The sequence below is a fragment of the Pseudomonas sichuanensis genome (assembly GCF_024749065.1).
Lineage (GTDB): Bacteria > Pseudomonadota > Gammaproteobacteria > Pseudomonadales > Pseudomonadaceae > Aquipseudomonas > Aquipseudomonas sichuanensis.
Genome location: NZ_CP087185.1, coordinates 3,188,269 through 3,303,611 on the forward strand (window position 1 = coordinate 3,188,269; position 115,343 = coordinate 3,303,611).

At 63.7% G+C, this 115,343-nt stretch carries 99 protein-coding genes and 3 pseudogenes; 52 read left to right on the top strand and 50 right to left on the bottom strand.

Annotated elements, in window-relative coordinates; genetic code table 11:
- Positions 1-201: 201 nt before the first annotated feature.
- Positions 202-1,227, bottom strand: coding sequence for an Ldh family oxidoreductase (locus LOY51_RS14380; protein WP_125858813.1), 1,026 nt, complete (start codon positions 1,225-1,227; stop codon positions 202-204).
- 142 nt (positions 1,228-1,369) lie between these two features.
- Between LOY51_RS14380 and LOY51_RS14385 the strand changes: the two genes are divergently transcribed.
- The 6 genes from LOY51_RS14385 (at position 1,370) to LOY51_RS14410 (ending at position 6,722) form a co-directional block, all read left to right on the top strand.
- Positions 1,370-2,245, top strand: a complete 876-nt coding sequence (locus LOY51_RS14385) for a MurR/RpiR family transcriptional regulator (protein ID WP_125464242.1) — start codon at positions 1,370-1,372, stop codon at positions 2,243-2,245.
- 26 nt (positions 2,246-2,271) lie between these two features.
- A complete protein-coding gene (locus LOY51_RS14390; RefSeq protein WP_125858814.1) occupies positions 2,272-3,024 on the top strand; it encodes a transporter substrate-binding domain-containing protein in 753 nt (250 codons plus the stop codon).
- A gap of 194 nt (positions 3,025-3,218) precedes the next feature.
- The gene (locus LOY51_RS14395; RefSeq protein WP_258641720.1) at positions 3,219-3,938 is read left to right on the top strand and encodes an ABC transporter permease; all 720 of its coding nucleotides are present in this window, start codon (positions 3,219-3,221) and stop codon (positions 3,936-3,938) included.
- Positions 3,935-4,645 (top strand): ABC transporter permease, encoded by a 711-nt coding sequence (locus tag LOY51_RS14400; protein ID WP_125464245.1) that lies wholly within the window; start codon positions 3,935-3,937, stop codon positions 4,643-4,645. The genes LOY51_RS14395 and LOY51_RS14400 overlap by 4 nt, the downstream gene beginning before the upstream one ends.
- A gap of 16 nt (positions 4,646-4,661) precedes the next feature.
- Complete coding sequence (locus LOY51_RS14405; RefSeq protein WP_258641721.1) at positions 4,662-5,906, top strand: NAD(P)/FAD-dependent oxidoreductase; 1,245 nt, start codon at positions 4,662-4,664, stop codon at positions 5,904-5,906.
- A 24-nt stretch (positions 5,907-5,930) separates the two neighbouring features.
- Positions 5,931-6,722, top strand: a complete 792-nt coding sequence (locus LOY51_RS14410) for an amino acid ABC transporter ATP-binding protein (protein WP_309475575.1) — start codon at positions 5,931-5,933, stop codon at positions 6,720-6,722.
- Between the two features lie 30 nt (positions 6,723-6,752).
- On the opposite strand, the gene LOY51_RS14415 is transcribed toward LOY51_RS14410, so the two are convergent.
- From LOY51_RS14415 to LOY51_RS14425, 3 genes are all read right to left on the bottom strand, one after another.
- Positions 6,753-8,855 (bottom strand): putative bifunctional diguanylate cyclase/phosphodiesterase, encoded by a 2,103-nt coding sequence (locus LOY51_RS14415; protein WP_258641722.1) that lies wholly within the window; start codon positions 8,853-8,855, stop codon positions 6,753-6,755.
- A gap of 125 nt (positions 8,856-8,980) precedes the next feature.
- Positions 8,981-9,481 (bottom strand): GNAT family N-acetyltransferase, encoded by a 501-nt coding sequence (locus LOY51_RS14420; protein WP_125858817.1) that lies wholly within the window; start codon positions 9,479-9,481, stop codon positions 8,981-8,983.
- Between the two features lie 198 nt (positions 9,482-9,679).
- A complete protein-coding gene (locus LOY51_RS14425; RefSeq protein WP_125858818.1) occupies positions 9,680-10,093 on the bottom strand; it encodes a RidA family protein in 414 nt (137 codons plus the stop codon).
- A 558-nt stretch (positions 10,094-10,651) separates the two neighbouring features.
- Between LOY51_RS14425 and LOY51_RS14430 the strand changes: the two genes are divergently transcribed.
- Complete coding sequence (locus LOY51_RS14430; RefSeq protein ID WP_125858819.1) at positions 10,652-11,662, top strand: GlxA family transcriptional regulator; 1,011 nt, start codon at positions 10,652-10,654, stop codon at positions 11,660-11,662.
- A 4-nt stretch (positions 11,663-11,666) separates the two neighbouring features.
- Here the strand turns inward: LOY51_RS14430 and LOY51_RS14435 are convergent, their stop codons facing one another.
- Both LOY51_RS14435 and LOY51_RS14440 read right to left on the bottom strand, forming a co-directional pair.
- The gene (locus LOY51_RS14435) at positions 11,667-12,182 is read right to left on the bottom strand and encodes a thioredoxin family protein (RefSeq protein ID WP_125466208.1); all 516 of its coding nucleotides are present in this window, start codon (positions 12,180-12,182) and stop codon (positions 11,667-11,669) included.
- A 28-nt stretch (positions 12,183-12,210) separates the two neighbouring features.
- On the bottom strand, positions 12,211-12,486 hold the full coding sequence (locus LOY51_RS14440) for a DUF2790 domain-containing protein (protein WP_258641723.1): 276 nt from the start codon (positions 12,484-12,486) through the stop codon (positions 12,211-12,213).
- 218 nt (positions 12,487-12,704) lie between these two features.
- On the opposite strand from LOY51_RS14440, the gene LOY51_RS14445 reads away from it, so the two are divergent.
- The 3 genes from LOY51_RS14445 to LOY51_RS14455 all read left to right on the top strand — a co-directional run bounded on the left by LOY51_RS14445 (position 12,705) and on the right by LOY51_RS14455 (position 15,618).
- Positions 12,705-13,445 (top strand): response regulator, encoded by a 741-nt coding sequence (locus tag LOY51_RS14445; RefSeq protein ID WP_110994426.1) that lies wholly within the window; start codon positions 12,705-12,707, stop codon positions 13,443-13,445.
- Positions 13,442-14,728 (top strand): sensor histidine kinase, encoded by a 1,287-nt coding sequence (locus tag LOY51_RS14450; protein ID WP_258641725.1) that lies wholly within the window; start codon positions 13,442-13,444, stop codon positions 14,726-14,728. Before LOY51_RS14445 ends, LOY51_RS14450 begins: the two co-directional genes overlap by 4 nt.
- Positions 14,729-15,129: 401 nt before the next feature.
- Entirely contained in the window at positions 15,130-15,618 is a 489-nt protein-coding gene (locus LOY51_RS14455) for an HvfX family Cu-binding RiPP maturation protein (protein WP_258641727.1), read from the top strand.
- 198 nt (positions 15,619-15,816) lie between these two features.
- Here the strand turns inward: LOY51_RS14455 and LOY51_RS14460 are convergent, their stop codons facing one another.
- Complete coding sequence (locus LOY51_RS14460; protein ID WP_258641728.1) at positions 15,817-16,704, bottom strand: pirin family protein; 888 nt, start codon at positions 16,702-16,704, stop codon at positions 15,817-15,819.
- A gap of 140 nt (positions 16,705-16,844) precedes the next feature.
- Positions 16,845-17,594 (bottom strand): FadR/GntR family transcriptional regulator, encoded by a 750-nt coding sequence (locus LOY51_RS14465; RefSeq protein WP_125858824.1) that lies wholly within the window; start codon positions 17,592-17,594, stop codon positions 16,845-16,847.
- 191 nt (positions 17,595-17,785) lie between these two features.
- Between LOY51_RS14465 and LOY51_RS14470 the strand changes: the two genes are divergently transcribed.
- Positions 17,786-18,436, top strand: coding sequence for a DUF998 domain-containing protein (locus LOY51_RS14470; protein WP_125858825.1), 651 nt, complete (start codon positions 17,786-17,788; stop codon positions 18,434-18,436).
- Positions 18,437-18,510: 74 nt separating this feature from the next.
- Positions 18,511-18,840: a hypothetical protein gene (locus tag LOY51_RS14475; RefSeq protein WP_110994419.1), complete on the top strand. Its 330-nt coding sequence runs from the start codon at positions 18,511-18,513 to the stop codon at positions 18,838-18,840.
- Positions 18,841-18,957: 117 nt separating this feature from the next.
- Here LOY51_RS14475 and LOY51_RS14480 read toward each other — a convergent pair whose 3' ends face one another.
- From LOY51_RS14480 to LOY51_RS14490, 3 genes are all read right to left on the bottom strand, one after another.
- Positions 18,958-19,890, bottom strand: coding sequence for a LysR family transcriptional regulator (locus LOY51_RS14480; protein WP_258641729.1), 933 nt, complete (start codon positions 19,888-19,890; stop codon positions 18,958-18,960).
- Between the two features lie 18 nt (positions 19,891-19,908).
- A complete protein-coding gene (locus LOY51_RS14485; protein WP_258641730.1) occupies positions 19,909-20,883 on the bottom strand; it encodes a quinone oxidoreductase family protein in 975 nt (324 codons plus the stop codon).
- Between the two features lie 159 nt (positions 20,884-21,042).
- Complete coding sequence (locus LOY51_RS14490) at positions 21,043-21,795, bottom strand: class I SAM-dependent methyltransferase (RefSeq protein WP_125858829.1); 753 nt, start codon at positions 21,793-21,795, stop codon at positions 21,043-21,045.
- A gap of 105 nt (positions 21,796-21,900) precedes the next feature.
- Between LOY51_RS14490 and LOY51_RS14495 the strand changes: the two genes are divergently transcribed.
- Together LOY51_RS14495 and LOY51_RS14500 are read left to right on the top strand one after the other, a co-directional pair.
- The gene (locus tag LOY51_RS14495) at positions 21,901-22,569 is read left to right on the top strand and encodes a class I SAM-dependent methyltransferase (RefSeq protein WP_258641731.1); all 669 of its coding nucleotides are present in this window, start codon (positions 21,901-21,903) and stop codon (positions 22,567-22,569) included.
- A gap of 109 nt (positions 22,570-22,678) precedes the next feature.
- On the top strand, positions 22,679-23,563 hold the full coding sequence (locus LOY51_RS14500; RefSeq protein ID WP_258641732.1) for a DMT family transporter: 885 nt from the start codon (positions 22,679-22,681) through the stop codon (positions 23,561-23,563).
- A 13-nt stretch (positions 23,564-23,576) separates the two neighbouring features.
- Here LOY51_RS14500 and LOY51_RS14505 read toward each other — a convergent pair whose 3' ends face one another.
- On the bottom strand, positions 23,577-24,470 hold the full coding sequence (locus tag LOY51_RS14505) for an NHL repeat-containing protein (RefSeq protein WP_125858832.1): 894 nt from the start codon (positions 24,468-24,470) through the stop codon (positions 23,577-23,579).
- 204 nt (positions 24,471-24,674) lie between these two features.
- Between LOY51_RS14505 and LOY51_RS14510 the strand changes: the two genes are divergently transcribed.
- The 4 genes from LOY51_RS14510 to LOY51_RS14525 all read left to right on the top strand — a co-directional run bounded on the left by LOY51_RS14510 (position 24,675) and on the right by LOY51_RS14525 (position 29,117).
- Positions 24,675-25,655, top strand: a complete 981-nt coding sequence (locus LOY51_RS14510; RefSeq protein WP_125858833.1) for an aliphatic sulfonate ABC transporter substrate-binding protein — start codon at positions 24,675-24,677, stop codon at positions 25,653-25,655.
- 432 nt (positions 25,656-26,087) lie between these two features.
- Positions 26,088-27,452 (top strand): LLM class flavin-dependent oxidoreductase, encoded by a 1,365-nt coding sequence (locus LOY51_RS14515; protein WP_258641733.1) that lies wholly within the window; start codon positions 26,088-26,090, stop codon positions 27,450-27,452.
- Positions 27,453-27,584: 132 nt separating this feature from the next.
- Complete coding sequence (locus LOY51_RS14520; RefSeq protein WP_125464268.1) at positions 27,585-28,421, top strand: bifunctional allantoicase/(S)-ureidoglycine aminohydrolase; 837 nt, start codon at positions 27,585-27,587, stop codon at positions 28,419-28,421.
- A gap of 90 nt (positions 28,422-28,511) precedes the next feature.
- Positions 28,512-29,117, top strand: a complete 606-nt coding sequence (locus LOY51_RS14525; protein WP_125858835.1) for an START domain-containing protein — start codon at positions 28,512-28,514, stop codon at positions 29,115-29,117.
- 132 nt (positions 29,118-29,249) lie between these two features.
- Here LOY51_RS14525 and cysS read toward each other — a convergent pair whose 3' ends face one another.
- Together cysS and LOY51_RS14535 are read right to left on the bottom strand one after the other, a co-directional pair.
- Positions 29,250-30,632, bottom strand: a complete 1,383-nt coding sequence (gene cysS, locus LOY51_RS14530) for a cysteine--tRNA ligase (protein WP_110994409.1) — start codon at positions 30,630-30,632, stop codon at positions 29,250-29,252.
- A gap of 9 nt (positions 30,633-30,641) precedes the next feature.
- A complete protein-coding gene (locus LOY51_RS14535) occupies positions 30,642-32,345 on the bottom strand; it encodes a glutamine--tRNA ligase/YqeY domain fusion protein (RefSeq protein WP_125464271.1) in 1,704 nt (567 codons plus the stop codon).
- Positions 32,346-32,606: 261 nt separating this feature from the next.
- On the opposite strand from LOY51_RS14535, the gene LOY51_RS14540 reads away from it, so the two are divergent.
- Both LOY51_RS14540 and LOY51_RS14545 read left to right on the top strand, forming a co-directional pair.
- Positions 32,607-33,107, top strand: a complete 501-nt coding sequence (locus LOY51_RS14540) for a peptidylprolyl isomerase (RefSeq protein ID WP_258641734.1) — start codon at positions 32,607-32,609, stop codon at positions 33,105-33,107.
- Complete coding sequence (locus tag LOY51_RS14545; protein WP_125858837.1) at positions 33,104-33,826, top strand: UDP-2,3-diacylglucosamine diphosphatase; 723 nt, start codon at positions 33,104-33,106, stop codon at positions 33,824-33,826. The genes LOY51_RS14540 and LOY51_RS14545 overlap by 4 nt, the downstream gene beginning before the upstream one ends.
- 173 nt (positions 33,827-33,999) lie before the next feature.
- On the opposite strand, the gene pvdQ is transcribed toward LOY51_RS14545, so the two are convergent.
- Positions 34,000-36,312, bottom strand: a complete 2,313-nt coding sequence (gene pvdQ / locus LOY51_RS14550) for a bifunctional acylase PvdQ (RefSeq protein ID WP_125858838.1) — start codon at positions 36,310-36,312, stop codon at positions 34,000-34,002.
- Positions 36,313-36,521: 209 nt separating this feature from the next.
- On the opposite strand from pvdQ, the gene LOY51_RS14555 reads away from it, so the two are divergent.
- Positions 36,522-36,884: a fe2+ zn2+ uptake regulation protein gene (locus LOY51_RS14555; RefSeq protein WP_125464275.1), complete on the top strand. Its 363-nt coding sequence runs from the start codon at positions 36,522-36,524 to the stop codon at positions 36,882-36,884.
- Positions 36,885-36,920: 36 nt separating this feature from the next.
- Here LOY51_RS14555 and LOY51_RS14560 read toward each other — a convergent pair whose 3' ends face one another.
- Positions 36,921-37,109, bottom strand: a complete 189-nt coding sequence (locus tag LOY51_RS14560) for a hypothetical protein (protein WP_110994403.1) — start codon at positions 37,107-37,109, stop codon at positions 36,921-36,923.
- 485 nt (positions 37,110-37,594) lie between these two features.
- On the opposite strand from LOY51_RS14560, the gene LOY51_RS14565 reads away from it, so the two are divergent.
- Entirely contained in the window at positions 37,595-37,975 is a 381-nt protein-coding gene (locus tag LOY51_RS14565) for a Mor transcription activator family protein (protein WP_125858839.1), read from the top strand.
- A gap of 77 nt (positions 37,976-38,052) precedes the next feature.
- On the opposite strand, the gene LOY51_RS14570 is transcribed toward LOY51_RS14565, so the two are convergent.
- From LOY51_RS14570 to LOY51_RS14580, 3 genes are read right to left on the bottom strand one after another with little or no spacing between them, the layout of a single operon-like run.
- Positions 38,053-41,727: a translocation/assembly module TamB domain-containing protein gene (locus LOY51_RS14570; protein ID WP_374046849.1), complete on the bottom strand. Its 3,675-nt coding sequence runs from the start codon at positions 41,725-41,727 to the stop codon at positions 38,053-38,055.
- Positions 41,724-43,466, bottom strand: a complete 1,743-nt coding sequence (locus tag LOY51_RS14575) for an autotransporter assembly complex protein TamA (RefSeq protein ID WP_258641740.1) — start codon at positions 43,464-43,466, stop codon at positions 41,724-41,726. Before LOY51_RS14575 ends, LOY51_RS14570 begins: the two co-directional genes overlap by 4 nt.
- A gap of 53 nt (positions 43,467-43,519) precedes the next feature.
- Positions 43,520-44,170, bottom strand: a complete 651-nt coding sequence (locus LOY51_RS14580; protein ID WP_258641742.1) for a GNAT family N-acetyltransferase — start codon at positions 44,168-44,170, stop codon at positions 43,520-43,522.
- A 163-nt stretch (positions 44,171-44,333) separates the two neighbouring features.
- Here LOY51_RS14580 and xthA point away from each other — a divergent pair, with 163 nt between their 5' ends.
- Together xthA and LOY51_RS14590 are read left to right on the top strand one after the other, a co-directional pair.
- On the top strand, positions 44,334-45,146 hold the full coding sequence (gene xthA / locus LOY51_RS14585) for an exodeoxyribonuclease III (RefSeq protein WP_125464280.1): 813 nt from the start codon (positions 44,334-44,336) through the stop codon (positions 45,144-45,146).
- 254 nt (positions 45,147-45,400) lie between these two features.
- Positions 45,401-46,528 (top strand): IS481 family transposase, encoded by a 1,128-nt coding sequence (locus LOY51_RS14590; RefSeq protein ID WP_258641705.1) that lies wholly within the window; start codon positions 45,401-45,403, stop codon positions 46,526-46,528.
- Between the two features lie 1,033 nt (positions 46,529-47,561).
- On the opposite strand, the gene LOY51_RS14595 is transcribed toward LOY51_RS14590, so the two are convergent.
- Complete coding sequence (locus LOY51_RS14595) at positions 47,562-48,440, bottom strand: DMT family transporter (protein ID WP_258641744.1); 879 nt, start codon at positions 48,438-48,440, stop codon at positions 47,562-47,564.
- Between the two features lie 213 nt (positions 48,441-48,653).
- Between LOY51_RS14595 and LOY51_RS14600 the strand changes: the two genes are divergently transcribed.
- On the top strand, positions 48,654-49,478 hold the full coding sequence (locus tag LOY51_RS14600) for an aldo/keto reductase (RefSeq protein WP_125858843.1): 825 nt from the start codon (positions 48,654-48,656) through the stop codon (positions 49,476-49,478).
- Positions 49,479-49,487: 9 nt separating this feature from the next.
- Here the strand turns inward: LOY51_RS14600 and LOY51_RS14605 are convergent, their stop codons facing one another.
- Entirely contained in the window at positions 49,488-50,369 is an 882-nt protein-coding gene (locus LOY51_RS14605; RefSeq protein ID WP_125464283.1) for a LysR substrate-binding domain-containing protein, read from the bottom strand.
- Between the two features lie 159 nt (positions 50,370-50,528).
- Here LOY51_RS14605 and LOY51_RS14610 point away from each other — a divergent pair, with 159 nt between their 5' ends.
- Entirely contained in the window at positions 50,529-51,179 is a 651-nt protein-coding gene (locus tag LOY51_RS14610) for an ankyrin repeat domain-containing protein (protein ID WP_258641746.1), read from the top strand.
- 189 nt (positions 51,180-51,368) lie between these two features.
- Here LOY51_RS14610 and pobA read toward each other — a convergent pair whose 3' ends face one another.
- On the bottom strand, positions 51,369-52,556 hold the full coding sequence (gene pobA / locus LOY51_RS14615) for a 4-hydroxybenzoate 3-monooxygenase (RefSeq protein ID WP_125464285.1): 1,188 nt from the start codon (positions 52,554-52,556) through the stop codon (positions 51,369-51,371).
- Positions 52,557-52,689: 133 nt separating this feature from the next.
- Between pobA and LOY51_RS14620 the strand changes: the two genes are divergently transcribed.
- From LOY51_RS14620 to LOY51_RS14645, 6 genes are all read left to right on the top strand, one after another.
- Positions 52,690-53,565 (top strand): helix-turn-helix domain-containing protein, encoded by an 876-nt coding sequence (locus tag LOY51_RS14620; protein ID WP_258641747.1) that lies wholly within the window; start codon positions 52,690-52,692, stop codon positions 53,563-53,565.
- Between the two features lie 289 nt (positions 53,566-53,854).
- Positions 53,855-54,664 carry a gamma-glutamyl-gamma-aminobutyrate hydrolase family protein gene (locus LOY51_RS14625; protein ID WP_110996215.1) on the top strand — a complete coding sequence of 270 codons (810 nt, stop codon included), beginning with the start codon at positions 53,855-53,857 and terminating at the stop codon, positions 54,662-54,664.
- A 598-nt stretch (positions 54,665-55,262) separates the two neighbouring features.
- Positions 55,263-56,180, top strand: a complete 918-nt coding sequence (gene kdgD / locus LOY51_RS14630; RefSeq protein ID WP_125858845.1) for a 5-dehydro-4-deoxyglucarate dehydratase — start codon at positions 55,263-55,265, stop codon at positions 56,178-56,180.
- A gap of 136 nt (positions 56,181-56,316) precedes the next feature.
- Complete coding sequence (locus LOY51_RS14635) at positions 56,317-57,672, top strand: MFS transporter (RefSeq protein WP_125464290.1); 1,356 nt, start codon at positions 56,317-56,319, stop codon at positions 57,670-57,672.
- A gap of 79 nt (positions 57,673-57,751) precedes the next feature.
- Positions 57,752-59,305 carry a galactarate dehydratase gene (gene garD, locus LOY51_RS14640; RefSeq protein WP_258641749.1) on the top strand — a complete coding sequence of 518 codons (1,554 nt, stop codon included), beginning with the start codon at positions 57,752-57,754 and terminating at the stop codon, positions 59,303-59,305.
- 183 nt (positions 59,306-59,488) lie between these two features.
- Positions 59,489-61,069, top strand: coding sequence for an aldehyde dehydrogenase (NADP(+)) (locus LOY51_RS14645; protein WP_258641750.1), 1,581 nt, complete (start codon positions 59,489-59,491; stop codon positions 61,067-61,069).
- A gap of 162 nt (positions 61,070-61,231) precedes the next feature.
- Here the strand turns inward: LOY51_RS14645 and pgm are convergent, their stop codons facing one another.
- The 3 genes from pgm to LOY51_RS14660 all read right to left on the bottom strand — a co-directional run bounded on the left by pgm (position 61,232) and on the right by LOY51_RS14660 (position 66,850).
- Entirely contained in the window at positions 61,232-62,869 is a 1,638-nt protein-coding gene (gene pgm / locus LOY51_RS14650; protein ID WP_125858849.1) for a phosphoglucomutase (alpha-D-glucose-1,6-bisphosphate-dependent), read from the bottom strand.
- Positions 62,870-62,948: 79 nt separating this feature from the next.
- Positions 62,949-65,204: an ATP-dependent DNA helicase gene (locus tag LOY51_RS14655; RefSeq protein WP_258641751.1), complete on the bottom strand. Its 2,256-nt coding sequence runs from the start codon at positions 65,202-65,204 to the stop codon at positions 62,949-62,951.
- Positions 65,201-66,850 carry a VRR-NUC domain-containing protein gene (locus LOY51_RS14660; protein ID WP_258641753.1) on the bottom strand — a complete coding sequence of 550 codons (1,650 nt, stop codon included), beginning with the start codon at positions 66,848-66,850 and terminating at the stop codon, positions 65,201-65,203. Before LOY51_RS14660 ends, LOY51_RS14655 begins: the two co-directional genes overlap by 4 nt.
- Positions 66,851-67,059: 209 nt before the next feature.
- On the opposite strand from LOY51_RS14660, the gene LOY51_RS14665 reads away from it, so the two are divergent.
- From LOY51_RS14665 to LOY51_RS14685, 5 genes are read left to right on the top strand one after another with little or no spacing between them, the layout of a single operon-like run.
- The gene (locus LOY51_RS14665; protein WP_125858852.1) at positions 67,060-68,397 is read left to right on the top strand and encodes a UDP-glucose dehydrogenase family protein; all 1,338 of its coding nucleotides are present in this window, start codon (positions 67,060-67,062) and stop codon (positions 68,395-68,397) included.
- Complete coding sequence (locus tag LOY51_RS14670; RefSeq protein ID WP_258641754.1) at positions 68,385-69,359, top strand: NAD-dependent epimerase/dehydratase family protein; 975 nt, start codon at positions 68,385-68,387, stop codon at positions 69,357-69,359. Before LOY51_RS14665 ends, LOY51_RS14670 begins: the two co-directional genes overlap by 13 nt.
- 35 nt (positions 69,360-69,394) lie before the next feature.
- Positions 69,395-70,138: a glycosyltransferase family 2 protein gene (locus tag LOY51_RS14675; protein ID WP_258641756.1), complete on the top strand. Its 744-nt coding sequence runs from the start codon at positions 69,395-69,397 to the stop codon at positions 70,136-70,138.
- Entirely contained in the window at positions 70,135-70,407 is a 273-nt protein-coding gene (locus LOY51_RS14680) for a lipid-A-disaccharide synthase N-terminal domain-containing protein (protein WP_258641758.1), read from the top strand. The genes LOY51_RS14675 and LOY51_RS14680 overlap by 4 nt, the downstream gene beginning before the upstream one ends.
- 3 nt (positions 70,408-70,410) lie before the next feature.
- On the top strand, positions 70,411-71,973 hold the full coding sequence (locus tag LOY51_RS14685; protein WP_258641760.1) for an ArnT family glycosyltransferase: 1,563 nt from the start codon (positions 70,411-70,413) through the stop codon (positions 71,971-71,973).
- On the opposite strand, the gene LOY51_RS14690 is transcribed toward LOY51_RS14685, so the two are convergent.
- From LOY51_RS14690 to LOY51_RS14705, 4 genes are all read right to left on the bottom strand, one after another.
- Positions 71,950-74,379: a TonB-dependent receptor gene (locus LOY51_RS14690; RefSeq protein ID WP_258641761.1), complete on the bottom strand. Its 2,430-nt coding sequence runs from the start codon at positions 74,377-74,379 to the stop codon at positions 71,950-71,952. The genes LOY51_RS14685 and LOY51_RS14690 overlap by 24 nt on opposite strands.
- A 468-nt stretch (positions 74,380-74,847) precedes the next feature.
- Positions 74,848-75,822 carry a FecR domain-containing protein gene (locus LOY51_RS14695; RefSeq protein ID WP_258641762.1) on the bottom strand — a complete coding sequence of 325 codons (975 nt, stop codon included), beginning with the start codon at positions 75,820-75,822 and terminating at the stop codon, positions 74,848-74,850.
- A complete protein-coding gene (locus tag LOY51_RS14700; RefSeq protein ID WP_258641763.1) occupies positions 75,823-76,335 on the bottom strand; it encodes a sigma-70 family RNA polymerase sigma factor in 513 nt (170 codons plus the stop codon).
- Between the two features lie 140 nt (positions 76,336-76,475).
- Positions 76,476-78,461, bottom strand: coding sequence for a TonB-dependent receptor (locus LOY51_RS14705; protein ID WP_258641764.1), 1,986 nt, complete (start codon positions 78,459-78,461; stop codon positions 76,476-76,478).
- Positions 78,462-78,488: 27 nt separating this feature from the next.
- Here LOY51_RS14705 and LOY51_RS14710 point away from each other — a divergent pair, with 27 nt between their 5' ends.
- From LOY51_RS14710 to LOY51_RS14720, 3 genes are all read left to right on the top strand, one after another.
- Positions 78,489-78,767: a hypothetical protein gene (locus LOY51_RS14710; protein ID WP_258641765.1), complete on the top strand. Its 279-nt coding sequence runs from the start codon at positions 78,489-78,491 to the stop codon at positions 78,765-78,767.
- A 314-nt stretch (positions 78,768-79,081) separates the two neighbouring features.
- The gene (locus LOY51_RS14715) at positions 79,082-79,792 is read left to right on the top strand and encodes an ABC transporter ATP-binding protein (RefSeq protein WP_309475576.1); all 711 of its coding nucleotides are present in this window, start codon (positions 79,082-79,084) and stop codon (positions 79,790-79,792) included.
- On the top strand, positions 79,789-80,583 hold the full coding sequence (locus LOY51_RS14720) for an ABC transporter permease (protein WP_125858858.1): 795 nt from the start codon (positions 79,789-79,791) through the stop codon (positions 80,581-80,583). Before LOY51_RS14715 ends, LOY51_RS14720 begins: the two co-directional genes overlap by 4 nt.
- Positions 80,584-80,592: 9 nt before the next feature.
- Here the strand turns inward: LOY51_RS14720 and LOY51_RS14725 are convergent, their stop codons facing one another.
- Both LOY51_RS14725 and LOY51_RS14730 read right to left on the bottom strand, forming a co-directional pair.
- Positions 80,593-82,002, bottom strand: coding sequence for a hypothetical protein (locus LOY51_RS14725; protein ID WP_125858859.1), 1,410 nt, complete (start codon positions 82,000-82,002; stop codon positions 80,593-80,595).
- 382 nt (positions 82,003-82,384) lie between these two features.
- Entirely contained in the window at positions 82,385-83,407 is a 1,023-nt protein-coding gene (locus LOY51_RS14730) for a zinc-dependent alcohol dehydrogenase family protein (protein WP_125464311.1), read from the bottom strand.
- Between the two features lie 208 nt (positions 83,408-83,615).
- Here LOY51_RS14730 and LOY51_RS14735 point away from each other — a divergent pair, with 208 nt between their 5' ends.
- From LOY51_RS14735 to LOY51_RS14765, 7 genes and pseudogenes are all read left to right on the top strand, one after another.
- The gene (locus tag LOY51_RS14735) at positions 83,616-84,530 is read left to right on the top strand and encodes a LysR family transcriptional regulator (protein WP_125464312.1); all 915 of its coding nucleotides are present in this window, start codon (positions 83,616-83,618) and stop codon (positions 84,528-84,530) included.
- A 151-nt stretch (positions 84,531-84,681) separates the two neighbouring features.
- Positions 84,682-85,956 (top strand): tyrosine-type recombinase/integrase, encoded by a 1,275-nt coding sequence (locus tag LOY51_RS14740; RefSeq protein WP_258641767.1) that lies wholly within the window; start codon positions 84,682-84,684, stop codon positions 85,954-85,956.
- 460 nt (positions 85,957-86,416) lie between these two features.
- The gene (locus LOY51_RS14745; RefSeq protein WP_258641769.1) at positions 86,417-87,112 is read left to right on the top strand and encodes an NAD(P)/FAD-dependent oxidoreductase; all 696 of its coding nucleotides are present in this window, start codon (positions 86,417-86,419) and stop codon (positions 87,110-87,112) included.
- An 84-nt stretch (positions 87,113-87,196) separates the two neighbouring features.
- Entirely contained in the window at positions 87,197-87,934 is a 738-nt protein-coding gene (locus LOY51_RS14750) for a cache domain-containing protein (protein WP_258641771.1), read from the top strand.
- A 302-nt stretch (positions 87,935-88,236) separates the two neighbouring features.
- A pseudogene (locus LOY51_RS27355) lies at positions 88,237-88,446 on the top strand (HAMP domain-containing protein); the annotation flags it as partial.
- 102 nt (positions 88,447-88,548) lie between these two features.
- Entirely contained in the window at positions 88,549-89,304 is a 756-nt protein-coding gene (locus tag LOY51_RS14755; RefSeq protein ID WP_371928151.1) for a methyl-accepting chemotaxis protein, read from the top strand.
- Positions 89,305-89,704: 400 nt separating this feature from the next.
- Complete coding sequence (locus tag LOY51_RS14765; RefSeq protein WP_258641776.1) at positions 89,705-89,983, top strand: hypothetical protein; 279 nt, start codon at positions 89,705-89,707, stop codon at positions 89,981-89,983.
- A gap of 19 nt (positions 89,984-90,002) precedes the next feature.
- Here the strand turns inward: LOY51_RS14765 and LOY51_RS27175 are convergent, their stop codons facing one another.
- Positions 90,003-90,779: a methyl-accepting chemotaxis protein gene (locus LOY51_RS27175; protein ID WP_374046953.1), complete on the bottom strand. Its 777-nt coding sequence runs from the start codon at positions 90,777-90,779 to the stop codon at positions 90,003-90,005.
- Positions 90,780-90,872: 93 nt separating this feature from the next.
- Positions 90,873-92,084: pseudogene (locus LOY51_RS27180) on the bottom strand (HAMP domain-containing protein); the annotation flags it as partial.
- A 102-nt stretch (positions 92,085-92,186) separates the two neighbouring features.
- On the opposite strand from LOY51_RS27180, the gene LOY51_RS14775 reads away from it, so the two are divergent.
- Together LOY51_RS14775 and LOY51_RS14780 are read left to right on the top strand one after the other, a co-directional pair.
- A complete protein-coding gene (locus LOY51_RS14775; protein ID WP_104961272.1) occupies positions 92,187-93,074 on the top strand; it encodes a D-hexose-6-phosphate mutarotase in 888 nt (295 codons plus the stop codon).
- A gap of 98 nt (positions 93,075-93,172) precedes the next feature.
- Entirely contained in the window at positions 93,173-93,925 is a 753-nt protein-coding gene (locus LOY51_RS14780; protein WP_104961271.1) for a GntR family transcriptional regulator, read from the top strand.
- Between the two features lie 45 nt (positions 93,926-93,970).
- Here LOY51_RS14780 and LOY51_RS14785 read toward each other — a convergent pair whose 3' ends face one another.
- The 16 genes from LOY51_RS14785 to LOY51_RS14860 all read right to left on the bottom strand — a co-directional run bounded on the left by LOY51_RS14785 (position 93,971) and on the right by LOY51_RS14860 (position 110,495).
- Complete coding sequence (locus LOY51_RS14785; protein WP_104961270.1) at positions 93,971-94,747, bottom strand: lysine/arginine/ornithine ABC transporter substrate-binding protein; 777 nt, start codon at positions 94,745-94,747, stop codon at positions 93,971-93,973.
- A 112-nt stretch (positions 94,748-94,859) separates the two neighbouring features.
- The gene (araD, locus tag LOY51_RS14790; RefSeq protein WP_258641782.1) at positions 94,860-96,593 is read right to left on the bottom strand and encodes an L-arabinonate dehydratase; all 1,734 of its coding nucleotides are present in this window, start codon (positions 96,591-96,593) and stop codon (positions 94,860-94,862) included.
- Between the two features lie 26 nt (positions 96,594-96,619).
- Positions 96,620-97,549, bottom strand: a complete 930-nt coding sequence (locus LOY51_RS14795; RefSeq protein ID WP_104961268.1) for an amidohydrolase family protein — start codon at positions 97,547-97,549, stop codon at positions 96,620-96,622.
- A gap of 22 nt (positions 97,550-97,571) precedes the next feature.
- On the bottom strand, positions 97,572-98,528 hold the full coding sequence (locus LOY51_RS14800; RefSeq protein ID WP_256597951.1) for a Gfo/Idh/MocA family protein: 957 nt from the start codon (positions 98,526-98,528) through the stop codon (positions 97,572-97,574).
- Positions 98,529-98,674: 146 nt separating this feature from the next.
- Positions 98,675-100,024 (bottom strand): aspartate aminotransferase family protein, encoded by a 1,350-nt coding sequence (locus LOY51_RS14805; protein WP_104961266.1) that lies wholly within the window; start codon positions 100,022-100,024, stop codon positions 98,675-98,677.
- 72 nt (positions 100,025-100,096) lie between these two features.
- Positions 100,097-101,176 carry a phosphotransferase gene (locus LOY51_RS14810; RefSeq protein ID WP_158682552.1) on the bottom strand — a complete coding sequence of 360 codons (1,080 nt, stop codon included), beginning with the start codon at positions 101,174-101,176 and terminating at the stop codon, positions 100,097-100,099.
- Positions 101,177-101,235: 59 nt separating this feature from the next.
- Positions 101,236-101,982 (bottom strand): GntR family transcriptional regulator, encoded by a 747-nt coding sequence (locus tag LOY51_RS14815; protein WP_104961264.1) that lies wholly within the window; start codon positions 101,980-101,982, stop codon positions 101,236-101,238.
- Between the two features lie 33 nt (positions 101,983-102,015).
- Entirely contained in the window at positions 102,016-102,807 is a 792-nt protein-coding gene (locus LOY51_RS14820) for an amino acid ABC transporter ATP-binding protein (protein WP_309475577.1), read from the bottom strand.
- A 67-nt stretch (positions 102,808-102,874) separates the two neighbouring features.
- On the bottom strand, positions 102,875-103,558 hold the full coding sequence (locus LOY51_RS14825) for an ABC transporter permease (RefSeq protein ID WP_104961262.1): 684 nt from the start codon (positions 103,556-103,558) through the stop codon (positions 102,875-102,877).
- 2 nt (positions 103,559-103,560) lie between these two features.
- Positions 103,561-104,271, bottom strand: coding sequence for an ABC transporter permease (locus LOY51_RS14830; RefSeq protein ID WP_258641783.1), 711 nt, complete (start codon positions 104,269-104,271; stop codon positions 103,561-103,563).
- A 70-nt stretch (positions 104,272-104,341) separates the two neighbouring features.
- Positions 104,342-105,112 (bottom strand): lysine/arginine/ornithine ABC transporter substrate-binding protein, encoded by a 771-nt coding sequence (locus LOY51_RS14835; RefSeq protein ID WP_104961261.1) that lies wholly within the window; start codon positions 105,110-105,112, stop codon positions 104,342-104,344.
- Positions 105,113-105,393: 281 nt separating this feature from the next.
- The gene (locus LOY51_RS14840; protein ID WP_258641784.1) at positions 105,394-106,170 is read right to left on the bottom strand and encodes an alpha/beta fold hydrolase; all 777 of its coding nucleotides are present in this window, start codon (positions 106,168-106,170) and stop codon (positions 105,394-105,396) included.
- Positions 106,170-106,985 (bottom strand): HpcH/HpaI aldolase family protein, encoded by an 816-nt coding sequence (locus tag LOY51_RS14845; RefSeq protein WP_104961259.1) that lies wholly within the window; start codon positions 106,983-106,985, stop codon positions 106,170-106,172. Before LOY51_RS14845 ends, LOY51_RS14840 begins: the two co-directional genes overlap by 1 nt.
- 28 nt (positions 106,986-107,013) lie before the next feature.
- Entirely contained in the window at positions 107,014-108,102 is a 1,089-nt protein-coding gene (locus LOY51_RS14850) for a mandelate racemase/muconate lactonizing enzyme family protein (protein WP_258641785.1), read from the bottom strand.
- Complete coding sequence (locus tag LOY51_RS14855) at positions 108,102-108,911, bottom strand: NAD-dependent epimerase/dehydratase family protein (RefSeq protein WP_104961257.1); 810 nt, start codon at positions 108,909-108,911, stop codon at positions 108,102-108,104. The genes LOY51_RS14850 and LOY51_RS14855 overlap by 1 nt, the downstream gene beginning before the upstream one ends.
- 60 nt (positions 108,912-108,971) lie before the next feature.
- Positions 108,972-110,495 (bottom strand): CoA-acylating methylmalonate-semialdehyde dehydrogenase, encoded by a 1,524-nt coding sequence (locus LOY51_RS14860; protein WP_258641786.1) that lies wholly within the window; start codon positions 110,493-110,495, stop codon positions 108,972-108,974.
- A gap of 328 nt (positions 110,496-110,823) precedes the next feature.
- Between LOY51_RS14860 and LOY51_RS14865 the strand changes: the two are divergent.
- Positions 110,824-111,804 (top strand): annotated as a pseudogene (locus tag LOY51_RS14865) (IS5 family transposase).
- A 35-nt stretch (positions 111,805-111,839) separates the two neighbouring features.
- On the opposite strand, the gene LOY51_RS14870 reads toward LOY51_RS14865, so the two are convergent.
- Positions 111,840-112,199, bottom strand: coding sequence for a hypothetical protein (locus LOY51_RS14870; protein WP_258641787.1), 360 nt, complete (start codon positions 112,197-112,199; stop codon positions 111,840-111,842).
- Positions 112,200-112,617: 418 nt separating this feature from the next.
- Between LOY51_RS14870 and LOY51_RS14875 the strand changes: the two genes are divergently transcribed.
- On the top strand, positions 112,618-113,436 hold the full coding sequence (locus tag LOY51_RS14875; protein ID WP_258641788.1) for a helix-turn-helix domain-containing protein: 819 nt from the start codon (positions 112,618-112,620) through the stop codon (positions 113,434-113,436).
- Positions 113,437-113,796: 360 nt separating this feature from the next.
- Positions 113,797-115,104 carry a histidinol dehydrogenase gene (gene hisD, locus LOY51_RS14880; protein WP_258641789.1) on the top strand — a complete coding sequence of 436 codons (1,308 nt, stop codon included), beginning with the start codon at positions 113,797-113,799 and terminating at the stop codon, positions 115,102-115,104.
- Positions 115,105-115,343: the final 239 nt, after the last annotated feature.

Genomic DNA, 115,343 nt, shown 5'->3' on the forward strand with positions numbered 1-115,343 from the left:
AGGCTGCAGCGAGGATACCCGCAGACAGGCGTCAGGAACATCACTGATGTGCAAGGGGCTGGATGCGCCGTTGCACACACTGGCCCCTGTGGGAGCGGGTTTACCCGCGAAGATGACACCGCGATGCATGGCACGGGCTACGCCCGTGATCGCGGGCAAGCCCGCTCCCACAGGGATCGCGCCAGCTTGGAAAATTCCGTTTCAGCCAGCCAGTTCCTTCAAACCGGCCAACTCCTGCTCGGTCAACGCCACCCCTTCCCTGCCCGCCACTTCACGCTCGCGATAGCGACGCTCCCCCGGCATGCGCGACAGCCCCACCGCCTGCATCTGCTCCACCAGCTCACGGCTTCGCTGGGCAAAACGCTCCCCTTCGGCCTTGCTCGGGTCGATCACGATGATCAGTTGCCCGGTCCACGGCGTCTTCGCCCCCGGGTGCCCGGACCAGTCGAACTCCCAGGAGAAGTGGCCGCCGGTCAGCGCCGCCGCCAGCAACTCGACCATCATCGACAGCGCCGAGCCCTTGTGCCCGCCGAATGGCAGCAGCGCGCCACCTTCGAGAATGGCCTTCGGATCGGTGGTGGGCTGCCCGCCGGCATCCACGCCCATGCCTTCAGGCAATTGCTGGCCGGCACGGGCGGCGATCTGCACGTCACCGTGGGCCATGGCGCTGGTGGCCATGTCGAACACGATCGGATCGTGCCCGGCGCACGGCGCGGCAAAAGCGATGGGGTTAGTGCCGAACAACGGCTTGCGCGCACCGTGGGGCACCACGCAGGTCATGCTGTTGACCACGCTCAGGGCCACCAGGCCTTCATCGGCGAACGGCTCGACATCCGGCCACAGGGCGGCGAAGTGGTGCGAATTGTGGATCGCCAGCACGGCGATACCGGCGCTGCGGGCCTTCTCCACCAGCAGCGCGCGCGCCGCCGCCAGGGCCGGCTGGGCAAAACCGCCGCCGGCATCGACCCGCACATAGCCCGACGCCACGTCGGTCACCTGCGGCACGGCCGTGCCATCCACCCAGCCGCTGGCCAGGGTCGAGACGTAACCGGGAATACGGAACACACCATGGCTGTGGGCGCCATCGCGCTGGGCGCTGGCGCAGTTATGGGCCAGCACGGCAGCCACCGCTGCGCTGCAGCCATGGCGTTGGAGGATCGTTTGCAACAGCGCCTGCAGCTCGGCAAAGGGCACGCGCACGGCAGGGCTGGTGGACGGTGCGGACATCTGAAGCTCCTTTCTTGGTATTGGAATGGCTACAGCGCAACGCCCTGACTTTCCCGTGAATGACAGCTATCTGTCAAATATTGACTTGATGACAGAAAACAGCCATTTTCTTCTCCACGCCAGAAATCAGCCGGAGCGCTACATGAGCCAATCGATCAAGCAACGCCTGGAAAGCAGCCTCGACAGCGCTGCCGCCTCTGGCCGCAAGATCGCCAGCTACATGCTCGCCAACCTGCACGAGCTGCCGTTCCAGACTTCGGCGAGCATCGCCGCCAAGCTGGACGTCAGCGAATCGAGTGTCGGCCGCTTCTGTCGTGCGCTGGGCTACGCCCACCTCAAGGCGCTCAAGCAGGACTTGCAGAACGACCTCGGTGATGGCCCCTGGCTGGTGGGTGATCGCCTGCAGGAGTTTCGCCAGCAACCCGAAGACGGCCGCGAACACGCCGGCAGCCTGGAGCTGGAAATGGCCGCCCTGGTCCGTGTGCACGAATACAGCCGCAGCGAGGCCTGGCGCCAGGTAGCCCGCCGCCTGGCCAATAAACCCCAGGTGTTCATCGCCGGCTTCCAGACCGAACGCGGCATTGCCCTGTGCATGACCCACCTGCTGCAGTACCTGCGCAATGGCGTGCACTGCGTGGATGGCAGCGCCGGCCACTTCGGCGAGGTGCTGCTGGGCAAGCCCGAGGACCTCACCCTGGTGGTGTTCGAAGCCCGCCGCTACTCGCGCCACGCCCTGCAGTTGTGCCAGAAGGCCCGCGCCCTTGGCATCCCAGTGACGCTGGTCACCGACACCTTCTGTGACTGGGCCGATGCCAACGCCGACGAGGTGTTCCGCATCCCCACCGAATTCAATCTGTTCTGGGACTCCACGGCGGCGATGCTGTCGTGGGTGCACCTGATGGTCAACGAGGTCTGCAAGAAGCTCGGGCCGGATGTTGAAAAACGCTTGGAAGCAACTGCCGCTCTACATAACGAGTTCGTCGGCTACACCTCGTGGCCGGCGGGCAAACAACAATAGCAAGAGTGTTGGTACAGAGGTGCGAGATGAAAAGATCCATGGCTGTGGTGGGTGCGTGCGCCCTGCTGCTGGCGGGCGCCGCCAGCGCCGAAACCCTGCGCTTTGCCACCGAAGGCGCCTACCCGCCCTTCAACTATGTCGATGCCGATAACAAGCTGCATGGCTTCGATATCGACATCACCCACGCCCTGTGCGAGCAGATGAAGGTCGAGTGCACCCTGGTGGCACAGGACTGGGAAGGCATCATCCCGGCCCTGATGGCACGCAAGTACGACGCCGTGGTGGCGTCGATGATCGACACCGAAGAACGACGCAAGAAGATCGCCTTCACCGACCACTACTACCGCACCCCGCTGACCGTGGCCGTGGCCAAGGACAGCAAGATCACCGACGCGCAGACCGACTTCGTCGGCTACACCGTCGGCGCCCAGTCCTCCTCCACCCAGGCGATCTACGCCGAAGACGTGTACGGCAAGGCCGGCGCCGACGTGAAGCTGTACCCGACCATGGACGAAGCCAACGCCGACCTTGCCGCCGGGCGCCTGGACGGGGTGATCGCCGACAAGTTCCCGCTGCACGAGTGGCTGGACAAGAACGGCCAGGACTGCTGCAAGATCCTCGGCGACGTCAAGGACACCAAGGCCGATGCGGCAATTGCCGTGCGCAAGGACGACGAGGCGCTGCGCACACGGTTGAATGCGGCCCTGGCGGCGATCGTGGCCAATGGCACGTACCAGAAGATCGCCAGCAAGTACTTTGCCTTCGATATCTATAACTGATGTGGCGTTGAGAGCAGCTTGGGGCGGTTCATGCATCTGCTGACTGCCCCGGCCCTATCGCTGGCAAGCCAGCTCCCACAGGGATAAGCACACACTCTGTGGGAGCTGGCTTGCCAGCGATAGGGCCAGCCGGAGCAACTCCACAGTCGAGGATGCCCCGCAAGCCAAACCCAACCGAACTGGGGACTCCACCCATGCTCGATCAACTGTCTCTACTGTCCTTCGCCAGCGGCGGCTGGGGTCAGGCGCTGCTGGCCGGCGCCCTGGTGACCGTGTCGCTGGCCCTCGCCTGCCTGCCCGTCGGCCTGCCGCTGGGGCTGCTGGTGGCCCTGGCCGCACGTTCGCGCAAACGCCTGCCACGGGCCTGGGCCACCACCTTCTCCACGGTGTTCCGCGGCCTGCCCGAACTGCTCACCCTGCTGATCATCTACTACGGCTGCCAGATCGCCGCGCAGAAGATCCTCGCCGCCCTGGGCTACCCGGGCGAGGTGCTGATCGACACCTTCCTCGCCGCCATGGTCGCCTTCAGCCTGGTGTTCGCCGCGTTTTCCAGCGAAATCTGGCTGATGGCCTTCAAGACCCTGCCCAAGGGCCAGCTGGAGGCCTGCTCGGCCCTGGGCCTGAGCAAGCGCACCGGGTTCTTCAAGGTGGTGCTGCCGCAGCTGACGCGCATCGCCCTGCCGGGGCTTTCGAACAACTGGCTGAGCCTGCTCAAGGACACCTCGCTGGTGTCGACCATCTCGCTGATCGACCTGATGCGCCAGACCAACCTGGCGGTCAGCGTGACCAAGGAGCCGATGTTCTTCTACGGCGTGGCCTGCTTGATCTACCTGCTGTTCTCGGCAGTCTCGGGCCGGGTCTTCGCCTTGCTTGAAAAACGCAGCAACCGCCACCTGCAAGGAGCCCGCACATGAGCCTCGAACAACTGCTGGCCTACGTGCTCGACCCAGACCTGCTGGAGCGCTACGGCCCTCGCTTCGTCGACGGCCTGCTGGTCACCGCCAAGCTGGTGGCCATCTCGTTCACCCTGGGCGCACTGCTGGGTATGCTGCTGGCCCTGGCGCGGATGTCGCGCAACCTCGTGCTGCAGCGCCTGGCCGCCGGCTACGTGTACTTCTTCCGCGGCTCGCCACTGCTGGCCCAGCTGTTCCTGCTGTACTACGGGCTGGGCTCGCTCAAGGGTTTCTGGCAGGACGTCGGGCTGTGGTGGTTCTTCCGCGAGGCATGGTACTGCGCCCTGCTCGCCTTCACCCTGAACACCGCGGCCTACCAGGCGGAGATCTTCCGCGCCAGCCTGCTGGCCATCGCCCCGGGGCAGTACGAGGCGGCCAAGGCGCTCAACCTCAAGCGCTCGACCACCTTCTTCAAGGTGATCCTGCCGCAATCGCTGCTGGTGGCCATCGGCCCGCTGGGCAACGAGCTGATCATGATGATCAAGGCCAGCGCCATCGCCTCGCTGGTGACCATCTTCGACCTGATGGGGGTGACCAAGCTGGCCTTCTCGCGCAGCTTCGACTTCCAGATCTACCTGTGGGCGGCGGTGCTCTACCTGCTGATCGTCGAGATCGTCCGGCGCACCCTGAAACACCTGGAGGCCCGCCTGGGCCGCCACCTGAACTGATTGAAGGATACGTTCCATGCATTGCCAAACCATCGTTCTGGGCGCCGGTATCGTCGGCGTCAGCACCGCGCTGCACCTGCAGGCGCGCGGCCGCCAGGTGATCCTCATCGACCGCGACGAGCCGGGCAGCGGCACCAGCCACGGCAACGCCGGGCTGATCGAGCGCTCCAGCGTGATCCCCTATGCCTTCCCCCGGCAGTTCGGCGCGCTGCTGCGCTACGGCCTCAATCGCCAGCCCGACGTGCGCTACAGCCTGCTGCACCTGCCCAAGGCCGCGCCCTGGCTGCTGCGCTACTGGCAGCAATCGGCGCCGGGCCGCGTGGCCGAAGCCGCGGCGGACATGCTGCCGCTGGTGCAACGCTGCGTCGAGGAACACGACGCCCTGATCGAGACCGCCGGGCTGCAAGGCCTGGTGCAGGCCAAGGGCTGGATCGAGGTATACCGCGACAGCGCGCTGTTCGAGCAGGCCAAGCAGGATGTGCTGGGCCTGGCGCGCTATGGCCTGAAATACGAATTCCTCGACCGTGGGCAACTGCAAGCCCGCGAGCAGGGGCTCGACGGCGGCGTGGTCGGCGGCATCCACTGGCTCGACCCGAAGACCGTTAGCAACCCCGGCGGCCTCACCCGTGGCTATGCCGCCCTGTTCGTCCAGCGTGGCGGCCAGTTCCTGCATGGCGACGCCCGCACCCTGCAACGCAGCGAAGGCGGCTGGCAGGTCGATACCCAGCGCGGCGCGGTCACTGCCGACGAAGTCGTGGCCTGCCTCGGCCCGCAATCCGCAGAGCTCTATGAGCGCCTGGGTTACCACTTCCCGCTGGGGATCAAGCGCGGCTACCACATGCACTACGGCACCCGCGACGGCGCCGAACTACAGCATTCGGTCTGCGACACCCAGGGCGGCTACGTACTGGCGCCGATGGCCCGCGGCGTGCGCCTGACCACCGGCATCGAGTTCGCCGCCAGCGACGCCCCCGGCAACGAGATCCAGCTGCGCCGCTGCGAAGCCCTGGCGCGCAAACTGTTCCCGGCCCTGGGTGAACGCCTGGACGACAAGCCCTGGCTGGGCCGCCGCCCGTGCCTGCCGGACATGCGCCCGGTGATCGGCCCGGCACCTCGGCACCAGGGCCTGTGGTTCAACTTCGGCCACGCCCACCACGGCCTCACCCTGGGCCCGGTCAGCGGCCGCCTGCTGGCCGAGCTGATGACCGGCGAACGCCCTTTCACCGACCCTGCGCCCTATAGCGCCGCACGCTTCGACTGAACCCTGAGCGGGAGAACAATAACGATGTCCGCACCTTCCAGTCTTGCCAGCCTTGCTACCCCGCAACCCACGCCCGACCTGCGCCCGGAGCTGATCCGCATCGAGGGATTGAACAAGCACTACGGCGCGTTTCACGTGCTGCACGATATCGACCTGTCGGTGCGCGAAGGCGAGCGCATCGTGCTGTGCGGCCCGTCGGGCTCGGGTAAATCGACGCTGATCCGCTGCATCAACCGCCTGGAGATCGCCCAGCAGGGCCGTATCCAGGTGGCCGGCATCGACGTGGCCGGCACCGACCGCAAAGCCACCCAGATCCGCAGCGAAATCGGCATGGTGTTCCAGCACTTCAACCTGTTCCCGCACATGAGCGTGCTCGACAACTGCCTGCTGGCGCCCACCAGCGTGCGCGGCCTGTCGCGCAAGGACGCCGAGGAACGGGCGCGCATGTACCTGGCCAAGGTCGGCATCGAAAACCAGGCGCACAAGTACCCCAGCCAGCTCTCCGGCGGCCAGCAACAGCGCGTGGCCATCGCCCGGGCGCTGTGCATGAAGCCGCGGATCATGCTGTTCGACGAACCCACCTCGGCGCTCGACCCAGAGATGGTCGCCGAGGTGCTGGACGTGCTGGTGCAGCTGGCCGGCACCGGCATGACCATGCTCTGCGTCACCCACGAAATGGGCTTCGCCCGCCAGGTGGCCGAGCGCGTGCTGTTCCTTGAAGGCGGGCAGATCATCGAGGACAGCCCGCCCGAGCTGTTCTTCGGCCAGCCACGCACGGCCCGGGCGCAGGCGTTCCTCAAGCAGATCCTGCACTGAGCCCGTTGGCGCGGGGCAAGCCCGCGCCGCTTACTGGCCGGCCGGCGTGAGCTGTTTGAGGCGCTCGCTGGCCGGCGCCGGGCGCCCGTACAGGTAGCCCTGGAAGTGCGAGCAACCTTCGGCCATCAGCCGCTGCATCTGTTCCTCCGACTCCACCCCTTCGGCCGTGGTCTTGATCATCAGGCTGTTGGACAGCTCGGTGATGGCGCGGATGATCGACATCGCCTCGCGGCTGTCGCACATGTCGTGGACGAACGACTTGTCGATCTTGATCCGGTCGAACGGGAACGAACGCAGGTAACCCAGCGACGAGTAGCCGGTGCCGAAGTCGTCGAGGGAGATCGACACCCCCAGGTCCTTCAGTGCCCTTAAGGTGCGCACGTTTTCCTCGCTGTTGCCCAGCAGCACCGACTCGGTGATCTCCAGCTCCAGGCGCGTGGCCGGCAGCCCCGAGTCGGCCAGGGCCAGGGCCACGGTGTGGACCAGGTTGGCATTCTTGAACTGCACCGGCGACAGGTTGACCGAAACCGTCTGCTCGGTGCCCCAGCTTGCCGCTTCCTGGCAGGCCAGGTTGAGCGCGCGAACACCGAGTTCGTGGATCAACCCGGTCTCTTCGGCAATCGGAATGAAGTCCATGGGCATGATCATGCCGCGCACCGGGTGCTCCCAGCGCAGCAGCGCCTCGTAGCCGGTGACACTGTTGCTCTGCTGGTCGACCACGGCCTGGTAGTGCAGTTGCAACTGGCCCAGGTGCAGGGCCGTGCGCAGGTCGGTTTCCACCAGGCGGCGCTGGCGGGCAGCCACGTCCAGCTCGACATGGAAGCTCTCGAAACGGTTGCGGCCGTTGCGCTTGGCTTCGTACAGGGCCATGTCGGCGTAACCGAGCAGTTGTTCGGCGTTGTCGTGATCGTCGGGCGCGATCGCCACACCGATGCTCACCCCCACGCTGAACTGGTGGCCCTCGATATGGAACGGCGGGCTGATTGCATCGATCAGGCGCTGCGCGGTGTTGCGCGCGGCCTCGCGGCTATCCAGGCCGACCAGCACCACGGCAAACTCGTCACCGCCGAGGCGCGCCAGGGTGTCGTGCTCGCGCAGCTCGCGGCGCAGGCGCTTGCCGAGGGCGCGCAGCAACTTGTCGCCGAAGGCGTGGCCAAGGGTGTCGTTGATGTTCTTGAAGTTGTCCAGGTCCAGGCACAGGGTGGCGGTCAGCTTGCCGCTGTCCTCGCCGCGCACCAGGGCCTGCTTGAGCCGTTCATGGAACAGCGTGCGGTTGGGCAACCCGGTCAGCGCGTCATGGTGGGCCATGTGGTGAATCTGGGCGTGGGCAGCCAGTTCCTCGGTGGCATCCTCGGCCACGTACAGCACGTAGTCGCCCTGCCCGGCGCGGCCCTCGCAGCGCAGGGTGCGGCTGCGCAGGGTACGCGGGCCGCTGGCGGTGTCGACGCGGGTTTCGGCGACATAACCCTTGCTGCTGCGCGCGCCGCGGGCCAGTTGCTGCTCCAGGTACTCCGCCGCCTCCGGGGCCAGGCCCTGCCCGGGCAACTGGCCGACCAGGCTGACGCCCTGGCCACCGAACAGGCGCTCGGCCTGGGGGTTGGCCAGCAGGATCTGCTCGCTTGCCAGGTCCTGCACGATGACACTGGCCGGGATATTGCCGATCACCGAGTCGAGGAACTGCGACAGGGTGGTCATCTCCTGGCTGTATTGCTCGGCCAGCTCCTTGGCCTTGAGCAGTTCCAGCTCCTGCTGGCGGCGCTCGGACATATCGCGGGTGATCTTGGCAAAACCGATCAACTGGCCGCTGCCTTCGTCGACGATCGGCTCGATCACCACGCTGGTCCAGAAGTGCGAACCGTCCTTGCGCTGGCGCAAGCCGTCTGCCTGGAAGCGCCCGGCTTCCAGGGCGGTTGCCAGGCTCAGGGCCGGCAGGCCGGCATCGCGGTCGGCGTCGGTGTAGAACACCGAGAAATGCTGGCCAACGATTTCCTCGGCATGGTAGCCCTTGGCCCGCTGCGCCCCCGGATTCCAACTGGCGACGACACCCTCGGGGGTCAGCAGGTAGATGGCGTAGTCGACCACGCTCTGGATCAACAGGCGGGACAGGGTCTCTGGGCTTGCAGCTAGCGGCATGGGATTTACCTGAGCAAGGAAGCTTCCGGACTTCGCGTCAGACCAGTCCGAAAATACGAATTACTGGCATTATGCCGCCAGACGAACGGTTTTTGTGAAGTGCGTCACAAAAAAATCGCGCGTATTCAATGGCGGTACGGTGTGACCAGAAAATTGCGCAGCTGCGGGTCATCGTCCAACGCGATCTCGCGTACCGGGCGCGACAGGTCGGCCAGCACGGCCTGGCAGAAGCTCATGGCCGGGGCATCCCCGGCATAGCAACGCAGCAGCCAGTCGACCCGGCCGTCGCTCAGCAACTGCAGGGCCACGGCGCGGCCTACGCCCTGGCGCCGATAGCGCTTGAGGATGAACAGGTCGGCCAGCTCCAGTGCATCGATGCCCGGCAGCTCGCTGCGCTCGACCAGCACGAAGCCGGCGATGAAGCCATCCACCAGGACCAGGTGGGCGGCCCAGTCGGGGGACTGCCAATAGCGCTCGAAGTGCGGTTCGTGGAGGTAGAAGCGCCCGTCCACCTCGACATCCTCCTGCTCCCAATCGGACGATTCGTAGGCATAGAACTGGTAGAGGTTGCGCACCAGATCGGCCTGCTCGGGGCCGGTCTGGAGCAGTTCGATGGGGGTGGGCATCAAGGGCGCTCGGGCAGTGAGGAAGCGCGATTCTAGCGCCAAGCTGGCAACTGCACAGTACCCTGTGGCAGCAACTTTCTTGTGTTGCTCGCGTCGGCCTCATCGCCGGCAAGCCGGCTCCCACATCAATCGCGCCATCCTCAAGGCCAGCGCTGCACCTGTGGGAGCCGGCTTGCCGGCGATGAGGCCAGTGAGCCACTAACTCAGCGCCGCCACCGCATCGATTTCCACCAGCATGCCGTCCAGCGCCAGCCGCGGTACCGGGATCAAGGTGCAGGTCGGGGTCATGCTGCCATCCCAGGCGCGGGTCGCTGCGGCCACCCATTGCTGCAACCGGGTTTCGCTGTGGTCCACCACCAGCAGGGTGAGTTTGAACACGTCCTGCAGGCTGGCACCTTTGGAGGCCAGGGCGATCTTCAGGTTGATCAGCGCCTGACGCACCTGCGCGTCGAACTGTGGCGACAGCGCGCCATCCAGGCCCTCGCCGCCCTGCCCGGCCACATACACCAGGCGACTGCCGGCGCGTACTTCGGCGACATGGGAATAGGCGTTGGCGCTGGGGTCGTAGAGGCCTTCGGGGTTGGACAGGGTAAAAGCCTTTGGTTGGGGCATGGGCACGCTCCATCGTGGGAAGAGCGGGCGAGTATCAGACCTCAGGTTTGGTTGAGGTCAAGCAGGGGCGCGACTCTGTTTATGGACAGTGAAGGCTGCGAGGTGTCCGGCGGAGGTTTTGCAGCGCCTATGAGATCGAGCGCCGCCCGCGCGGCGCTTCGCGGGTAAACCCGCTCCCACAGTTTGTTTCGGGCCAGTCTTTCCTGTGCCATCACCTGGTCTGCCTTGTTGGTACGACGCGGTTTCAGTGTGGGCGTTGCCGCCGCCCCGCATGACTCGAGGCAGGCACCAGGGCAGGCGCCGGTACTTTCACAGGAATAATTGGCCCGAAACAAACTGTGGGAGCGGGTTCACCCGCGAAGCGCCGCGCGGGCGGCGCTCGATCTGATAGGCGCTGCAAACCTGTCGCCTTACACCTGGCTGCCCAAACACCATTCCAAGACATGCACCTGGCTGCCCACCCACCATTCCATGGCATACACCCCGCGCCCCCCCCAGTTGTCTTTACCCGCCACACCCCGCACACTCACTGCCGCCAGCCAGGAAGCGGAGTCCGCAGTGCCCACGCCACGCCAGTTCAGCAAGAAAACCAGCACCAGCAACATGCTGCGGCTCAAGACCAGCGACGGCAGCGCCCAGCGGCCTTACCGAGTCGACTTTGTCCTGCTCGAACATTTCTCCATGGCCAGCTTCACCGTGGCCATGGACGTGCTGGTCACCGCCAACCTGCTGCGGGCCGACAGTTTTGCCTTCACCCCCCTGTCGCTGGGCGGCGGTGACCGGGTGCTCAGCGACCTGGGCCTGGAGCTGGTGGCCAGCCCGCTGGTACCGACCGACCTGCACGACCTCGACCTGCTGGTGATCTGCGGCGGCCTGCGCACCCCGCTCAAATACCCGACCCTCGACCGCCTGCTCGGCGACTGCGCCGCCCACGGCATGACCCTGGGCGGGCTGTGGAACGGCGCCTGGTTCCTCGGCCGCGCCGGGGTGCTCGACGACTACGGTTGCAGTGTTCACCCCGAGCAGCGCGCCAGCCTCAGCGAATGCAGCCCGCAAACCCGCATCACCCCGGCCAGCTTCACCCTCGACCGTGACCGCCTCAGCGCCGCCAGCCCCAACGGCGCCATGGAGCTGATGCTCGGCCTGGTGCGCCGGCTGTACGGCGATGCCCTGGCCGAGGGCGTGGAAGAGATCCTGTCGTTCTCCGGGGCGCGCTATCGCCAGGTCGGCCCGGGGGCGAAAAAGTCCATGAGCCTGCACCTGCGCACCATCGTCGAGCTGATGGAAAACAACCTCGAGGAAACCCTGAGCCTCGACCAACTGGCGGCCTACTCCGGGCGCTCCCGGCGGCAGATCGACCGGTTGTTCCAGGCCCAGCTCGGCACCTCGCCACGGCGCTACTACATGGAGCTGCGCATCACCAAGAGCCGGCGCTTGCTGCAATATTCCGACCTATCGGTGATGGAAGTGGCGGTGGCTTGCGGGTTTGTCTCGGTGTCGCACTTCAGCAAGTGCTATGCGGCGTACTTCGGCTACCCGCCGTCACGCGAGCAGCGCCTGGGCGAGTAATCGGCTACCCCCGCTCATCGAGCAACTGCCTTATGACCTGCTCCTGCCCGTCGTAATCGCCTTCGCCGAAATGCACATGCCGCACCTGCCCCTTGCGATCGACAAAGTAGTGCGCTGGCCAGAACTGGTTACCCCAGGCATTCCAGATCCGATAGTCGTTGTCCACCGCCACCGGATAGCCGATACCCAACCGCTTGACTTGCTCACGCAGGCTGGCGACTTCGTGCTCGTAGTCGTACTCCGGCGTGTGCACCCCGACCACCACCAGCCCCTGGTCGGCATAGCGTCGCGCCCAGTCGTTGACATGGGGCAGGCTGCGCCGGCAGTTGATGCAGTCGTAGGTCCAGAAATCCACCAGCACCACCTTGCCCTTGAGCTGTTGCCCCTCCAGCGGTGGTGAGTTCAGCCACTGCTCGGCGCCGGCCAGCGACGGCATCGGGCCGTAGTTGTCGCGTGCCAGCAGGTGGCCAGCCAGCCCCAGCCCGACCAGGGCCAGGGCCACGCCGCCGGCCTTGAGCAGGCGACGTTTGCTCCCTTTACCGCGCGGATCAGTTGTCATGGCAGCTGCTGGTGGCATAGGTGCGGTACTCGACGCTTTGCGGCTTGCCGTTGGAATCGAGGTAGTCCATGCGGGTGTTGACCAGGCCACAGCCAGTGCGCTGGTCATCTTTTACCGACAGGACTTTCTTGATGTCCAGATGGTCCCCGTAGCGATAGTGCATCACGCTGGCGTCGTTCATCGAGTTGCTGCTGGCCTGGGCGGTGATGGCACCCAGGCCAAGGATGGCGAACAGGGCAGCGCTGGTAAAAGTCTTGAAGGTCATGGCATCTCTCCTGGTGCAGCTTCTTGGGTGGGGAGGCGTTGCTCCCCGGTCGAGAGCCATTTCAACGCTGCCAGGTATCGCGCTTGTGTCCTGCGAGGCACCGAAGTGCCTGCGCCTGTATCTGCAGCCGCGCCAGATACACTGCAATACAAACCGCCGCAGGCAAGGCCGAACGCGCTCTGTACACTGCGCCCACACCCAAGACAAGGACACCTCCGATGGAACACGTCGATCACATCCTGGTCGTTGACGACGACCGCGAGATCCGCGAACTGGTCGGCAACTACCTGAAGAAGAACGGCCTGCGCACCAGTATCGTCGCCGATGGCCGGCAGATGCGCGCCTTCCTGGAGAACAACGCCGTCGACCTGATCGTCCTCGATATCATGATGCCCGGGGACGACGGCCTGCTGCTGTGCCGCGAGCTGCGCGCCGGCAAGCACCGCAACACGCCGGTGCTTATGCTGACCGCACGCAACGACGAAACCGACCGCATCATCGGCCTGGAAATGGGCGCCGACGACTACCTGACCAAGCCCTTCTCCGCCCGCGAGTTGCTGGCGCGGATCAACGCCGTGCTGCGCCGCACGCGCATGCTGCCGCCCAACCTGACCATCAGCGAAAGCAGCCGACTCATCGCCTTCGGCCCCTGGCGCCTGGACACCACCTCGCGTCACCTGCTGGACGCCGAAGGGACCCTGGTGGCGCTGTCCGGCGCCGAATACCGGCTGCTGCGGGTATTCCTCGACCACCCGCAACGGGTGCTCAGCCGCGAACAACTGCTCAACCTCACCCAAGGCCGCGAGGCCGACATCTTCGACCGCTCCATCGACCTGCTGGTCAGCCGCCTGCGCCAGCGCCTCGGCGACGACGCCCGCGAGCCTACCTGCATCAAGACCGTGCGCAGCGAGGGCTATGTGTTCTCGCTGCCGGTGCAACTGCTGGAGTCGCCTGCATGAAATGGCCGCGCACCCTCGCCTCGCGCCTGGCGCTGATCTTCTTCACCGGGCTGGTGCTGGCCTACGGCCTGTCGTTCAGCCTGCAGGCGTATGAGCGCTACGTCAGCAGCCGCTCGATGATGCTCAGCAACCTGGAGCTGGACGTGTCCACCTCGGTGGCCATCCTCGACCGCCTGCCCGCCGCCGAGCGCCCGGCCTGGTTGCCGCGCCTGGAGCGGCGCACCTACCGCTACCGCCTCGACGGCGGGCTGCCCGGCGAGGCCATGCCCAGTGCCGAAGCGCCCATGGCCGCCGAGTCGATCGTCAAGGCCATCGGTGATCGCTATCAGTTGACCTTCCTCGAGATCCCCGGCCCCAACGCGCACTTCCAGGCCCACCTGCGCCTGGCCGACGGCGCGCCATTGACCATCGACGTGACCCCGGCGCCGGTGCCGGTGGCCACCTGGCTGCCGGTGGTGCTGCTGATCCAGCTGCTGGTGCTGCTGCTCTGCACCTGGCTGGCCGTACGCCTGGCCATCGGCCCGCTGACCCGCCTGGTGCAGGCGGTGGACAACCTCGACCCGAACCACCCCGGCCCGCTGCTGGACGAAAGCGGCCCGCGCGAGGTGCGCTACGCCGCCGTCGCCTTCAATGCCCTGCAGGCGCGTATCGCGGCCTACCTCAAGGAACGCATGCAGCTGCTTGCGGCGATCTCCCACGACCTGCAAACGCCGATCACCCGCATGAAATTGCGGGTCGAACAGATGGACGACGGGCTGGAAAAGGACAAATTGTGGCACGACCTCGATGCCATGGAGCATCTGGTGCGCGAAGGCGTGGCCTACGCCCGCAGCATGGACAGCGGCACTGAGGCACCGTGCAAGGTCAACCTCGATGCCTTCCTCGACAGCCTGGTGTTCGACTACCAGGACAGCGGTGCCCGGGTTGAGCGCCGTGGCAGCACCCAGACCACCCTGCAGGCGCGGCCCCACGCCCTGCGCCGGGTGCTGGTCAACCTGGTGGACAACGCCCTGAAATTTGCCGGTGCCGCCCAGCTTGAAGTCGACCATGAGGGCGGCGTGACGCTGATCCGGGTACTCGACGACGGCCCGGGCATCCCTGCGGCGGAGCTCGATGAAGTGCTCAAGCCGTTCTACCGGGTCGAGGGGTCGCGCAATCGCAGCACCGGCGGCACCGGACTGGGCCTGGCCATCGCCCATCAGTTGACCCAGGCCATGGGCGGCAGCCTGACCTTGCGCAACCGCGCAGAAGGCGGGCTGTGCGCGCAGATCGAGCTGCGCTGAGCGGTTCGCCCGGCCTCGGGGCACAACTACCTTGGATTGCTTGCACTGGCCTCATCGCTGGCAAGCCAGCTCCCACAGGGTTAACGCATGGCGCGGGCTGATGCGGTCGGCGTGGGAGCCGGCTTGCCGGCGATGAGGCCATAAAGGCAAAGCGGATCTACAAACCGATACACAACCCCCAACCCGCCGACACACTGCAGATACCCCACCCGCACACACTCCCGGCCACCACAGAGCGACGGCACCCCGCCGTCGTCGCACACCCCGGGAAACCCATCGATGAAAGCCTTGCCGCTGGCATTCGCCCTGATGTTCGCCGCCGTCCCCCTCAAGCTCATCGCCAAGGCAGCCCTGCCACTGCGCCGCCCGGCCACGTCCCACTGATCCCAAGGAGTCCTGCCATGTTGACGCACACCCTGACCCGCCCGTTCACCGCCCTCGATCGCATCGGCAGCTGGGGCGCCGACGTGCCGCTTCGGCTATTCCTGGCCTGGGAGTTCTTCGAATCGGGGCTGGAAAAATTCAACGGCGCCAACTGGTTCGCCGACTTGCAAGGGAGCTTCCCGTTCCCCTTCGACCTGCTGCCGGCGAGCCTGAACTGGCAATTGTCGATGTGGGCCGAGCTGCTTTGCCCGCTGCTTCTGCTGTTGGGCCTGGGCACGCGACTGGCCAGCGCGGTGCTGGCGGTGGTGACGCTGGTGGCGATTGCCGCCGTGCATTGGCCGACCGAGTGGTCAAGCCTTGCCGAGCTGGCCCAGGGCTATGCAATCAGCGACCAGGGGCATGGCAACTTCAAGTTGCCGCTGATCTACCTGGTGGCACTGCTGCCGTTGCTGCTCAAAGGTTCGGGGCGCCTGAGCCTGGACCACTGGCTGTGGCGTCGGGCCTGAACTCACAAAAAAGGGCCCACGCTCGGTGAGCGTGGGCCCTGATGCCGGTCAGTCAAGCCAATTGGGGCCGCTTTGCGGCCCTTCGCGGGTAAACCCGCTCCCACTGGATTGCGCAAAGCCTCAAGCTGGCGCGAAACCTGTGGGAGCGGGTTTACCCGCGAAGGGCTGCAAAGCAGCCCCATCACCGACGATGAAACGTTACCTGACGGGACCAGCTTCGACCCCGCCCATCTGGCCGAAGCGCCCGGCCTGGAAGTCGTCGAACGACTCGGCGATCTGGGCCTGGCTGTTCATCACGAACGGGCCGTAACCTACGATCGGCTCGTCGATCGGCTCGCCGCTGAGCAGCAGCACGCTGACGTCCTCCAGCGCGTCGATGCGCAGCCCTTCGCCGTCACGCTCGAACAACACCAGGCTGGCCGGGCCGGCCTCGCGCTCGCCGTTGACCCGCAGCGTGCCGCGCAACACCACCAGTGCCGCGTTGCGCCCGCTGGCAACCGGCAACTGCAGGCTGGCGCCGGCCTTCAGGCGCAGGTCCCACACATCCATGTCGGTGAAGGTGCGGGCCGGGCCCTGGTGCTCGAGGTAGCGGCCGGCGATCACCCGCAGGCTGCCCGCCTCGCCCTCCAGCGCCACCACCGGGATGTCGCTGGCCAGCAGGGTCTGGTAGCCGGCGGCGGCGCGCTTGTCCTTGGCCGGCAGGTTGACCCACAACTGCACCATCTCCAGGGTGCCGCCACGCTTGGCAAAGGCCGGCGAGTGGAACTCCTCGTGAATGATGCCGCCCGCGGCGGTCATCCACTGCACGTCACCCGGGCCGATCAGGCCACCGGCGCCGGTGGAATCGCGGTGCTCCAGCTCGCCCTGATAGACGATGGTCACCGTTTCGAAACCGCGGTGCGGGTGCTGGCCGACGCCACGGCGGGCACTGGTGGGGGCGAAATCATGGGGACCGGCGTAGTCCAGCAGCAGGAACGGGCTGATATGCCGGGCCAGATGATCGTAGGTGAACAGGCTGCGTACCGGGAAACCGTCACCCACCCAGTGGGCGTGGGGGCTGCGGTGGATACCCTGGATCTTTTTCATGAGAAACCTCCTCTCGTGGATGAACACCACCTTACAGATGAGGTTAATCGTTCACTAGACGGCCAAATTGGCATGCATCGTTCTACAAATGGAACAATCCGACCGCGCCGGCGAACTGGCCGGTACAGTCGGCAGAGGTATCAGACCCCCTGTGCCTCGGCCTGCTCATGGGCCTGGCGCAAGCGCTCGCGACTGTTGCTCAGGTGCAGGCGCATGGCCATTTTCGCGCCTTCGCTGTCGCGCCGGGCAATGGCCTCGTAGATGGCTTCGTGCTCGTGCATCAGCCGGCCCATGTAATGGGCCTGGTCGTCATGGGCCAGGCGCGCGGAGTTGAGGCGGGTGCGCGGGATGATGCTGGTGCCCAGGTGATTGATGATATCGGCGAAGTAGTGATTGCCGCTGGCCTGGGCGATGCGCAGGTGGAACTGGAAGTCCGCCGAGACCGCGTCCGAGGCGTGGGCCGCGCCTTCGTTGAGCTCGTCGAGAGCGGCGCGCATGCCGGCCAGCTGCTCGTCGTTGCGCCGCTGCGCGGCAAGCCCGGCCGACTCGATCTCCAGGGCGATACGCAGTTCCAGCACCGCCAGCACTTCGCGCAGGGTGACAACGGTGGCCGGATCGATACGGAAACCGCCGGCAGTCGGCGCGTCCAGGACGAATGTGCCAATGCCGTGGCGGGTCTCGACCTGGCCGGCAGCCTGCAGCCGCGAAATGGCTTCACGCACCACGGTACGGCTGACGCCTTCCTCGACCATGATCTGCGATTCGGTGGGAAGCTTGTCGCCGGGTTTAAGCTGGCCACTGCGAATGCGCTCGGTCAGCACCGTGACCAGTTCCTGCGCGAGACTGCGCGGCTTGCGCCGGGTGCGTGGCTGTACCTGCTGCTCTGTCATGCCCTGTACATCTTGTTGTGAAAGACAGGCGTGATGATAGCGCATGCGGTTGTACGATCACATACGTCCACTGGGGATTTCACCTCTCATCACCTGCTGGTAAGCAATGGGATGTTATCGAATGCTGGCGAAATGCCCTGCCATGGCGCTAGGCTGCGCGTTTGCCCATGCCCACCAAGGAAGGAACCTGCATGAAGACATTCGATCGCCTGTTGCTCGCCAGCGGCTTGCTGATCCCGTTCTGGCTGCTGATCGGCGTCACCCTGACCGCCAAGGCCTACCCCGGATACAGCCACCTGCAACAGGCCATGAGCCAGCTCGGCGCGGTGGACGCCCCCACCCACACGCTCTCGCCATGGATCAACAACTTCCCCCTGGCATTGCTGTTCGCCCTGTTTGCCTGGGGCCTGGCGCGACGTTGGCGACAATCCAGGCTGGCGCAGCTGAGCGCGCTGCTGATCCTGCTGCACGGCGTGGGCAGCCTGGGCACCGGTTGGTTTGCCTGTGATGCGGGCTGTGCGCCGGTGGCACCTTCGCTGTCGCAACAACTGCACAACCTCAGCGGCTTGCTGATGTTCCTCTCCCTGACCCTGGCCTGCGTGCTGTGGATCGGCCTCGGCCAGCGCCTGGCCCGATCGCGCGGCCTGGCCTGGTGGTCATTGCTGTGCGCCGTGCTGGCGGTGGTCACGGTGCTGCTGATGGCGCGGGCGGCCGAGAGCGGGGAACTGTTCGGTCTGTACCAGCGCCTGAACTACGGGGTCTCGCTGCTGTGGCTGGCGGCCCTGGCCCTGGTGTCGCTGCGAGCCAGCCGCCACAACCCACTGCGCATGGCCATCGTCTGACGGCAAATTGCTGGCCCCCAGGCGTTTGAAGTACGGGCAAACTCCGTTTTCCTTCAGACGCTTAGGACAGCAACATGCGGGTATTTCTAGCAAGCGTAGCCGGCTGCCTGTTGGCCGTCGCCACCTTCGGCGCCCAGGCCCGGGCACTGAGCCAGAACGATCGCCAGGTATGCGGCTGGGGCGCGCAGATCGCCGCCGAGGCCCAGCAGGCCAAGCTTTCCGGAGTCACCTTGTACGCCACGCGCAAGAAGCTGCAGGCCCGCAAGTTCGCCAAACCCTGGATGCGCATGACCGCCTTCGGCATCACCGAGCAGACCTACAACAGCCGTTCGCAACTCAAGCCGGCGGCGATCAAGCAGACCTACTATGAGCAGTGTGCTCAGCATGCGCTTGCGAAGAGATAAATCCTTATAAATCAATGAGTTATAAGGATATTTTGAAGTGATTTATCCAGATTTTTCACATCCAGCGCCAATCTGGATAAATCCTTTAAAATCAACGGATTACATAGCAAATGTAATTTAATATCGAGAATCATGCCGCCATGGCGCGCCATCCTTGAAACGGGCCTCAAGCCACGTCTTGAACGCCCGCATCACCGCCGTGTTCAGACGCGCCGAAGGCCGCACCAGGTAGATCCCCGCGGCCACATCCAGTTGCCACTCCGGCAGTACCCGCACCAGTCGGCCGGCCCGCAGGTCCTCGACCATCAACCAGTCGCCACCGGCGATAATCCCCACGCCCCGCCGCGCCGCCTCGAGCAGCGCCTCGTTGTCGTTGCCGCGCAGGCTGCCAGCGACCTTGACGCTCGCCTGGCGACCGCTGGCGGTGAGGTGCCATTCGGGGAACGAACGCAGCCCACTGAAGCCCAGGCAGTTGTGGCTGGCCAGGTCGGCCGGCAACTGCGGCGTGCCATGCCGCGCCAGGTAGCCAGGCGCGGCGCAGAGGATGCGCAGGTGCTCGCACAGCTTGCTGGCCACCAGGCGGTTGTCGGCCAGCTCGCCAATACGGATGGCCGCATCGAAACCCTCGCCCACCAGGTCGACGAAACGGTCGGCGTACTCAGCATCAATCGTGACCTGCGGGTGGGCCAGCACGAAGTCCGCCAGCAGCCCGCTCAACCAGCGCCGGCCCATGGCCGCCGGCAGCGCCAGGCGCAGGCGGCCGCGCACCTGTGCGGCGCCCAGTGCAGCCTCCTGCTCGGCCTCGTCGATCAAGCGGCTGGCATGGCGCAGGCGCTCCACCAGGCGCTCGCCTTCGTCGGTGAAACGCAGCTGGCGGGTGGTGCGCTCCACCAGGCGGATGCCCAGACGCTGCTCCAGCGCACCCAGGCGCCGGGACAGCACCGAAGGGTGGCGCTCCAGCTGGCGCCCGGCGGCGGCGAACGAACCCTGTTCGTGCAGGGCCAGCAAGGTGGCGAGTTCGTCGGCGCGACGGCTGTCGAAGGGGTGCATGGCAAGGCTCATCCGGGGTCAGGGGGTAAGGATCAGCGCCCCCTCCGACCGGCCCTGCTCCAGGTCCTCATGGGCCCTGGCCACATCGGCCAACGGGTAGCGGCGCCAGATCCGCGGCTGGATGATACCCGCGGCCAGCGCAGCCAGCACGCTTGCCGCGCGGGCCTGGTACTCCTCGGCGGTGCGGGTGTGGGCGGCCAGTGACGGCCGGGTGACAAACAACGAGCCCTTGGCATTGAGCGTGGCGACCTCGATGGCTGCCGGCGCGCCGGAACTGCCGCCGAACGACACCAGCAGACCGCGCGGGCGCAGGCTGTCCAGCGAAGCTTCGAGCGAAAGGCGCCCAACGCTGTCGTAGACCACGTCCACGCCCTCCCCGGCGGTCAGCTCGCGCACCTCGGCGGCCAGGGTGGCGGCATTGAACCGCAGCACGTGGTCACACCCTGCGGCCTTGGCCCGGGCCACGCTCTGTGGCCGCGATACCACACCAATGACGGTCGCCCCCAGGTGTTTGGCCCAAGGCACCATCAACTGGCCAAGCGCTCCGGCGGCGCCATAGATCAGTACCCGCGTCCCGGGGCCGACCGGGTAGGTGCTGGTCAGCAGGTACTGGGCGGTGATGCCCTTGAACAGGGTCGCGGCGGCCTCCTCCTCGCCCAGGCCCGCCGGCAGCTTCACCAACCGCTCGGCCGGGTACAAGCGTGCGCTGGCGTAGCCGCCAAGCGGGCCGGTGGCATAGCCCACAGAGTCGCCCACCTTCACATTGGTGACGCCTGCGCCTACTGCGGCCACCCGCCCGGCGCCCTCCAGGCCCAGGCCGCAGGGCAGCGGCAACGGCGCGCCGCCCTTGCGCTGTAGGACGTCCAGCGGGTTGACCCCGATTGCGGTCTGTTCCAGCCATACCTCGCCGGGGCCGGGTTGTTGTACCGGCAGGTCCTGCAGGTGCAGGACTTCGGTGCCGCCGGTCTGCTGCAGGACTATTCGCTTGGCCATGTTCGTTTCCTTGGGTGATTGCAAAGTCAGGCTCAGGCTAGAGTGCTGCAATGGATCGAACAATGAGGCCTGGTGCAGATGATTCGTGCACTTGAAACAGCAATCGCTCGAATGAGCGTGCCGGTGATCGCCGCAGTGGCGCTGACCACGGCCGAGCGATCAGCGCTTGCGCGCCACCACGCCGTACAGCATGTCGCCGATATAGATTCCGGTACTGGCCTGGCGCTCAGCATCCAGCCGTGACTGCAGGGTTTCGATCCCTACCTGGCGGGCACTGGCCACGCCCTGTTCGATAATCCGCGGCAGGCAGGCGCGCACGATATCAGCCAGGGCGTAACGGCTGTCGGGCGTCTGCACCAGGCATTCGGCGCGCAGGTCCTCCACCGCAAGCCCGGCCTGGCTGAAGATACGGTGCAGGTTGAAGCCGATGTGCAGGTCGGCGCCCTCTTGCGCCAGCATGCGCTGCAGCCACTGCTGGGCCTTGCGGTGCAAGGGGAAAGGTTCGAGGCTGGCCGGCGTCAGGCTGGCGTCGTGCTCCTGGAACACCATCACGCCACCTGGCAGCAGGTGCCGGGCCAGCCCCCGCACGGCCTTGAGCGCATCCGCCTGGTACATCAGCACCCGGCGCCCGACGATGGCGTCGAACAGCCCCAGCGAAGCAGGCAGCGCGTGCAGATCGGCGTGGATGAACTCAGGTGGCGCAGCGCCCTTCGGCACCTCGCGTTGCCGGGCGATCTCCAGCGCCCCGGTCGCCTGGTCAACGCCCACCACCGCGCCATCGCCATCCACCAGGCGGGCCAACAGCAGGCTCACATCGCCGCTGCCGCAACCGACATCCAGCACACGCATGCCAGGGCCGATTCCGGCGTCGAGCAACAACCGCGTGGTGAAATCCGCTTTCGCAAGTGCCATGCCATGCTCCTTAGCGAGGACGTGCCAGTGTGCCGAGCAACGGCCCCCTGACACAAGGCGGATCTGGCCTATCCTTGTGCCACCCGCGCCCATCGGAGCCCTTGCATGCCAGCCCCACAAGACCCGCTGCTGCGCAGTTGGCAGCACAACGCCCAGGCCTGGATCGACGCCGTGCGCGGCGGCGCCATCGAGTCCCGTCGCCAGGTTACCGACCAGGCCATGCTCCTCGCCGTGCTCGGCCGGCAGCCGGCGCGGGTGCTCGACCTGGGCTGTGGCGAAGGTTGGCTGTTGCGGGCACTGGAAAACCGGGGTGTCGAAGCAGTCGGGGTGGATGGCGACGCAACCCTGGTGGCTGCCGCGCATGCGGCGGGTTCGCCCGCGGTACACCTGGCCACCTACGAGCAACTGGCCGCGAGGCAGGTGGACATCGGCCACGACTACTCGCTGGTCTGCGCCAACTTCGCCCTGCTGCACCAGGACATCATCCCGTTGCTGGCAGCCCTGCACGGGCTGCTGCAAACGCAGGGAACGCTGGTGATCCAGACCCTGCATCCATGGACAGCCGCCGCCAGCGACTATCAGGATGGCTGGCGCGAAGAGACGTTCTGCGGGCTCAGTGGCGACTGGCAGCCGATGCCCTGGTATTTCCGTACCCTGGCCAGCTGGTTGAAGGCGCTGCAGATGGCCGGCTTCAGCCTGCTCGAACTGCAGGAACCGCAACATCCGCAGCAGCGGCTGCCGCAGTCGCTGCTGCTGGTTGCGCAACGCACCTGACAAGGCGCCAGGGCGTTCCGTTTGCGACAGCAAGCGCCCCGGCGTCTTGCTCCACCCCCGTGCCTGCCGCTAGCCTGCGCTGCCCTGCCCCGGACGGACCCTGCTGCCCATGCAACCCCGCGACCTTGCCGCCTACCTGTTCCTGGCCATCGCCTGGGGCTTTTCTTTCCTGGTCATCCTCAAGGTGGTGCATGCCTTTGGCTGGGTGGGTGCGGTCAGCCTGCGCGCACTGATCGCCGCAGGCACCCTGGCCGCGCTGGCCGCCCTGCTTGGCCGTACGCTGCGCCTGCGGCCACTGCTCAGGCCGCTGCTGGTGGTGGGCGCTACCACCGTGGCCGGGCAACTGATCGGCCTGTCCTATGCCACACCGCGTATCGGCACCGCCATGGCGGCGATTATCGTCGCGACCATTCCGCTGTTCTCGATGATCATCGGCCGCCTCTGGGGGCTGGAGAAGATCAGCCTGCAAGGGCTGGCCGGGCTGCTGCTGGGCCTGCTCGGCATCATCCTGCTGGTAGGCTTCCCGGCACAGGAGGTCAACGAAGACTTCGTCCACGGCTGTATCGCCTCGTTGGGCGGCTGCCTGTGCGCGGCGTTCGGCAGCAACTACGCCAGCCTGCACCTGCGCGGCCAGGATCCGTGGACAGTGACTGGCGGCGCATTCCTCGCGGGCGGCCTGCTGACCTTGCCGTTGCTGGTGCTGGTCCCGGTGCCGGGCGTTCCGCAGGCCGCGGATTGGCTTTACCTGGCCATTAGCGGCGCGGTGATGAGCGCCACCACCTACGTGCTGTATTTCGGTCTGGTGGCCCGCATCGGCGCCACCCGCACCATCAGCGTCGAGTTCGTGGTGACCTTGGTCGCCGTGCTGGTCGGGGCGCTGTTCCTCGGCGAGGCGCTGAGCTGGCTGCAAGCCTTCGGTGGCCTGGTGATCATGTTCGGCTGCATGCTGGTGCTTGGCCTGTTGCCCGGCAAGGGCCCACGCCTGCCCAGTTGACTCGGCCGCCAGGTTACTCCCGGGCGGAAACGGCCTGCACGGCAGGGTCTTGCGGCGGCGTCAGACGCAGCACACGGTCGCGACCACCCTCGGCAAGCAGGTAACCGCCGCTGCCGTCGGGCACGATCGCCTGCGGTGCCTTGAGAAAACTGAGCACGGTATGGCGCGATCCATCGCCGTCGACGCGCAGCAGCCGGGCACGGTGGGTGGAGTCCTCGCTGATCCACAGGCCGCGTGCATCGCAGAGCAGGAACGTCGGGTTGCGCAAGCCTTCGACCACCACGGGGTCCTGGCCATCGTCGCTGAGCGCCCGAATCTTGCCGCTGGCCTTTTCGGTGTAGAGCAGGCGCCCGTCGTTGCAACGGGTCAGCCCTTCGGTTTCGGTCAGGCCCGAGCGCAGCACATCCAACTGGCCGCTGCGCCAGTCGTAGCGCATCAGCCGGCCATCACCCTTGCGGTCTTCGATCGCGTAAAGGTGTTCGCCATCGTTGTACAAGCCCTGCACATTGTTGCCTTGGAACAAGGGCATGACCTGGCCATTGCGCGACAGGCTGACCGGCGCCTCGCCCACCTCCTGGCTGAACACCCAGCCGCCTTCCACGGCGACCATGCCATCGGGTTTGGACAAGCCTTCGACCAGCACCACACGGTCGCCGTCGGCGGTGATCTTGATGATGCTGCCTTTGCCACCGTTGAGCTCACGGCTCACCAGCAGGCTGCCATCCAACTGCGGCAACAACGAGGCAGCCTTGTCGACCTCGCCGTGCAGCAACTGCACACGCCAGCCATCAGCGGCCTGCACCGGATAGAAACTTTGCCAGGCGAAAAAACCCAGGGTGCTGGCCACCAGCCCTGCACCGACGGCCAGGGCCAGGCGGGCACTGCGCTTGCGCAGAACATGCATCATTGATCGAGCTCCTGAAAGTGGCGCGATCGTAGCAAGGGGATGTGAAAAAAATGTCATGGCTCAGTGACCGGTCGGTCACGACAAAATAAATGGATATAAAAATAACAAAACAATCTAACTGAATGGAATAAACAAATTGAAATAGCCCCTGCCAGCTCCGTAGGCTGGAGCCACGCTTTTCCGCCTATTCAAGGAGCCCTCACCGTGCCTTCCCGTGCCTTCTCCCCCCTGCGCCGCCTGCTGATCGGCGGCCTGCTGGCCAGCGTTGCCAGCGCCCTCCTGCCTTGGTCCAACGCGGTTGCCGACGATGGCAAGACCCTGCGTATCGGCTACCAGAAGTTCAACAGCATCAACATTCTCAAGGGCAGCGGTGCCCTGGAAAAAGCCCTGGCGCCCCAGGGGGTGAAGGTCAGCTGGCATGAGTTCGCCGCCGGCCCACAGCTGCTCGAAGCGCTGAGCACCGGCGCCATCGACCTGGGCCACGCCGCCGACGCGCCTTCGGTGTTCGCCCAGGCCGCCGGCAAGCCGGTGGTCTACCTGGCCGCCGAGCAGCCCTACCCGCGCGGCATCGGCCTGGTGGTGCGCGAGCAGGACCAGATCACCTCGGTCGCCCAGCTCAAGGGCCAGCGCGTGGCCACTGGCCGCGGCTGGAACGCCCAGTACCTGCTGGCCGTGGCCCTGGAGCAGGCCGGCCTGAGCTACCAGGACATCACCCCGGCCTACGTCAACAACGCCGCCGATGCCGTCGCCGCGCTGCAGTCGGGCAGCGTGCAGGCCGTGACGCTGTGGGACCCGTTCCTGGCTGCCGCCGAAGCGCAGCCGGGCCTGAAGAACCTGCGCGACGGCAGCGGGCTGTCCAACAATCGCACCTTCTACCTGTCCACCGCCGACTTCGCCGACCAGCACCGCGCGCTGCTCAAGACCTTCTTCGGCGAACTGGCCAAGGTCAGCCAATGGGCCAACGCCCAGCCTGGCGAGGTCGCCAGCCTGCTGGCGCCGCAACTGGGGATCGGTGCCGACGTGCTCAAGACCGCCAGCGAGCGGCGTAACTACAACGCCGTGGCCATCACCCCGCAGATCGTCGCCGAACAGCAGAAGCTGGCCGACACCTTCCAGGGGCTGGGGCTGATCCCGCGCAAGTTGAATGTCGCCGAGGCGGTTTATCCGGCCTCTGTGCTGCCCTGACAGGGATGCCTTGCGAGGTGATTGGGGTGGGACCTCCAAGTGTTCGCCGAGAGGCTTTCTGCGCCTGTGAGATCGAGCGCCGCCCGCGCGGCGCATCGCTGGCAAGCCAGCTCCCACAGTTTGTTTCGGGCCAATTATGCCTGTGAAAGTACCGGCGCCTGCTTTGGTGCATGCCTTGAGTCATATGGGGCGGCGGCAACGCCCACACTGAAACCGCGTCGTACCAACAAGGCGGATAGCGAAGAACTTACAGGAGTAACTGGCCCGAAACAGATGTGGGAGCTGCGGTTCGCCGCTGCGACTTGCCAGCGATGCGCCGCGCGGGCGGCGCTCGATCTCACAGGCGCTGCAACCCTTTCGCCGAACCCTCGCAGCCCTCACACAATCTCATTCAAAGACCTTGCAGGGCATGGCCCTGACAAGGAGGTAACGATGCCCCGCCCGATCCGCTTCAACGCCTTCAGCATGAACGCCGCCAGCCACCAATCGCCCGGCCTCTGGCGCCATCCACACAACACCAGTGTCGCGTTCAACCGCCTGGACTACTGGACCGACCTGGCCCGGCTGCTGGAGCGCGGCCTATTCGACGCGCTGTTCATCGCCGACGTGCTGGGCATCTACGACGTCTACCAGGGCGGCCCCGAGGCAGCCCTGCGCGGCGGCGTGCAGGTACCGGTCAATGACCCGCTGCTGCTGGTGCCGGCCATGGCCGGGGTCACGCAGCATCTGGGCTTCGGCGTGACCTTTTCGTTGACCTATGAGCACCCGTATCCCTTCGCCCGGCGCATGTCTACCCTCGATCACCTGAGCAATGGCCGGGTCGGCTGGAACATCGTCACCGGCTACCTCGACAGCGCCGCGCGCAACCTGGGCCTGCCCCGGCAGCTCGGCCACGACCAGCGCTATGACCTGGCCGAAGAATACCTGCAGGTGCTGTACAAACTCTGGGAGCAAAGCTGGGAAGACGATGCGGTGCTGCTGGAGCGCGAAACCGGGCGCTATATCGAGCCCAGCCGGGTACACCCGATCAACCACCACGGCGAGCACTTCCAGGTGCCCGGCATGCACCTGTGCCAACCTTCGCCACAGCGCACCCCGGTGCTGTTCCAGGCCGGCGCCTCGGCACGCGGCCAGCAGTTCGCCGCACGGCACGCCGAGTGCGTGTTCATCAGTGGCCCGACGCCCGCAGTGCTGCGCCGCTATGCCGACGGCATTCGCCAGGCCAGCGAGGTAGCCGGGCGCGGGCGTGACGAGGTGCTGATCTATGCGCAGGCACTGCTGATCGTTGGCGCTACCCGCGAGCAGGCCGAAGCGCGCTTCGCCGAATACCGCCGCTACGTAGACCTCGACGCCGCCCTGGCGCTGCTGTCGGGCTGGACCGGCATCGACTTCGCAGGCCTGGACCCCGACGCGCCCATTGAATATGTAGAGAATGACGCCGGCCGCGCCGCCCTGGCGGCGTTCACCGCCGCCGACCCGAACCGCCGCTGGACCGTGCGCGAAGCCGCTGAGTTCGTCGGCCTGGGTGGGCGCGGCCCAGTGCTGGTGGGCAGCGCCAGCGAAGTGGCCGACCAGCTGGAGCAGTGGCTGGACCAGACCGGCATCGACGGTTTCAACCTCACCTATGCGGTGCAACCGGACGATCTGGCCCATGTGGTCGAGCTGTTGGTGCCCGAACTGCAACGCCGCGGCCGCTACCCCACCGCCTACAACGATGGCACCTTGCGCCACAAGCTGTTCGGCAACGGCGACCGCTTGCCGGCGGAGCATGTCGGCCGCCAGGTACGCATTCAGTAAGCAAATACCCGGTATTTCAACATTTAATTTGTGGATGGCGCGGACAGGCTCTTATGCTGTCCCGGCATCCCCTGCACGCACCGGCCGGTGTGGTCAAAGGCATGGGGAGAGAACAACAAGTCGAGACCGTTCATGTCGAAACCATCCTACTTCGCCCCCCACGGTGGGCACCCGGCTCAGACCGAGCTGCTGACTGACCGTGCCATGTTCACCGAAGCCTATGCCGTCATCCCCAAAGGCGTGATGCGTGACATCGTCACCAGCCACCTGCCGTTCTGGGACAAGATGCGCATGTGGGTCATCGCTCGCCCGCTGACCGGTTTTGCCGAAACCTTCTCGCAGTACATCGTCGAAGTCGCCCCGGAAGGCGGCAGCGAGCGCCCTGAGCTGGACCCGAACGCCGAAGCGGTACTGTTCGTGGTCGAAGGCCAGATCGACATCACCGTCGAAGGCAAGCACCACACCCTGGTCCCAGGCGGCTACGCCTTCCTGGCCCCGGGCGCCGAGTGGAGCCTGCGCAACAACAGCCAGGCCAACGTCACCTTCCACTGGCTGCGCAAGCACTACCAGAAAGTCGAAGGCCTGCCGGTGCCGGAGTCGTTCGTCACCCATCGCGACAACGCCACCGTCATCGAGATGCCGGGCACCGAAGGCGCCTGGAAGACCACCCGCTTCGTCGACATGGCCGACATGCGCCACGACATGCACGTCAACATCGTGACCTTCCAGCCGGGCGGCGTGATCCCGTTCGCTGAAACCCACGTTATGGAACACGGCCTGTATGTCCTGGAAGGTAAAGCGGTGTACCGCCTGAACCAGGACTGGGTCGAGGTCGAGGCCGGCGACTTCATGTGGCTGCGCGCCTTCTGCCCGCAGGCCTGCTACTCCGGCGGCCCGGGCCCGTTCAGCTACCTGCTGTACAAAGACGTCAACCGCCACGTGCACCTGACCCTCAACCCGCAGCGTTGAGTTCAGGTTGATGTTTGCAAAGCCCGCCTTAATGGCGGGCTTTGTTTTTGTGGCCATACTTGCAGCTTGCCTTTGCTGCGGCCACCGATCATGCCCCTCTCCCGCCTGCTGCTTGCCCTGCTGCTGTCGCTACCGGCCCCGCTGCTGGCCGCCGACGACTGGCAGCTGGCCTATGACCGCGAAGGTATCCGCGTCTACCTGAGCAGCGTCGCCGGCTCCCCCTACCAGCAGTTCCGTGGTGTCAGCACCATGAATGCCAGCGTGCGCACACTCACCGACCTGCAGGAAAACCTGCGGGTGGCGTGCAAATGGCTGTATGCGTGCGAGCAGATGCGCCTGCTGGACGTGGAAGGTGACAGCACCTGGGTGTACCTCACCACCAACCTGCCGTGGCCCACGCTGCCACGTGACATGGTGCTCAAGGTCAGCACCGAGCGGCTGGACGACGGTACGCTGGTACGCCACCTCAGCGCCGACCCTGGCAGGGTGCCGGAAGAACCGGGGCTGATCCGCGTAAAGCGCATCAACGGGGAATGGATCATGAAGCCGGTGGGTGCAAAGCGGACCGAGGTGACCTATCAACTGCAGGCTGATCCGGCCGGGGATGTACCGGGCTGGCTGGCCAACCGATTCGTGGTGGATGCGCCAGTGGTGACGCTGCGCACGTTGCGTGCGGTGGCCGAACGGCAGCGTTGAGCGCGGGACCAATTCAAGGGTCCATGAAAGCATCGCGGGGCAAGCCCGCTCCCACGCCAAACGTTGATGTTGGCGTGGGAGCGGGCTTGCCCCGCGATCAGTCACGAAGCAGACCTTGGGGTGATCCGTTGGTCAGTCAGCCAAACGCCAGGTAGTGGCGCCTTTGCTGTCTTCCAGCACCACACCCATGGCAGTGATCTGGTCACGGATGCGGTCCGACTCGGCCCAGTTCTTGTCGGCTCGCGCCTGCAGGCGTGCCTGGATCAAGGCTTCCACTTCGGCGGCGTCGACCTTGCCTTCGGCCCCTGCGCGCAGGAAGTCGTCGGCGTCCAGTTGCAGCACACCCAGCACATCGCCCAGCTCACGCAGACGACCAGCCAGGCCGGCAGCGGCCTCCGGGTCGCTTTCACGCAGACGGTTGATCTCGCGCACCAGGTCGAACAGCACGGCGCAGGCTTCGGGTGTGCCGAAGTCGTCGTTCATCGCGGCGCTGAAGCGCTCGACGAACTCATCACCGCCTTTGGCCGCCACCCGCGGCAGACCGCGCAGGGCGTGGTAGAAGCGCTCCAGTGCGCCTTTGGAGTCGCGCAGGCTGTCTTCGGAGTAGTTGATCGCGCTGCGGTAGTGGCTGGCCACCAGCAGGTAACGCACCACCTCCGGGTGGTACTTGTCGAGCACGTCGCGGATGGTGAAGAAGTTGTTCAATGACTTGGACATCTTCTCGCCATTGATACGGATCATGCCGCAGTGCATCCAGGCGTTGGCGTACTGCTTGCCGGTGGCCGCCTCGCTCTGGGCGATCTCGTTCTCGTGGTGCGGGAACTCAAGGTCGCTGCCGCCGCCGTGGATGTCGAAGCTCTCGCCCAGGCAGCAGGTGGACATCACCGAGCACTCGATATGCCAGCCCGGACGGCCAGGGCCCCAGGGCGAATCCCAGTAGGGTTCGCCCGGCTTGACGCCCTTCCACAGCACGAAGTCCAGCGGGTCCTGCTTGGCTTCGTCGACTTCGATGCGTGCGCCGATGCGCAGGTCTTCGATCTTCTTGCGCGACAGCTTGCCGTAGCCGACGAACTTGCCGACGCGGTAGTACACGTCGCCATTGCCTGGGGCGTAGGCGTAACCCTTGTCGATCAGGGTCTGGATCATCGCGTGCATGCCGGGGATATGGTCGGTGGCACGGGGCTCCAGGTCGGGCTTGAGGATGCTCAGGCGGCGCTCGTCCTCGTGCATCGCGTCGATCATGCGCGCGGTCAGGGCATCGAACGACTCGCCGTTCTCGTTGGCACGGTTGATGATCTTGTCGTCGATGTCGGTGATGTTGCGCACATAGGTCAGCTCATAGCCGCTCTTGCGCAGCCAGCGGGTGACCAGGTCGAAGGCCACCATGCTGCGGCCGTGGCCCAGGTGGCAATAGTCGTACACGGTCATGCCGCACACGTACATGCGCACCTTGTTGCCATCGAGCGGCTTGAAGGCTTCCTTGGTCTTGGTCAGCGTGTTGTAGATGTTGAGCACGGCGGTTCCTCAGCTACCCCAGGAGTCACGCAGGGTGACGGTGCGGTTGAACACCGGGCGACCCGGCTGGCTGTCTTTCAGGTCGGCGCAGAAGTAGCCTTCGCGTTCGAACTGGAAGCGGTCTTCAGGCTGAGCCTGGCCCAGCGATGGCTCGGCGCGGCAGCCGGTCAGCACCTGCAGCGAATCGGGGTTGATGTTGTCGAGGAAGCTGCCGCCGTCTTCGGTCTTTTCCGGGTTGGCGGAGCGGAACAGGCGGTCGTACAGGCGCACTTCGCACTCGACGCTACCAGCGGCCGGCACCCAATGGATCACGCCCTTGACCTTGCGGCCTTCGGGGTTCTTGCCCAGGGTGTCCGGATCGTACGAGCAGCGCAGCTCGACGATGTTGCCGTCGGCGTCCTTGATCGCCTCGTCGGCGCGGATCACGTAGCTGCCGCGCAGGCGCACTTCACCGGCCGGCTCCAGGCGCTTGTAGCCCTTCGGCGGCTCTTCCATGAAGTCGTCGCGGTCGATGTACAGTTCGCGGGCGAACGGCAATACGCGTACGCCCATGTCTTCCTTGGGGTGACGCGGCAGTTCGAGCTGCTCGACCTGGCCCTCTGGATAGTTGGTGATGACCACTTTCAGCGGGCGCAGCACGCACATGGCGCGCGGCGCGGTGCGGTCGAGGTCGTCACGGATGCTGAACTCGAGCATCGCCATGTCGACCACGCCGTCGGAACGGTTGGTGCCGATCATTTCGCAGAAGTTGCGGATCGATGCCGGGGTGTAACCACGGCGGCGGAAGCCCGACAGGGTCGACATGCGCGGGTCATCCCAGGCGCTGACGTGCTGCTCGTCGACCAGCTGCTTGAGCTTGCGCTTGGAGGTGATGGTGTAGTTCAGGTTCAGGCGGCTGAACTCGTACTGGCGCGGGTGCGCCGGTACCGGCAGGTTGTCGAGGAACCAGTCGTACAGCGGGCGGTGGCCTTCGAACTCCAGGGTGCAGATCGAGTGGGTGATGCCTTCGATGGCATCGGACTGCCCGTGGGTGAAGTCGTAGTTCGGGTAGATGCACCACTTGTCACCGGTCTGGTGATGGTGGGCATGGCGGATGCGGTACAGGATCGGGTCGCGCAGGTTCATGTTCGGCGAGGCCATGTCGATCTTGGCCCGCAGCACGCGCTCGCCGTCCTTGAACTCGCCGGCCTTCATACGGGCGAACAGGTCGAGGTTCTCTTCGACGCTGCGCTCACGGAACGGGCTGTTCTTGCCCGGCTCGGTCAGGCTGCCACGGTATTCCTTGGCCTGATCAGGGGTCAGGTCGCAGACATAGGCCTTGCCACGCTTGATCAGTTCAACGGCCCAGTCGTGCAGCTGGTCGAAGTAGTTGGAGGCATAGCGCACCTCGCCGGCCCAGTCGAAGCCCAGCCATTTCACGTCGCTCATGATGGCGTCGATGTATTCCTGGTCTTCCTTGGCCGGGTTGGTGTCGTCGAAGCGCAGGTGGCAGACACCGCCGAATTCCTTGGCCAGGCCGAAGTTGACACAGATCGACTTGGCATGACCGATGTGCAGGTAGCCGTTGGGCTCTGGCGGAAAACGGGTGACGATGCTGCTGTGCTTGCCCGCGTCTAGGTCGGCCTGGATGATCGGCCGCAGGAAGTTCACAGGGACGGCGGGGGCGCCTTTGGCAGCGGCGTTGGGCGCGTTGTCGGCAGTGGGCTTGCTCATAGTGTCCTTGAATGCAGGTAGCTGGCCTGGGTAGGCCGATTGAAACAAAGGGCCTATCATAGCCGAAGCAGTCAAGCTGCTGACAGCCGGGCGCAGACAAACTGACGCGATTTGCGCAGCTATTTGTCGCAGCCGCCGGTCTAAACCGGCAGAATGGCCGCCGCGCACCTTGTGGCATGTGCCGCGGCCTGCTGATCCTGCGTCAGCTAACCCGAGCGCCCTGCGCCCCCTATTCCCGATGCCTTGAGAGCGAACTTAAGCATGTCCAAAGTCAAACTGAGCACCAACCACGGCGACATCGTCATCGAGCTGAACGCCGAAAAAGCCCCGAAAACTGTTGAGAACTTCGTTCAATACGTAAAAGAAGGTCACTTCGAAAACACCGTGTTCCACCGTGTGATCAAGGGCTTCATGATCCAGGGCGGTGGCTTCGAGCCTGGCATGAACCAGAAGAAGACCCGCGCCAGCATCCAGAACGAAGCCGACAACGGCCTGAAGAACGACAAGTACACCATCGCCATGGCCCGCACCATGGAGCCGCACTCGGCCTCCGCGCAGTTCTTCATCAACGCCTCCAACAACGACTTCCTCAACCACAGCGGCAAGAATGTCCAGGGCTGGGGCTACGCCGTGTTCGGTAAAGTGACCGAAGGCACCGAGGTTGTCGACGCCATCGAAAAAGTCGCCACCGGTTCCAAATCGGGCCACCAGGACGTACCGAAAGAAGACGTGATCATCAAGAAAGCCGAGATCATTGAGTGATTCTGCTGATCTCCGATCTGCACCTGCAAGAAGAACGCCCGGACATTGTCCGGGCGTTTCTTGATCTGCTCGACGGCCGCGCCCGTCACGCCAAGGCGCTGTACATCCTTGGCGACTTCTTCGAGGCATGGATCGGCGACGATGCCATGACCCCGTTCCAGCAGTCGATCTGCCAGGCCCTGCGCCAACTGAGCGACAGCGGCACGGCGGTGTACCTGATGCACGGCAACCGCGACTTCCTGATCGGCCAGGCTTTCTGCGAAGCCGCCGGCTGCACCCTGCTGGCCGACCCCAGCGTGGTCGAGCTGGGTGGCGAGCAGGTATTGCTGATGCATGGCGATACCCTGTGCACCCGCGACCTGGCATACATGAAGCTGCGCCGCTACCTGCGCAATCCGCTGACGCTGTGGATCCTGCGGCACCTGCCGCTGTCCACGCGGCACAAACTGGCGCGCAAGCTGCGTAGTGAAAGCCGCTCGCAGACACGTATGAAGGCCACCGAGATCGTCGACGTGACCCCGGAGGAAGTGCCCAAGGTGATGGCCGCCCATGGCGTACGCACCCTGGTGCATGGCCACACGCACCGCCCGGCGATCCACAAGCTGGTGGTCGATGGGCAACCGGCGCGGCGGATCGTGCTGGGCGATTGGGATCGGCGTGGCTGGACGCTGCAGGTGGATGAACAGGGCTTTCAGTTGGCCCCGTTCGATTTCGCCTGAACCCCTATCGCCGGCAAGCCGGCTCCCACAGGGATGATGTATGGCTTGCGTTCATCCGGTCGGTGTGGGAGCCGGCTTGCCGGCGATGAGGCCAGCCCAGACAGTGCAAAACGGTTGCTCCCACAGAGTAGCGTCCATCCTGTGGGAGCTGGTCGGTGATGAGACTCACCGAGCTACTGAGCGCTCACCACCGCCGCCCTGTCCTTCTCGCTGATCACATACTGCCGATACTGCGGATCCGCCTTGATCTGCACCTCGGTGAACGGGATCACTGACAGCTGCTTGGCGGCAAAGGCGCGGGTCTGGTCACCGGCATGGGCCGAAGCCGCCTCGCTGGACAGTGAAAACGCCAACAAGCCCTGAGCCTGGGGCCCCTGCTCGGTGAAACTGACCACCTGCAGGTAGCTGGAACCGCTGACCACCAGGCGCTTGCCCGGTGCGACCGGCACACTGAGCATGGCGTTATACACCCCCAACTCCTGCGGACCGCCAGGCACCGGCGTGCCGTCGCTGGCCTGCTGGATCTGCCCCCAGCGCTGCTCGGCAGCGATGCCGGCTTTGCCAACCTGGGCCAACGAGGCCAGCGCAGCCTGGTGCAACAGTTTGCCCACCGCCGCCTGCTCCACCGCCAGGCCACGAGGCGTATGCAGCGGGTCGACCGGATCGAACGCCACTCGCCAGCTTTCGCGATGTTCGGCCAGCGCGCCGGCGATGTTCTCGAAGTGCACCAGGCCGATCCCAGCCTCCAGATCAGCCTTGCCATTCCAGGCCTGCAGGCTGGCGCATACCGCCGCGACATCCGTCGGCGCGCCTTTGCACCATTGCAGCAGGTCGGGCAACAGCAGGCTGGCCAGGTATACCTCGTCATCGAACACCATGCGCTTCAGGGCATCGCCGTCCAGCTTGGCGCTACCTTGCAGGCGCTGCAGGGCGAAGCGGCTGCGCATGCCCAGCGGTTGTTCGGCACGGCTTTGCAGCGGCGAGAAACCGGCCAATGGCTGAACGGGGTTGGCCAGCCAGGCCGAGTCATTGGAATGCTGCACAAAGTCGCTGCGCACCAGGCTCGGTTGCAGGCGCGCCGGGAAGATCCCTGGTTGTGCGGCCTGGGCGTCTACCTTCCACTGGCAGGCACTGCGCGAGCCGTCCAGCACCACCACCGGCTCGGTGACGCCAGGGTTGCCACAACGAGCCAGCAACTCTTCATCGACATAGGGCACCACTGACTGATTCAGGTACAGCGCCTGCCCCGCTGCGTCGACCGCCAGGGTGTTGACCCAGGGGATGCCCTGCAACTGCGCAATCGACGCTTGCAGCGCGCCCAGGCTGTCGGCGCGGTTGATCCGATACCACTGTTGCAGCACCCGGGTGTTTTCCAGGTTGGCGTCACGCAGCGCATAGGCCGCCTTGTTGTCCCAGTCCAGCCGGCCGGGCCATTGCACCACCGGGCCGAACTTCGACAGATAGATGGGCCGTTCGACCTGCTGCAGCGCGCCGCCCTCGCCTTTCACCGTGACGCTGACCTTCTGCTGCTCAAGCGGCAGCGACTGCCCATCGACCAGGTAACGGGTCGGGTCTTTCGGGTCGAGTTGCAGGCGGTAAACAGTGAAGTGCTTCGACGTGTCTACGGTGTGGGTCCAGGCCAGGTGCTTGTTGAAACCGATGTTGACCACCGGCAGGCCCGGCAACGCCGCCCCCATGACATCCAGTTGCCCGGGAATGGTCAGTTGCATCTGGTAGAAGCGCATCCCGCCTACCCAGGGGAAATGCGGGTTGGCCAACAACAGGCCACGACCATTGGCCGAGCGCTGCGCACCCACCGCAACGGCGTTGCTGCCACGGCTCATGGCGAACTGCTGCTGCCGGGCCAGGGCCACGCTGTAGTCGACCGTCGGCCGCTGCGCCGCAAGGTTGGGCGGGGTCGCCGCCACCACGGCCTCGGCGAACTGGCCTACGCCACCTTCGGCCAACAAGCGTCGGGTCAACTTGACCAGGTCCAGGCTGGTGATCGGCCGCACCCAGTCGCCCGCCCCGCACTCGGCGGGCAGGCCCTGGGCCCGACGCTCGCCCAGGGCGCGGTTATAGCCGCGGGCATAGCCGTCCAGCAGATCGCGCACCGCTGCCGGTTGGGCCTGCAGGAAGCCGCTGACCGCGACGGGGTTGTTGAGCCAGGTGAAGAACAGGTCGCTGGCGAGGTTGTCGCGCTGTTCCACGGTCTTGCCGTCGCCACCGAAGTAGCGGGAGCGTTCGCCGTTGACCGTCAACACCTCGTTGGCCAGCAGGCACAGGTTGTCCTGGGCGTAGGCATAGCCGATGCCATAGCCCAGGCCACGCTCGTCGTTGGCCAGGATGTGCGGCACACCAAAGCTGGTGCGGCGGATCTGCGCAGAGGCTTCGCCGCTAGCCTCGCGCGCCTGCGCCAGCAGGCTGGAGGCAACCAGGACGGCGGCGAGGCCAAGGCGCAGGGTAGGACGCGAAAGAGGGATCACAGGCACTCCTCGTGCAATCGGGGGGGTTATCCCGATCAGACGAATGGCCGGATGAAAATTTTACGCCCTCTTGCCTGCTGCAACGTCTTCAACAAGGCAGGTCAGATTTTTTTACCGAGGGACTGCAGTTTTGCCGTTCTCGTTCGTCTTAATAGGTGAGAGAGGCAACAACGATGAATCCGCTGCGGTCGATGAAAAGGAGCATTCGCATGCACAACCCACAACCTTCGCTACCGGCGGCGCGCAGCCCGGTCGGCACGCCCTGCGCACAGGAAGTGCGCACCGGCAACGAGCAGATTCGCGAGCTGCTGCGCGTCTACGGGCTGCGTACCAGCCTGATCCGCCTCAAAGTCATCGACGCCCTGCACAGCGCCGATCGAAACGGCCGCAGCATTGGCGTGCGTGGTGTTCACGCGCACCTAGAGCAGCTGGACATTCCGTTGTCGTTCCTCAGCGTGCGCGAGGTGCTCAAGCGGCTGTGCACCGAAGGTGTCATCAGCCTGGGCAACGACAAGTGCTACAGCCTCGAGCCCCAGGCCCGCGCCGTACTCGAGCAGCCCACCTTGCGTTGAGCGTACGGCCGGCCATGATCCGCCGGCCGGCCCGCCTCAGGGCTTGACCTTGCGCCGCAGGATCCCGTTGATCACCACCACGACCACCGCAACGGCGATGGCGATGAACTGGAATGTCTGCTCGCTGATGGTGCCCTGCTTTTGCAGGTGACTCAGGCCGAGCATGATCCCCAATACCACCAGGATGATCAGGATCGAATATTTCAGGCGCTGCACATGTGTCATCGGGAGTTCCTTGCGACATCGGGGACATGAGGCTCCCTTGGAGCCGGCGCCATGATACCTCGCTGCCATTTCCCACGCTGATATTCCTGCCGACCTACGACGCACGCCTCCCTGCAGGATCAGATTCGCTGCTTGCCTGACGCAAAATCACTTAGCCGGTCGACGCCCGGATACCTGGGAATATTGTTCCCCTGCAACTGCGTGGGGTGATACACCCAAATTGCCACCATGGAAGGTCTTCTCTAGGACTTTTGGGGCCTGTAGCGTAAGGGTGAAGAATTTTCATACATCAATTATCGCGATTGCTTTCAAACGTCGTGCCGACAAGGCTACAAGCGCCGGTCCGATTCGCGCCTAGCGACCCTTTCTGATGCTGTTTGAAAATCGAGGCAAGCCAAGCGCCCAGCCGCGCCATGGCAACCCTCGGCGCGTGGTCTACGCAAAGGCCACGTGTCAAACGATCCCACAGCTCAAGGATGCCTTGCGTGGACATGCCAGATCTGAACAACATCGAAGTAACCCAACTGCCTCAGTCGCTGCAGGTGCTGATCGAATGCATCGGCCTCGAAAATGCCTATCGGCTCACCTGTGAGTTCGGCGGGCGCCCCAAGTACATCCCCAAACACCGCTCACGTACCAAACTGGCAGATGTCTTGCCACCCGAAGCGCTCGACGCGCTGATCAAGCGCTTTGCCGGCCTGGCACTGGAGATCCCCAAAGCCGACCACTTTCAGCGCCAACTGCGCAACCAGCAGATTCAGAAGGAAAGCGCCAACGGCCTGTCACGCAGCCTGTTGGCCGACAAATACGGGCTTAGCCTGCGACAGATCGGCAATATTCGGCGCCAGGACTGCCAGGCTCGCTAAGCGTTGAACGGATGAATGAGACGACCAGAGGCGTCCGCGCCCGGCCACTGGTAGCCGGCGCGGACGAGCGCGAACAGTCAGAAGTCGCGCTTGTAGAAGATGTCCAGCGAGCTGGACAGGCCGCTGGCGGCCTCCAGGTAGACTTTCTTGCTCAGCTTGTAGCGCAGGGCAATGGTATTGGCAGGCTCGAACACCCCCACACCGTAACGCAGGCTCAGCCGTTCGCTGAGGTTGCCGCTGGCGACCACACTGGTGCTTGTGCCCGAGCCCTCGGTGTCGAGCTGGAAATCTTCGATCCCCAGGTTTGACGCCAGGCTGCCAGTGATCCCGGCACTGCCCGCCAAACCCAAGCCCAACGCCGCCTCGGCCAACATGTTGCTGTCTTCGCCTGAAGCACCCAGTGGCCGCCCCAGCACCAGGTAGGACAACGCCTGCTCCTGGCTCATCGCCGGCTCGGAAAACACCTTGGTGGTGGGTTGTTCGGCGCTGCCGCTCAGGCGAATACCGGCAATCACGTCATCCACCTGACGAATCGCTTCGATATCCAGGTACGGCTGGTCGATGGGGCCCGCGAACAGCAGGCGCGCCCGGCGGATGGTGAGGCGCTGGCCATAGGCACGGTAGCGACCATCGGAAAGGCTCAGTTCCCCGCGGGTATCGAGGTTGTCACCAATGTGCACGTGGCCCAGCAGGTTGGCAGTGAGGCCGAAACCACTGAACGACAGCTTGTCGCGGCCGACCTCGACGTCAATGTCCATCGCCACCGCCATGGGCGGTTTGCCCTCCTGCGTCTGGTGGCCAACGATCACCGTGTCGTCGGATACCTGCACCGTCGACGGCGGCAGTTCACGCACGGTGATCTTGCCCTTGGGCACCAGCACCTTGCCGGTCACCGCCAGCTTGTCGTCGACCAGGCGGATGACCAGGTCGGGCGCAACCTCGAGCACCGCGTAGGGCTCGACGGTGACGGGCAGCTGCTGGCCGCTCAGGCGCAGCTCCATGGCCAGCGCCTGGCCCCAGGTCATCTGCCCGGCCAGCTCGCCACGCCCAGCCTCGCCACTGCGCCAGTCGCCCTTGAGCTGCACCTGCTCGCCGGCGATCAGCGCCTGCAGTGAAAGAGCCTGCAGGCTCACCGGCAATTCCGCGCCGCTGACCTCACCACCGCTCAATGCCAGGTTGCCGTTGACCTGCGGTGCCAACAGGCTCCCCGACAAGCGCCCACTGCCATTGAGCTGGCCGGCCAGGCGCTCGACCATCGGCAGGAACGGCCGGGCCACCGACAGCTCCAGGCCGGCCAGGCGGAACTCACCGGTCAGCGGCTTGTTGCGCCCAAGCGGGTCAAGGCGGGTATCGAGGGTCAGCTCCCCCAGGCGCTCGCCACGAAAGTCCAGGCGGGTGTCCACCCGACGTGGTGCCAGGGTGCTGTCCAGGCGCAACACCTGATAGGGGAAATCAACCCAGCGCCCCTTGTCGCGCACGCGCAGGGTGCCGCCACCGGCATCGACACGAATACTGCCCTTTGGGCCGCTGGCCGGGATATCGAGGTTGATGTCGGCATTGAGCAGCCCCTGCCAGGCGAAGTCCTTGGGCAGCCATTGCGCCAGGCTGTCCAGCGGGAACTGCTTGAGGTGATAGCGCAGGCGCGGCTCTGGCGCCAGGCGCTGGTCCTCGCCACACAGGCTGGCAAGGCCAGCACGCCAGCAATGGGCACCGAAGTCCAGCTGGCCGGTGGCCAGGCGCTGCAGGCGCGCCGGGGCTTGCAGTTGCCAGTCCTGGCCACCGGCCTGGATACGCCCGCTGGCCAGGCGACCGCGCCAGTCGCCCTTGCCGAGGGTGCCGTCGAGCGCCAGGTCGAGCTTGAGCTGCGGGCCATCGAGCGCCAGGGTGGCAGACTGCTGGCGGATATCGCCCTTGCCCTGCACATCCAGGTTGCCCAACGGGGTATCGCCCAGGCGGATAGCGCCGGCCTTGAGCGTGAGCTGCCCACGCTGGGCATTGTCCAGGCGCGCGTCGAGGTCCAGCCGCTGGACACGGTTGTCGGCCTGCGCCAGTTGCTGGCCGTGCAGCGTGAGGCTGCCCTGGGGCGCAGCGAGGGTGCCAGCCAGATCCAGGCGGCCCTTGACCTGGCCCTGCAGTTGCGGCCAGAGCTGGCCAAGGCGCGGCAGGTCGAGGTCAACGCGCCCGGCCAGGCGCTGCTGCAGGCTGCCACTGCCGTTGATGCGGTTGTCGCCCAACTGCACCGCCAGGCTGCCCAGGGTCCAATGCTCGCCCTTGCCGTCGGCATCCACCTTGAGCACGGCTGGCTGGCCACGCAGGCGACCCTTGAGGTCGAGCTGCGCCTTGAGCTGCAATTGCTGGTTCTTCAGCTCGCCCTGGCTGCGCAATGGCCCGGCCAGGGTACCGGGCAGCTCGGCCAGCCAGTAGGCCGGGTCGAGCGCTGCCAGCTGCAGGTCGACATCCCAGGCCAGGCTGTCGGCAAAGCGCAAGGCGACGCTGCCGGCTGCCTTGCCCTGCCCTGCACTCAGCGCCAATTGCGGCAGCCGCACCTGGCCGAGGTCACCGTCGAATGGGCTGGCGACGGTGAAAGCGCCTGCCGGGCCATCCAGGTCACCGTTGAACGCGCCCTTATAGTTGCCATCGCGGTACTGCACCTGCGCATTGAAGCGTTTGAGGGTCACCTGCGGTGGCTGTTCGAGGGGGTACAGGCGCAACCAGGGGAAATCAAGCCAGTCGATGCTGGCATCGGCGCTCAAACCCTGCTGCCAGTCGGCACTGGCCTGCAGCTTGACCCGCTGGGTATCACTGGCATTGAGGTCCAGGGCATCGAGCCGGGCGCCCTTGGCGTCCACCTTGCCGGCCAGCACCAGGCCCACCGGGCCCTGCTCCGCCGGCAGCGTGGCCGCACCGGACAGCTGGTAGCCCTTGAGCAGGTCGCCCTGGGCGTCGAGCCTGAGCTGGTTGAGTTGCAGGGTGTCGGGCAGGCTGGCGGCGGGCTTGAACGCCTCGGCGCGCAGGCTCAGTTTCGCCGGCAGGTGCTCGGCCAGGGCCTGCAACTCGCCGTTCAAGCGGGCATCGAGGTAGCCACTGCTGCTGGCGTCCAGCGTCAGTGTCTGTTGCAGATCGCCCTTGGCGCTCAACGCCAACTGCCAGGGTTGGCCGTCCACGGCCGGCAGTTGCAAGGTGCCTTGCAGTTGCAACGGCCAGTTGCCTTGCGGTTGCAACTCGCCCTGCAGGTCAAGGTGCAGGTCGTCGCGCTGCAGTTGCAGGCTGTCGATCCGCAGGCCGGCCGCGGTCCAGTGCGCAGCCAGCTGCAGATTACCCAGCAGCTCACTGCCATCAAGCCGCAGCTGGCCGACCTTCACCTCGCCCAGTTCGATGGCCAGCGGCAGATTCAGCGCCGGCAGTTGCAGCGGGCCGCTGTCAGGCTCGCTTTCACCCGGGGCGAAGGCCATGTCGATACGCTCGGCCTGCAGACGCTCGATGCACAGGGTGGCGCGCAACAGGCAGGCAGGGGACCAGTCCAGCTGCGGGGCTTGCAGTTCGATCCGGCTCTGGCCGTCAACCCAGCGCAGTTGGCTGGCTTGCCAACTGCCACCCAGCTTTCCTGCGAAGTCGCTGACCTCAAGCCCCGGCACCAGCTCCATTACCCAGCGGCTGCCCGCCTGGCTACCCAGCACCAGGCCCAGCGCCAAGGCGATCAGCAGCAACAAGGCGCCAATAACGAGCAAGAGGGATTTGAACACACGCATCACAGCTCGGGCCCCATGGAAAAGTGCAAACGAAAACCACCGTCGTCGTCCAGCGCGTGGGCCAGGTCCAGGCGCAGCGGCCCTACCGGCGAGACCCAGCGCACGCCGATGCCGACACCGGTCTTGAGGCTAGGCAGTTCCAGGCTGTTGAACGAGTTGCCTTGGTCGATGAAGGTTGCCAGGCGCCATTTTTCGGCGATCGAGTACTGGTATTCGGCACTGCCGGCCACCAGGTAGCGACCGCCGATACGGTCGCCCTTGTTGTTCTCTGGCGACAACGACTGGTAGTCGTAGCCTCGCACGCTCTGGTCGCCACCGGCGAAGAAGCGCAGCGACGGTGGGATGTTCTGCTGGTAGCCGTTGGTGGCGCTGCCGCCGAACTGCACGCGGCCGAGGAAACGGTGGTTGTGGCCGAGGGTGGTCAGGCCTTTGAGCAGCACGTTGCCGTGCACCAGGTTGGTATCCGAACCCAACCCTTCCTTGGCCGCCTGCAGGTCGAACTGCAGCCGATAGCCCTGGTGCGGATCGATCCGGTTGTCGCTGCGCAGGTAGGCGAAACTGATCCCCGGCATCAGCAGGTTGCTCAGGCCCGAGTCGTCACCCAGGCGGTACTCTTCGCGCTGGTACTTGAGCGAGATCACCCGCTGCCAGCCGCTGGGCAGCTTGCTGTGCCATTCCGGGCCGACGGTCAGCAGCTTGCTCAGCGTATCGGTGCCGGCGATATCCTCGTTCTGGTAGCCGCCGGCAAAGCGCAACTTGTCGGTGAGCGGTGGGTCGAGCGGGATGTCGTACCACAGGCCGACGTTCTGCCGGGGCGCCGACAGTTCGGTCTCCCAACCGTAGCTATGGCCTTGCGGGTTGACCCAGTGGCGGGTCCAGTTGGCCTTGGCACGCGGACCGACGTCGGTCGAAAAGCCCAGGCCCAGGCCCATGGTGCGTGGTTTACGGGTGTCGAGGCGAACTTCGACGGGAATATCTTCGCCCACAGCGGCGGTCGGCGCGGCATCCACCCGTACGCCTTCGAAATAGCCGCTCGATTGCAGATCGTTGTTGAGCTCGGCGATCAACTCCGAGTCGTAAGGGGTGCCGGGCTGGAACTGCACCATGCGCTGCAGCAGGTCCTGGTCCAGGGGCGTGTCACCGCCGAAGTGCACCGCACCCAGGCGATAGCGTGGGCCGCTCTGGTAGACCAGTTCGATGTCGGCGACACCGGCCTGGGGGTCGACTGCCAGGCGCTGGCGGGTGAAGCGGCCACTGAAAAAGCCATAGCGCGACGCCTGGTTGAGGATCAGGCGCTTGGCATCTTCGTAATGCCCGTGATTGAGTTGCTCACCGGGACGCAGCGCCTTGCTGTCGGGGATGCGAAATGCCTTCATTTCGCTGGCCGGCCCTTCGATGCGCACCGTCACGTTGCGCAGGCGCACTGGCTCACCCGGCTCGACCCGGATGATCAGTTGCGGGGGTTTGTCCTTGTCACTCGGCGCCTTCACTTCGCTGTCGATGCGCGCCTGGTAATAACCCAGCGCCTGCGCCGCCTTGCGTGTCTGCTCCTCGGCGCCGCGACTGAAACGCAGCAGCGCTTCTTCATCGCGCTCGCCGAGGCTGCCGATATAACCTTCGATATTGGCCTTGAGCGGCTTGTCGGCGGGTTTCACCCGGACCAGCAACTCGCTCTGCGCCCATGCCATGGAGCTGGCGGCCAGCAGCAGCAGGCCCCAGCAAAGTCTTCCTGAATACGTCATGCGGCGCATGCTACCAGAGCGAGCCGGTCAAGGGTGCCGCCTGTCAATACCGGTCACACAACTGTCGCATTGGACGACGCCGGATTGGGATGAAAGAACACCCTTTCTCGGATTGGCCCTACAGCGACCTCACCAATCTCTTGATAGCCCTGGCGCTCATAGAAGGCCAGGTAGTGTGGATTGCCGGTATCCAGCACCACGCCCTGGGTGGCCGGGTCATCAGCACACCAGTCGTGCACCGCTTGCAGCAACTGTTCGCCGTAGTGCTTACCCTGGAGCTGCGGGTGCACACCCAGCAGCGGCAGTACATGCACCTGCCCGCTCGGCAGGCAACCCGCGAGCGCAGCCTGGTAGTCCAGGTAGCGTCGCGTGCAGCGCAGACCGGTGCCGAGCATCATGCGCAGGCGCCATGCCCAGCTGTCAGCCACACCCAGTCGACGTTGTGGCGGCACGATCAGTGCGATCCCGACCAGGCGGTCATCCACCAGCAGACCGATCGCCGGCAACTGTAGGTAGAAGTGCTGGCGCAGCCATTCGCGCACCAGCACCCGCAGACGCTGTTCATAGCCAGAGCGCTGGGCTTCGAACAACCAGGCAAAGGTCGGTTCATGGCGATAGGCGTGGTACAGCAGCGAGCGAGCCTCGCGGGCGTAGCCTTCGTCGAGCAGGCAAATACTGGCTGGTGCGGCTGGGGCGTCGGGCATCGCGGGCGGTCCTCCTGGAATGGGCGTGCAGTGCCTTGGAGTTACTGCACCGCGTATCGTTCACCACCCACAGCACGTTAGCAGCGCCAACCCTGGGTCGCCACGCTGGCCGCCGCCGGCGATGTCGGCTAGCATTCGAGGCTTTTATCAGGATTGTCTTTCCATGAAAGTCGTCTCGTTCAACATCAATGGCCTGCGCGCCCGCCCGCACCAGCTGGCGGCGCTGATCGACAAGCACCAACCGGACGTGATCGGCCTGCAGGAAACCAAGGTCAGCGACGAACAGTTCCCGCTGGCTGAAGTCGAGGCGCTCGGCTACCACGTGCATTACCACGGCCAGAAAGGCCACTACGGCGTGGCGCTGCTGTCTCGGGAAAAGCCGCTGTCGCTGTCCAAGGGTTTCGCCAGTGATGAAGAGGATGCCCAGCGCCGCTTCATCTGGGGCACCTTCGCCGACCGTAACGGCACGCCGATCACGGTGATGAACGGCTACTTCCCCCAGGGCGAGAGCCGCGACCACCCCACCAAATTCCCGGCCAAACAGCGTTTCTACAGCGACCTGCAAGTGTTGCTGGAGAGCCAGTTCAAGAATGACCAGCCGCTGCTGGTGATGGGTGATGTGAACATTTCGCCGCAGGATTGCGACATCGGTATCGGGGCGGACAACGCCAAGCGCTGGTTGAAGACCGGCAAGTGCAGCTTCCTGCCTGAAGAGCGCGAGTGGATGGAGCGCCTCAAGGGCTGGGGGCTGGTCGATACGTTCCGCCATCTGCACCCGGAGGTGGCTGATCAGTTCAGCTGGTTCGACTATCGCAGCCGGGGGTTCGAGGATGAGCCCAAGCGTGGGCTGCGGATTGACCTGATCATGGCTTCGCAGGGATTGCTGCCTCGGGTCAAGGCGGCGGGGATTGACTATGAGTTGCGGGGGATGGAGAAGCCTTCGGATCATGCGCCGATTTGGCTTGAGTTGGGGTGAGGGTTCGGGTTCGGGTTCGGGTTCGGGTTCGGGTTCGGGTTCGGGTTCGGGTTCGGGTTCGGGTTCGGGTTCGGGACTCAGTGTGTTTGTTTTGATAGATGTATGCGCATTCAGCGGCGATGGCGACTTTTAGTCACCTTTCCGCCCTTACGGCGGGTTACTTTGGTCTTGGTGTATGGACCGGACACATGGTGGACACGTGTGCGGAGACATGGTGGACACTTTTCGGCAAGCAATCTGCCGGGAATACGACCATGCCTTGGAACGCGAGAGATGCCATGAGCTTGAGAGAAGAGTTCGTTAACCTGGCCAATCACCCGGACGCCAACATGAGGGAGCTGTGCCGCCGGTTCGGCATTAGCCCTCAGACGGGTTACAAATGGCTCAACCGATTTCGACAGGACGGCCTGCCTGGCTTGCAGGAGCGCTCTCGAAAGCCGGCCGTCAGCCCTCGCAAGACTCAGCCTGGGCTAGAAGAGGAAGTGATTGCCATCCGTAAGGAGCACTCCACGTGGGGTGGCCGAAAGATCAGTCATCTGCTTGATCAGCGAATCTGTGCCAGCACCGTAACCAATGTCCTGCATCGGCATGGATTGATCACCGCAGAGGCCTCTGAGGCTGCTAAACCATGGACACGCTTTGAGCGCGAAGCCCCAAATGATCTGTGGCAGATCGATTTTAAAGGCTTCTTCCAAACGGCCCAGGGACCTTGTTATCCGCTGACGCTGATTGATGACCACTCTCGCTTCAACCTTGTGATACAGGCCTGCGCACATCAGCGCACAGGGTTGGTCATGGAGCACCTGACCGATCTATTCAGCCGGTATGGACTGCCTGCGCAGATCAACGCGGATAATGGCTCGCCCTGGGGAGCACCAAGAAATCCTGGAGAACTCACACCGCTAGGTATCTGGCTGGTTCGCCTGGGAATTCGACTGACTTTCAGCAGGCCAGGCCACCCACAAACCAATGGCAAGGATGAGCGATTCCATCGGACGCTCAAGGCCGAGGTACTGACAGGGCGCAGCTTTCGGGATCTGCGAGAAGCGCAGGAAGCTTTCGACCTCTGGCGGGGCATCTACAACTACAAGCGTCCTCATCAGCAACTGGACTACAAAGTGCCGGCAGATCGCTACCAGATGAGCAGGCGGGCTTTCCCAAGCCGTCTACCGACCATTGAATACGGTCCCGACGATATTCTGGTGAAGCCCTACAGCAGTCAGTTCCGCTTCAAGAAGCGCTCATTTCGGATAGCGAAGGCGCTAGCGGGCTATGTGTTAGCGCTCCGCCGTAGCGATCAAGGAGCTGACCATTTTGATGTTTACTTCTGCCAACACAAGCTGCGAACCATCGACTTCAACAACCCCGACGGTAAGCGATAATGTGTCCACCATGTCCCCGCACAGGTGTCAACGATGTCTCAAGTCCATACATCTTGGCCAAAGTAACCAAAGCCGCCCGCTCCCATCATACGGCCCCTGCGCTGCGCTCCGGGGTCCCCTCGCTCCGGTGCCTTCCGGGCCCGCGCGGCCTACGACTTGCTGCGCAAGTCTACATCTCGCGCCTTCGGCTTACGCCGAAGGGTGCTGCGCACCAGGGCCCTACAGTCACCTCCACTCGGCCTCCTGAAGTCGCAATTTGTGTTGCCTGGACTATCGTGCGCTTAGAAGCAAGAACAAGAGCAAGAGCAAGAGCAAGAGCAAGAGCAAGAGCAGTAATACGGTTATATATATTTGGCTGTTGTTTATGTGTAGTTTGCTCGACCCCATTGAACTTGCACGTTCACTGTAGGAGCGGCCTTGTGTCGCGAAAGGGCTGCGCAGCGGCCCCGGCAATCTATGCGATAACGCTGGGGCCGCTTTGCGGCCCTTTCGCGACACAAGGCCGCTCCTACAGGTACTGCGCAAGCCTGAAAGTTTCGCTCTAACTTGTGGGAGCTGCGGTTCGCCGCTGCGACTTGCCAGCGATTGCAATCCTGAGTTCCCAACCAATCCAACTAGCGACAGCTAACGCCAGCTCAGGCGCCGCCCCTAACTTCGCGACTTCAGGAGGCTGAGCGCAGGCGTCTGGAGGGCCCTGGTGCGCAGCACCCTTCGGCGCAGCCGAAGGCGCGAGATGTAGACTTGCGCAGCAAGTCGGAGGCCGCGCGGGCCCGGAAGACGCCGGAGCGAAGGGACCCCGAAGCGCAGCGTAGGGGCCGTATGATGGGAGCGAGCGGCTTTGGTTACTTTGGCCAAGACCAAAGTAACCCGCCGTAAGGGCGGAAAGGTGACTATGCGTCGACATCACAAATGAATGCGCATACAACTATCAAACCAACACACAACAAGACCCAAGAAACTTGAAACTTGAAACTTGAAACTTGAAACTTGAAACCGTTAAGCAATAACTGCAACAACCTCCAAACTCAACCCCCTACTTGCGCCGCTGCATCCAAGCCGCCCCCAACCCACTCAAACAAATCACCGAAATCCCAAGCAAACTCATACCATCCGGCACCTGCCCAAAAATCACCAACCCCAACAACCCCGCAAACACAATCTGGCAATAACTGAAGGGCGCCAACAGAGCCGGCGCCGCATACCTGAACGCCTGCGTCAGCAGCAGATGCGCCGTCATCCCACACCCCCCCAGCGCCAGCATCAACAACGCATGCGTCCACTCCGGCACCTGCCAGAAAAACGGCACCATCGCAGTCAGCACCAAGGTATTGCACAACCCCGCATAGAAGTTGCTGGTGGTCGGGCTGTCATGGGCCGCCAGCACCCGCGTCAGCAACTGGTAAGAACAGAACCCCAGCGCCGACCCCAGCGGAAACAGGATCGCCGGGGTAAACATCGCCCCGCCGGGATGCACCACCACCAGCACCCCGACAAACCCCATCACCACCGCCGCCCACTGCCCCGCCGTGACCCGCTCCTTGAGCAGCGGCACCGACAAAGCGGTGACCAGCACCGGGGCCAGGAAGTTGACCGACGTCGCCTCGGCCAACGGCAAATACTGCAAGCCGGCAGTGAACAACAGGCTGGTGCTGAGCAGGCTCAAGGCGCGCAGGGTTTGCAACAACGGGCGCCGGGTACGCAGCACCGCCATGCCGGCCTTGGGCAGGAAGATCCCGGCCATCAGCAAGGTGTGCACCAGGTATCGGGCCCACACCACCATGATGATCGGGTAGATGCCACCGAGGAATTTCGACAACGCGTCGTGGCCAGCGAACAGGAAGGTCGCCAACACCACCAGGATGATACCGCGCAGCGGCTGGTTGACTCCGGACAGCGGCGTACTGGAACTCATGGGGCTCTCGGGCGGTGGCCCCGGCCTTGCGCCCGGGCATCCGCGGATTCTAGAAGAGATCCACGGCGATGAACATTGCCTGGGCCGAGGCATCTGTACTGTCCGGTACATTTCGTTCGCTGATCGACCACTTTCCCCCTGCGCCCACTGCCAGCCATTTGCCGATGGCCGATCATGTCCATCCACCTTTCCATCCGTACAAGGAGTACCTCCATGCACAGGCTCACCACCCGCCACGGCCTCGACATGCCTGCCATCGGCCTGGGCACCTGGCCAATGACCGGCGCCGACTGCACCCGCGCCGTGCACCAGGCGCTGGAGCTGGGCTACCGGCATATCGACACTGCCACCGCCTACAACAACGAAGCCGCAGTCGGCCAGGCCCTGCGTGACAGCAGCGTGCCGCGCGAAGCCATTCACCTGACCACCAAGGTCTGGTGGGACCGCCTCGCCCCCCAGGCCATGCGCCAGTCCCTGGAAGACAGCCTACGCGCCCTGGGCACCGAACAGGTCGATCTGTTCCATATCCACTGGCCGGGCAAGGATTGGGACCTGGCGCGCAGCATCGAAACCCTGGTGGCCCTGCGCGATGAAGGCAAGGCGCGCTGCATCGGCGTGGCCAACTTCCCGCTCGGGCTGCTGCGCCAGGTGATCGAACAACTGGGCGCCCCGCTGTCGGCGATCCAGGTCGAGTACCACGTGCTGCTCGACCAGACGCCGCTGCTCGACTTCGCTCGCCAGCATGGCCTGGCCTTCACCGCCTACACCCCACTGGCACGCGGCCAGGCTGCCGAACAACCGGCCATACGCACCATCGCCGACAAACACGGCGCGCTGCCCAGCCAAGTGGCCTTGGCATGGTTGCTGGAGCAATCCGCCGTGGCAGTGATCCCGAAAGCCAGCAGCCGTGAAAACCAACTGGCCAACCTGGCAGCGCTGGACCTGCGCCTGGATGATGAGGACCGCGCACGGATCGCGGCGCTGGCGAAGGACCGGCGCCTGGTCAGCCCGGATTTCGCACCACAGTGGAACAGCTGAACATCCCCTTCAGATCGCCTGCACCGCCAGCAGCTCGGTGAGCACCTCGGCCAACGCCTTGACCATCACATCGGCCGTGGGCCGGTGCACGATCACGATCTCGTAGCTGTCCACCTCCGGCAGCCCCTGCTCCCCCCCCAGCACCCGGTGCTCGCGGGTCGCCGCCCGCGGAGGCAGCAGGCTGATACCCATGCCGTCTGCCACCGCCGCCTGGATGCCGCTGAGGCTGGAGCTGGTGAAACTGATGCGCCAGCGCCGGCCCATGCCCTCGATGGCGCTGATCATGTCGTCGCGGTACAGGCCCCTTGGCGGGAAGGTCACCAGCGGCACCGGGTCGAGTTCGAAGGCTGGCATTCGCGCGCTGTCGATCCATTGCAGGCGCTCGGGCCAGCAGGCCACCCCTTCACGGCTGTTGCGCCGCTGCTTGAGCAGCACCAGGTCGAGCTCGCCGTTGTCGTAGGCCTGGCTGAGGTCGCGGCACAGCCCGCTGGTGACTTCCAGCTTGACCTGCGGCTGGCGCCGGCTGAAGGCCGACAGCGCATTGGTGGTGCGCCCGCCAACGAAGTCCTCCGGCACGCCCAGGCGCACGGTCATGCCTACCATGGCCCCGGCCAAGGCTTCGAGCATCTGGTCGTTAAGCGCCAACATGTGCCGGGCGTAACCCAGCAGGGTCTGGCCGGCGTCGGTAGGCAGCACGTCGCGGTTACCGCGCACCAGCAGGCGGTGGCCGACCATCTCCTCGAGGCGGCGGACCTTCTGGCTGATGGTCGATTGGGTGGAATGCAGGCGTGCTGCCGCCGTGGTGAAACTGCCGCAATCGGCCACCACGACAATGGCGCGCAGCAGGTCGAGGTCGAACAGGGCTCTATTCGATTTAACGCTGATGGACATCTTGGTATTCGACTTCTGAATGACAAGGTTGACTTCTATCACGCCCCTCCACGCCCGGCAACCATGCGCAAAACCACTGCCTGGCATCCAGAAAATTCACTTCTGGCGCCGCGCGCAGTTACCTAGGATGAACGCTCGCCCTGCCAGGAACCCCAGACCATGCGCCTGCCGATTGCCACCCTGCTGCTGGCCCTGCTCACCAGCCTTGCTGCCCACGCCGAGAGCCTGTCCATGAATAACCGCCTGTTCGATGCCGCCCGCCTCGGCGACCTGCCCGCCATCCGCCAGGCGCTCGCCCAGGGCGCCACCCTCGACGCCCGTGACAAGCAAGGCCAGACCGCGCTGCTGGTGGCCACCCACGCCAACCAGGTCGCCGCTGCGCAGGTACTGATCGAAGCGGGTGCCGACGTCAACGCCAAGGACAACATCCACGACAGCCCTTACCTGTACGCCGGTGCCCGTGGGCTCGACGAGATACTGCGCCTTACCCTCGCCCATGGCGCCGACCTGAGCAGTACTAATCGCTATGGCGGTACCGCACTGATCCCGGCGGCCGAGCGTGGGCATGTGCAGACCGTGCAGTTGCTGATCGATGCCGGGGTCGATGTGAACCACCTCAACCGCCTGCACTGGACCGCGCTGCTGGAGGCGGTGATCCTCGGCGATGGCGGGCCGCGCCATGTGGAGATCGTGCGCCGGCTGCTGGCGGCCGGGGCCGACCCGGCGATTGCCGACAAGGACGGGGTGACGGCGCTGGAGCATGCGCGCCAGCGCGGGTATGGAGAAATGGAGGCGCTGCTGGCGCGTTGATTGGTTCGAGAGCCCAATCGCCCAATAAACTTACACGTTCACTGTAGGAGCGGCCTTGTGTCGCGAAAGGGCTGCAGAGCAGCCCCCGGCGATGTCTGCTTTCACGCTGAAATCCTGGGGCCGCTGCGCGACCCTTTCGCGACACAAGGCCGCTCCTACAAAGAACGTTGCGCCCACTGATCCGGCCCGTTACTCCACCACCTCGAACGGCAACCCCACATAGTTCTCGGCAATATTCACCAACCCCGCCTGCGAACTGAGGAAGTACTCGCGATCAGCCTCCTGCATCTTGCGGTCCCAGTCATCGTGATGCTCACCAAAATCATGCAGCAACTGGGTCATGAACCAGCTGAAGCGCTCGCCCTTCCACACCCGGCGCAAAGCCATGGGTGAATATTGGGCCAGCAGGTCGGTACGGCCTTCGCGGTACACCTTGAGCAGGATCCGGTACAGGTAGTTCACGTCCGAGGCCGCGAGATTGAGACCTTTGGCTCCCGTGGGCGGGACGATGTGCGCGGCATCACCGACCAGGAACAACCGACCATGCTGCATGGGCTCGACCACCAGGCTGCGCAGCGGCGCGATGCTCTTTTCCAGGGCCGGGCCGGTGACCAGCCGTTCGCCCACCTCCTCGGGCAGCCGAGCCTTGAGCTCACCCCAGAAACGCGCATCCGGCCAGTCCTCCACCCGCTCCTGCAGCGGCACCTGCAGGTAGTAGCGGCTGCGGGTCTGCGAACGCTGGCTGCACAGCACGAAACCGCGCTCGTGGTGGGCGTAGATCAGTTCGTGGTTCACCGGCGGCGTATCGGCCAGTAGCCCCAACCAGCCGAACGGGTAGACCCGCTCGTAGGCCTTGAGTACACCGTCGGGAATGCTTTGCCGGGCAACCCCGTGGAAGCCGTCGCAGCCGGCGATGTAATCGCAGTCAACGCGGTGCAACTGGCCATCCTTCTCGAACGTCAGGTATGGCTGGGCGCCGTCGATGTCATGGGGCTGTACCTTGCTGGCTGAATAGATGATCGGTGCCCCGCTCTGCTCACGGGCCTGCATCAAGTCGCGGGTGACCTCGGTCTGGCCGTAGACCATCACCGTCTTGCCACCGGTCAGCGCCTTGAGGTCCAGGCGCTGGCGGCGGCCACCGACCAGCAACTCGACGCCTTCGTGGACCAGCCCTTCGCGGTCCATGCGCTCGCCAACCCCGGCCTCGCGCAGCAGATCGACGGTGCCCTGTTCGAGCACCCCGGCGCGAATGCGCCCAAGTACGTAGTCGGGGGTCTGGCGCTCGACGATCAGCGTGTCGATGCCGGCCTTGTGCAGCAACTGGCCCAGCAGCAGGCCGGACGGACCTGCGCCGATGATTGCAACCTGAGTCTTCATTGTTGTTGTCTCTTTGTGCTGTTACGGTTCTCCTCTGCATTTTTACGAGCGATTCAGCCCGAAAAAGTGTGCTATCCACTGTAAAAACTGCACTTTTACAAAAAACGTTCGATTAACGGACAAGGCCATCCCCATGCCCAGCCCCCTCTCCGGCATTCCGCTGTTCCAGCTCTACGGCGAAAACCACGCCTGGCCCGACACCGACCTGCTGCACTGCGAGTCGATCCCGGCACGCAGCCGCCTGCACCACTGGGAGATCAAGGCGCACCGCCATGCCGAACTGTTCCAGCTGCTGTACGTGCAGCGCGGCGAGGCGCAGGTGGAGATCGAGGGCGCGCGCAGCGTGATCCGCCAGGCGGCGATCCAGGTGGTGCCGCCGCTGACCGTGCATGGCTTTCGTTTCAGTGCCGATATCCAGGGCCATGTGCTGACCTTCGGCACGGCGCTGGTGGCCGACCTCGAGCAACGCCTGGGCGCGCCATTGAGCGTACTGGCCGCGCCCGGCTGCTACCCGCTGGGCCAGGACCGCATGCGCCTGCACACGCTGATCGACACGTTGCAACAGGAATATCAGGGCAACGCCCCGGCACGGGCGGCGTTGCTGCAGGCACTGGTCACCGCGCTGATGGTGTGGATCAGCCGCCAGCAGCACGACCGCGCCCCGCGCACCCGCGGCGAGCGCGACCAACAATTGCTTGGCCGCTATCTGCGCCTGGTCGAAACCCACTACCGCGAGCACCTGGCCGTGGAAACCTATGCGGCACGCCTGGGCATCAGCAGCCTGCAGCTCAATCAGCTGTGCCGCGCCCTGGCCAGCCAGACCGCACTGCAGGTGGCGCACCAGCGCCTGCTGCTCGAAGCCCGGCGCAACCTGTCATACACACGCATGAGCATCGGCCAGCTGTCCGACAGCCTGGGGTTCAGCGACCCCACCTACTTCGCCCGTTTCTTCAAGCGCTTGAGCGGCCAGACGCCCAACGCCTACCGCCGCGCCACGCAAAGTGAATAATCATTGCAGCCACGCAAAGAGCCAACTGCGTCGTTAAATATTATTGACCAAAACCCCCGCCAAACCCTTGTCACCCAAGGCTCCGAGACCTTCAAGCCCCCGAAAAACGGCGCCTCAGCCCCCTGCCACTCGTTTGACATATCGAACGGCTCTGGCAAGCTATCAGTCAGGCCCCGACCGGCATCGCCCCTGAAGCGAGCCGGCAGTGCTCGGGGCTACAGGCTGCACCCATGGCCCCGGCCGTGCGCCTGCACAACAACGACAGGCAAGACCTGTCCCAAGGTGACATATGTCCAACAGCAACATTGGCAACAAGCAACCTTCCCTGCGCAAACCCGTCGTCCTGATGACCATGGGCAGCCAAGAGCGCAAAGGCCATGACTATCAGGTCATGACCCACAAATACATCACCCCGCTGGTCGAGTTCTCCGGTTGCGTCCCGGTGCTGGTCCCCACCTGCTGCGGCAGCGACGACCTCGAGACGTACCTGGACATGGCCGACGGCGTGTACCTGACCGGTGCCGGCAGCAATATCGACCCGGCCCTGTACGGCCAGGAGAACCAGACCCCCGGCAAGGGCCAGGACCAGAACCGCGACCTGTTCGACATCCCGCTGGTCAAGGCGGCGATCAAGCGTGGCCTGCCGATCTTCGGCATCTGCCGTGGCATGCAGGAAATCAACGTGGCCCTGGGCGGCGACATCTACCAGAAGGTCTACGCCGAGCCTGGCTTCAACGACCACCGGGAAAACCCGGAAGATCCGGTCGAAGTGCAATACGCCCAGGTGCATGGGGTGAAGATCAAGCCGGGTAGCTGGCTGCGCGACACCCTGGGCACCGACGAGATCCGCGTCAACTCGCTGCACGGCCAGGGCCTGCGCAAGCTGGGCGCCGGTATCGAGCCGATTGCCCATGCCGAAGACGGCCTGGTCGAGGCGATCCACGCGCCGAGCATTTCGCCCTTCCTGTTCGCGGTGCAGTGGCACCCGGAATGGCAGGCGGCGAAGAACCCTGACTCGATCAAGATGTTCCAGGCCTTCGGCGACGCTTGCCGCGCCCAGGTCCGCAAGTCACAGGTCAAGCGCCATCAGGCAGCCTGATCCAGCAAAGCTTCGTTAGCTTTGATCGCGGGGCGGCGCAAGGTCGCCCCCGTTTCCTACGGTCACCCTCTGCTGGTCCCAGAACACTTCCCGTGGAAGCGGGCGGCGGGCTTGTGCCTGTCTCCGCGATCTTTTTTTCCTTCTCCCCGCCTAGAGATACGATGACCGCCAAGTGGTTGTCGTAAGATCTTCTGCGCCTGTGAGATCGAGCGCCGCCCGCGCGGCGCATCGCTGGCAAGCCAGCTCCCACATCTGTTTCGGGCCAGTCACTCCTGTGGCTTCATCGCTGTCCGCCTTGTTGGTACGACGCGGTAGTGAGGTGGGCACTGCTGGCGCCTCGCCTGACTTGAGGCATGCACCAAGGCGGGCAGCGGTACCCTCACAGGCATAATTGGCCCGAAACAAATGTGGGAGCTGGCTTGCCAGCGATGCGCCGCGCCGGCGGCGCTCGATCTCCCCGCCAACAAACACCTGACGGCGAACACCCCAAATCAAAAAATCTACCCAAGGGGACTAGTCATCGTACAAGTTGTACGATAACTTACCTCTAACGCAGAACAACACCCTTCACCCCAAGCGCCACAGGATGCCTACAACAATGACTCCACAAGAACTGAAATCCATCCTCTCCCACGGCCTGCTGTCTTTCCCGGTCACCGACTTCGACGCCCAGGGCGACTTCAACCCTGCCGGCTACGTCAAGCGTCTGGAATGGCTGGCCCCCTATGGCGCCAGCGCGCTGTTCGCCGCCGGCGGCACCGGTGAGTTCTTCTCCCTGGCCGCCAGCGAGTACAGCCAGGTGATCAAGACCGCAGTCGACACCTGCGCCACCTCGGTACCGATCCTCGCCGGTGTCGGCGGCTCGACCCGCCAGGCCATCGAATACGCCAAGGAAGCCGAGCGCCTGGGCGCCAAGGGCCTGCTGCTGCTGCCGCACTACCTCACCGAAGCCAGCCAGGACGGCGTTGCCGCCCATGTCGAGGCGGTGTGCAAGGCCGTCAACATCGGTGTTGTGGTCTACAACCGCAACGTCTGCCGCCTGAATGCCGACCTGCTGGAAAAGCTCGCCGAGCGCTGCCCGAACCTGATCGGCTACAAAGATGGCCTGGGCGATATCGAGCTGATGGTGTCGATCCGTCGCCGCCTGGGTGATCGTTTCAGCTACCTGGGTGGCCTGCCCACCGCCGAGGTGTATGCTGCCGCGTATAAAGCCCTCGGTGTGCCGGTGTACTCCTCGGCGGTGTTCAACTTCGTGCCCAAGACCGCGATGGACTTCTACCACGCCATCGCCCGTGACGATCACGCCACCGTCGGCAAGCTGATCGACGACTTCTTCCTGCCGTACCTGGACATCCGCAACCGCAAGGCCGGCTACGCCGTGAGCATCGTCAAGGCCGGCGCGCGTATCGCCGGTTACGACGCAGGCCCGGTGCGCACGCCGCTGACCGACCTGACCGCGCAGGAATACGAGATGCTCGCCGCACTGATGGACAAGATGGGGCCACAAACACTGTAAGCCCCGATCGCCGGCAAGCCGGTTCCCACAGGAGCAGGCTTGCCGGCAATGGGCCGCAACGCGGTCCAGCGCCCTGCCCTGGCGCCAAAAGACAATCTGATAGCCCGCACAAAAATAACTAGTGGGAGTAAGCAGCATGCAAGCGACGAAAAAGACGCATGTGCGCTACCTGATTCTGTTGATGCTGTTCCTGGTGACCACCATCAACTACGCCGACCGCGCCACCATCGCCATTGCCGGCTCCAGCCTGCAGAAGGACCTTGGCATCGACGCAGTCACCCTCGGCTACATCTTCTCCGCCTTCGGCTGGGCCTACGTGGCCGGGCAAATCCCCGGCGGCTGGCTGCTCGACCGCTTCGGTTCGAAGAAGGTCTATGCCTTCAGCATCTTCACCTGGTCGCTGTTCACCCTGCTGCAGGGCTTCGTCGGTGGCCTGCCGGTGGCCTGGGCCGTGGTCACGCTGTTCACCCTGCGCTTTCTGGTCGGTTTCGCCGAAGCCCCGTCGTTCCCCGGCAACGCCCGGATCGTCGCGGCCTGGTTCCCCACCCAGGAGCGCGGCACCGCCTCGGCAATCTTCAACTCGGCGCAGTACTTTGCCACTGCCCTGTTCGCCCCGATCATGGGCTGGATCGTCTTCAGCTTCGGCTGGGAGCACGTGTTCGTGGTGATGGGTGTACTGGGCATCGTGTTCAGCGGGGTGTGGATGAAGACGATCTACAACCCGCGCCAGCACCCGCGCATCAGCCCCAGCGAGCTCGACCACATCGAGCAGAACGGCGGCCTGGTGGACATGGACCAGAAACGCGGCAACGACGGCCCGAAATGGGGCTACATCAAGCAGCTGCTGACCAGCCGCATGCTGCTGGGCGTTTACCTGGGCCAGTACTGCATCAACGCCATCACCTACTTCTTCCTCACCTGGTTCCCGGTGTACCTGGTGCAGGAACGCGGCATGACCATCCTCAAGGCCGGTTTCATCGCCTCGTTGCCGGCGATCTGCGGCTTCATCGGTGGTGTGCTCGGCGGTGTGCTGTCGGACTGGCTGCTACGCCGTGGCAACTCGCTGACCTTCTCGCGAAAGCTGCCGATCGTCTGCGGCCTGTTGCTGTCGACCACCATGGTGTTCTGCAACTACGTCGACGCCGAATGGATGGTAGTAGGCTTCATGACCCTGGCCTTCTTCGGCAAAGGCATCGGTGCGCTGGGCTGGGCCGTGGTGGCCGACACCTCGCCCAAGCAGATCGCAGGACTGTCGGGTGGTTTGTTCAACACCTTCGGCAACATCGCTTCGATCACCACACCGATCGTCATCGGCTACATCATCAGTGCCACCGGTTCGTTCAAGTGGGCGCTGGTGTACGTCGGCGCCAACGCCCTGGTGGCGGTGTTCAGCTACCTGGTGATCGTCGGCCCGATCAAGCGCATCGAGCTCAAGGACGACCCAAAGCAAGAACCCGCGCCAACCGCTGAACTGGCAGGTTCGCGCCACTGAGTGAAAGCCCCCGGCGCCCGTGCACGCGGCGCCGGCGGCCGTATGAACGCCTGAGAGAAATAACCAGAAGGGCCTGACCATGCAGTTGATCGAACATTCCGAGTCGCCCCGCTACGTCCGCCTGCACGATGACGACAACGTCGTGGTGGTGGTGAACGACGGCGGCCTGGGCGAAGGCGCCCGTTTCGCCGACGGCCTGACCTTGGTCGAAGGCGTGCCGCAGAGCCACAAGGTGGCCACCGTCGATATCCAACCCGGCGACCCTGTACGCCGCTATGGCCAGGTCATCGGCTATGCCCGCGAACGGCTGCAACAAGGCAGCTGGGTCAAGGAAGATCAGCTGGACATGCCGGCCGCGCCCGAGCTCGACAGCCTGCCGCGCTGCGACGCCGTGCCCGCCGCCCTGCCGCCGCTCGAAGGCTTCACCTTCGAAGGCTACCGCAACGCCGACGGCACCGTCGGCACCCGCAACATCCTCGGCATCACCACCACTGTGCAGTGCGTGACCGGCGTGCTCGATCACGCGGTCAAGCGCATCCGCGCCGAACTGCTGCCCAAGTACCCCAACGTCGATGACGTGGTCGCCCTCACCCACAGCTACGGCTGCGGCGTGGCGATCAACGCCCGCGACGCCTATATCCCGATCCGCACCGTGCGCAACCTGGCGCGCAACCCCAACCTGGGCGGCGAAGCGCTGGTGATCAGCCTGGGCTGCGAAAAACTCCAGGCCGGCCAGGTGATGCACGACGGCGACCCGTCGGTAGACCTCAGCGAGCCATGGCTGTACCGCCTGCAGGATGCCTCGCTGGGCTTCGTCGAGATGATCGAGCAGATCATGCAACTGGCCGAAACCTGTCTGAAAAAACTCGACCAGCGCCGCCGCCAGACCGTACCGGCCAGCGAGCTGATCCTCGGCATGCAGTGCGGCGGCAGCGATGCGTTTTCCGGCATCACCGCCAACCCGGCGCTGGGCTATGCCGCCGACCTCTTGGTGCGCGCCGGGGCCACGGTACTGTTCTCGGAAGTCACCGAAGTGCGTGACGCCATCTACATGCTCACCTCCCGCGCCGAAACGCCAGAGGTGGCCGAAGCGCTGGTGCGCGAGATGGACTGGTACGACCGCTACCTGCAGCAGGGCGCCGCCGACCGCAGCGCCAATACCACGCCAGGCAACAAGAAAGGCGGCTTGTCGAACATCGTCGAGAAGTCCCTCGGCTCGATCGTCAAGTCCGGCAGCGGCGCCATCCAGGGCGTGCTCGGCCCGGGCGAGCGGGTGACGCGCAAGGGCCTGATCTTCTGCGCCACCCCGGCCAGCGATTTCGTCTGCGGCACCCTGCAACTGGCCGCCGGCATGAACCTGCATGTGTTCACCACCGGGCGCGGCACGCCGTACGGCCTGGCCATGGCGCCGGTGGTCAAGGTGTGCACCCGCACCGAGCTGGCCCAGCGCTGGCCCGACCTGATCGACATCGACGCCGGGCGCATCGCCACCGGCCGCTCGACCATCGAGGAGCTGGGCTGGGAGCTGTTCCGCTATTACCTGGACGTGGCCAGCGGCCGCAAGCAGACCTGGGCCGAGCGGCACGGGCTGCACAACGACATCACCCTGTTCAACCCGGCACCCATTACCTGATGCCAAGGGCTGACTCGATTTCCCAGACTCTCGCGATCCCTGTGGGAGCGGGTTTACCCGCGAAACAGGCGGCACGGTGCATGGCACCGGCTTCGCCGGTGTTCGCGGGTGAACCCGCTCCCACAGAGGCCAAGCGAACCTGCCCAAATAGCATTCTTCCTTCAGCGACTACAGGAGCACCCCATGCCTGAGATCCTCGGCCACAACTTCATCGCAGGCCAGCGCAGCGCCGCCGGCACCCAGCGCCTGCAGAGCCTGGACGCCACCACCGGCGAAGCCCTGCCCTACAGCTTCGCCCAAGCCACTGAAGGCGAAGTCGACCAGGCCGCCCAAGCCGCCGCCGCCGCTTTCGCCGAGTTCCGCCAGTTGCCCCCGGCACGCCGCGCCGAGTTCCTCGACGCCATCGCCGCCGAACTTGACGAGCTGGACGACAGCTTCGTCGCCATCGTCTGCCGTGAAACCGCTCTGCCCGCTGCCCGCATCCAGGGCGAACGTGGCCGTACCAGCGGCCAGATGCGCCTGTTCGCCCAGGTGCTGCGCCGCGGCGACTACCTTGGCGCACGCATCGACCTGGCCCTGCCCGAGCGCCAGCCGCTGCCACGGGTGGACCTGCGCCAGATGCGCATCGGCGTCGGCCCGGTGGCAGTGTTCGGTGCCAGCAACTTCCCGCTGGCGTTCTCCACCGCGGGTGGCGACACCGCCGCCGCCCTGGCCGCCGGCTGCCCGGTGGTGTTCAAGGCCCACAGCGGCCACATGGCCACCGCCGACCTGGTCGGCTGCGCCATCGAGCGCGCCGCCACCCGCACTGGCATGCCCAAGGGCGTGTTCAACATGGTCTTCGGTGGCGGTGTCGGCGAGTGGCTGGTCAAGCACCCGGCGATCCAGGCCGTTGGCTTCACCGGCTCGCTCAAAGGCGGTGATGCCCTGTGCCGCATGGCCGCCGAGCGCCCGCAGCCAATCCCGGTGTTCGCCGAGATGTCCAGCATTAACCCGGTGATCATCCTGCCGGGCGCGCTGGCCAAGCGTGGCGAGGCCATCGCCCGTGAACTGGCTGGTTCCGTGTGCATGGGCGCGGGGCAGTTCTGCACCAACCCGGGCATGGTCATCGGCCTGCAATCGCCGCAGTTCAGCCAACTGCTTGCTGACCTCGGCCAGCACCTTGATGCCCAAGCCGGCCAGACCCTGCTCAACGCGGGCGGCCTGCGCAGCTACGTTGGCGGCCTGGAGCACCTGCACGCCCACGCCGGCATCCAGCACCTGGCCGGTCAGGCCCAGGAGGGCAACCAGGCCCGCGCCCAGCTGTTCAAGGCCGATGCCCGCCTGCTGGTGGAGTCCGACCCGTTGCTGCAGGAAGAAGTGTTCGGCCCGACCACCGTGGCCGTGGAAGTCACCGGCAACGAGCAACTGCGCGCCGCCCTGCTCGGCCTGCGTGGCCAGCTCACCGCCACGCTGATTGGCGAGCCGGAGGACTTCGAAGCCTTCGCCTGGCTGGTGCCGCTGCTGGAGGAGAAAGTCGGCCGCATCCTGGTCAACGGTTACCCGACCGGTGTCGAGGTGTGCGATGCGATGGTCCACGGCGGCCCCTACCCGGCCACCTCCGATGCCCGTGGCACCTCGGTCGGCACCCTGGCCATCGACCGCTTCCTGCGCCCGGTGTGCTACCAGAACTACCCGCAGACGCTGCTGCCGGCAGCACTGCGCGACGGCAACCCGCTGGGGCTGCGCCGCCTGGTCAATGGCCAGTGGAGCGACGCGGCGATCTGATCCGCTGGATGCAATACCTATGAGTCAAATGGGGCCGCTCTGCGGCCCTTCGCGGGTAAACCCGCTCCCACAGGTACTGCGAACGCAAATCCTGTGAGAGCGGGTTTACCCGCGAAGGGCTGCGGAGCAGCCCCATTGGTTTAGGTCTAGCAGCTTTGCCGATCAGGCGATCGCCGCGTCCACCAGCACCTGGGCTTCCTCTACCAGGCGCTTGAGGTGCGCCTCGTCGATGAAGCTTTCGGCGTAGATCTTGTAGATGTCCTCGGTGCCGGACGGCCGCGCGGCGAACCAGCCGTTGGCGGTCATCACTTTCAGGCCGCCGATGGCCTGGTTGTTGCCCGGGGCATGACTGAGGATCTGCTCGATCGGCTCACCGGCCAACTCGGTGGACTTGACCTGCTCCGGCGCCAGCTTGCTCAGCGCCGCCTTCTGCCGCAGGTCGGCCTTGGCCTCGACGCGGGTCGCGTAGGGTTTGCCCAGTTTGGCGGTGAGATCGGCGTAGATCTGGCTCGGGTTACGACCGGTACGGGCGGTCATCTCGGCGGCCAGCAGGGCCGGGATCAGGCCGTCCTTGTCGGTGGCCCAGACCGAGCCGTCCTTGCGCAGGAACGAGGCGCCGGCGCTTTCTTCGCCACCGAAGCCCAAAGAGCCGTCGAACAGGCCCGGCGCAAAGAACTTGAAGCCTACCGGCACTTCGTACAGCTCACGGCCCAGTGCGGCAGTGACGCGGTCGATCAGGCCGCTGGACACCACGGTCTTGCCGACGGCGGCGTCTTTGCGCCACTGCGGGCGGTGGCGGTACAGGTAGTCGATGGCCACGGCCAGGTAGTTGTTCGGTTGCAGCAGGCCGTCGGCGGTAACGATGCCGTGGCGGTCGTGGTCCGGGTCGCAGGCGAAGGCCACGTCGAAACGCTCGCGCAGGCCGATCAGGCCCTGCATGGCGTACGGCGAGGACGGGTCCATGCGGATCTGGCCGTCCCAGTCGACGCACATGAAGCGGAAGGTCGGGTCGACCTCGGTGTTCACCACTTCCAGGTTCAGCTGGTAGCGCTCGGCGATGGCCGACCAGTAGCGCACCCCGGCGCCGCCCAGCGGGTCGACGCCCAGGCGCAGGTTGGCGCCGCGGATCACGTCGAAGTCGATGACGTTTTCCAGGTCAGCGACATAGCTGTTGACGTAGTCATGGCGCTGGGTGGTCGCAGCCTCGAGCGCCTGCTGGTAATCCATGCGCTTGACCCCGGCCAGGTTGGCCGCCAGCAGTTCGTTGGCCTTGGCCTCGATCCACTTGGTCACGTCGCTGTCGGCCGGGCCGCCATTGGGTGGGTTGTACTTGAAACCGCCGCTCTGCGGCGGGTTGTGCGACGGCGTGATGACGATGCCGTCAGCCAGTTGCGCTGTACGGCCACGGTTGTGGCAGAGGATGGCGTGGGACACCGCGGGCGTGGGGGTGTACTCGTCGTCCTTGCTCAACCGCACCTGAACGCCGTTGGCGGCCAGCACTTCCAGCGCGCTGGCAGCGGCCGGGGCGGACAGCGCGTGGGTGTCGGCGCCGATGAACAGCGGGCCGTCGATGCCCTTTTCCTGGCGGTACAGGCAGATGGCCTGGGTGATGGCCAGCACGTGATGCTCGTTGAAGCTCAGCTCGAACGAACTGCCCCGGTGCCCCGAGGTGCCGAAGGCCACGCGCTGGGCCGCCACGGCGGCGTCGGGGCGGCCGGTGTAGTAGGCGGTCAACAGCCGGGGGATATCGACCAGCACGCTGGCCGGAGCCGGCTTGCCTGCCAAAGGACTGAGCGTCATGCGAAACCTCGAAAGCAACGAATGTTGGGGTTGGAACGCGAAGTGTACTGGGAGTTTCAACGCCAGGCGATGGGCGCGTTCAGGCGTATCGCCACCAGCTGGGAAACATCTGCCGCACCCGGGGTTCGGCGAAGCGCTCGTCGATCAGCAGCAGCACGCCACGGTCCTGGTCGCCACGGATCACCCGGCCGGCGGCCTGGATCACCTTGCGTACCCCCGGGTACAGGTAGGCGTAGTCGAAACCGGCACCGAACTGCCGCCCCAGGCGCTGCTTGAACTGCTCGTTGACCGGGTTGACCTGGGGCAGGCCCAGGGTGGCGACGAAGGCGCCGATCAGCCGTGTACCCGGCAGGTCGACGCCCTCGCCGAAGGCACCGCCGAGCACGGCGAAACCGATGCCCTGCCCGTCCGCCACAAACCGCGCCAGGAAGGCCTCGCGCCCGGCCTCGTCCATGCCCGGCGCCTGGCGCCACTGGGGCAGCCCGGGGTGGCGTTCGGCCAATAGCCGAGCGACCTGCTCGAGGTATTCGAAACTGCTGAAGAACGCCAGGTAATTGCCGGGTTGACGTGCATACTGCGCGGCGATCAGCTCGACGATCGGCGCCAGCGAGGCCTGACGCTGCTGATAACGGGTGGACACTTCACTGACGATGCGCACCTCCAACTGCTCGGCCCGAAAGGGTGCGGCCACTTCCAGCCAGGCGGTGTCGGCCGGCATGCCCAGCAGGTCGCTGTAGTAGTGCCGGGGGTTGAGCGTGGCGGAGAACAGCGTGACGCTGCGCGCGGCGCTCATCCGTGGCCCGAGCAGGCGCGCCGGCACCACGTTACGCAGGCACAGGGTGGCCAGGCGCCGGCCGCGTAAGCCATTGCGCTGGCTGATATCGAACAGGAAGTGTTCATCGAACAGCTCGGCGATACGGCTGAACTGCAACGCCTGGTAGAAGAACTCCAGCACCTTGGGCTCCACTTCGGCGGGCGCCTGGTTCATGCGCTCCTGGATCAGCCCGATGCACTGCGCCAGCGCGCGCAGAAACGCCTCGGGCAACTGCTCGCCGGCCTGATACGGCGCCACCTGCGCCTTGTACAGCGCATTCCACTGGCGGTTCAGCCGGTCCAGCGCACTGCCAAGGCCCATCGGCTTGGCCTGGCGCAGCGCCTGCAACTGGCCTTGGTCGAGGCTGGCGCTGTACATCTGCCGGCCGCGCTCGACCAGGTTGTGCGCCTCGTCCACCAGCACGGCCGTGCGCCACTGGTTGGCCTGGGCCAGGCCGAACAACAGGGCATGGGCGTCGAAGTAGTAGTTGTAGTCGGCCACCAGCAGGTCGACCCAGCGCGCCATTTCCTGGCCGAGGTAATACGGGCATACCTGGTGTGCCAAGGCCACCTCGCGCAGGGCCGCACGGTCGAGCAACGGCACTGCCGCTGCCGCCTCACGCGCCGTCGGCAAGCGGTCGTAGAACCCCTTGGCCAACGGGCAGGACTCACCATGGCAAGCGTTCTCGGGGTACTCGCACGCCTTGTCGCGGGCAATCAGCTCCAGGGTGCGCAGGGCCGGCTGGGTGCCGTCACGGGTGAGCTGGCGCAAGGCATCCAGGGCCAGCGCACGGCCCGGGGTCTTGGCGGTGAGGAAATACAGCTTGTCCAACTGCTGGGGCACCACGGCCTTGAGCAGCGGGAACAGGGTGCCGAGGGTCTTGCCGATGCCGGTGCTGGCCTGGGCCATCAGGCAGCGGCCAGTGCTCACCGCCTTGTACAGGGTTTCGGCCAACTGGCGCTGGCCATGGCGCAGCGCTGGATAGGGGAACGCCAATGCCTGCAAGCCTCGGTCGCGCTCGGCCAGGCGCTGCTCCTGGGCCCTTGCCCAGGCGAGAAAGCGCTGGCACTGGGTATGGAAGAACTGCTGCAGATCGGCGGCGCTGTGGCGCTCGCTGATAACCGTCTGGCTGTCGCTGTCGATATCCAGATACACCAGCGCCACCTCGATGTCTGTCAGTTGCCGCGCCTGGCACAGCAACCAGCCATACACCTTGGCCTGAGCCCAGTGCAGCTGGCGGTGGTTGTCGGGCTGGCGGGCCAGGTCGCCACGGTGGGTCTTGATCTCCTCCAGGCGGTTGCCCTCCGGGTCATAGCCATCGGCACGGCCGCGCACACGCAGGCCCTGGTATTCGCCCTCCAGCGCCACTTCGGCCTCGTAGCCGGCAGCACGCCGCGCCACCACCCGGCGATGGCCGGCGATGCCCTCCTGGGCGGTCGGGGACGGGGTGAAGCGCAGGTCGAGGTCGCCCACCTTGGCGCTGAACTCGCACAGGGCGCGTACCGCTACCGTATAGCTCATGGCGCCGACTGCCAGCGCACATGGCAGACCACCACCGGCAGCCCGTGCTCTTTGCAGAACGCCAGCCAGCGCAGTTGGTTGTCCTGCAGGCGGTCACCCGGCCCCTTGACCTCGACCATGCGATAGCGCCCCTCGTCGGGCCAGAACTGGATCAGGTCGGGCATGCCGGCGCGGTTGTTGCGGATATCCTGCAACAGGCGCACAAAGCACGCTTTCAAGTGCGCGGCGGGCAGGCACGCCAGGGCCTGTTCGAGCAGCGGTTCATCGAGCATCTGCCAGAACACGAAGGGTGACTGCAGGCCCTGCTTGGCGCTGAAGCAGGCGCGGATCGCCTGCCCATGGCTGCCATCGTCGAGCCGCCCCAGGCACTGTTCGAACAGCGCTGCGCGGCGCTGCTGGAAGTCGCCATCGTGCAGGTCTTGCGGCCCGCTCTGGAACGGGTGGAAGAACGCCCCTGGCAACGGGGCGAAGATGGCGTCCCAGCAGAGCAAGCCGAACAGGCTGTTGAACAGGGTGTTCTCGACGTAGTGGGCCACGCCGCCGTCCTGCTCCAGGTGCCGGCGTACCGCCTCCTCCACCCCGAAAACCGCAAGCTCGGCCGGCAGCTCCAACTCGATCACCTGCACCGCATCGCTGCGCCGACGGGGTTGCGCCGGCCCGCCAAGCTTGCGCGCCAGGCGCGGCAGCATGCGCTCCAGGGCCTGACGCTCGAGCGGGTTGGCCGGCGCCGCCGCCATGTCGGCCGCCAGCGCGTGCGCCTGGGGCCACTGCTCACTGCGCTCGAACACCCGCACCTGGCGGATACGTGCCTCGGGATGGATGCAATCGCCATACACCTGCAGTGCCAGGTCCCATTCGCCCAAACGCTCGCAGTGCTGCCCGAGATTGAACAGCAGCCGCGCACGCCGCCGGGCGAGCCAGGGGTTGTCGCTGCCCAGCCCGTCGAGCGTCGCCAGCAGCATGGCGGGCGCCTCACCCTGCTCCAGGCGTTCGGCGCACTGGTGCAGGGTCATGGCCAGCTCGACCTCGCTGCGCTGACGCAGGGCCCGTGAATCTTCTGCGAAGGCCACCTGCTCGTAGCGCAACAGCCCGAGGTCGGCGAGGACGAACTCCGACCAGTCCTGGTAGAGGTTGCCGAAAAACAGCAGGCGCAGGCGGTCACACAGCGGCTGCAAGCGCCAGTGGATGATCTGTGTGGGGCAATCGGGGTACCACGCGGCGAGCGAACGCGGCGCCAGTTGCAGCGCCTGCAACTGCGCCAGCAGTTCGGCCTTGCCCGCCTTGGGCCGGCTGAGCTGCCCGGCAAAACAGTGCAGCGCCTCGTCCTTGCGCAGCAGCGGCCACAGCTGCTCCAGCGTCAGCGGCGCCTCGGCATCGACCCAGCCCAGGCCCAGCAAGGGAGCCAGGGCGCTGTCGGTATCGCCGATCTCGTCGTAATTGAGTTTGTCGCTGCGAAACAGCTCGCCCTTGCGCATGACCATGCGCACCAACAGGGCCTGGGCAGGCGCCGGCAAGCCGGCGAAAGCGCGGATGAACCCGTGCTCGTGGGCATCGAGCAGGTCGGCGTAACGCTGTTCGACCCAGTTCAGCACCTGGCGGAAGTTGTGCAGGTAGTAGAACGGGTCATCGACGGAATGGGCAATCACGGTGCGGGATCGGGCGCGGGAAATGGACACTGGTTATACATACAGACCCCAAGGCTAAGCAAGTGCCGTGGGTCGCGCGCTTGGTAACCCGCCGTACGCCGGATGCGGTAACAAACCTTAAACAAGACTGTGACATTTTTTTTCAGCCTGCTTACCAGGTACCTCGGCATGGGTAACGGCCTGCCCGGATTCGGTCATGGAGCTGCGAGATGAAGGTTACGGTTTTCGGTACGGGTTATGTGGGCCTCGTCCAGGCGGCATGCCTGGCTCAGGTGGGGCATTCAGTGCTGTGCATGGACGTTGACGCCGAGCGGATCGCCACCTTGAGCCAGGGCCATTGCCCGCTCTACGAGCCGGGCCTTGCGTCACTGTTGAAACGGAACCTGGCCTGTGGCCGCCTGAGTTTCACCACCGACGCCGCCAGGGCGACCCATTTCGCCCCGTTGCTGTTCATCGCGGTCGGCACCCCGCCCCAGGCCGACGGCAGCGCCGACCTCAAGCACGTGTTCGCGGTGGTCGACAATATTCTTGAACATGCCGATCACCCCAAGATCATCGTCAACAAGTCCACCGCGCCGGTCGGCACGGTGGACCGCATCAAGGCGCGCATCCGCCAGGCGGTCGCCAATGCCGAGCACTATCGGGTGATCAGCAACCCGGAATTTCTCAAGGAAGGTTCGGCGGTCGACGATTGCATGCGCCCGGAGCGCATCATCATCGGTGGCGCCGGGCCGTCCGAGCTTGAGCTGCTGCGCGAACTGTACCTGCCGTTCAGCCGCAACCGGGAAAAGCTCATGGTCATGGATGCGCGCAGCGCCGAGCTGACCAAGTACGCCGCCAACTGCATGCTGGCGACGAAGATCTCCTTCATCAATGAAATGGCCAACCTGGCCGAGCACCTGGGCGCGGATATCGAGATGGTCCGCCGCGGCATCGGCTCGGACCCGCGCATCGGCTACGACTTCATCTACCCCGGCTGCGGTTTTGGCGGCTCGTGCTTCCCCAAAGACCTGCAGGCCCTGAGCAAATGCGCCGAAGCCGAAGGCTTCGAACCGCAACTGCTGCGCGCGGTCGAGTCGGTGAACGCGCGCCAGAAGAACCGGCTGTACGCCAAGATCGCCCGGCACTACCCCGATGGCCTGCGCGGCAAGGTCTTCGCGCTGTGGGGGCTGTCGTTCAAACCCAATACCAATGACATTCGCGAGGCCTCCAGCCGGGTCCTGCTCGAAGCTCTGTGGGCTGCCGGCGCCCGGGTGCAGGCCCACGACCCGCAGGCCATGGAGGAGATCCAGCGGCATTACGGCGCGCGTGCCGACCTGCAGCTGGTGCCGTGCAAGGACGATGCGCTGCAGGGTGCCGATGCGCTGGTGATCGTCACCGAGTGGCAGGACTACCGGGTGCTGAACCTGGACCAGGTGCCGCAGCTTTTGGCCGACCGGGTGGTGTTCGATGGGCGCAACCTGTTCGAGCCCGAGCACATGGCCGCCGCCGGCCTGACTTACTACGGCATCGGCCGTGGCCAGATGCCGCAGCCATGCCCGTACTGATCACCGGCGTCGCCGGCTTCATCGGCTTTCACCTCGCCCAGCGCCTGTGCCAGGAAGGCCTGGAGGTGGTCGGCATCGACAACCTCAACAGCTATTACAGCGTCGAGCTCAAGCAGGCGCGCCTGCAACAGCTGGCCCGCTGGCCGAACTTCCGCTTCCAGCGGCTGGACATCGCCGAGCCGGACGCCCTGCTCCAGCTGTTCGCCAGGCAGCCCTTCAGTGAGGTCATCCACCTGGCGGCCCAGGCCGGGGTGCGCTATTCGCTGGACAACCCAGGGGCCTATGGCCAGGCGAACCTGATCGGTTTTCTCAACGTCCTCGAAGCCTGCCGCCGACACCCCACCAGTCACCTGATCTATGCCTCCAGCAGTTCGGTGTATGGCGCCAACGCCAAGCTGCCGTTCAGCGTCGACGACCCGGTGGAACAACCGGTCTCGCTGTATGCCGCGAGCAAGCGCGCCAATGAGCTCATGGCGCACACCTACGCGCACCTGTGCCGTATCCCCGCCACCGGCCTGCGCTTCTTCACCGTCTACGGCCCCTGGGGCCGCCCGGACATGGCGCTGTTCAAGTTCACCCAGGCCATGCTCGAAGGCCGGCCCATAGAGGTCTACAACCACGGCCGGATGGCACGGGACTTCACCTACATCGACGACATCGTCGAAAGCATCCAGCGCCTGCGCGGCAAACCACCACAGCCGGCCGCAGGCCAACCGCCCTGCCAGCTGTTCAACATCGGCCGCGGCCAGCCGGTCAGGCTGCTGCAATTCGTCGAGTGCCTGGAACAGGCCCTGGGCATCCCGGCAACGCGTGATTACCTGCCCTTCCAGGACGGCGACGTGCTGGAGACCTGGGCGGACATCAGCTCACTGGCGCACTGGATCGACTACACCCCCAGGGTCTCGCTGGAACACGGCGTCGGCCAATTCGTCAGTTGGTACCGGGACTTCTACCGGATCTGAACCCCGCATTCACAACAAGAACACAGGTAGGCCCGATGACTGAACAGATCGACCTTTCGCTACTGATTCCGGCAAAGAACGAAGCTGAAAACCTGCCGGCGTTGCTGGCGGAAATCCGCAACGCGCTGCAAGGCGAGCGCTACGAGGTGCTGGTGGTGGATGACGGCAGCAGCGACCCGACCCTGGTCGTGCTGCAACAGCTGCGTACCCAGGGCTTTGAACAACTGCGCATCCTCCACCATGAACGCTCCCTGGGCCAGAGCACTTCGCTCTGGCACGCCGCCCAGGCGGCCCGTGGTCGCTGGCTGGCGACCCTGGATGGCGACGGCCAGAACGACCCGGCGGATATCCCTGGGATGCTCGCGCTGGTGCGTGCCAGCGAAGACCTGGCCGGTGGCATCAAGCTGGTGGCCGGGCACCGGGTCAACCGCCGCGACACCGCCAGCAAACGCTGGGCTTCGCGCTTCGCCAACGGCCTGCGCAGCCGCCTGCTCAAGGATGCCACCCCGGACACCGGTTGCGGGCTGAAGCTGGTCGAGCGCGCGGCGTTTCTGCGTCTGCCCTACTTCGACCATATGCACCGCTTCATCCCGGCGCTGATCCTGCGCCACAACGGCCGCATGCTGGTGCACCCGGTGAACCACCGGCCACGTCACGCCGGCACCTCCAAGTACGGCAACCTGGACCGCGCCCTGGTCGGCATTCTCGACCTGTTCGGGGTCTGGTGGCTGATCCGTCGCACCCGCCTGGGCACCCACCCGCAGGAGCTCGAAGGATGACCCGCGAAACCCTCTGGCTGATCCTCGGCTTCACCGGCCAGGCCGTGTTCACCGGCCGCTTCGTGCTGCAGTGGCTGTACAGCGAGTACAAACGCCGCAGCGTGATCCCGGTGGGCTTCTGGTACCTGAGCATGCTCGGCAGCGCCTTGCTGCTGATCTATGCCATCTACCGCCAGGACCCGGTGTTCATCATCGGCCAGGCCTTCGGTTTTCTGGTCTACCTGCGCAACCTGCAGTTGATCGCCCGGCTCAAAGAGCAGAAGGAATAGCCCTTGCCCAGGTTCACAACCCCAAGCGCCCAATGCCTGGCGCTGGTCGCCCTGGCGTTGCTGCTGGTCGGTGCCGGCATCGGCTGGCGCCAGCCGATGAACGTCGACGAAGAACGCTTCCTCGGTGTCGCCCTGGAGATGCTGCAGAGCGGCAACTGGTTCATCCCGCACCGTGCCGGTGAAATCTACGGCGACAAACCACCCTTGTTCATGTGGGCCGTGGCCTTGTTCAGCGCCTTGACCGGCTTGCCCAAGGTCGCCCTGTACCTCCCCGGCCTGCTCTCGGCAGCCACCACCACTGCGGTGCTGTACGACCTGGGCCGGCGCCTGTGGAACAAGCGCATCGGTTGCATCGCCGCCTTGCTGTTCCTGGCGACCTACCAGAGCTACAGCATCCTGCGCACCGGGCAGATCGACAGTTTCCTCGCATTGTGGGTCGCGCTGGGTTTCTACGGTTTGCTTCGCCACCTGCTGCTGGGCCCGGCCTGGGGCTGGTTCTATGCCGGCTGCGCGGCCATGGGCCTGGGCATCATCAGCAAAGGTGTGGGCTTTGTCCCGGCGCTGATGCTGATGCCCTATGCCTGGGCCGTGCACCGGCGCTGGCGGGGCGTGGTGGCCATGCCTGGCCAGGGCTGGCGCTGGAGCCTGGGGCTGCTGTGGCTGCTGGCCGGTTGCGCGGTGTGGCTGCTGCCACTGCTGCTGACCATCGCCCATGGCGGCGGCGCGGCAGAGCTGGCTTACCTGAAAGAGATCCTGCTGCGCCAGACCGCCAACCGCTATGCCAATGCCTGGGACCACCGCGAGCCGTTCTGGTACTTCTTCGCCAAGGTCATCCCCAAGTACTGGCTGCCGCTGGTGCTGGCCCTGCCCTGGCTGGTACCGGCCTGGCGCCGGCAACTGCTCAAGCATGACGGGCGCTTGCTGGTGCTGCTCGGCTGGGTGGCACTGGTGCTGTTGTTCTTCAGCCTCAGCAGCGGCAAGCGCAAGCTCTACATCTTCCCGGCGCTGCCCGGCCTGGTGCTGGCCATCGCGCCATTGCTGCCCTGGTTGCTCAAGCGCTGGTTCCAGCGCCGGCCGGGCTGGCGCAAGGTGTTTACTCTGGTTGCCGTGGTGTGGTTCTGCCTGTGGTTCGTGCGCGGCCTGGTCGAGCCGATCAAGGAGGGCCGCAACCCCCACGAAACCCTGATGGTCGATGCCGCCCGTGCCACCGGCGGCGCCGAACTGGTGCTGGTCAACTGGCGCGAAGGGCACTGGCTGTTCGCCCGCCAGCCGATCGTGCACTTCGGTTTCGGCAGCCACTCCTCCGCGGACACGGCCGTCTATTGGTTGCGCCAGCACCCCGCCGCGTTCGCCCTGCTGCCGGCGACCGAGCTGGGCCGCTGTTTCAGCGCCGACAAGGCGCGCAAGCTGGGTGATACCTCGCGCGCCGAGTGGTATGTGGTGGGGGCCGATGCCGATACCGGCCAATGCCAGCCGGCCCCCCCCAAACAGGTCTACCAATTTGCCTGGGGCGCCATGCCCCTAGACCGGCCCACAACAGGGTTAGAAATCCACCGTGGCGGATAGCTGCAGGGTGCGCGGATAACCGGGCGAGATCGCGCCATAGGACGCGACGCCAGACCAGTATTCACGGTCGAACACGTTCTGTACCGTCGCCCGGAACGTCGTCGGGCGCCCGTCGATATGGGTGGTGTAGCGGCCACCGACATCGAAGCGGGTCCAGGCGTCGAGCTCCTGGGTGTTGGCCTGGTTGATGTACTGGCTGGCGGTGTAGATGGTGCCACCGGTCAGGGTGAAGCCTGCCAGCCACGGTGTATCCCACTCGCCCCACAGGTTGGCCTGCAGTTCAGGCACGCCCACCGGCTTGTTGCCTTTGTTGGCGGCAGTGGCCGAGTCGGTCAGCTTGCCGTCCATCGCGGTCACGCCGCCCATCAGGCGCACGCCCGGGCTGACTTCGCCGAACATGCTCAGCTCGACGCCACGGTTACGCTGCTCTGCCTGTACCGAGAACTGGTTGCCGGCACCCAGCTCGCCGCTGGGCTTCTCGATCTGGAACAGCGCCAAGGTGGTCATGAAGCTGTCGCGTTCGAACTTCACGCCCAGCTCATGCTGCTTGCTGGTGTAGGGCGCGAAGGCTTCACCGGCGTTGGCGGCCGTGGCCGGCGCGATGTCACCCTTGCTCAGCCCCTCGACGTAGTTGTAGTAGAGCGAGACGTTGTCCCACGGCTTGACCACCACCCCGACCACCGGCGTGGTGGCGCTGTCGTCGTAGCGCGACGACACCGCGCCGGCCGCGTTGTAATTGCGTGATTCGATGTCCTGCCGACGCACGCCCAGGGTCAGCTGCAGCCGGTCATCGAGTACGGCCAGGGTGTCGGTCACGGCCAGGCCGCTCAGTTCGGACTCGGAGATGCGCAAGACCTTCGGTGCATTGATGTGCTGCTTGGGCACATCGACCGGGTGGTAGATGTTCGACAGGATCGCCGTGCCGTTGTTGATGCCGCGGGACATCTCGTCCTGATAACGGGTGGCCATGACCGTCACGGTGTGGTTGACCGGGCCCGTTTCAAACAGGCTGCGCAGGCCCACATCAGCGGTGGAGCGGTCGACGTTGAACTTGTAGTAACCGGGGATATTGCTGGTATCGCCGGCCGCATTGAGGATTCTCGGCACCTGGTCGGACATGCGTTTTACATCGGCCTTGCCGCCGCCGGCATGGGCAAACGCGGTCAAGGAATCATTCAGGTCATACTCGCCGCCGAGCAATGCGGATTGCTCACGGGTGTTGGACCAGCCCCAGTCCTGGGGCAGGTTGGTACGGCCATTGGCGGCCGACGGTACGTCGATGCCCGGTGCCACGGTGAAGGGCCGCGAGGCGGCATCCCATTTTTCTTTCTGGCTGATGAAATCGAGGTTCAGGCGCAGGCGCTCGCCTTTGTAGTCCAGGGCAATGGCGCCGATATCCAGGGCGCGCTGCTGGTTGTCGATGGCGGTGTCGCCTTGGGCAAGGCTGCCGTTGAAACGCACGCCCCACTGTTTGTCCTCGCCGAAGCGGCGGCTGATGTCGAGGTGGCCACCGGCCTGGCTGTCCGAGCTGTAGCTGGCGGTGACGCGCGTCAGGTCCTCGGCCAGGGCGCGCTTGGGCACGATGTTGATCACGCCGCCGACACCGCTGTTGGGCGAGATGCCATACATCAGGGCGCCGGGCCCCTTGAGCACCTCGACGCGCTCGGCGTACTCGGTGAATACCCGGTAGTTGGGCGCAACGCCGTAGACACCATCAAAGGCCAGCTCACCCAGGTTGCCCTCGCCCACCGGAAAGCCACGGATGAAGAACGAGTCGACAATGCCGCCGGTCTGCCCGGTGGAGCGCACCGACGGGTCGCGCTCCAGCGCATCGGCCACGGTCACCGTCTGCAGGTCGGCCAGGGTCTTGGCGGTGTAGCTGGTAACGCTGAAGGGGGTGTCCATCACGTCCTTGTTGCCCAGCATCCCCAGCCGCCCGCCGCGGGCCACCTGGCCGCCGGCAAAGGCCTCCGGCAAGCTGTCGTGGCGCAGGCTGTCGGCTTCGATGTTGGTGGCGGCGAGCGTCAGGCCATCGCCTTGCTGCGCCAGCTTGACCAGGGTGTAGTTGCCGTTGCCCAGGGCCACCAGCTCAAGGCCGCTGCCGGCCAGCAAGCGGGCGGCACCGTCCTGTAGCGAGTAGCTGCCGTTGAGGCCTGCGCTGTGCAAGCCATCGGTCAGCGCCGGCTCGAACGACAAGGCGATCTGCGAGGCCACGGCAAAGCTGGACAGCACGCGGCCCAGCGGGCCGGGGCTGATGGCGTAGGCCTGGGTGGCCACGACGCTTTCAGGTTCCGCGAGTGCCACCTGGGTGCCTGCGACGCCGGCCACCAGGGCCAGGCTTATCAGGGCGTTACGGACTGCGGTGGCGAGCGCACGCTCGCCGTGGGGACGGCTTGCAACAGGCATGACAGGAGGGTCCTTGTGACCGGATAAGGAGAGGGTTCACTCCTGTTGCCAATCGAGATGGGGAAAAGTATCAGCTTGGGTTGAATAAATTTTGCGGGGTGGTTTTGAAGCACATTCCTTTGTGTGTTGGAGGCCCCTGGGCATGACCGGAGGTTTGCAGCGCCTATAAGATCGAGCGCCGCCCGCGCGGCGCATCGCTGGCAAGCCAGCTCCCACATCTGTTTCGGGCCAATTACTCCTGTGAAGGTACCGCTGCACGCCTTGGTGCATGTCTCAAGTCGGGTGAGGCGCCAGTAGTGCCCACCTCAATAGCGAGTCGTACAAACAAGGCGGACAGCGATGAAATCACAGGAGTGACTGGCCCGAAACAAATGTGGGAGCTGGCTTGCCAGCGATGCGCCGCGCGGGCGGCGCTCGATCTCCTAGGCGCAGAACATCTCAAGGCGAACACCTTGCAACCCCACCGCCCTACCGCGCAGAAACCAACGTCCAATACCCACCCATGCGCTCCTCGACCGCCAGCCCATAAGTCGCCTGCAACATCCCCAACGTGCGGCGCCTGTCGCTGATAGGAAACGCCCCCGACACCCGCAAGCCTGCGCTCTGCCGGTCACAGCGAATGAACCCACGCTCGTAGCGCGCCAACTCACCCAGCAGCTCGTCCAAGCGCATGTTGTCCGCCAGCAGCATGCCTTGGGTCCAGAGCGTGCCGGCGCTGTCCAGCGCCTGGTTAGGGCCGACGCCCTGGCCATCGAAATCGGCCTGCTCGCCAGCCGCCACGACCCGGCCCTGCGCCTGCCCGGCGCTGGCGGGCTGCACCCGCACAGCCCCTTCAAGCACCGCAAGATAAGTGCGCCCTTGCCGTTCACGCACGCTGAACCGTGTGCCCAGAGCCTGCATCACCCCTTCCCCGGTCCCTACCCGCAGTGGGCGCGCCGGGACGACGATATCCGGCGCGGTCTGCACCAGGATCTCGCCGCGGTACAGACGGATGAAACGCTCGTTGGCACCGAAGCGCACGTCAATCGCAGTGTCGGTGTTGAGGATCAGCTGGGTACCGTCGGCAAGCGTGACATCGCGGCGCTGGCCAACCGCCGAGCGATAGTCCGCTGCCCACCCTTGCCCGTACATCTGCCAACCTGCCCAGCTTGCGGGAGCCAGGGCCAGCAGGACTGCCAGGCGGGTGATCGCCTGGCGCCGGCCCGGATCACTGGGGCGATCCAGCGCCGACAGCGACAGTGCCGGCGGCAAGCCCCCCAGCTTGCCCATCAGCAGTTCGGCACGCGCCCAGGCCTGGGCACGCTCGGCGCTGCTGTTGCGCCAGACCGCCCATTGGGCCTGCTGCCCTGGCGTGACCTCGCTGTCGCTCAAGCACATCAGCCACTCGGCGGCCTCCGCCAGTGCTTCGGGGTCAAGCTCGATGTGGGGGTGATCGACGCTCACTCAGTCAACCAGCTTCAGGCACTGGAGAAACGCCTGCTTCATGTAGCGCTTGACGGTGATCAGCGAAACGCCGAGCTGCTCGGCGATGTCCTCGTACTTCATCCCGGCCAGCTGCGACAGCAGGAACGCCCGCCTGACCAGTGCCGGCAAGCTGTCGAGCATCGCATCGATTTCATGCAGGGTTTCGAGGATCAGCAGGCGCGTTTCCGGCGACGGCGCCTCGGGGGCTGGCAGCTGCTCCAGCGCCGCCAGGTAGGCACGTTCAAGCGACTTGCGCTTGCACCAGTTGGCGAGGATGCCACCGGCGACGCAATTCAGATAGGCACGGGGCTCGTTGAACACCGTGACCTTCGACGCGAGGATGCGCGCGAAGGTGTCATGCGCCAGATCAGCCGCATCCATCGCATTGCCCAGGCGCCGCCGCAAGCGGTTGTACAACCACCCGTGATGGTCGCTGTAGAGCGCTTCGACAGCAGACAGTCGAGGGGTTTGCACGGGCTGGGCTTCGCTCATGGGGCGATTCTTTTTGTGTAACTGAGAATTGTTAGCAATGCTAAGTTACACCCCGACCGCAAAGCAAGGCCCCTAAACAAAAGGCGCCAGGTTGATTGCAACCGGGCGCCTTGGGCTGATAGCTACCGACGCAGCAGCGGTCAGAACCTGAAGTTGGCCGTCAGCTCCGCCGAGCGCCCCGGTGCGACCGTGGCGAACAGACCGACGTGCGAGGCATCGTAGATGGTCTCGTCGGTCAGGTTGAGCACGTTCAACTGCAGGTCGAGGTTCTTGTTGACCTTGTAGGCCACCATCGCGTCGTAGCGCCAGTAGTCGTCGATGCTGACGGTGTTGGCATCGTTCATGTAACGCTGGTCCATGTAGTTGGCCCCCGCGCCCACGGTCCAGCGGTCGGTCAGGTCATAGGACGACCACAGGCTGAAGCTGTTCGGCGCAATGAACTTGGAGCGGTTGCCGTCGTTGCTGCCATCGCCGCCCGACTTCACCACTTCGGCATCCAGGTAGGTGTAGCCGCCCCAGACCGCCCAGGCGTCGGTGATGCGGCCGGTGACGCCGAACTCGATGCCGGTCACGCGCTGGTCGCCGTCCAGGGCCACCAGGCCGGTGATCGGGTCGGTCACCCGCGCATTGGTTTTCTCGGTGCGGAACACCGCGGCGGTCAGCGACAGCTGTTCGTTGAACACATCCCACTTGGTCCCCAGCTCGACGCTGCGTGACTTTTCCGGGTCGAGGTTGGCCTTGTTGCCATTGAGGTTGCCTGCCCCGGCACCGTCGGCGCCGCCGGACTGGGTGTTCTCGCCCGAGGGGTTGGACGAGGTGCCGTAGGACAGGTAGATGCTGCCGTTGGGCATTGGCTTGAACACCACGCCCACCTGGTAGTTCCACAGCTCGCTCGACGACGAGGCGCCGCCCTCGACCCGGTTCTTGACGTCGTAGTCGTCGTAGCGCAGCCCCAGGTTCAGGTCCCACTGTTCATGCAGCGCCAGGGTGTCGAAGGCGTACAGCGACTTGACCTCGGTCTGGTACTTGCTGGTGACCTCCCCGGTCCCCGGCAGCAAGGTCCAGCCACCGTCGTGCGGGTTGGGGTTGTACAGGTTACCCGGGCGACCGTTGTTGCCAGCGTGCTTGTCCTTGTCGGTGATGGTCTCGCGACTGACTTCCAGGCCGGCGGAATAGCTGTGCTTGATGCCACCGGTGTGGAAGGTGCCGAACAGATCGGTCTGGTTGAGCACCGAGGTGTTGACCACGTTGCGTGGCCGGAAACCCCGGCCTACCAGGCCGTTCTGCTCCTGCGCGACGTTGGCGAACACCGGGCGGCTCATCACGTAGTTCTGCATGCTGCGCCCGCCGCGCAGGGTGTTGCGCACGGTCAGCTGCGGGGTGAACTCATGTTCGATCAGCAGCGTGGCCAGGTCGGCGGAAGTCTTGCGAAAATCTCGGTCAACCAGCCCGTAGAAGTTGTCCCGGTCGACATCCGCAGGCTTGTTGGTGATCAACGAGATCGGATGGCCCTGATCGGGAATGTCATCGGTTTCCAGGTGGTAGTAGCTGGCCGTCACCCGCGTCGGGCCCTGCAGGCCCCAGGTAATGGTCGGGGCGATGCCCCAGCGCTTGACCTCGACGTCATCGCGGCCGGGGGTATCGGCTTCGTGCTTCATGGCGTTCAGGCGAAACGCCAGGTCCTGCTCGGGCAGGTACTGGTTGATGTCCAGGGTATTGCGCCAGAGTTGGTCGGTACCCATGGTGACGCTGCCGGCGATGAAGTCCTCGGCCTTGGCAGCCTTGCTCACGAGGTTGATCGAGCCGCCCGTGGAGCCCCGGCCGTTGTAGGCCGAACCCGGCCCCTTGACGATCTCGACCGACTCCACGTTGAACGCCTCGTGGGACATGCGGCCAAGGTCGCGCAGGCCGTCGATCTGGATATCGGTACTGGCTTCGAAGCCGCGGATGAACGGCCGGTCGCCCAGTGGCGTGCCGCCCTCGCCTGCGCCCAGGGTAATGCCTGGGGTGGTACGCAATACATCGGTAAGCGAGGTGGCGCCGCGCTCTTTGATCAAGGCTTCGTTGATGATGGTGATCGACTTGGGCACTTCGCGCAGCGGAGCGGTGAACTTCGGCGAAGACATTTCATCCACTTTGAACGTCTCGGCCTGATGAACACCTTTTACATCGGTCGCCTCCAGTTCAAGGATCGAGCCCGGCTTGGTTTTGCCGGCATCGGCGGTTTGCGCCAGGCTCGCGGTCGAACAGGATGCCAGGGCCAGGCCGAGGGCCGTGTAAAGATGTGGGGATTCCGCGCGGCGGGTTGTTGGAGTGCTTGCCATTTGATTGCCATCACCTATGAAATGATGCGCAATCCTATTTGCGATAATTTATTGAACAAAGTGCATTTACAAAATTTACGCCAAGTAACTTTATATTTCACATATTAAGTTACATAAGTTTAGCCACATACATTTAGTTACACTTGGCGCCGCATATCAGTGCATTAGCGACAAGGCTCTCATTGCCTTGCAACCCGCTTGGAAGATCTTGATGATCCAGAAGGACAGGGGCACTTCCGGGACTTTGTTGAGCCAACTTGAGCTCGTTGCGTTCATCGCGGCTCCCTCCTCGGATCCGGTTGTGGTTTCAGGGAGGGACCTTACGGATGAAAACTTAGGTGGGCCTGAGCAGCGACGCTGGTTGTCGATAGCGGGCTCTGACACACTGCCTCGCTCACCCAACACTCTCGCGAGGCCGCCTGGTGTCGTCACGCCCATCCCCCTCCGAGCGCATGCCCGCGCTGGTAGAAGCCAGGCAGCTGGGGCGAACCAATGCCAGCGGGCAGGCGCCCTTGCTTGCACCTGCCGACTTCAGCCTGTGCGCCGGTGACCGCGTGGCGATCAGCGGCCAATCCGGCGCGGGCAAAAGCGTATTCCTGCGCTTGCTGGCGCTGCTCGACTCGCCCAGCAGCGGCGAGATCATCTGGATGGGCAGCCCCGTCACGGCCCAGGCGATCACCCGCTACCGTTCATGCGTGTGCTACCTCGCCCAACGCCCTGCCTTGGTGGACGGCAGCGTCAGGGACAATCTGCAGTTGCCTTTCACCTTGAAAGCCCTGCGCCCGCGCACCTTCGACATTGACGCGGCGAATCAGCTGCTGGGCCTGGCTGGCAAGCCGAAAGCTTTCGTCGACAAAGCGGCCAGCGACCTGTCGGGCGGAGAAGCGCAGATCGTTGCCTTGATCCGCGTGCTGCTCCTGCAGCCGCAAGTCATCCTGTTCGATGAACCCACGTCAGCCCTCGATCCGCAGTCGGCGGCGGCCGTGGAAACCTTGGTGATGAACTGGTTCAATGCCGCGAACCAGCAGCGTGCCTACGTCTGGGTCTCGCATGATCACGCGCAGGCGCAAAGAATGAGTAGCCGCCAGCTGACCCTGCAGCACGGCACCCTGCTTGCCGAGTACCGCACATGAACTACCAGAGCCTGTCCTATGCCGATCTGGCGATCGCCTCGACGCTGATACTGATCAACGGCGTGCTGTCGCTGTTGTTGAAGCTACAGCTGGAGCGCCAGTTGCTTCTGGCTGCCGTGCGCACCGTGGTCCAGCTCCTGGCCATTGGCTACGTGCTGGGTTGGGTATTTCACTTTGCCCAGTGGTATGTGGTACTGCCCTTGGTCCTGGCCATGACCCTGGTCGCAGGGCACGCGGCCGCCGGGCGAGGCAAACACCGCCATCAGGGCCTGCTCACTGACAGCGTCGTTTCGGTCTGGCTGAGCTCCTGGCTGGTCACGGCTGTCGGCCTGTTCGTGGTGCTGCGGATCCGCCCCTGGTACGAACCTCAGTACGCCATTCCGATCCTCGGCATGATCCTCGGCAACACCCTGACAGCGGTGTCCCTGGGCATCGACCGCATGACCCGTGAACTCGGCAGCACCCGCGCCGTGGTGGAGATGATCCTGGCCTTGGGCGGGACCCGCTGGGAGGCAGCCCGGGCCGCCGCCGCACAGGCGGTGAAGGCCGGCATGATGCCAACCCTGAACCAGATGACGGTGGTTGGCATCGTCAGCCTCCCGGGCATGATGACCGGCCAGATCCTCGCCGGGCAAAGCCCCGCCGAGGCCGTGCGCTACCAGATCGTGATCATGTTCCTGATCGCCGCGGCATCGGCGCTCGGTACGGTTTGCGCGGTACTGCTGACATTCAATCGACTGTTCTCGCCGGCCCATCAGTTCATGCTGCACAAGCTCTCACCCAGGCCCTGAGCACCGCGTTCAGCCACGACGCAGGCGCTGTGGGTCAACCTGCTCCTGCGCAGGAAGCGGCAGCAGCCGCAACCACAGGTCACGCCGTGCCAGCACCTGGGCCTGCAGGCTCACCTGCGCAGGCAGCGTACCGGCGTACAGCGCCCGCAGGTGCACCAGCTCCAACCCGCTGACATCCACCAGCCATTGGCTTACCAACGCCGGGCAAGGGCGCCCCTGCAACGCCCGGTGCAGGTAAGGCAACGCCACCCGCATGCGTGGGTGACAACGTTGCACATAACGCTCAAGGTTGCGCCCCCGCGCCTCGAACGGCGTGAGCAGCAGGCAGACCAGTTGCTCTTCGCTCACCCCATAGGCCTGCGCAAAGCTGGCTTGCGCCTGCAAGCTGTATTCCTCCGGCCAGGCCAACTGGCTCTGGCCCAGACGCTGCAACAACCCCTGCACGCCCTCGCGATAGCCAAGCAGGCTCACGTACTGCCCATGCAACCCATGCAGATGCGCCAGCGCCAGCGGGTCAAACAGCCCAGCCAGCCCCTGCAGTTGACACGGCAGCACCTCGCGGCGGCCCAGCATGTGTTCCAGCGAGGCCCCATCGTCCAGTTGCAGCAGGTCATCCACCGCGACCACACGCAGGGGGCGTGCAGCCTGGGCTGGCAGTGCCACCTGCACTGACGGCGCGGGGTCGTCCAGCCGGTAGCGCAGTTGTGCCAGTTGCTGCGTCAATACACGTACACACTGTGGCAAGGCCGGTGGTGCGGCATCGCAGGCCTGGCTCAGGCAGCGCCGGGCCCAAGCCAGCAGACGACGGCGCTGCACGGCCGGCGCCACCGTGACCAAGGCATCCACGCCACCCTCTGGGTCCGCGCCGGCCAGTGCCTGGCTCAGCCCCTCCGCCAGCATCAAATAAGCTTGCCCGCCGAGCAGTGCATCAGGCTGCCCGCCACTCAGATGGCCGAACAGCAGCCAGGCCTTGCCGGCATCGCCCAGCTGCCCGCAGCCACTGGTTTCACCGGCAATGAATGGTTCCAGTCTCTCACCGTCGCTGAGCAGCAGTTCCACCCGTGGGTCGTCATGCAGGAACAAGGCACTGAAGCAGCGCTCATGGCTGGCCAGCGTCGCGCGATCCAGCCCAGGCGACCTGGCAATGAGCACACGCAGGCGGAAGGTTGCATGATGGCGAAGGGCGATGCTCAATTGCGCCGCGCGCAGGTAGGCGAGCAAATGGGCGCTGCGCTGGTCGCCACCGTGCAACAGCACCAGACGCAGATCAGCGATCTGCGCATGGCCGCCAGCGATCACCAGCAACCGTTGCATCAACAGTTGAATGGAAGCGCGCTGCGCCTGGTTCAGATGTTCGAAGATTCGTTGCAATACTTGTTGATAAACATAGTGCATGGCCTGGTCATGGGTATTGTTCATGTAGTCACTCCATCTTTCTGATCGGATCAGATCCAAAAGCAGAGTTTGGCAGATGAATTAAACCCCGATCTTGAAGGAAATTTCCCAAAACCAAGAAAGACAAAAGAGGATTAATACTTCGGTGACTGTCGCCGAACAAGCTACAACCCAGCGCCACTGCGCCCGTGGTGGCGTTCATCGGCCTGGCACACACATTCTGAAGAGTCGAAACATAAAAATGATGAATAGCCCGGGCAAAGAACAATTTATTGAAGTTGCAGTGGGTTAACTAGACATTTCCACTACAGCCTCAGCAAGTAATCTTAAATCGCCGTAGGATACATCCGAAAAAAAGCCCGAGACATTGCTCGGGCTTTTTCATGATGGCAACAGTCGCTGGCGATCAACTCACCGCCATGTCCAACACCACACGCCCCCCACACGGACATTCGTCCATATGGCGATGGGCCGCGACCACCTGGTCGAACGGATACACCTTGATGATCTGCGGGGTCAGCAGTTGGTCGGCGGTGAACTGGTTGATGTCACGCAACGCACGCTGCAGGGCAACCTGGTCCTGGGCGATGCCCAGCTCCGGCTTGCCGGTGAAGTTGCCGATGCAGTGCACATGGAACTGGATGTTCTTCTGGAACGCCGCGCAAGCCGGGAACGGCGTCTGGTTGCCACCCTGCAGGCCATACAGCACCAAGCTGCCGCGCGGCGCCAGCACGTCGCCGAGCAGCGACATCTGCGGCCCGCCCATGCCATCGAGGACCATGTCCACGCCACGGCCGTTGGTGTACTTGCCGACCTGCAGGACCAGGTCCTGCTCTTCGGTAACGATCACCTTGTCCGCGCCCAGGCCGAGCAGGTATTCACGCTGCTCCGGCTCCTTGGTGGCGGCGAACACCTTCAGCCCCAGGGCCTTGCCCAACTGCACGAAAGCCGGCCCTGCACAGTGGCTGGCATCGGTGACCAGCGCAGTCTGGCCGGCCTTGGCCCGGGCCAGATCGACATAGGCGAAATACGCGATCAGCAGCGGCGTGTAATGCACGCTGGCTTCGATCGGGGTCAGCACATCGGGGTAACGGGTGATGGCGCTGCGCGGCAGCACGATCACATCGCCATAGACAGGGTGATCATTGGGGCTGGTGGCCGGGAAGCTGGCGACCCGGTCGCCCACCGCAATGTCGTCCACCCCTTCGCCAACCGCCATGACCACACCGGCCATTTCATGGCCGATGCCTGCAGGCAGACGTGCCTGGGAAGGTGCCAGGTTCTGCCGCCAGAGCACGTCGTACCAGCTGATGCCGATCGCCTCGACGCGCACCTGCACCTCGCCGGCCGCCGGGGACGGTTCGGCCTGCTCCTCGCAACGGAGCACATCGGCCTGACCGAACTTGTGGAAACGGATCATGCGGGACATCGCATACCTCGCCTGTGTGAATCTCGTATTACCACGGACTTTATCCGGGCTTTGCGCTTTGGGCCATCAGTGGCCGTTAATAGTCGACATGCCTGTCATTGATTGGGCCCCAGGCAAATCTGCGCATTGGCTCCCACAAATCGGTGCAGGGTAACAGCCTTTGGCCTTAAGATTCACCCCTGCCCCACTGACTGGCGAGCCGCATCGAATGAATCGTAACGACTTGCGTCGCGTAGACCTCAACCTGCTGATCGTGTTCGAAACCCTGATGCACGAACGCAGCGTGACCCGCGCCGCCGAAAAGCTGTTCCTCGGCCAGCCGGCCATCAGCGCCGCGCTGTCGCGCCTGCGCAGCCTGTTCGACGACCCGCTGTTCGTGCGCACCGGCCGCAGCATGGAGCCGTCGGCCCGCGCCCACGAGATCTTCGCCCTGCTCTCGCCAGCCCTGGACTCGATCTCCACTGCAGTCAGCCGCGCCGCCGAATTCGACCCGGCCACCAGCAATGCAGTGTTCCGCATCGGCCTTTCCGACGACGCTGAGTTCGCCCTGCTGCCGCAACTGCTCAAGCGTATCCGCGCCGAGGCCCCCGGCATTGTGCTGGTTGTTCGCAGGGTCAATTACCTGCTCATGCCAACGCTGCTGGCATCGGGTGAAATCTCGGTGGGCGTGAGCTACACCAGCGACCTGCCCGCCAACGCCAAGCGCAAGGTGCTGCGCCGCAGCATGCCCAAGTTGCTGCGCGCCGACAGCATGCCCGGCAGCATCAGCCTCGACGATTTCTGCGCCCGGCCCCATGCGTTGGTGTCGTTTGCCGGCGACTTGTCCGGCTTCATCGATGAAGCGCTGGACGAAATCGGCCGCAAGCGCCATGTGGTGCTGGCGGTACCGCAGTTCAACGGGCTGGGGAGTTTGCTGGCCGGGACCGATATCGTCGCCACGGTGCCGGACTACACCGCTGATGCGCTTACCGCCGCTGGCGGGTTGCGGGCTGAGGACCTGCCACTGGAGGTGCGCAGTTTCGAGTTGCACATGGCTTGGCGCGGGGCGCAGGACAATGACCCGGCGGAGCGCTGGCTCAGGTCGCGGATACAGATGTTCTTCGGGGATCCCGATAGCCTGTGACTGACTTCCACCGGGATCCAGAAATACTAATAGATTCAGCACCTTACCTATTAATCTAATCCAAAGCCGTCCGTCGCATTCCACTCATTTCCGACGCACCTGCGGGTATATTTTTGGGTACTTTTCCTGTTTCGAAAAAAAGTACCCGCACATGACGACTTCCCTCTCTACGCCTGGATTGCGGCGAAAACTCAGCGATGCCTTCCTGCGTGCCATTGCCGAACCCGGCAAGTACGCTGACGGCGAGGTTCCCGGTCTGTATCTTCATGTCCAGGCCTCGCAGAAGTCGAACAAGCCTGCTGCTAAATACTGGCGGATGAGGTATCGCCTGCATGGTAAGGAAAACGTGTACGCGATCGGCCGTTATCCCGACATTGGCTTGAAAGACGCGCGCGACCTGGCCCGAGCCGCGCGCCAGAACGTAGCCCATCACGTCGCCCCGCTGAAGGCCAAACGCAAGAAAATCGCCGAGCAGTTACTCAATGAGGAACGCACCTTCAGTTACGTAGCCGAACAGTGGCTGGCCTTCAAATCGCACGACCTCGTGAGCAAATCCCTCGCGGGTTTTCGCGGCGCGTTGAACAATCACATCCTGCCCACGATCGGCAGTATCCCCGTCAGCGAGATCAAGCTGGACCATATCGTAGAGATCATCGCTACCCTGCGCCGGGCACGCACACTGGCCATGGCCAAGCGCGTGCGGACCATCATCCGTGCCGTGCTCGGTTTCGCCGAGGGTCGAGGCTGGGTGGAACGCAACGTGGCCCTGAGCAACACCGAAGAACTCAAGGTTCGCCATGTGGTGACTAGTAATCCCGCGATCGAAAGACCAGCCGATTTGGGTCACTTTCTGCTGCGCCTGGATCAACTCAGCCCAAGCAGTGTGAGCACAGCGATGCGCTTGCTGGTGATGCTGCCCGTTCGCCCTGGCGAGCTGGTGAAAATGCGCTGGGAAGACGTCGATCTGGTCAGCGCCGATTGGCGTTATATAGTTGGGAAGACCCGCCATCTGGACAAGAGCAAACACATCGTGCCACTGCCGGAGCAGGCCCTTGTGCTGTTGCGTGAACTCCATGAACGGCGGGTAGTGGATGAAGCAGGCAATGGCTGGGTCTTCGTCTCACCAGTCTATCCAGGCTACCCAATTGACGCCACGTCCCTGGCCAAGGCTTATCAGCGGATATGGCCGGACTACCCCATCACCGCGCACGGATTCCGCGCCACCTACCGCACCATCGCCCACGAGCATTTGGGCGTTGATCCGATTGTATTGGAGTTGTCGTTGTCTCACCGAATGCCGGGCGCGCTGGGCGCGGTTTACGCGCGCGCCCAACTGCTGCCACAACGCCGAGAGGCAGCACAGCAATGGGCGAATTACTTGGATCAGCTACGCAAAAATGCCGCGCTTTTAGCGCACACGGAATAAGCCAAATGTCCACATGTCCGGCAAGGACCGTCCGCAGCGATGAAAGCGGAGCGGGAAACGAGACTCGCATCGGGCCTGCGAGCTTTTGAAATCTAAGGGTTTACAGCTATCCCTGAAACAGGGATGGCCTTGATTCTGGACTCATTCTTCAAGGCTTGCAATCCCTTGAGTTGTGGACGAACGGTTCGTCACGTCGGCCTTTTGAAGATCGACACAACGTCGCAGAAATCATATTAACCAATGATCAGATTCCGCAGAATCCTGATCTGCGGCCAACGCAGCCATTCGCGACTAAACGGTTGGCGAATAGCTCTGCCTTGTTGGCAATGCCGTTCGAGTGCTCAGATAACACTCTTACTTTTGAGACAACTAACGCTAAGCACCTGATTTATAAATGAATAAATTTTGGCAACCGTATTGCTGCAAGGTGAATTACCATTTCTCCCCAAGGTGCTTTGCCATGGAAATACCCCGCCCTATTCCTGCAAATCTGGAGTCCCAGCAAGCGTGGTGGCAGTACGATATCGAGACTGCGAGAGGTCAGCCCTCCCCCGCGTTTAAGGGAGGGGCCAGATATGACGTCGTAGTCATCGGCGGTGGCTTCACCGGCCTTTGGACAGCGTTGACCCTCAAGCAGCGCAGGCCGCAGTTGCAGGTCGCGGTTCTTGAAGCCTTCCGCGTTGGAGATGGCGCAAGCACCCGCAATGGCGGAATCGTTCACGGGTACTGGCAGTCGCTACCGTCCAACGTCAAGACGCTGGGCGTAGATGCCGCCCTTGACCTCGCTTATCTCGGAAGCCGGGCGCAGGATGCGTTTCGGGCTTACGCCAGCGCTTGCGATAACGATGTCGACTGGCGGGAAGCCGGCAACCTGCGCGTCTCGACCTGCCCCGCCCAGGAGCGGCAGCTCGCTGTGCACCGCCGCGACCATGCAGGTTGGCGTGACCCTGCCGAACTTCATGACCATGGAGATCTACCCGTACTTCAGCGACTCGCCGAAATACGTGCAGATCCTGAACAACGCCCCGGAAGATCGTATTGCCGACGGCAAGCTGGGCATCACCGCCGAACCTGGTCTGGGGGTCACCCTCGACCAGGCTGCCATCGCCCCCTTCCTCTGGGCCGAATGCAAAGCGCAGTAATTTCCCACCGTTGACGAAAAAGGCCGCGTTCGCGGCCTTTTTCATGCTCGCCAGCCATCACCCTAACAGAGCCCGCGGGGGCTCAGTGGAACACGCTCATGGAAGTTTTCAGCAGTCTTTCGATCAGAACACGCATCTGTCTGTTGGCCGGTCTCTGCATCACCGCCACCGTTGCCGCCTTGATCGGCAGCGCCTTGTATCTGTCCGATCGCTCGGTACTCATGGTCAAGCAGGCCAGTGAGCAAATGCTTCAGCAGGATGCACAAACCTACCTGAGCGAGGTCGGGCGCGCCCAGGCCAGGCAGACCCAGGCATTCTTTCTCCAGGCGACGGAGTTCGGCACGACATTGAGCCAGCAGCTCATGCTTGAACGCCAGAACCAGACGGCCAGGCAGTCGAGTGAGAGCCAGATCCGCGCCGATATCGGCCATGCCCTGGACATGCACGTGAAAGCGAATCCCCTGCCCTTCGGCGTGGGCGTGGCGCTACAACCGGCCGAGGGGGACAAGGCCTTCGTCGACAAAAGCGCCGAGGGAAACGAACGCGGCCGGTTCGCGGTTTACCACTCGACCCACATTCCTGGGTACACCATCCCCGAAAAGGAGATCATCGACGACGGCACGACTGCGACGTACTGGTATACCTGCGCCATCGAGCGTTCTGCTGTCTGTCTTACCAATCCCTACACCTACACGGATGCCTCGGGCGTCAGCACCTTGATGGCCACTGTCGCCGTGCCGCTGCGCACCACCGGACGTGCCGAGGGTGTGATGAGCGTCGACATCAGCCTGGCCAGCCTGCAAAGCCACGTCACAACCGCATCTCGCCAGCTGTAGGCGGCTACGGCAGGGTATTGCTGGTCAGCCCGGACGGCCAGGTGGCCGCCGATAGCCTTTCCGCAGATCACCTGGGCAAGCCCCTGGCAACGATCGATGCCGGCGTCGACGCGTTGCTGAAGGGTGAGCATGAGGCAGACAAGGCCAGGATCGTCAGCCAGGCGGACAGCATCTTTGCCGTGGCTCCCTTCCAGGCGCCCGACGGCACCTGGTGGACCTCGCTTGTCTCCGTCCCCATAAGCCACCTCCTGGAACCCTCCCGGGTGCTGGGGCAACGACTGGACGACGTTTCCGCGCGCAGCATGCAGATCCAACTGCTGCTCGGTGGCTGCATCACCCTGGCCGCATTGCTGTTGATCGCCTGGTTGGGCCATTCGATCAGTCGACCGATCACGCGGGTCGCACTCGCACTCGATGAGATCGCCGACGGCGACGGAGACCTGACCCACAGGCTGAGACACCACCAGAACGATGAAATAGGCCGGCTTGTGATTGCGTTCAACCGCTTCCTGGACAAGTTGCAACCGGTCATTGCAGCGGTCACCCGCTCGGTGAACGACACACGGGCGACCGCGGACCAGGCCGCGTCCGTAGCGGCCTCGGGTCTATCCGGCATGCAACAGCAGTTCAGGGAAATCGACCTGGTCGCGACAGCCTCCCAGGAAATGACCGCCACGTCCCACGAAGTGGCCCAAAGTGCCGCCCAGGCCGCCAACGCCGTGGCGGATGTGGACGCAGCAACCCAGGAGGGACTGCGGGCCATCAGCCATACCAGCGACGTGATCGTCCAGCTCGCACGGCACCTCGACCAGGCGCAACAGGATGTCTCGGGGCTGGCGAGCAGCAGCGATGAAATCGGCGGGGTACTGGAGGTCATTCGCTCGATCGCCGAGCAGACCAACCTGCTGGCGCTCAACGCGGCGATCGAGGCAGCGCGGGCAGGAGAATCCGGCCGGGGGTTTGCCGTGGTGGCCGACGAGGTCCGTCATCTGGCCCGGCGCACCCAGGACTCCGTCAGCGAGATTCGTGTCGTGATCGAACAGTTGCAAGCAGGCACGCAGGTGGTGGTCAAGGCTATGCAGCGCAGCCATGCCCAGGCCACCAGCAGTGTCGAAGAGGTGAGACGGGCGAGCAAGGTGCTGGATGACATCAATGGTGCGGTGGCCGTGATCAATGACATGAACCTGCAGATCGCGAGTGCCGCTGAAGAACAGAGCGCTGTGTCCGAAGAGGTCAGCAAGACGGTAATCGCCATCAGGGACGTGACGAAGGAGTTGGCGACCCATTCGGAGCACGCCGCAACCATCGGCGCCAGCCTCAATGCGCTCGCCAACGACCAGCAGCGGCTGATGTCCGGTTTCCGCACATGACCACGTTAGCGACCAGACCCGAGACGGTACTGGGATTCGGCGCGGCGCCAAGCGTATTCAAGATCGGAATAAGGTGCTGACAACACCTGTCCCCTCCTTTCATTCGCGGGCCAGGCTCGCAACCGGAGCTTTCACAATGGCGCGCTGTGCAAATCGTCTCGTCTCCCGGTCTGCGCTCAAGGACGCCATCGTCGATGCAGCCTCGACATTACTCGCAAAAGAGGGTGTTGCTGGTCTGAGCTACCGGCGAGTCGCTAGTCAGGTAGGTATATCGCCAGGAACGATGACCTAACACTTCAAGGACATGTGCAAGCTCATTTCGGCAGCTTTGGCCAGACTGGCTGAGACTATCGAGGCATCCTGTATCGATACGCTGAAGGCAGCATCGAGTCGTACGGAAATGCACGAGTTCCTGGCTGATCTGATCACCACGAACACAGGCACATCGCTTGTGGCGTTCATGACGTTGCCTTTGAATGGCGGGTTCTGGGATGACGATCATGTTGCGATCATCCACGCGGTGTCCGAGAAAACCGTGAAGGCACTTCAAAAACATTTCGATGAGAAAACCGCGCGAGCCCTGATCGTGTTGCTCAAGGGCCTCAGCGTACGCGGTCGGCTCGCCACCGCCGGCTTAGATCGTTCAGAGGTTCTCGAATTCATCAAGAAAATATCCTGACTTGGCGACAGCTTCGGGATCAGCCCGGACCGGTAAGACGGAAGCACTGTGTGTTCTCCCTCAAGGCCTCACACCCTGCTTTCAACCTCAGTGCCACGGCATTCACTTCTGTCGCACTCAGCAGTATCTGCGACGAGGCTTCATCGACCAGCAGAATGTTCATGCTCACGGCTTCTGCAGTGTCCGCCTGCTCATCTGCCGCGACGGAAATCTGCTCAAGCATGTCACCTACCTGCTGCGATGCCCCGGCGATCAGATGCAACTGCTCTCCCAGTCGCACCACCTCAGCAGCGTCGTCCTTGGATTGCTCGCAGGCTGTTTGCAAGAAGCTCGCTGCAGCGCGTACACCCTCCTGAAGGTCGGCCACGGTATCACCGATTTCTGCAGTCGAGGCTTGGGTTTTCGCTGAAAGCTCACGGACCTGGTCGGCAACCACTGCAAATCCACGTCCATGTTCTCCAGCGCGAGCGGCCTCGATACTAGCGTTGAGCGCGAGGAGATTGGTCTGATCGGCAATGCTTTTGATTACCGTGACCACCATGTCGATCCGTTGGGTTTTCTCCTTCAAGGTTGCAAGCGCCGCGGTCGCTTCGTCCAGCCGTTCAGCCAACTGCTGGATACCTTGGGTTGTCTGAGCGCTGCGCTGATACCCTGCATCGGCCAGGGTGCGTGCCTTGCTGGAATGCTTGACGGCCACACCGCACGTCTGCGCGACACCTCTAGCCGTACTTGCCAGTTCGATTGCCGCGGCAGCGATCAAGGCTACCTGCTGGCGCTGGCTGTCTGCTGCGCTCACGGAGGCTCCGGCCTGATCATCCAGAATCGAAACGGTAGCGGTGACACCTTGGGTCTGTTGGTCGATCGCTTGTAGTGAGGTTCGCAACTGCTCTTGCGCCAAATTTAGCGCACTACCAATCACCGCCAACTCGTCTCTGCCCATGATGCTGACCCGCGCGCGGAGATCACCGGCACTAAGGGCATGAGCGACTTGGGTAATGGCAGCGGTGTTACGGCGGATGGACAGTTGAACACAGAGCACCACGTAAAGCGCCGCGAGCGCCATCAGGCTGAATAGGGACACCGCAACCATCGAGCCCTGCCAGGCACGCTGGTGGTATGCCTGGAGTCGAATGTCAAGATGACGTAGGGCGTCTGCCTGCAGACCGACGGATAGACTAAGCGCCTCGGCCATCCGCTGGCTGATCGACAATGGCTCCAAAGACTTGACATCCCCACGGAAAAAATCGCGCTCCAGCTGTTTCACCTGTCGATCAAGTTGCGCCAGTGTGCTCAGCGTGGACTGCTGCCAGCGCTGTCCAATGACCAGGGCCATGTCCGGGTTGGAGGCCCTGTGATTCAGTGCCTCCAGCGTTGCTTGGGTAGCGGCAAGCGCATCCCTGAGTTGCGCACGCGTCAGCAGATTGAACCCGCCGGAACCGATGATCCCCTGCCCTACGCTCGCCAAACCGGTTAATTGCATCGTCAGTGCCGGTGCATCAGCAGTGACGATAGTGATCAGTTCGGAGGTGTCCATCCATGGGTCGCGACGCAAGCCGTTGGTAGCAGAGACAACCTCGATCAGGTTGCGCGTGGCCTGCAGGGAACGGGTCGCGACGTTGTGTGCGTCGGCCCACCAGCTCGCGAGCGCCTGCGCATCCTGACGAGCGGAGACCAATCGCTGGTGTTCGGTGTCCAGAAGTTTCACTTCAGCACTCAATGCGTCGGAGAAAGCGCCGGCCGGCTCCCCGGGCAGTTGAACAAGGAGCGCTCCAAGACTCTGCAAGCGTTCGTCCTGGCTGCGCAGCCACTGGTCCATATCCGACTGCGAGAGATCACCGCCACGAGCCGCTACATCGGTCGCTCGCCAGCGTGCCGCGAGGTTGCGTTCGAAGGCTGCCCGGCGCTGCTCGTCGGCCAGCATCGTCAGAAACGCAACACCACCGCGCTCGGTTTCGATACTGGTCAGCTCATCTTGATAACGGGCCCACAATGCCCAAAGTCCGTATGCCAGAGGAACCAGAAAAACCAACAGGAGGACCTGGAACTTGCGCGAGAACGACAGCCGTTCCATTCCCTGAACTCCCCATTGCAGCAGCTTCATCGATTCGCTCCAGTCTCACGTAAGGTTCTACACAATTCATTGTTATACTAATATATTGGTTAAGCCTGCAATTGAATTCAACACCCCTCAAGGAGCCCATCCATGCCGACGGCCACAATTTCCCCCACCTTCGTGCAAGACTTTCGCGCCTGGCGCCTTCAGTCAGGTCATGCATTCGCCTTGGTCAGCGCCCAGGGGGCACAAGTGCTGGAATACGGCTTTGCTGGCGAACCTTCGATCATCTGGAACAACCCCCACGCCAACTTCACCAGAGGTCAACCGATTCGCGGCGGGGTGCCGATCTGCTGGCCCTGGTTCACGACGCTGGACAGCAATCCGCAACCCGTGCGGAACGATTGGCCCGGAGCGAACCAACCTTTCCACGGCCTGGTCAGGCAGGTCGACTGGTCACCGGAACACCTGCACACCACCGCCCGGAATGCCAGGCTCACACTCCGGGCCCCCGTCGACACCCATGGGCTGACCGCCCGCCTCCACATCACACTGGAACAAGCAGCACTCGAACTCCGCCTGGAAATCAGCAACGCGGGACCACGGGCAATCACCATGGCGGCAGCTCTGCACAGCTACTACGCGGTGAGCGACGTACGCGACGTGATGCTGCACGGCTTCGCCGGCGCGGATTATCAGGACAACCTGCTGGACCGTGCAGTGTTTCGGCAGACCTGCGAGCCACGTATCAGCGGACTGATCGAGCGGATGTATCAGGGGCTGGGGAAACGACTGGTGATAGAAGATGTTGCCTGGCAGCGACGGATCGTCATGGAGCCGCGTAACAGCCACAGTGCAGTGCTCTGGAACCCGGGGGAAGAACGGGCAGCGTCCCTGGATCAATTCGATCCGCAGGCATGGCCAGGCATGTTGTGCATCGAAACCACCCGGGTCCTGGACGATATGCTCACCGTTGAATCGGGCGGACAGGCTGATATGGGTGTGCGCATTTCCCGCGAAATGCTGGGTACTGATTGAACACCCAAGAAAACCTGCTGCATCTTGCCCTCACGGTATCGACACGCTTTCGCTAATATACGAGTACATCTTTCTCGCCCGCTCGTGGAGTCATCTCATTGAATGCCCCTGTTTTCCATCCCGAGTTACTCGACCACCGCCTGCCCAAGACAGCCCAGGTCTATGAGTTGCTGCGCTCGGCGATCATTTCCCTGCGCCTTCAACCAGGGGACGTGATCAGCGAAAAGGAGTTGTGTGCACAGCTGGATATCTCCCGGACACCCTTGCGTGAAGCGGTGCTGCAGCTGGCCAACCAGAAGCTGATCACCATCAAACCCAACTCCAGCACCAGCGTCAGCCTGATCAAGCTCAAGGACGTCATCGAAGGGCAGATCGTGCGCGAGAGCATCGAATACCGTACCGTGCGCCTGGCCGCACGCTTCTACGAGAAGGACCGCATCGACCCCTTCACCACCCTGCTGATGCGCCAGAAGTTCGCCTCGGAACATCGTAGCGTCGACGAGTTCTATGCACTCGACGAAGAGTTCCACCGGGTCATCTGCGAATGCTCCGGCTATCCCAACCTGTGGCGCCTGCTCAACGGCGCCAAAGGCCAGCTGGACCGGGTCCGACGCATGGCGTTCCCGGCACAGAACCAGTTCGCCGAAGTGATCGAGGAGCACGAGCGCATCGCCGACGCGATCCGCGCCAGCGACGAAGAGGCTGCCGTCGAGGCTATGCGCGTGCATATCGACAGCATCTACGAAACCCTCAAGGTGCTCTCGGTCAAGCACCCGAACTTCTTTGCCGAAGACTCGGCGACCATCACCAATTGCGACTCCCTCGAAGCCTTCAAGTACCTTTATGCCTGATGCGCGAACACCAGCCGGCTCGCACCGGCTGGCGTCTTCACAAGATCAATAGATGGAGAACGGGAAGTACTTCTGGTTAATCTTCTCGTAGGTGCCATCGGCACGCAGCTCGGCGATGGCCTTGTTGAACTGCTCGCGTAGCGCAACATCACCCTGGCGCACGCCGACGCCCTTGCCGACCCCGAAGTATTTCTCGTTGACCACGTCACCACCGACGAAGGCGCAGCAGGCGCCATCCTTGGTCTTCATCCATACATAGAGCAGCGCGGCATCCGAGAACACGGCATCGATTCGACCGTTGGCCAGGTCCATCGCAGCATCATCGACCGTCTTGTACTGCTTGATATCGGAGTCCTTGTAGTTCTCCTCCAGGTAGTTGGACTGGGTGGTCGAGACCTGCACGCCAATGCTTTTGCCCGCCAGGTCGGCCGCACCGATGGCGCTCACCCCGCCGTCCTTGACCGTGATGAAGCGTGCTGGGGTGGCGTAGTACTTGTTGCTGAAATCGATCTTCTTCTTGCGCTCCTCGGTGATGTTCATCGAAGCGACGATGGCGTCGTACTTGCCGGCGATCAGACCAGGAATCATGCCGTCCCACTCCTGGGAAACGATCTCGCACTTGACCTTCATCCGCTCGCACATGGCGGTGGCGATATCCACATCGAAGCCGGTCAGCTTGCCCTTGTCCAGGTAACTGAAGGGTGGATAGGTCCCCTCCGTGGCGATACGGATCTCCCTGGCCTCCTCCGCCGATGCCAGGCCCGCCATGAGGCTTGAACCCAGGCCGAGGGCCACGAACAGAACACATTTAGCAAGTTTCATAGACACCACCTTATTTGCCGTACATTAATATATTGGTTTTGTTGCAACATACAGGCCATGGATCGAATGTTGGTCAGCTGTGGCGTTACTCCCGTAAAACAGTGGTTGGAATTCAGAAAATCGCTGGTTCACCGCTGGCTTCCCCGAATCCTGTCTCGAGGAAATCGAAGTCACAGCCCTTGTCCGCCTGGAGGATATGCTGCGCGAACATCCAGCCATAACCACGGCCGAAGCGCGGCGGCGGTGGCGGCAGGGCCGCGCGTCGTGCCGCCAGCTCCACGTCGCTCACCTGCAGCTCGATACTGCGGTTTTCCACGTCCACGCTGATCAGATCGCCGTTGCGCACCAACGCCAGGGTGCCGCCCACGTAACTTTCTGGTGCGACATGAAGGATGCAGGCACCATAACTGGTCCCGCTCATGCGCGAGTCGGAGATCCGCACCATGTCCCGTACGCCCTGTTTCACCAGCTTGCCGGGAATCGGCAGCATGCCCCACTCCGGCATGCCTGGGCCGCCTTGCGGGCCGGCGTTTCGCAGGATGAGGACATGGTCGGCAGTCACCTCGAAGTCGTCGCTGTCGATCACGGCCTTCAGAGCCGGATAGTCATCGAAAACAATCGCCGGCCCGGTGTGCTTGAGCAGGCGCGACTCCATGGCACATGGCTTGATCACACAGCCGTCGTTGGCCAGGTTGCCCTTGAGCACCGCCAGCGCGCCTTCGGCATAGATCGGGTTGTTCAGCGGACGGATCACATCGTCGTTGTAGACTTCGGCCTCGGCGATGTTCTGCCCGACTGTACGACCGTTGACCGTCATTTCATCGAGGGACAAATAGGTGCCGATGACCCGCATCAGCGCCGGCAGACCGCCTGCGTAGAAGAAGTCCTCCATCAGGTATCGGTCGCCACTGGGGCGCACATTGGCAATCACCGGCACGTAACGACTGACGGCATCCAGGTCGTCGAGGGTGAGGTCATGCCCTGCCCTGCGTGCCATCGCGATCAAGTGGATCACGGCATTGGTCGAGCAGCCCATGGCCATGGCCACGGCAATCGCATTGTCGTAGGCTCCGCGGCTCTGCACCCTCGCCGGGACCAGGTCCTCCCAGACCATCTCCACCGCACGGCGCCCGGCTTCGGCACACATACGGATATGGTTGACGTCCGCCGCTGGAATCGACGATGCCCCCGGTAGCGTCATGCCGATGGCCTCGGCGATCGCAGTCATGGTCGAAGCCGTACCCATGGTCATGCAGTGGCCATGACTACGGGCGATGCCGCCTTCGATGTCCTGCCAGTCCTTGTCGCTGATATTGCCAGCACGGCGTTCATCCCAGTATTTCCAGGCGTCGGAGCCGGAACCGAGAATCTTGCCTTTCCAGTTACCCCGCAGCATAGGCCCGGCAGGAACGTAGATCGCCGGCAGACCCGCGCTGGTGGCGCCCATCAGCAGGCCTGGAGTGGTCTTGTCGCAGCCGCCCATCAGCACCACGCCATCCACCGGATGGGAGCGGATCAGTTCTTCAGCTTCCATGGCCAGCATGTTGCGATAGAGCATGGTGGTCGGCTTGACGAAGTTCTCCGACAGCGACAGCGCCGGCAGTTCCACTGGAAAGCCCCCGGCCTGGAGGATGCCGCGCTTGACGTCATCGACCCGCGTCTTGAAGTGGGCATGGCACGGATTGATATCCGACCAGGTGTTGAGAATGGCGATCACGGGCTTCCCCGCCCAGTCGGCGGGGGCATAGCCCATCTGCATGATCCGCGAGCGGTGACCGAAGCCGCGCAGGTTATCGGGCGCGAACCAGCGTGCGCTTCTCAGGTCTTCGGCTTTCTTCTTGTTCATGGTTGTCGTCCGTCAGGCGCATGGCTTCACGCCGGGTTGTTGAATCCGTAAAGGTCGGCCGGGTTGTCCACCAGGATCCTGGCGAACAGTGCGTCGTCCTCCAGCCACTGGGCCAGGCGTTGCAGGGCCACTCCGTCGTCGATCTCGCGGAACATCGACACCGGCCCCCGAGTGATATCGCCCACGCCGCCCAACGGGTGCGGCCAGTTCGACCCCCACAGCAAGCGCTCCGGCGCCGCCGCCAGCAGCCCGCGTAGCAGTGGCGCGACCTCGTCCAGCGATGGCTGCTCCGAAACCAGATAGGGCGCCGATACCTTCACATGGCAATCACCGCTGCCGAGCAGTCCGAGCAACGCCTTGAAGCCCTCGCTCTTGATCCCGGCACTCGCATGCACCCCGGCGAAATGATCGAGCACCAGGGGCACGTCCAGTTGTCGTAGCTCACGACGCAGGCTCTGGATCACCTCGATGGGTGCGAATACCTGGATATGCCAATCGAACTGGGCAGCCACTTCGTTGGCATGCCGGAGTGCACGCAGTGCCGCCGGGGCATCCGCCGCAGCGGCCGCCAGGTTCAGGCGAATACCGCGAATGCCGGAACGTGCCAGGGTTTCCAGTTCAGCGAGCGAGGTGTTTGGGTCGATCACCGCCACGCCCCGCGCGCCGCTGCCGAGCTGGGCGATGGCGTCCAGGGTGCAGCGGTTGTCGGTTCCGTAGACGCTGGGTTGCACCACCACTACGCGCTCCAGGCCGAGGATGCATTGATGCTCCATCAAGTCCTCGACCAATGCCGGCGCCGGCGTATAGGGTCGTGACGGCGAGTATGGAAAGCGCTCGGTGGGACCGAAGACATGGACATGACAGTCACAGGCCCCGGCCGGAATGGTGATCGCGGGACGCTGGTGCACGACCCGCAGGATGCTGACGCGGGTGTCGCGGGAAGGATGCTCGGCCATCGCGGTTGTCCTCGAATGATGACTAAGGAAGTGGGTACTGTTCGATCCGCTGCAACAGGCGCATCGCAGGCAATACCGAACGTGCCGGGACCAGTGGTTCCCGCCCCTCGCGCACCGCGGCGACGAAGTCCCTGGCGACCTGGGCGTTGTTGTCCTGTTCGCTGTCCACCTCCAGTCGCTGAGTTCCCTGTTGCAGCGTGGCGCCGAGGATGTCCAGGCGATAGGTCTCGCGATCGGTGACGACGAAGACGTCGAAAATCCGCTGCGTCGAGTTGTAGGAGCCGGTGCAGACCATTGCCTGGCGGCTGTCCGTGTGCATCAGCAGGGCCAGCTCCATGGGAATTCCGGTGACCGGATCGGCGGCAGGCATCGATGCGTTCAGGCTGGTCACCCGCGCAGCGGCGGCAGCGGGGTCGCCGTTGCCGGTGAGCCACAGGGCGACATCCACCAGATGCGCACCGTGATGCCAGAGCAGGTTGTCGGTCCAGCAACGCTTGAGTCCGGTGGAACCGATGTTTTCCCGGCGATGCAGGAACAACCGCGACTGCACTTGCAGCACGGTTTCTGCGCCGGACTGCAGGCGCTCCAGTAGCTGACGGTGCTCACGCCGGAAACGCATGGGGTGGACCACGCCGACAGTCAGGCCCAGGCGCGTGGCCGTGTCGACGATGCGTTCGCAATCGTCCAGATTCAGCGCCAGCGGGATCTCCACCAGCACATGCTTGCCCTGCTCCAGCGCCGCCAGGGCCATTTCCGCGTGGCTCTGGCTGGGCCCGGCGATGATGACGATGTCGATTTCCGGCGAGCGCAGCGCTTCGCGGTAGTCCACGTACCAATGGCGATAACCATACTCACGGGCGAAGGCTTCAGTGGCGTCGGGCTCGCGGCCGACCAGGCTATGCAGCACGCAGTCGACATCTCGCAGACTCTGCGAATGCCAGGTGCCCATCATGCCGTGGCCGATCATGCAGATATTCAATGTGTGCTCCTTGAGCGCGAAGTGGCAGATCCTGGCCGCGTTACGGTCCTTCGCGAGCAAGCTCGCTCCCAGGTCCGGACAGTTTTGCGTGGAACCATCCGGAAAGCGGGCTTGCTCGCGAAGGACCGCAACGCGGCCCGGCTTGCTTAACCCTGGATCGCGGCCATGGTCTGAGCGAAGGTTTCCAGCAACTGGTCCGCCTGTGCCTGCTTGAAGCACAACAGCGGACGGATCTTCAGCGAGTTCTCACCCACGCCGGTGGTGCTGATCAGCACCTTGCGCTCGCGCAGGCCGCTGACTACCCGGGAGGTCAGTGCTGCATCCGGCGCCTTGCTCTCGGGATCGGTAACGAACTCGACCGCGTGATACAGGCCAGCACCGCGTACATCGCCAATCTGCGGATATTCCCGAGCGATGCTCTTGAAACCGTCCAGCAGGTAGTTGCCCAGGTCGTGGCAGTTCTGCTGCAGGCCTTCGTCACGAATCACATCCAGCACTGCCTGAGCCGCGGAGATGCACACTGCGTTACCGCCGAAAGTGTTGAAATAGCGTACTTTCGGCCCGAAATCAGCGAGGAGTTCCGGCTTGACCGCAACGCCCGCGATCGGCAGGCCATTGCCCATGGGTTTACCCATGACCACCAGGTCCGGCTGGATGCCGTGGCGCTGATAGCCCCAGAAGTTCAGGCCGGTACGGGCGAAGCCGGGCTGGACTTCGTCGGCGATGTACAGGCCGCCATGCTTGTGCACCACCTCAATGGCTTTCTTCAGCATGCCGGGAGTGCCGGGCAGGAGGCCATCGGTGGAGAAGATGCTGTCGGCGATGAAGCCGGCGAAGCGGATGCCATGGCGCTGCATGTCGGCAATGGCGGCTTCGATCTCCGCCGCCAGGCGTTCGCCTACATCTACTCCAGGCTCGGCATGGTAGGCATCCGGGGCGCGTACGGTGCGCACATGCTGGTCCACCGGCACATATTTGCCCATGGTGGTGGAGATGGCCGCCACGGTGGTGGTGATGCCGTGGTAGGCGAAGTCGGTGACGATGATGCCGGTCCCGCCGGTATGGAACTTGGCGATGCGCAGGGCCAGGTCCACCGCTTCGGAACCGGTGCAGGTGTACATGACACTGCCGATGCCGCCGCCGAAGGTGTCCACCAGTTGCTCGGTGTAGTCGAGGATCTTCTCGTCCATGTAGCGGGTGTGGGTGTTGAGGGTTGCCAACTGACGGGAGACCGCCTCTACCACCCGCGGATGACAGTGCCCTACGGACGGCACGTTGTTGTAGCAGTCCAGGTACTGCTCGCCGTTGGGGCCATACATATAGGCGCCTTCGGCCCGCACGAACTCTACCGGGTGCTGGTACATCAGTTTGTAGCACGGGCCCAGCAGACGCTGGCGGCGCTCGACCACCGCTTGCTCGTGGGCATTCAGGGTCGGCAACAGGGCCAGGTCGAAGCCGTTCTGCATACCGGCAGTGGCGGAATAGTTCTCAGACATCTCAACCTCCAGAAAAACACTTGTTATAGGGCCGTGACGGCCTGGATTCCGGGTAATGCGAAGCGCGGTGCTTCAGGCGCGCCATTCGATCGCGCTGGCGGCGAGCCCGCGTTCGCCGAACAGCATTTGCTCGACTCGTTGGCGTGGCATGGTCCGCAGTTGCTCGAACTGGGTCCAGGTACGCGGGGTGTTGCGCAGGATGTAGTCGCGGTTTTCCGGGAAACGGCTGGCACGCCATTCGGTCAGGGTCAGGCGCAGGGCCATGCGCACCATCAGCAAGTCATGGAAGATCGCCAGTTCGTCATCACTGAGCGGCGTGACCGACTGGTAGCCCTCGATGAAGGCCCGCGGCGCTTCGAGCAGTTGCTCGCCATCACCCAGCGCATAGGCCACCGCCACCACAACATCGTTGACCAGCGCGGTGCGGACCATGTCACCGAAATCGAGGAGTGCGGCCACCCGTGATGGGTCCTGCGGATCGACCAGTGCGTTGTCGGAGTTCAAGTCGTTGTGCACCACCTGCCGACGCAAGCCTGCCAGCACCGGCTTGGCATGACTCACGTAGCGCTCCAGCGCCTCTTCGACCCAGGCCCGATGGACCGGCTCGAACACGTCGAACATCGGCCGCAGGCGTTCCGCGTGCTGGATATCCCAGAGCAGCATGTGATCAGCCGACGGATGCTCGAAGTCGCGCAGGGCCACACCCAGACGAGCCAGCTCCACCCCCAGGTTGAACTGCTGCTCCAGCGACACCGGAGCGTGGCGCAGCAAGGTGCCCTCCAGGTAGCTGACCATGCGCACGATGCGGGTCTGCCCCTCGAACTCCAGCGCCAGTTCGCTCCTGCCATCCAGCGCACGAATCACCCGCTGCACATGCAGGCCGGGATCACGTTGCTCAACATGCAGTAGCGCCGCGCTCTGGAAATTGGCCAGCATCCGGTCTTCCGCCGGGTGGGCGATCTTCAGCACATAGGCACCGTCGGTGCCTTGCAGGTGGAAGTTGTGGTCACGCTCGCTGATAAGCCGTTTTACCGCGCTGGCCTCGACCCCGAAGTACCTGGCAGCGATCTGTCTGGCCTGCTCGCTGCCGATCTCCCCCGCTTCGGTGGTCAGGCTGGCATGGCTGTCGCCCGGCTTGTGCTCATTGCTCATGGAGGAAATCCTCATTCTTGAAATACTAATATATTAGTTGCTCGAAAAAAACAAGCGCCTCAACGCACGCGATTGCTGAGTTGCTGCAGTCCCTGTGTGCCCTCCTGGGCCAGGCCTTCGATGAACAGCCCGCGTTGATCCTTCACCAGATGTTCCAGCGACTCGAAGATACTGTTGACATGCAGGGTCATCAGCCGCTCGGCGCTTTCCTCGTCATGAGCGCGTATCGCCTGATACAGCTGGCGATGTTCATCGATCACCTCGTCGAAATGCTCCTGTACCGGAAACGCCAGGCGCCTGACCCGGTCCAGCGGCCCCATGGCGCCCTGCATCACCTGCCACAGGTGCGCATAGCCGGCACACTCGCAGATCAGCCGATGGAAGGCCTCGTCCAAGGCATAGAACTCGTTGCACTCCATCCGCTCGTAGGCCTTCTGCTTGCGCAGGAACAGGGTCTCGAATTCATCCTCGTAGCGGGGCTTGAAGAACCTCGCTGCCAGTCGCACGCAGCGAGCCTCCAGGGTTTCACGCACCAGTTGGCCTTCCAGCACATCCCGCAGCCGGATCGCGCTGACATAGGTCCCCGCATTGGGTCGCACCACCAGCATCTGCTCGCCAACCAGACGCAGGATCGCTTCGCGAACCGGTGTGCGCGACACACCCAATGCTTCACAGATGTCCTTTTCGCCGAGCACGTCGCCAGGCGTGTACTGCAAGCCGATGATGGCCGCGCGCAGCAGGTGATAGACCTGGGCCGCCTTCGGCTTGCCCTGGTCGATCATGTCCTGATGAAAGATGCCTCGCATACCCTGCCCCGCTCCGCACGCCGTTGCGCTCGATCAGTGCAGGATCTGGCTGAGGAACTGCCGCGCCCGCTCACTCTTCGGTGCCTGGAAGAACTCGTCCGGCGCCGCCTGTTCGACGATCTGCCCGCGGTCCATGAAGATCACCCGATCTGCTGCCTGACGGGCGAAGCCCATCTCATGGGTTACGCAGAGCAGCGTGATACCGCTCTCCGCCAGCCCCAGCACCACGTCCAGCACTTCCTTGACCATTTCCGGGTCGAGTGCCGAGGTGGGTTCATCCAGCAACATGATCTGCGGGTTCATGCACAGCGCCCGGCCGATCGCCACCCGCTGCTGCTGGCCACCGGACAGCTGGCTGGGGTAATGCCCGGCCTTGGCCGCCATGCCTACGCGCTCCAACAGGGCTTGAGCCTGCTCCATAGCCTGGGCCTTGGTCTTCTTCAGCACCCGCATGGGTGCCAGCATGCAGTTTTCCAGCGCGGTGAGATGGGGAAACAGGTGGAAGCCCTGGAACACCATGCCGGTCTCCTTGCGCACGGTGTCCACGCCGCTGCCATTGGTACCGATCTCGGTGCCATTCACGATCAGCTTGCCCTCCTGGTATTCCTCCAGGCCATTGATGCAGCGAATGAGGGTCGACTTGCCACTGCCGGACGGGCCGCACACGACGATACGCTCGCCCTTGCGCACCTCCAGGTCGATGCCGTTGAGCACGGCGAAGTCGGCGTACCACTTTTTCAGGTCGCGCATCACCACCACGGGTTGCCCGGTCGCCGCTTTCTTCGCGAGCGTGCTGCCCGCCTCGACCTGTTGTTCTGCGCCCATGCTTCGCGCCTCCGCTTGGTTGTTGGGGTTATTGTCGATAGGGAGTGATCGCATCATCGCGCGGCCCTCAATGAATGATGTGTCGGGTAATGCGGGCGCTGATCCAACCACACAGCCGGCGGATAGTTTCCACCAGGCTCAGGTAGAGCACGGCCGCCCAGAGGTAGACCTGGAAGTCGAAAGAGCGCGAGAACGCCAGGCTGGTCGTGCCCATCAGTTCAGGTACAGCGATGACACTGGCGATGGCCGACGACTTGAGCATCAGGATCAGCTCGTTGCTCAGCGGACGCAGGGCCACGACGAAGGCCTGCGGTACGATCACGTCCTTGATGCCGGAGAGCCGCGACAGTCCCAGCGCATGGGCGACTTCCCATTGTCCACGGGGCACCGCCTGCACGGCACCACGCCAGATCTCGGCCTGGTAGGCGGCGGTGTTGAGGGTGAAGGTCAGCACGGTGCACCAGTAGGCATCGCGGAAGAACCACCACACGCCCAGTTCCTGCAACTCGGGACGCAACTGGCCGGCGCCGTAGTAGACCAGGAAGGTCTGTGCCAACAGCGGCGTGCCGCGAAACAGATAGGTGTAGCAGAACGCCAGGCGACGCAACCAGCCGATGCGGCTCATCCGCGCCGCCGCCAGCGGCAACGACAAGACCGCACCAAGCGCCACCGACAGCAGGACGATCTTCAGGGTCATGCCCAGGCCGGCGAGCATCCTCGGGCCGTAGGTCGAAAGCAGTTCCAGTTCCATGCTCAACTCCGCACGTAGAATCGGTTGGCGCGCTTCTCCATCAGGTGCAGCACCTGGCCGGACACGATGGAAAACAGCAGGTAGATGCTGCAGGCCACGGCGTAGAAGAAGAACGGTTCCTTGGTGTTGCTGACGGCCAGGTAGGTCTGGCGCATCAGGTCGGTCAGGGCGATCACCGAGAGCAGCGATGTCTCCTTGAGCAACACCAGCCAGAGGTTGCCAAGGCCAGGCAAGGCGATGCGCCACAGCTGCGGTGCAGTGACGAAGCGAAACATGTCGACCCGTGACAGCCCCAGGGCAAAGGCCGCCTCGCGCTGGCCCTTGGCGATGGCCTTGATGGCGGTCAGAAAGACTTCGCTGGAGAAGGCACCGAAGACCAGACCCAGCGCCAGCATGCCGGCGAAGAAGCCGTTGACCTGGAAGGCCTTGAAGCCCATAGCCTCGGAAGCCTCCTTGACCAGCAACTGGACGCCGTAATAGATGATGAAGATCGTCAGCAGCTCCGGCAGGCCGCGGAACACGGTGACGAACACCGTAGCCGAGCGGCTCACGGCGCGACGCTTGCTGTCCATGCACAACGCCAGGGTCAGGCCCAGCGCGAGGCCAAGGGGCAAGGTCGCCAGGGCCAACTGCAGGGTGAGCGCAGCGCCGGAGAGCAATGCAGAGCCCCAGCCCTCGGGTGAAAAAGAAAGGAGTTGCAGGTATTCACTCATGATCAGGCCCATCCCCATGCGCAGCGCATGGGGCTATCAACAGGTTGAGAGGCGCGGTAGCACCGCGTTCTTAATAGATAGCGAAGGGGAAATACTTTTGGTTGATGCGCTGGTAGGTGCCATCGGCCAACAGCGACTTGATCGCCGTGTCCAGCTCTACCCGCAAGGCCTGATCTTCCTTGCGTACGCCGATGCCCTTGCCGACACCGAAGTACTTGTCATCGCGCACTTCCTGCCCGACGAAATCGCAGCATGCGCCGATGCTGGTCTGCAGCCAGGGGTAGAGAATCGCCGAGTCGGAAAACACCGCATCCAGGCGGCCGTTGGAGAGGTCCATCGCCGCGTCGTCCACGGTCTTGTAGACTTTGATCTCAGAGTCCTTGTAGAAGTCCTCAAGGTAGCTGCCCTGGGTGGTGGAGCCTTGCACGCCGATGACCTTGCCGGCCATGCCGGCTACCGAGGTGTCGGTGATACCGGCATTTTTCTCGGCGATAAAGCGCGCCGGCGTCGCGTAGTACTTGTCGGTGAAATCGATTTTCTGCTTGCGCTCCTCGGTAATGGCCATGGACGCGACGACAGCGTCGTACTTGCCGGACATCAGTCCTGGAATCATGCCATCCCAGCCTTGGGAAACGATTTCGCAGCGCGCCTGGATCCGTTCGCAGAGCGCCTTGGCGATGTCGACATCGAAACCGCTCAACTGACCGTTTTCCAGGTAACTGAAAGGAGGATAAGTGCCCTCGGTAGCGATGCGCAGTGATTTCTGCTCAGCGTGCGCACCCGCACCAAACAGGGTGCTCAATGCTAGAGCCACACAGGCGAGGTATTTCGAGCTGTTCATTGTTGGTTTTCCTCGAATTCCGGTATTCCTGCATACCAATATATTGGTATGCGAATGACGATAACAGGATTTGGCAGCTTATCAAGGGTGTATCAGGTTTCTTTTTTGGAATGGGGAACAGCGGTTTTATGCCGTGACAGGGCCCTCTGAACACGTTCCTGGAACAAGACATGACGCTTTGATTTACGCGGACCTTGTGGGAGCGGGTTTACCAGCGATAGCGGTAGTGAGCCCTCTCTCGTAATCGCGGATAAACCAGCCCACAGTGTCCGCTCCGTCCTTCAGCACCTTTCTGCGCGAGCCAACAGCCAGGTCTCGATGACACGCGCCAGCTCCGCAGGCGCCTCACGCATCGGATAGTGACCGACTGCCGGCAGAATCTCCAGCCGGGCCGTCGGCAACCAGCGCATCAGCGTGTCGTTCATCGAGGCCACGGTGCAGCCCGGGTCGCGTTCGCCCACCAGTACCAGCGTGGGCACCCTCACCCCCTTCACTGCCTCGGCGAAATCATCACCGCTCCAGGACTCAAGGTACCGGCTCATCGCTTCCACCCAGGTAGTGCGCAGGCTCAGTTGCAGCATGCCGCGCAGCCATTCCTCGTCCTGGCAATGCCCGACGTTGGCCGAGATCAGCAACTGACGCGCCAGCGGCTCGTGCAAAGCTTCGCCCAGCAAGGCCCTGCGCTCCGGGGAAAGCGTCGCGCCACTAGCGGGTACCGAGGCCAGCAGCACCACCGACACCAGACGCTCGGCAGCATGGGCCTGCAGCCATTGCGCTGCCATGCCAGCCATGGAATGGCCGACCACGCTGAAGTGCGACCAGTCCAGCAGGTCGGCCAGGTCCAGCATATCCCGGGCGATCTGCTCCACGGTGAATGGCCCTGGCGCCTCGCGCCGCGCGCCATAGCCGCGACAATCCATGAAGGCATAGGTGAAGCGCTCAGGGTCAAGCCAGCCGTGCAACGGATCGAACAGCGCAGCACCGGCCATCCAGCCGTGCACCACGATCACCTTGTGCGGCCCGTGGCCGAACTGGTGCACGGTCTCCAGCAGGCTCATCAGTACTGGCTCCCGACCTGCTGTCCCGTTCCGGCCAGATCGCCAAGTCCGCTGCGCACCTGTTTCAGGGCAGCCCCGGCTGCGTTGGTCAACATGCGCACGTCATTGGCCAGGGTGACCATATCGAAGCCCCACTGCAGCGCCCGCAACGCATAGGCCGGCGAACCACAATGCAGCGCAGCCTTGATGCCATGGGCATTGGCGGTGGAGAGAATATGCTGGATGGCCTCGAGGATTTCCGGCTCCTCGCGGTCGAAGCCGGTGGGATAACGCATGCCGGTCAGGCCGATGGTCAGGTCCGCCGGGCCGATGTACAGCCCGTCCAGGCCCGGGGTCGCAGCGATTTCGGCGAGGTTGTCCAACGCCTCGCGGGTCTCGATCATGGCGAAGCAGAGCATGTTGTCATTGGCTTCGCGGCCATAGTCGGCGCCGGCGGAAATGCTCGCCCGGGTCGGCCCGAAACTGCGCACCCCGGCCGGCGGGTAGCGCATGTAGGAGACCAGCCGCGCCGCCTGTTCCGCCGTGTTGATCATCGGGCAAACCACTCCGTAGGCCCCGGCATCCAGGGCTTTCATGATGCTCGCCGGCTCCAGCCAGGGCACCCGCACCATTGGTGTCACGCCACTGGCGCGCAAAGCCTGGAGCATGCCAACGGCAGTCTGATAGTCCACCACACCGTGCTGCAGGTCGATAGTCAGTGCGTCATAGCCCTGCTCGGCCATCAGTTCACTGACGAACGCACAGGGAATTGACAGGAAACCGTTGACCACCGGCTGACCGTCGCGCCAGAGCGCCTTGATCTTGTTGGGCTGCATAGTCCGTACCTCTCGTTGCGCCGCGAGCTCAGCCCCGGCGGTACTTGTTCATCACGTCGCAGTCGGGCTCGAAACCCAGGCCCGGCACCTGCGGCACCTTGATCAGGTCGCCGCTGCGCAGCCCTTCCACATCCGCCAGCCAGGCGTCGGGTTGCACGAAGTTGTATTCCAAGGCCTGGACCGAGGCGTTGGCCGCCGCCAGGTGCAGGCTGGCGAAGAAGCCCGGGCCGAAATACGGCGAGTGGGGCATCAACTGGCTGCCGGCCTTGCCCGCCTGCTCGATGATGGCAAGGAATTCGGAAATGCCGCCGACCTTGGTCACGCTGGGTTGCACGATATCCACCGCGCCCGCCCGGAAGGCCTGGGCGAACTGGAACGAAGTGGTCCAGTTCTCCCCGGCGGCGATCGGCAGCGAACCACGCAGGCTGGACAGTGCGGCGAAGTCCTCCGGCGGGTACACCGGCTCCTCCACCCAGGTCAGGTTGAGGGCTTCGAGACGCTCCCGGTTGCGCTCGACGAACTCCACCGACCAGGCGCAGTTCACGTCGACGCAAATATTCTTGTCCGGCCCGGCGACACGGCGGCAGGCCTCGATGATGTCGAGGTCGATCTCGTGCAGTTTGATACTGTTGAACCCGGCGGCGATCACCTCTCGACAGGTCATGGTCGCCAGTTCCTCGGTGCCGTAGCGCACCATGCTGGCGTAGAACGGGATCTGCTCTCGGCGGCCCTCGCCGAGCAGTTGGTAGAGCGGTTTGCCGGCGCGCTTGGCGGCCAGGTCCCAGAGGGCGATATCCACCCCGCCGATGGCGAAGATGGTGATGCCGTAGCGCCCGAACATGTGGATCGAGCGCTGCATCTGCCGGTTCCACGCCGGGATGTCGTCGATGGTGCTGCCGATCAGGCTGGGCAGGATCAGGCGGTCGATGATCGCCTTGGTGGCATCCACGGTGAAGTAGCCGAACCCTTCGCCCCAGCCGACATTACCCAGTTCGTCCTCGAGACGGATCAGGGCGAACTCCAGGCTCTTCCAGGCGGTGGGCATGATCCCGACCCCGGTACCACGCAGATGGAAGGGAATCTCGACGATGGAGACTTCAGCCTTGACGATCTTCATCAGTTTTTCCTCGGATCAGGGAGCGAACTCTTGGCGAAGAAGCCGCCGACAAAACCGGCGCCCTCCTCCTCGGTCAGGTAGGTGAACGGGCGGAACGTGGCGCTGTGGTTGCGCGGCGAGTGGTCTACCGGGCGATAGCGGCGCTCGAAGGCTTCATCGTTCTTCAGCAGCGGCTGCGGGCAGTTGGAAATGCCGTAGACCACCCGGAACGGCTCGCCTTGGCCTTCCAGGCCGAGGCGAATCATCTGTACCAGGTCGGCGGCGCTGACCCACAGGCGTTCGCGGCGACCGTCCACCACCTGCGGGTCGGCATTCCCGATGCGGATGGCCAGGCATTCGATACCAAAGCGGTGAGCGTACAGGGCGCAGGCCGCCTCGCCGAAAGCCTTGCTCAGGCCGTAGAAACCGTCGGGGGCGATCGAGGCGCTGGCGGTCCAGGGCTCGTTCCTGACCGGGTGCAGCCCCACCGCGTGATGGCTGCTGGCAAAGATGAAGCGCCCCACAGCGAACTCGCGGCAGGCCTCCAACAGGTTGAGAACGGCGACGTAATTGGGCGCCAGGGTCGCGGCAAAGGCGATGTCCGGCGCCACTGCGGCGGCCAGGTGGATTACCCCTACGGTGCCGCGCACGGCGGCATTGGCGATGGCCGGATCGGCCAGGTCACCGACTACGGCCTGCTCGCCGTCGCGTAGGCCCTCGATGGGATTCAGGTCGCACAGGCGCAGGTCGTAGTCGTCGAGCAGGATCGGACGCAACAGGGTCCCGACCCGGCCCGCTGCGCCGGTAATCAGCAGCTTGGGTTTGCTCATGGCAGTGCTCGCTGTCTTGTTGTTGGAAGGCACGCCGACAGCCGCCGGCGTGCCGGGTCATCACTTGGCGGTGGGCATGCTGAACTCGGGGCCCTTGGCGATGCTGTCTGGCCAGCGCTGCATGACGCTCTTGTAGCGGGTGTAGAAGCGCAGTGCTTCTTCGCCGTAGGCGTGGTGTTCACCGAACAGCGAGCGCTTCCAGCCGCCGAAGGAATGCCAGGCCATGGGCACCGGGATCGGCACGTTGATACCGACCATGCCGACCTGGATGCTGCGGGCAAAGGCCCGGGCCACGCCGCCGTCGCGGGTGAAGCAGGACACGCCGTTGCCGAACTCGTGGGCGTTGATCAGCTTCACCGCACTGGCGAAGTCCGGCACCCGGACGATACCCAGCACCGGGCCGAAGATTTCTTCCTTGTAGATAGTCATTTCCGGGGTGACCTGGTCGAACAGGGTCGCACCGACGAAGAAGCCCTGCTCCGCCCCCGGCACCTGCAGGCCGCGACCATCGACGATCAACTTCGCCCCTTCCGTGACCCCGCTGTCGATATAGCCCTCCACCTTGCCCTTGTGCAGTGCCGTGACCAACGGGCCCATATCGGCCTGCGGGTCGACACCGTTGCGCACCCGCAGGGCATCGATACGCGGCAGCAGCCGGGCGATCAACTCATCGGCAACATCGCCTACCGCTACGGCGATGGAGATCGCCATGCAGCGCTCGCCGGCCGAGCCGTAGGCCGCGCCGATCAGCGCGTCCGCGGCCTGGTCGAGGTCGGCATCCGGCATGACAATCATATGGTTCTTCGCCCCGCCCAGGGCTTGTACCCGCTTGCCACGAGAGGTCGCCTCGCGGTGGATGTACTCGGCGATCGGCGTCGAACCTACGAAGGAAATCGCCTCGACGTCGTCATGCTGGAGCAGTGCGTCGACCGCCACCTTGTCGCCCTGGACCACGTTGAACACGCCCTCCGGCAGGCCGGCTTCCTTGAGCAGGCGGGCCATCAGCAGACTGGCCGACGGATCGCGCTCGGAAGGCTTGAGGACGAAGGTATTACCGGTAGCCAGGGCCATCGGGATCATCCACAGTGGCACCATCACCGGGAAGTTGAATGGCGTGATGCCGGCGCACACGCCCAGGGCCTGGCGCAGGTTCCAGTTGTCGATACCGCCACCGATATTGTCGGTGAACGCGGTTTTCAGCAGATAAGGCGCGCCGCAGGCAAACTCGACGATCTCGATGCCGCGGGTCACTTCGCCCATGGCGTCGGAGAGCACCTTGCCGTGTTCGGCGGTAATCAGCCGGGCCAGTTCCTCATGGTGCTGGTCGAGCAGTTCCTTGAAACGGAACAGGATGCGCGAGCGACGCAGCGGCGACAGCTCCGACCAGGCCGGGAACGCCGCCCGGGCCGCAGCCACAGCTTCGTTGACAGTCATCGCCGAGGCCAGCGCGACCTGCGCCTGGACCTGGCCGAGCGCCGGGTTGAACACATCGGCCTGGCGCTCGCCTTCGAACGAAACGACCTCACCATCGATGAAATGCCCGATAAGGCCGGACGTCTCGTGCTGGGTAGAACTGCTGCTCATGTACTCACCTATTAGTTGTGGTTTAGGCCCCATTGATGGAGCACGACTCAATGCCGAGGTACGGCAGCGCTTGCCTTACAAGAAAACCAATCGAAGCAGAACACTAATATATCAGTATATTTCTTACAAGACTTATCGCTACAAACCTCCATGAACCACCGTCCCGCTGAGAAATTGCGACGGTGATCGGCCCCTAAGACGAAGCAGCAGCCATGACAGCCCTTGCCTGAAGGCTTCAGGCACAGCAAAACGCCCCCCAGCTAGGGAAATCCTGAAGAAGACTTCCTGATTTTGGCAAAATGTCCGGACTCTACCCCCGAGTTTTCCGATGAAGCAAATGACCTTCGCCGATGCCGAGTACGCCGGCAAGCGTAAGCAGACCCGCAAAGAGTTGTTCCTGATCGAGACGAATCAGGTGGTGCCGTGGCAGGGTTTGATTGCCCTGATCGAGCCACATTACCCGAAAGGTGATGGTGGCCGTCCGGCCTACCCGTTGATGGCGATGCTGCGCGTACATCTGATGCAGAACTGGTTTGGCTACAGCGATCCAGCGATGGAGGAAGCGCTGTACGAGACCACCACCCTGCGCCAGTTCGCCGGACTGAGGCTGGAGCGCATTCCCGACGAAACCACGATCCTCAACTTCCGTCGTCTGCTGGAGAAACACGAACTGGCTGCTGGCATCCTGGTCGTGATAAATGGCTATCTGGGTGATCGAGGCCTGTCGTTGCGCCAAGGCACCATCGTCGATGCCACGCTGATCAATGCGCCGAGTTCGACCAAGAACAAGGACGGCAAACGCGACCCAGAAATGCACCAGACCAAGAAGGGTAACCAGTACTACTTCGGCATGAAGGCGCACATCGGTGTCGATGATGAGTCGGGTCTGGTGCACAGCGTGGTGGGCACGGCGGCCAATGTGGCGGATATCACCCAAGTCGACAAACTGCTGCACGGCGAGGAAAACATGGTCGGCGCCGACGCGGGTTACACCGGCGTCGAGAAACGCCCTGAACATGAAGGCCGAGAGGTCACCTGGTAGATCGCCGCCCGCCGCAGTACATACAAGAAGCTGGGTAAGCGCAGCCCTTTGTACAAAGCCAAGCGCAAGATCGAGAAGGCCAAAGCCCAAGTGCGCGCCAAGGTCGAGCACCCGTTCCGGGTGATCAAACGGCAGTTCGGTTATGTGAAGACGCGCTTCCGTGGTCTAGCGAAGAACACCGTGCAACTGGTGACACTGTTTGCGCTGTCGAACCTGTGGATGGCACGCCGACACTTACTGAGCAATACGAGAGAGGTGCGCCTGTAATGCGGGATATGGCTGCCGCGAGGTGCTCGTGGCGGCTAAAAACACAGAAATGAGCGGGTGACCTGATCGTTTTTGATCGATTCGTCGCTTTCAAAACCGGCGGGGGCTGAAGTCAGCCAGAAATACATGGCTACTTCAGACCATCCATAGGTGCCAGCAATGACATCAACGCCGAAGTCATTCACAAATTGATGCCACTTTTCCTCAAACAGTCTGCTGCAGCTTTGCAAGCCCCAATACCGACCAAGGCGAAAGCCAAACAACCAACTTACGGTGCCGTGTCCGTCGAGTTGCCTTTCGGTGAGCAAGTCGTGACCCTGAACTGGCCCGTCTCTGACCCAGATGGATGCGCCCGTTGTGTCCGTAAGCTGCTCCAGTATCAGAAGCGATGTCATTTAGCCCGCTGCTGATCTATAGCCACGACACCGCTCCGGTTGATAACTTCGAGCAGTTGAATTCAACTGATGTCGTAGACCGCATCTCACCGCCAGGGCAAGCGGAGCTTGCGGTTGGGAGATCTGAATGGGAACGAGTGACAGAATGGAGCCACCCCGATAATCTACGCCTCCTGCCAATGCATAGAGGCTCACTGGAGCCACGTTGAACGCGAAGGAGCCATGGCTAGGATGTGCGAAAATGAATACCAGTCAGGGGGCTTAACGATACCTGCTCTCTGAGGATTACTATTCGGCGTCGCAGAATAATACGTCTGATCACCCCTACCCTTTTCGATCTGACGCGGTAACATGTAGAAATGTTGCTTGGCTTTTTGATTACGCACCTGTATGGAAATTCTATCTGGAGGTCTTGTCCATGGCTTCATCTGATTACCTATCCGCCAACCTACGAACACTGTGCGAAAAGTCGGGATCTGTAACAGAATTCTGCAGGAAAGTTGGTCTCAACCGGCAACAGTTCAACAAATATCTTGCTGGCACTCACGAGCCTTCCAAGAGCAACCTTAGGGCTATTGCCAATCATTTTGGCTTATCAACCGAAGTTCTTTTTTCATCTCCTAGTGACTTTAGATCCATAATTGACGGCAGCCACTTTCATCTATTTCGAAGTCTGATCCAAGCGCCCAAGATGATCAACTTCATCGACGAAATCACTGCCAGCGCAACCCCCTTACCTAGCAGTATAATTGGAGTCTATGAACGCTATCACTACTCGTCAATTTACACCGGCCAGATCGTTCGATCGATTTTCTGTATTTACGAAGCGGAGGGATCCCTAAGGCATTACTATGTTGAGCGATTTCCTAGCGCCGATGGCACAGGTAAAAACGATTACCACTTTAAATATCATGGATTGTGCTTCCCTGTTGCAGGCCGAATTTTCGCAATAGACTTTGAGACGATTCAGCGCAATGAACTGACATTCAGCAACCTGGCGTCTGTGAACCGCAACTCAAAAAGATTTATCTTCGGAGTCACCAGCGGGATAGCCGCTTCAATGATGCGGCAACCGGTAGCAGCCAAGGTCGCAATGGCATTTGTGGGCAAAGGCTTAATACGCAAAACCCATATAAAGCGAGCAACAGTGCTTTCCCCCACAGATCCTTCCATCCCCAAGGAAATCATTACTTACCTAGACAGTGATAACTCCTTCATCGATTCTGCCCGTATATGACGTAGAAAATTCTTCTTAAGGCTCATCATCACCTCGCAGCTGCCAGCCTCCCCATTCCAAATCCAGCCTGCGTCACAGTGCGTCACTTTTCGTCCTTATGAGAAATTGTGGCGACTCAGATAAACGATTAATTTCTTTACTAGGCAGGGCATTAAGCCTTCTGGTCGTTAGGCTTAGCCGCTCTGCCGGGAGCGTCGATCTCCGCATCCGCACGAACTAGCGGAAGCGATTGACTCACATTTGGTTTGGTCAACCAATGTAAACAAACAAGGCGTTTTGCCTGAAACTATTTATTTCAGAACTACGCGTCGGAGCATGGCGAGACGCTAGAGTTCTGATACTTACAATAAAGGTGATGAGATGGCTGAGTGGATCAAAAAAGCGAACCCTACGGAGCAGCAAGTAGCCTCGAACGAGAAAGTAAAATCGGACGTTTCCCGTATTCTCCTGGACATCGAGAAGCGCGGTGATGCCGCCGTCCGCGAGCTATCGACTCAATTCGATGGTTGGGATCGCACTGACTACCGCCTGACACCTGCGGAAATCCAAGAGTGCATGAATAAACTGACTGATCGTGAGCGTGATGACATTCTGTTTGCTCAAGCTCAGGTACGTCGCTTCGCTGATGCTCAACGTGCCTCTATGCTGGATTGCGAAATCGAAACCATTCCAGGTGTTATCCTAGGTCATAAGCACATCCCAGTAAGCGCTGCCGGCTGCTATGTTCCAGGCGGCAAATACCCATTGCTGGCTTCGGCCCACATGTCCATCGTCACGGCTAAGTCGGCGGGCGTCCAAAACATCACCACGGCAGCCCCTCCCTTCCAAGGCAAGCCCGCCCCTTACATTGTGGCAGCTCAATACCTTGCAGGCGCAGACTCGATTTACTGCCTCGGAGGGATCCAGGCCGTGGGTGCGATGGCTATCGGCACCCAGAGCATCGATCCGGTGGATATCATCGTCGGCCCAGGTAATGCCTATGTGGCTGAAGCCAAGCGTCAGCTTTTCGGTCGAGTGGGCATCGACCTCTTCGCCGGCCCCACCGAGACTCTGCTGATCACTGATGACAGCGTGGACGGCGAGCTTTGTGCCACTGACTTGCTCGGCCAGGCAGAACACGGTAAAGATTCTCCTGCCGTCATGCTGACGACTTCCCGCGAGTTGGCGGAAGACACGCTGAAGGAAATCGCACGCCTTCTGGAGTTACTGCCAACTTCTGCCATCGCCGGGGAGGCTTGGGAGAACTTTGGTGAAATCATTCTCTGTGAGTCCTATGAGGAGATGGTCAAGTTTTCGGACGAGTACGCCTCTGAGCACGTTCAGATTATGACTCGAGATGACGACTATTTTGTTAAGAACTTGCGGAATTACGGCGCTCTGTTTGTGGGTGCTCGCACTAACGTCTCCTATGGCGACAAGGTAATTGGCACCAACCACACGCTGCCAACTAACAAAGCAGCTCGCTACACAGGCGGCCTATGGGTTGGTAAATACATCAAAACTTGTACTTACCAGCGCGTCCTCACTGATGAAGCATCAGCCCTCATCGGTGAATACTGCTCTCGCCTGTGCCTCATGGAAGGGTTTGTCGGTCACGCTGAGCAAGCCAACATCCGAGTCCGTAGATATGGGAAAAAGGATGTAGCTTTCGGGGCGCCTGCTTTGTAAACACATAAAGGGAGCGAAGTGTCTCTTCGCTCCCTGCCGGGGTGTTTAATTTAACCCCTCATAAATATTCCCACCCAGACTACAACCCCACATTTTTATGTCATTTGAGAAATATAGACAACCTCTGCTCTCCGGCGCAATGCCCGTAAAACTACTGCACCATACCTGATCAGTTCTCACATACAGCTACGCCAATCACATCAAACATTTTCTGCCCTTAGCATAGTAGCCTATGAAAC

Coding starts and splice junctions, on each gene's coding strand:
- LOY51_RS14380 (WP_125858813.1), bottom strand. CDS start 1,227: ATGTCCGCACCGTCCACCAGCCCTGCCGTGCGCGTGCCCTTTGCCGAG.
- LOY51_RS14385 (WP_125464242.1), top strand. CDS start 1,370: ATGAGCCAATCGATCAAGCAACGCCTGGAAAGCAGCCTCGACAGCGCT.
- LOY51_RS14390 (WP_125858814.1), top strand. CDS start 2,272: ATGAAAAGATCCATGGCTGTGGTGGGTGCGTGCGCCCTGCTGCTGGCG.
- LOY51_RS14395 (WP_258641720.1), top strand. CDS start 3,219: ATGCTCGATCAACTGTCTCTACTGTCCTTCGCCAGCGGCGGCTGGGGT.
- LOY51_RS14400 (WP_125464245.1), top strand. CDS start 3,935: ATGAGCCTCGAACAACTGCTGGCCTACGTGCTCGACCCAGACCTGCTG.
- LOY51_RS14405 (WP_258641721.1), top strand. CDS start 4,662: ATGCATTGCCAAACCATCGTTCTGGGCGCCGGTATCGTCGGCGTCAGC.
- LOY51_RS14410 (WP_309475575.1), top strand. CDS start 5,931: ATGTCCGCACCTTCCAGTCTTGCCAGCCTTGCTACCCCGCAACCCACG.
- LOY51_RS14415 (WP_258641722.1), bottom strand. CDS start 8,855: ATGCCGCTAGCTGCAAGCCCAGAGACCCTGTCCCGCCTGTTGATCCAG.
- LOY51_RS14420 (WP_125858817.1), bottom strand. CDS start 9,481: ATGCCCACCCCCATCGAACTGCTCCAGACCGGCCCCGAGCAGGCCGAT.
- LOY51_RS14425 (WP_125858818.1), bottom strand. CDS start 10,093: ATGCCCCAACCAAAGGCTTTTACCCTGTCCAACCCCGAAGGCCTCTAC.
- LOY51_RS14440 (WP_258641723.1), bottom strand. CDS start 12,486: ATGACCTTCAAGACTTTTACCAGCGCTGCCCTGTTCGCCATCCTTGGC.
- LOY51_RS14445 (WP_110994426.1), top strand. CDS start 12,705: ATGGAACACGTCGATCACATCCTGGTCGTTGACGACGACCGCGAGATC.
- LOY51_RS14450 (WP_258641725.1), top strand. CDS start 13,442: ATGAAATGGCCGCGCACCCTCGCCTCGCGCCTGGCGCTGATCTTCTTC.
- LOY51_RS14455 (WP_258641727.1), top strand. CDS start 15,130: ATGTTGACGCACACCCTGACCCGCCCGTTCACCGCCCTCGATCGCATC.
- LOY51_RS14460 (WP_258641728.1), bottom strand. CDS start 16,704: ATGAAAAAGATCCAGGGTATCCACCGCAGCCCCCACGCCCACTGGGTG.
- LOY51_RS14465 (WP_125858824.1), bottom strand. CDS start 17,594: ATGACAGAGCAGCAGGTACAGCCACGCACCCGGCGCAAGCCGCGCAGT.
- LOY51_RS14470 (WP_125858825.1), top strand. CDS start 17,786: ATGAAGACATTCGATCGCCTGTTGCTCGCCAGCGGCTTGCTGATCCCG.
- LOY51_RS14475 (WP_110994419.1), top strand. CDS start 18,511: ATGCGGGTATTTCTAGCAAGCGTAGCCGGCTGCCTGTTGGCCGTCGCC.
- LOY51_RS14480 (WP_258641729.1), bottom strand. CDS start 19,890: ATGCACCCCTTCGACAGCCGTCGCGCCGACGAACTCGCCACCTTGCTG.
- LOY51_RS14485 (WP_258641730.1), bottom strand. CDS start 20,883: ATGGCCAAGCGAATAGTCCTGCAGCAGACCGGCGGCACCGAAGTCCTG.
- LOY51_RS14490 (WP_125858829.1), bottom strand. CDS start 21,795: ATGGCACTTGCGAAAGCGGATTTCACCACGCGGTTGTTGCTCGACGCC.
- LOY51_RS14495 (WP_258641731.1), top strand. CDS start 21,901: ATGCCAGCCCCACAAGACCCGCTGCTGCGCAGTTGGCAGCACAACGCC.
- LOY51_RS14500 (WP_258641732.1), top strand. CDS start 22,679: ATGCAACCCCGCGACCTTGCCGCCTACCTGTTCCTGGCCATCGCCTGG.
- LOY51_RS14505 (WP_125858832.1), bottom strand. CDS start 24,470: ATGATGCATGTTCTGCGCAAGCGCAGTGCCCGCCTGGCCCTGGCCGTC.
- LOY51_RS14515 (WP_258641733.1), top strand. CDS start 26,088: ATGCCCCGCCCGATCCGCTTCAACGCCTTCAGCATGAACGCCGCCAGC.
- LOY51_RS14520 (WP_125464268.1), top strand. CDS start 27,585: ATGTCGAAACCATCCTACTTCGCCCCCCACGGTGGGCACCCGGCTCAG.
- LOY51_RS14525 (WP_125858835.1), top strand. CDS start 28,512: ATGCCCCTCTCCCGCCTGCTGCTTGCCCTGCTGCTGTCGCTACCGGCC.
- LOY51_RS14535 (WP_125464271.1), bottom strand. CDS start 32,345: ATGAGCAAGCCCACTGCCGACAACGCGCCCAACGCCGCTGCCAAAGGC.
- LOY51_RS14540 (WP_258641734.1), top strand. CDS start 32,607: ATGTCCAAAGTCAAACTGAGCACCAACCACGGCGACATCGTCATCGAG.
- LOY51_RS14555 (WP_125464275.1), top strand. CDS start 36,522: ATGCACAACCCACAACCTTCGCTACCGGCGGCGCGCAGCCCGGTCGGC.
- LOY51_RS14560 (WP_110994403.1), bottom strand. CDS start 37,109: ATGACACATGTGCAGCGCCTGAAATATTCGATCCTGATCATCCTGGTG.
- LOY51_RS14575 (WP_258641740.1), bottom strand. CDS start 43,466: ATGACGTATTCAGGAAGACTTTGCTGGGGCCTGCTGCTGCTGGCCGCC.
- LOY51_RS14580 (WP_258641742.1), bottom strand. CDS start 44,170: ATGCCCGACGCCCCAGCCGCACCAGCCAGTATTTGCCTGCTCGACGAA.
- xthA (WP_125464280.1), top strand. CDS start 44,334: ATGAAAGTCGTCTCGTTCAACATCAATGGCCTGCGCGCCCGCCCGCAC.
- LOY51_RS14590 (WP_258641705.1), top strand. CDS start 45,401: ATGCCTTGGAACGCGAGAGATGCCATGAGCTTGAGAGAAGAGTTCGTT.
- LOY51_RS14595 (WP_258641744.1), bottom strand. CDS start 48,440: ATGAGTTCCAGTACGCCGCTGTCCGGAGTCAACCAGCCGCTGCGCGGT.
- LOY51_RS14600 (WP_125858843.1), top strand. CDS start 48,654: ATGCACAGGCTCACCACCCGCCACGGCCTCGACATGCCTGCCATCGGC.
- LOY51_RS14605 (WP_125464283.1), bottom strand. CDS start 50,369: ATGTCCATCAGCGTTAAATCGAATAGAGCCCTGTTCGACCTCGACCTG.
- LOY51_RS14610 (WP_258641746.1), top strand. CDS start 50,529: ATGCGCCTGCCGATTGCCACCCTGCTGCTGGCCCTGCTCACCAGCCTT.
- pobA (WP_125464285.1), bottom strand. CDS start 52,556: ATGAAGACTCAGGTTGCAATCATCGGCGCAGGTCCGTCCGGCCTGCTG.
- LOY51_RS14620 (WP_258641747.1), top strand. CDS start 52,690: ATGCCCAGCCCCCTCTCCGGCATTCCGCTGTTCCAGCTCTACGGCGAA.
- LOY51_RS14625 (WP_110996215.1), top strand. CDS start 53,855: ATGTCCAACAGCAACATTGGCAACAAGCAACCTTCCCTGCGCAAACCC.
- kdgD (WP_125858845.1), top strand. CDS start 55,263: ATGACTCCACAAGAACTGAAATCCATCCTCTCCCACGGCCTGCTGTCT.
- LOY51_RS14635 (WP_125464290.1), top strand. CDS start 56,317: ATGCAAGCGACGAAAAAGACGCATGTGCGCTACCTGATTCTGTTGATG.
- garD (WP_258641749.1), top strand. CDS start 57,752: ATGCAGTTGATCGAACATTCCGAGTCGCCCCGCTACGTCCGCCTGCAC.
- LOY51_RS14645 (WP_258641750.1), top strand. CDS start 59,489: ATGCCTGAGATCCTCGGCCACAACTTCATCGCAGGCCAGCGCAGCGCC.
- pgm (WP_125858849.1), bottom strand. CDS start 62,869: ATGACGCTCAGTCCTTTGGCAGGCAAGCCGGCTCCGGCCAGCGTGCTG.
- LOY51_RS14655 (WP_258641751.1), bottom strand. CDS start 65,204: ATGAGCTATACGGTAGCGGTACGCGCCCTGTGCGAGTTCAGCGCCAAG.
- LOY51_RS14665 (WP_125858852.1), top strand. CDS start 67,060: ATGAAGGTTACGGTTTTCGGTACGGGTTATGTGGGCCTCGTCCAGGCG.
- LOY51_RS14670 (WP_258641754.1), top strand. CDS start 68,385: ATGCCCGTACTGATCACCGGCGTCGCCGGCTTCATCGGCTTTCACCTC.
- LOY51_RS14675 (WP_258641756.1), top strand. CDS start 69,395: ATGACTGAACAGATCGACCTTTCGCTACTGATTCCGGCAAAGAACGAA.
- LOY51_RS14680 (WP_258641758.1), top strand. CDS start 70,135: ATGACCCGCGAAACCCTCTGGCTGATCCTCGGCTTCACCGGCCAGGCC.
- LOY51_RS14690 (WP_258641761.1), bottom strand. CDS start 74,379: ATGCCTGTTGCAAGCCGTCCCCACGGCGAGCGTGCGCTCGCCACCGCA.
- LOY51_RS14700 (WP_258641763.1), bottom strand. CDS start 76,335: ATGAGCGAAGCCCAGCCCGTGCAAACCCCTCGACTGTCTGCTGTCGAA.
- LOY51_RS14705 (WP_258641764.1), bottom strand. CDS start 78,461: ATGTCTTCGCCGAAGTTCACCGCTCCGCTGCGCGAAGTGCCCAAGTCG.
- LOY51_RS14710 (WP_258641765.1), top strand. CDS start 78,489: ATGAACACCTTTTACATCGGTCGCCTCCAGTTCAAGGATCGAGCCCGG.
- LOY51_RS14720 (WP_125858858.1), top strand. CDS start 79,789: ATGAACTACCAGAGCCTGTCCTATGCCGATCTGGCGATCGCCTCGACG.
- LOY51_RS14725 (WP_125858859.1), bottom strand. CDS start 82,002: ATGAACAATACCCATGACCAGGCCATGCACTATGTTTATCAACAAGTA.
- LOY51_RS14730 (WP_125464311.1), bottom strand. CDS start 83,407: ATGTCCCGCATGATCCGTTTCCACAAGTTCGGTCAGGCCGATGTGCTC.
- LOY51_RS14735 (WP_125464312.1), top strand. CDS start 83,616: ATGAATCGTAACGACTTGCGTCGCGTAGACCTCAACCTGCTGATCGTG.
- LOY51_RS14740 (WP_258641767.1), top strand. CDS start 84,682: ATGACGACTTCCCTCTCTACGCCTGGATTGCGGCGAAAACTCAGCGAT.
- LOY51_RS14745 (WP_258641769.1), top strand. CDS start 86,417: ATGGAAATACCCCGCCCTATTCCTGCAAATCTGGAGTCCCAGCAAGCG.
- LOY51_RS14750 (WP_258641771.1), top strand. CDS start 87,197: ATGGAAGTTTTCAGCAGTCTTTCGATCAGAACACGCATCTGTCTGTTG.
- LOY51_RS14755 (WP_371928151.1), top strand. CDS start 88,549: ATGCAACAGCAGTTCAGGGAAATCGACCTGGTCGCGACAGCCTCCCAG.
- LOY51_RS14765 (WP_258641776.1), top strand. CDS start 89,705: ATGCACGAGTTCCTGGCTGATCTGATCACCACGAACACAGGCACATCG.
- LOY51_RS14775 (WP_104961272.1), top strand. CDS start 92,187: ATGCCGACGGCCACAATTTCCCCCACCTTCGTGCAAGACTTTCGCGCC.
- LOY51_RS14785 (WP_104961270.1), bottom strand. CDS start 94,747: ATGAAACTTGCTAAATGTGTTCTGTTCGTGGCCCTCGGCCTGGGTTCA.
- araD (WP_258641782.1), bottom strand. CDS start 96,593: ATGAACAAGAAGAAAGCCGAAGACCTGAGAAGCGCACGCTGGTTCGCG.
- LOY51_RS14795 (WP_104961268.1), bottom strand. CDS start 97,549: ATGGCCGAGCATCCTTCCCGCGACACCCGCGTCAGCATCCTGCGGGTC.
- LOY51_RS14805 (WP_104961266.1), bottom strand. CDS start 100,024: ATGTCTGAGAACTATTCCGCCACTGCCGGTATGCAGAACGGCTTCGAC.
- LOY51_RS14810 (WP_158682552.1), bottom strand. CDS start 101,176: ATGAGCAATGAGCACAAGCCGGGCGACAGCCATGCCAGCCTGACCACC.
- LOY51_RS14815 (WP_104961264.1), bottom strand. CDS start 101,982: ATGCGAGGCATCTTTCATCAGGACATGATCGACCAGGGCAAGCCGAAG.
- LOY51_RS14820 (WP_309475577.1), bottom strand. CDS start 102,807: ATGGGCGCAGAACAACAGGTCGAGGCGGGCAGCACGCTCGCGAAGAAA.
- LOY51_RS14825 (WP_104961262.1), bottom strand. CDS start 103,558: ATGGAACTGGAACTGCTTTCGACCTACGGCCCGAGGATGCTCGCCGGC.
- LOY51_RS14830 (WP_258641783.1), bottom strand. CDS start 104,271: ATGAGTGAATACCTGCAACTCCTTTCTTTTTCACCCGAGGGCTGGGGC.
- LOY51_RS14835 (WP_104961261.1), bottom strand. CDS start 105,112: ATGAACAGCTCGAAATACCTCGCCTGTGTGGCTCTAGCATTGAGCACC.
- LOY51_RS14840 (WP_258641784.1), bottom strand. CDS start 106,170: ATGAGCCTGCTGGAGACCGTGCACCAGTTCGGCCACGGGCCGCACAAG.
- LOY51_RS14845 (WP_104961259.1), bottom strand. CDS start 106,985: ATGCAGCCCAACAAGATCAAGGCGCTCTGGCGCGACGGTCAGCCGGTG.
- LOY51_RS14850 (WP_258641785.1), bottom strand. CDS start 108,102: ATGAAGATCGTCAAGGCTGAAGTCTCCATCGTCGAGATTCCCTTCCAT.
- LOY51_RS14855 (WP_104961257.1), bottom strand. CDS start 108,911: ATGAGCAAACCCAAGCTGCTGATTACCGGCGCAGCGGGCCGGGTCGGG.
- LOY51_RS14860 (WP_258641786.1), bottom strand. CDS start 110,495: ATGAGCAGCAGTTCTACCCAGCACGAGACGTCCGGCCTTATCGGGCAT.
- LOY51_RS14870 (WP_258641787.1), bottom strand. CDS start 112,199: ATGACATCGCTTCTGATACTGGAGCAGCTTACGGACACAACGGGCGCA.
- LOY51_RS14875 (WP_258641788.1), top strand. CDS start 112,618: ATGGCTTCATCTGATTACCTATCCGCCAACCTACGAACACTGTGCGAA.
- hisD (WP_258641789.1), top strand. CDS start 113,797: ATGGCTGAGTGGATCAAAAAAGCGAACCCTACGGAGCAGCAAGTAGCC.